This window comes from Salmonella sp. 32020114201800008SM, assembly GCF_017572025.1.
GTDB classification, from domain to species: Bacteria; Pseudomonadota; Gammaproteobacteria; order Enterobacterales; family Enterobacteriaceae; genus Salmonella; species Salmonella enterica.
Map to the genome: position 1 here is coordinate 585,515 of NZ_JAGEQM010000002.1, position 115,343 is coordinate 700,857.

97 protein-coding genes (2 of these 97 running past the window's edge) are annotated in these 115,343 nt (G+C 53.7%); 59 read left to right on the plus strand and 38 right to left on the minus strand.

Annotated elements, in window-relative coordinates:
- Positions 1–557 carry the 5' portion of a dephospho-CoA kinase gene (gene coaE, locus J4613_RS08790; RefSeq protein WP_001270913.1) on the minus strand. 64 nt of this gene lie to the left of the window's left edge, so 557 of the gene's 621 nt are visible here — the first part of the coding sequence; the start codon lies at positions 555–557; its stop codon lies beyond the left edge, outside the window.
- Between the two features lie 225 nt (positions 558–782).
- On the opposite strand from coaE, the gene J4613_RS08795 reads away from it, so the two are divergent.
- Entirely contained in the window at positions 783–1,826 is a 1,044-nt protein-coding gene (locus J4613_RS08795) for a GMP reductase (RefSeq protein ID WP_001217365.1), read from the plus strand.
- A gap of 30 nt (positions 1,827–1,856) precedes the next feature.
- Here the strand turns inward: J4613_RS08795 and hofC are convergent, their stop codons facing one another.
- The 4 genes from hofC to nadC all read right to left on the minus strand — a co-directional run bounded on the left by hofC (position 1,857) and on the right by nadC (position 5,996).
- Complete coding sequence (hofC, locus tag J4613_RS08800; RefSeq protein WP_000114103.1) at positions 1,857–3,059, minus strand: protein transport protein HofC; 1,203 nt, start codon at positions 3,057–3,059, stop codon at positions 1,857–1,859.
- Positions 3,049–4,434, minus strand: a complete 1,386-nt coding sequence (gene gspE, locus J4613_RS08805) for a type II secretion system protein GspE (RefSeq protein ID WP_020839589.1) — start codon at positions 4,432–4,434, stop codon at positions 3,049–3,051. Before gspE ends, hofC begins: the two co-directional genes overlap by 11 nt.
- A 9-nt stretch (positions 4,435–4,443) precedes the next feature.
- Entirely contained in the window at positions 4,444–4,881 is a 438-nt protein-coding gene (gene ppdD, locus J4613_RS08810) for a prepilin peptidase-dependent pilin (RefSeq protein ID WP_020839588.1), read from the minus strand.
- Between the two features lie 221 nt (positions 4,882–5,102).
- Positions 5,103–5,996: a carboxylating nicotinate-nucleotide diphosphorylase gene (gene nadC / locus J4613_RS08815; RefSeq protein ID WP_111742462.1), complete on the minus strand. Its 894-nt coding sequence runs from the start codon at positions 5,994–5,996 to the stop codon at positions 5,103–5,105.
- A gap of 87 nt (positions 5,997–6,083) precedes the next feature.
- Here nadC and ampD point away from each other — a divergent pair, with 87 nt between their 5' ends.
- Together ampD and ampE are read left to right on the plus strand one after the other, a co-directional pair.
- Positions 6,084–6,647, plus strand: coding sequence for a 1,6-anhydro-N-acetylmuramyl-L-alanine amidase AmpD (ampD, locus tag J4613_RS08820; RefSeq protein ID WP_000936326.1), 564 nt, complete (start codon positions 6,084–6,086; stop codon positions 6,645–6,647).
- Positions 6,644–7,498, plus strand: coding sequence for a beta-lactamase regulator AmpE (ampE, locus tag J4613_RS08825; RefSeq protein WP_000172039.1), 855 nt, complete (start codon positions 6,644–6,646; stop codon positions 7,496–7,498). Before ampD ends, ampE begins: the two co-directional genes overlap by 4 nt.
- 91 nt (positions 7,499–7,589) lie before the next feature.
- Here ampE and J4613_RS08830 read toward each other — a convergent pair whose 3' ends face one another.
- The 3 genes from J4613_RS08830 to aroP all read right to left on the minus strand — a co-directional run bounded on the left by J4613_RS08830 (position 7,590) and on the right by aroP (position 11,483).
- Entirely contained in the window at positions 7,590–8,540 is a 951-nt protein-coding gene (locus J4613_RS08830) for a family 43 glycosylhydrolase (RefSeq protein WP_023210551.1), read from the minus strand.
- The gene (locus J4613_RS08835) at positions 8,540–9,946 is read right to left on the minus strand and encodes an MFS transporter (protein ID WP_000357540.1); all 1,407 of its coding nucleotides are present in this window, start codon (positions 9,944–9,946) and stop codon (positions 8,540–8,542) included. The genes J4613_RS08830 and J4613_RS08835 overlap by 1 nt, the downstream gene beginning before the upstream one ends.
- 163 nt (positions 9,947–10,109) lie before the next feature.
- Positions 10,110–11,483, minus strand: coding sequence for an aromatic amino acid transporter AroP (aroP, locus tag J4613_RS08840; protein ID WP_198871418.1), 1,374 nt, complete (start codon positions 11,481–11,483; stop codon positions 10,110–10,112).
- 562 nt (positions 11,484–12,045) lie between these two features.
- Between aroP and pdhR the strand changes: the two genes are divergently transcribed.
- The 5 genes from pdhR (at position 12,046) to J4613_RS08865 (ending at position 19,736) form a co-directional block, all read left to right on the plus strand.
- Positions 12,046–12,810 (plus strand): pyruvate dehydrogenase complex transcriptional repressor PdhR, encoded by a 765-nt coding sequence (gene pdhR, locus J4613_RS08845; RefSeq protein ID WP_000331771.1) that lies wholly within the window; start codon positions 12,046–12,048, stop codon positions 12,808–12,810.
- A 159-nt stretch (positions 12,811–12,969) separates the two neighbouring features.
- Entirely contained in the window at positions 12,970–15,633 is a 2,664-nt protein-coding gene (aceE, locus tag J4613_RS08850) for a pyruvate dehydrogenase (acetyl-transferring), homodimeric type (protein WP_000003852.1), read from the plus strand.
- A gap of 14 nt (positions 15,634–15,647) precedes the next feature.
- Positions 15,648–17,537 (plus strand): pyruvate dehydrogenase complex dihydrolipoyllysine-residue acetyltransferase, encoded by a 1,890-nt coding sequence (gene aceF / locus J4613_RS08855; RefSeq protein ID WP_000963594.1) that lies wholly within the window; start codon positions 15,648–15,650, stop codon positions 17,535–17,537.
- A 201-nt stretch (positions 17,538–17,738) separates the two neighbouring features.
- The gene (gene lpdA, locus J4613_RS08860) at positions 17,739–19,163 is read left to right on the plus strand and encodes a dihydrolipoyl dehydrogenase (RefSeq protein WP_001519338.1); all 1,425 of its coding nucleotides are present in this window, start codon (positions 17,739–17,741) and stop codon (positions 19,161–19,163) included.
- Between the two features lie 288 nt (positions 19,164–19,451).
- Positions 19,452–19,736, plus strand: a complete 285-nt coding sequence (locus J4613_RS08865) for a hypothetical protein (RefSeq protein ID WP_017465627.1) — start codon at positions 19,452–19,454, stop codon at positions 19,734–19,736.
- Between the two features lie 37 nt (positions 19,737–19,773).
- On the opposite strand, the gene J4613_RS08870 is transcribed toward J4613_RS08865, so the two are convergent.
- Complete coding sequence (locus tag J4613_RS08870) at positions 19,774–20,565, minus strand: DUF2950 family protein (protein ID WP_080191978.1); 792 nt, start codon at positions 20,563–20,565, stop codon at positions 19,774–19,776.
- Positions 20,566–20,577: 12 nt separating this feature from the next.
- The gene (locus J4613_RS08875; RefSeq protein ID WP_111742460.1) at positions 20,578–22,200 is read right to left on the minus strand and encodes a DUF3300 domain-containing protein; all 1,623 of its coding nucleotides are present in this window, start codon (positions 22,198–22,200) and stop codon (positions 20,578–20,580) included.
- Positions 22,201–22,588: 388 nt separating this feature from the next.
- Between J4613_RS08875 and acnB the strand changes: the two genes are divergently transcribed.
- Positions 22,589–25,186: a bifunctional aconitate hydratase 2/2-methylisocitrate dehydratase gene (gene acnB, locus J4613_RS08880; RefSeq protein ID WP_145980416.1), complete on the plus strand. Its 2,598-nt coding sequence runs from the start codon at positions 22,589–22,591 to the stop codon at positions 25,184–25,186.
- A 39-nt stretch (positions 25,187–25,225) separates the two neighbouring features.
- Here acnB and J4613_RS08885 read toward each other — a convergent pair whose 3' ends face one another.
- Positions 25,226–25,690: a membrane protein gene (locus J4613_RS08885; RefSeq protein WP_000110442.1), complete on the minus strand. Its 465-nt coding sequence runs from the start codon at positions 25,688–25,690 to the stop codon at positions 25,226–25,228.
- A gap of 409 nt (positions 25,691–26,099) precedes the next feature.
- Positions 26,100–26,423: a hypothetical protein gene (locus J4613_RS08890; RefSeq protein ID WP_001101536.1), complete on the minus strand. Its 324-nt coding sequence runs from the start codon at positions 26,421–26,423 to the stop codon at positions 26,100–26,102.
- 270 nt (positions 26,424–26,693) lie between these two features.
- On the opposite strand from J4613_RS08890, the gene yacL reads away from it, so the two are divergent.
- The 5 genes from yacL (at position 26,694) to J4613_RS08915 (ending at position 31,262) form a co-directional block, all read left to right on the plus strand.
- Complete coding sequence (yacL, locus tag J4613_RS08895; protein WP_000384308.1) at positions 26,694–27,056, plus strand: protein YacL; 363 nt, start codon at positions 26,694–26,696, stop codon at positions 27,054–27,056.
- A 234-nt stretch (positions 27,057–27,290) separates the two neighbouring features.
- Complete coding sequence (locus J4613_RS08900) at positions 27,291–28,244, plus strand: 2-keto-3-deoxygluconate permease 1 (RefSeq protein WP_001022089.1); 954 nt, start codon at positions 27,291–27,293, stop codon at positions 28,242–28,244.
- The gene (locus tag J4613_RS08905; RefSeq protein ID WP_000783302.1) at positions 28,241–29,512 is read left to right on the plus strand and encodes a D-threonate kinase; all 1,272 of its coding nucleotides are present in this window, start codon (positions 28,241–28,243) and stop codon (positions 29,510–29,512) included. Before J4613_RS08900 ends, J4613_RS08905 begins: the two co-directional genes overlap by 4 nt.
- Positions 29,502–30,485 carry a D-threonate 4-phosphate dehydrogenase gene (locus tag J4613_RS08910; protein WP_000448745.1) on the plus strand — a complete coding sequence of 328 codons (984 nt, stop codon included), beginning with the start codon at positions 29,502–29,504 and terminating at the stop codon, positions 30,483–30,485. The genes J4613_RS08905 and J4613_RS08910 overlap by 11 nt, the downstream gene beginning before the upstream one ends.
- A gap of 9 nt (positions 30,486–30,494) precedes the next feature.
- Complete coding sequence (locus J4613_RS08915; RefSeq protein WP_000678254.1) at positions 30,495–31,262, plus strand: DeoR/GlpR family DNA-binding transcription regulator; 768 nt, start codon at positions 30,495–30,497, stop codon at positions 31,260–31,262.
- A gap of 29 nt (positions 31,263–31,291) precedes the next feature.
- Here J4613_RS08915 and speD read toward each other — a convergent pair whose 3' ends face one another.
- The 3 genes from speD to J4613_RS08930 all read right to left on the minus strand — a co-directional run bounded on the left by speD (position 31,292) and on the right by J4613_RS08930 (position 33,421).
- Positions 31,292–32,086, minus strand: coding sequence for an adenosylmethionine decarboxylase (speD, locus tag J4613_RS08920; protein ID WP_000734293.1), 795 nt, complete (start codon positions 32,084–32,086; stop codon positions 31,292–31,294).
- 20 nt (positions 32,087–32,106) lie between these two features.
- Positions 32,107–32,967, minus strand: coding sequence for a polyamine aminopropyltransferase (speE, locus tag J4613_RS08925; RefSeq protein WP_000829973.1), 861 nt, complete (start codon positions 32,965–32,967; stop codon positions 32,107–32,109).
- Between the two features lie 106 nt (positions 32,968–33,073).
- Positions 33,074–33,421, minus strand: coding sequence for a YacC family pilotin-like protein (locus J4613_RS08930; RefSeq protein ID WP_000846613.1), 348 nt, complete (start codon positions 33,419–33,421; stop codon positions 33,074–33,076).
- Between the two features lie 201 nt (positions 33,422–33,622).
- Here J4613_RS08930 and cueO point away from each other — a divergent pair, with 201 nt between their 5' ends.
- Entirely contained in the window at positions 33,623–35,233 is a 1,611-nt protein-coding gene (gene cueO / locus J4613_RS08935; RefSeq protein WP_000946047.1) for a multicopper oxidase CueO, read from the plus strand.
- Positions 35,234–35,310: 77 nt separating this feature from the next.
- Here the strand turns inward: cueO and J4613_RS08940 are convergent, their stop codons facing one another.
- The gene (locus tag J4613_RS08940; protein ID WP_111742458.1) at positions 35,311–37,701 is read right to left on the minus strand and encodes a pyrroloquinoline quinone-dependent dehydrogenase; all 2,391 of its coding nucleotides are present in this window, start codon (positions 37,699–37,701) and stop codon (positions 35,311–35,313) included.
- 205 nt (positions 37,702–37,906) lie between these two features.
- Here J4613_RS08940 and hpt point away from each other — a divergent pair, with 205 nt between their 5' ends.
- Positions 37,907–38,443, plus strand: a complete 537-nt coding sequence (gene hpt, locus J4613_RS08945; protein ID WP_000683343.1) for a hypoxanthine phosphoribosyltransferase — start codon at positions 37,907–37,909, stop codon at positions 38,441–38,443.
- A 57-nt stretch (positions 38,444–38,500) separates the two neighbouring features.
- Here hpt and can read toward each other — a convergent pair whose 3' ends face one another.
- The gene (gene can, locus J4613_RS08950; RefSeq protein WP_000651591.1) at positions 38,501–39,163 is read right to left on the minus strand and encodes a carbonate dehydratase; all 663 of its coding nucleotides are present in this window, start codon (positions 39,161–39,163) and stop codon (positions 38,501–38,503) included.
- A 108-nt stretch (positions 39,164–39,271) separates the two neighbouring features.
- On the opposite strand from can, the gene J4613_RS08955 reads away from it, so the two are divergent.
- Entirely contained in the window at positions 39,272–40,198 is a 927-nt protein-coding gene (locus J4613_RS08955; RefSeq protein ID WP_000150619.1) for an ABC transporter ATP-binding protein, read from the plus strand.
- The gene (locus J4613_RS08960) at positions 40,195–40,965 is read left to right on the plus strand and encodes an ABC transporter permease (protein ID WP_000983418.1); all 771 of its coding nucleotides are present in this window, start codon (positions 40,195–40,197) and stop codon (positions 40,963–40,965) included. Before J4613_RS08955 ends, J4613_RS08960 begins: the two co-directional genes overlap by 4 nt.
- Positions 40,966–41,081: 116 nt before the next feature.
- On the opposite strand, the gene J4613_RS08965 is transcribed toward J4613_RS08960, so the two are convergent.
- Genes J4613_RS08965 through J4613_RS08980 form a run of 4 tightly spaced genes read right to left on the minus strand, consistent with a single transcriptional unit; the run spans position 41,082 to position 46,019 of the window.
- A complete protein-coding gene (locus J4613_RS08965) occupies positions 41,082–42,161 on the minus strand; it encodes a fimbrial protein (RefSeq protein WP_079987366.1) in 1,080 nt (359 codons plus the stop codon).
- An 8-nt stretch (positions 42,162–42,169) separates the two neighbouring features.
- Positions 42,170–44,722, minus strand: coding sequence for a fimbrial outer membrane usher protein (locus J4613_RS08970; protein WP_111742457.1), 2,553 nt, complete (start codon positions 44,720–44,722; stop codon positions 42,170–42,172).
- Positions 44,723–44,748: 26 nt separating this feature from the next.
- On the minus strand, positions 44,749–45,432 hold the full coding sequence (stiB, locus tag J4613_RS08975; protein ID WP_001086403.1) for a fimbrial biogenesis chaperone StiB: 684 nt from the start codon (positions 45,430–45,432) through the stop codon (positions 44,749–44,751).
- Between the two features lie 47 nt (positions 45,433–45,479).
- Positions 45,480–46,019, minus strand: a complete 540-nt coding sequence (locus J4613_RS08980) for a fimbrial protein (RefSeq protein ID WP_000777532.1) — start codon at positions 46,017–46,019, stop codon at positions 45,480–45,482.
- Positions 46,020–46,388: 369 nt separating this feature from the next.
- Between J4613_RS08980 and J4613_RS08985 the strand changes: the two genes are divergently transcribed.
- Together J4613_RS08985 and J4613_RS08990 are read left to right on the plus strand one after the other, a co-directional pair.
- Positions 46,389–46,829, plus strand: a complete 441-nt coding sequence (locus J4613_RS08985; RefSeq protein ID WP_000901960.1) for a PTS sugar transporter subunit IIA — start codon at positions 46,389–46,391, stop codon at positions 46,827–46,829.
- Between the two features lie 61 nt (positions 46,830–46,890).
- On the plus strand, positions 46,891–48,120 hold the full coding sequence (locus tag J4613_RS08990; RefSeq protein ID WP_000245312.1) for a polysaccharide deacetylase family protein: 1,230 nt from the start codon (positions 46,891–46,893) through the stop codon (positions 48,118–48,120).
- Between the two features lie 6 nt (positions 48,121–48,126).
- Here the strand turns inward: J4613_RS08990 and panD are convergent, their stop codons facing one another.
- The 9 genes from panD to thpR all read right to left on the minus strand — a co-directional run bounded on the left by panD (position 48,127) and on the right by thpR (position 55,377).
- Positions 48,127–48,507, minus strand: a complete 381-nt coding sequence (panD, locus tag J4613_RS08995) for an aspartate 1-decarboxylase (protein ID WP_000621526.1) — start codon at positions 48,505–48,507, stop codon at positions 48,127–48,129.
- A gap of 94 nt (positions 48,508–48,601) precedes the next feature.
- On the minus strand, positions 48,602–49,456 hold the full coding sequence (panC, locus tag J4613_RS09000) for a pantoate--beta-alanine ligase (RefSeq protein WP_000905347.1): 855 nt from the start codon (positions 49,454–49,456) through the stop codon (positions 48,602–48,604).
- 125 nt (positions 49,457–49,581) lie between these two features.
- On the minus strand, positions 49,582–50,373 hold the full coding sequence (gene panB, locus J4613_RS09005) for a 3-methyl-2-oxobutanoate hydroxymethyltransferase (protein WP_000805487.1): 792 nt from the start codon (positions 50,371–50,373) through the stop codon (positions 49,582–49,584).
- A gap of 120 nt (positions 50,374–50,493) precedes the next feature.
- Positions 50,494–50,973: a 2-amino-4-hydroxy-6-hydroxymethyldihydropteridine diphosphokinase gene (folK, locus tag J4613_RS09010; RefSeq protein WP_000150773.1), complete on the minus strand. Its 480-nt coding sequence runs from the start codon at positions 50,971–50,973 to the stop codon at positions 50,494–50,496.
- Positions 50,970–52,367 carry a polynucleotide adenylyltransferase PcnB gene (gene pcnB, locus J4613_RS09015; RefSeq protein WP_125540466.1) on the minus strand — a complete coding sequence of 466 codons (1,398 nt, stop codon included), beginning with the start codon at positions 52,365–52,367 and terminating at the stop codon, positions 50,970–50,972. Before pcnB ends, folK begins: the two co-directional genes overlap by 4 nt.
- Positions 52,368–52,528: 161 nt before the next feature.
- Positions 52,529–53,425, minus strand: coding sequence for a tRNA glutamyl-Q(34) synthetase GluQRS (gene gluQRS, locus J4613_RS09020; RefSeq protein WP_001667835.1), 897 nt, complete (start codon positions 53,423–53,425; stop codon positions 52,529–52,531).
- Between the two features lie 68 nt (positions 53,426–53,493).
- A complete protein-coding gene (gene dksA, locus J4613_RS09025; RefSeq protein ID WP_001155232.1) occupies positions 53,494–53,949 on the minus strand; it encodes an RNA polymerase-binding protein DksA in 456 nt (151 codons plus the stop codon).
- Between the two features lie 176 nt (positions 53,950–54,125).
- On the minus strand, positions 54,126–54,830 hold the full coding sequence (sfsA, locus tag J4613_RS09030) for a DNA/RNA nuclease SfsA (RefSeq protein WP_000899412.1): 705 nt from the start codon (positions 54,828–54,830) through the stop codon (positions 54,126–54,128).
- 16 nt (positions 54,831–54,846) lie between these two features.
- On the minus strand, positions 54,847–55,377 hold the full coding sequence (thpR, locus tag J4613_RS09035) for an RNA 2',3'-cyclic phosphodiesterase (RefSeq protein ID WP_080169564.1): 531 nt from the start codon (positions 55,375–55,377) through the stop codon (positions 54,847–54,849).
- Positions 55,378–55,449: 72 nt separating this feature from the next.
- Here thpR and hrpB point away from each other — a divergent pair, with 72 nt between their 5' ends.
- From hrpB to stfH, 13 genes are all read left to right on the plus strand, one after another.
- Positions 55,450–57,879, plus strand: coding sequence for an ATP-dependent helicase HrpB (gene hrpB / locus J4613_RS09040; RefSeq protein WP_198871415.1), 2,430 nt, complete (start codon positions 55,450–55,452; stop codon positions 57,877–57,879).
- 140 nt (positions 57,880–58,019) lie between these two features.
- Positions 58,020–60,542, plus strand: a complete 2,523-nt coding sequence (gene mrcB / locus J4613_RS09045) for a bifunctional glycosyl transferase/transpeptidase (RefSeq protein WP_000918127.1) — start codon at positions 58,020–58,022, stop codon at positions 60,540–60,542.
- A gap of 292 nt (positions 60,543–60,834) precedes the next feature.
- A complete protein-coding gene (gene fhuA, locus J4613_RS09050) occupies positions 60,835–63,024 on the plus strand; it encodes a ferrichrome porin FhuA (protein WP_111742455.1) in 2,190 nt (729 codons plus the stop codon).
- Positions 63,025–63,072: 48 nt separating this feature from the next.
- A complete protein-coding gene (gene fhuC / locus J4613_RS09055; protein ID WP_001157197.1) occupies positions 63,073–63,870 on the plus strand; it encodes a Fe3+-hydroxamate ABC transporter ATP-binding protein FhuC in 798 nt (265 codons plus the stop codon).
- A complete protein-coding gene (gene fhuD, locus J4613_RS09060) occupies positions 63,870–64,760 on the plus strand; it encodes a Fe(3+)-hydroxamate ABC transporter substrate-binding protein FhuD (RefSeq protein ID WP_111742454.1) in 891 nt (296 codons plus the stop codon). The genes fhuC and fhuD overlap by 1 nt, the downstream gene beginning before the upstream one ends.
- Positions 64,761–64,774: 14 nt before the next feature.
- Positions 64,775–66,814, plus strand: a complete 2,040-nt coding sequence (gene fhuB / locus J4613_RS09065) for a Fe(3+)-hydroxamate ABC transporter permease FhuB (RefSeq protein WP_111742453.1) — start codon at positions 64,775–64,777, stop codon at positions 66,812–66,814.
- A gap of 939 nt (positions 66,815–67,753) precedes the next feature.
- Entirely contained in the window at positions 67,754–68,314 is a 561-nt protein-coding gene (gene stfA / locus J4613_RS09070) for a fimbrial major subunit StfA (protein WP_001090554.1), read from the plus strand.
- Between the two features lie 85 nt (positions 68,315–68,399).
- Positions 68,400–71,057: a fimbrial biogenesis outer membrane usher protein gene (locus tag J4613_RS09075; protein WP_111742452.1), complete on the plus strand. Its 2,658-nt coding sequence runs from the start codon at positions 68,400–68,402 to the stop codon at positions 71,055–71,057.
- A 17-nt stretch (positions 71,058–71,074) separates the two neighbouring features.
- Positions 71,075–71,827 (plus strand): fimbrial chaperone StfD, encoded by a 753-nt coding sequence (stfD, locus tag J4613_RS09080; protein WP_000982726.1) that lies wholly within the window; start codon positions 71,075–71,077, stop codon positions 71,825–71,827.
- An 18-nt stretch (positions 71,828–71,845) separates the two neighbouring features.
- Positions 71,846–72,358 (plus strand): fimbrial protein, encoded by a 513-nt coding sequence (locus tag J4613_RS09085; protein WP_001250313.1) that lies wholly within the window; start codon positions 71,846–71,848, stop codon positions 72,356–72,358.
- On the plus strand, positions 72,355–72,831 hold the full coding sequence (gene stfF / locus J4613_RS09090) for a fimbrial minor subunit StfF (protein WP_000725074.1): 477 nt from the start codon (positions 72,355–72,357) through the stop codon (positions 72,829–72,831). Before J4613_RS09085 ends, stfF begins: the two co-directional genes overlap by 4 nt.
- Complete coding sequence (locus J4613_RS09095) at positions 72,831–73,361, plus strand: fimbrial protein (protein WP_001129315.1); 531 nt, start codon at positions 72,831–72,833, stop codon at positions 73,359–73,361. Before stfF ends, J4613_RS09095 begins: the two co-directional genes overlap by 1 nt.
- Positions 73,361–74,200 (plus strand): fimbrial adhesin StfH, encoded by an 840-nt coding sequence (gene stfH, locus J4613_RS09100; RefSeq protein ID WP_001669135.1) that lies wholly within the window; start codon positions 73,361–73,363, stop codon positions 74,198–74,200. The genes J4613_RS09095 and stfH overlap by 1 nt, the downstream gene beginning before the upstream one ends.
- Before the next feature lie 108 nt (positions 74,201–74,308).
- Here the strand turns inward: stfH and hemL are convergent, their stop codons facing one another.
- Positions 74,309–75,589: a glutamate-1-semialdehyde 2,1-aminomutase gene (gene hemL, locus J4613_RS09105; protein WP_000045262.1), complete on the minus strand. Its 1,281-nt coding sequence runs from the start codon at positions 75,587–75,589 to the stop codon at positions 74,309–74,311.
- Between the two features lie 169 nt (positions 75,590–75,758).
- Here hemL and clcA point away from each other — a divergent pair, with 169 nt between their 5' ends.
- Positions 75,759–77,180 (plus strand): H(+)/Cl(-) exchange transporter ClcA, encoded by a 1,422-nt coding sequence (gene clcA / locus J4613_RS09110; protein WP_000845439.1) that lies wholly within the window; start codon positions 75,759–75,761, stop codon positions 77,178–77,180.
- 81 nt (positions 77,181–77,261) lie between these two features.
- A complete protein-coding gene (gene erpA / locus J4613_RS09115) occupies positions 77,262–77,606 on the plus strand; it encodes an iron-sulfur cluster insertion protein ErpA (RefSeq protein WP_001278668.1) in 345 nt (114 codons plus the stop codon).
- Positions 77,607–77,706: 100 nt separating this feature from the next.
- On the opposite strand, the gene J4613_RS09120 is transcribed toward erpA, so the two are convergent.
- Genes J4613_RS09120 through mtnN form a run of 3 tightly spaced genes read right to left on the minus strand, consistent with a single transcriptional unit; the run spans position 77,707 to position 79,858 of the window.
- The gene (locus J4613_RS09120; protein WP_000964234.1) at positions 77,707–78,330 is read right to left on the minus strand and encodes a TRIC cation channel family protein; all 624 of its coding nucleotides are present in this window, start codon (positions 78,328–78,330) and stop codon (positions 77,707–77,709) included.
- A 36-nt stretch (positions 78,331–78,366) separates the two neighbouring features.
- Positions 78,367–79,167 (minus strand): vitamin B12 ABC transporter substrate-binding protein BtuF, encoded by an 801-nt coding sequence (btuF, locus tag J4613_RS09125; RefSeq protein ID WP_001118838.1) that lies wholly within the window; start codon positions 79,165–79,167, stop codon positions 78,367–78,369.
- Positions 79,160–79,858 carry a 5'-methylthioadenosine/S-adenosylhomocysteine nucleosidase gene (mtnN, locus tag J4613_RS09130; RefSeq protein ID WP_080203739.1) on the minus strand — a complete coding sequence of 233 codons (699 nt, stop codon included), beginning with the start codon at positions 79,856–79,858 and terminating at the stop codon, positions 79,160–79,162. Before mtnN ends, btuF begins: the two co-directional genes overlap by 8 nt.
- An 84-nt stretch (positions 79,859–79,942) precedes the next feature.
- Here mtnN and dgt point away from each other — a divergent pair, with 84 nt between their 5' ends.
- From dgt to cdaR, 3 genes are all read left to right on the plus strand, one after another.
- A complete protein-coding gene (gene dgt, locus J4613_RS09135; RefSeq protein WP_000146450.1) occupies positions 79,943–81,460 on the plus strand; it encodes a dGTPase in 1,518 nt (505 codons plus the stop codon).
- Positions 81,461–81,589: 129 nt separating this feature from the next.
- Entirely contained in the window at positions 81,590–83,017 is a 1,428-nt protein-coding gene (degP, locus tag J4613_RS09140) for a serine endoprotease DegP (RefSeq protein ID WP_000753958.1), read from the plus strand.
- A gap of 152 nt (positions 83,018–83,169) precedes the next feature.
- The gene (gene cdaR, locus J4613_RS09145) at positions 83,170–84,327 is read left to right on the plus strand and encodes a DNA-binding transcriptional regulator CdaR (protein ID WP_000929420.1); all 1,158 of its coding nucleotides are present in this window, start codon (positions 83,170–83,172) and stop codon (positions 84,325–84,327) included.
- Positions 84,328–84,415: 88 nt separating this feature from the next.
- Here cdaR and J4613_RS09150 read toward each other — a convergent pair whose 3' ends face one another.
- Positions 84,416–84,802 carry a DUF3461 family protein gene (locus J4613_RS09150; protein ID WP_000272193.1) on the minus strand — a complete coding sequence of 129 codons (387 nt, stop codon included), beginning with the start codon at positions 84,800–84,802 and terminating at the stop codon, positions 84,416–84,418.
- A 246-nt stretch (positions 84,803–85,048) separates the two neighbouring features.
- Between J4613_RS09150 and J4613_RS09155 the strand changes: the two genes are divergently transcribed.
- Positions 85,049–86,350, plus strand: coding sequence for an MFS transporter (locus J4613_RS09155; RefSeq protein WP_000017193.1), 1,302 nt, complete (start codon positions 85,049–85,051; stop codon positions 86,348–86,350).
- A 36-nt stretch (positions 86,351–86,386) separates the two neighbouring features.
- On the opposite strand, the gene dapD is transcribed toward J4613_RS09155, so the two are convergent.
- From dapD to map, 3 genes are all read right to left on the minus strand, one after another.
- Positions 86,387–87,211: a 2,3,4,5-tetrahydropyridine-2,6-dicarboxylate N-succinyltransferase gene (gene dapD, locus J4613_RS09160; protein WP_001186673.1), complete on the minus strand. Its 825-nt coding sequence runs from the start codon at positions 87,209–87,211 to the stop codon at positions 86,387–86,389.
- Between the two features lie 29 nt (positions 87,212–87,240).
- On the minus strand, positions 87,241–89,913 hold the full coding sequence (glnD, locus tag J4613_RS09165) for a bifunctional uridylyltransferase/uridylyl-removing protein GlnD (RefSeq protein WP_001094519.1): 2,673 nt from the start codon (positions 89,911–89,913) through the stop codon (positions 87,241–87,243).
- Between the two features lie 237 nt (positions 89,914–90,150).
- Complete coding sequence (map, locus tag J4613_RS09170) at positions 90,151–90,945, minus strand: type I methionyl aminopeptidase (protein ID WP_001018214.1); 795 nt, start codon at positions 90,943–90,945, stop codon at positions 90,151–90,153.
- 450 nt (positions 90,946–91,395) lie between these two features.
- Here map and rpsB point away from each other — a divergent pair, with 450 nt between their 5' ends.
- The 20 genes from rpsB to J4613_RS09270 all read left to right on the plus strand — a co-directional run.
- Positions 91,396–92,121, plus strand: a complete 726-nt coding sequence (gene rpsB / locus J4613_RS09175; RefSeq protein WP_000246886.1) for a 30S ribosomal protein S2 — start codon at positions 91,396–91,398, stop codon at positions 92,119–92,121.
- Between the two features lie 257 nt (positions 92,122–92,378).
- Positions 92,379–93,230 carry a translation elongation factor Ts gene (tsf, locus tag J4613_RS09180; RefSeq protein ID WP_000808106.1) on the plus strand — a complete coding sequence of 284 codons (852 nt, stop codon included), beginning with the start codon at positions 92,379–92,381 and terminating at the stop codon, positions 93,228–93,230.
- A 144-nt stretch (positions 93,231–93,374) separates the two neighbouring features.
- On the plus strand, positions 93,375–94,100 hold the full coding sequence (pyrH, locus tag J4613_RS09185; RefSeq protein ID WP_000224567.1) for a UMP kinase: 726 nt from the start codon (positions 93,375–93,377) through the stop codon (positions 94,098–94,100).
- Between the two features lie 146 nt (positions 94,101–94,246).
- A complete protein-coding gene (gene frr / locus J4613_RS09190) occupies positions 94,247–94,804 on the plus strand; it encodes a ribosome recycling factor (protein WP_000622423.1) in 558 nt (185 codons plus the stop codon).
- Positions 94,805–94,945: 141 nt separating this feature from the next.
- Positions 94,946–96,142 carry a 1-deoxy-D-xylulose-5-phosphate reductoisomerase gene (gene ispC, locus J4613_RS09195; protein WP_000811905.1) on the plus strand — a complete coding sequence of 399 codons (1,197 nt, stop codon included), beginning with the start codon at positions 94,946–94,948 and terminating at the stop codon, positions 96,140–96,142.
- Between the two features lie 312 nt (positions 96,143–96,454).
- A complete protein-coding gene (gene ispU / locus J4613_RS09200) occupies positions 96,455–97,213 on the plus strand; it encodes a (2E,6E)-farnesyl-diphosphate-specific ditrans,polycis-undecaprenyl-diphosphate synthase (protein ID WP_000947413.1) in 759 nt (252 codons plus the stop codon).
- 12 nt (positions 97,214–97,225) lie between these two features.
- The gene (gene cdsA / locus J4613_RS09205; protein ID WP_000922422.1) at positions 97,226–98,083 is read left to right on the plus strand and encodes a phosphatidate cytidylyltransferase; all 858 of its coding nucleotides are present in this window, start codon (positions 97,226–97,228) and stop codon (positions 98,081–98,083) included.
- Positions 98,084–98,094: 11 nt separating this feature from the next.
- Positions 98,095–99,447: a sigma E protease regulator RseP gene (gene rseP / locus J4613_RS09210; RefSeq protein ID WP_000949017.1), complete on the plus strand. Its 1,353-nt coding sequence runs from the start codon at positions 98,095–98,097 to the stop codon at positions 99,445–99,447.
- A gap of 31 nt (positions 99,448–99,478) precedes the next feature.
- Positions 99,479–101,911 (plus strand): outer membrane protein assembly factor BamA, encoded by a 2,433-nt coding sequence (gene bamA, locus J4613_RS09215; protein ID WP_001240931.1) that lies wholly within the window; start codon positions 99,479–99,481, stop codon positions 101,909–101,911.
- 122 nt (positions 101,912–102,033) lie between these two features.
- Positions 102,034–102,519: a molecular chaperone Skp gene (skp, locus tag J4613_RS09220; protein WP_000758966.1), complete on the plus strand. Its 486-nt coding sequence runs from the start codon at positions 102,034–102,036 to the stop codon at positions 102,517–102,519.
- 3 nt (positions 102,520–102,522) lie between these two features.
- Positions 102,523–103,548 (plus strand): UDP-3-O-(3-hydroxymyristoyl)glucosamine N-acyltransferase, encoded by a 1,026-nt coding sequence (gene lpxD, locus J4613_RS09225; protein WP_111742451.1) that lies wholly within the window; start codon positions 102,523–102,525, stop codon positions 103,546–103,548.
- A gap of 105 nt (positions 103,549–103,653) precedes the next feature.
- Entirely contained in the window at positions 103,654–104,109 is a 456-nt protein-coding gene (gene fabZ, locus J4613_RS09230; protein ID WP_000210741.1) for a 3-hydroxyacyl-ACP dehydratase FabZ, read from the plus strand.
- Between the two features lie 3 nt (positions 104,110–104,112).
- Positions 104,113–104,901 (plus strand): acyl-ACP--UDP-N-acetylglucosamine O-acyltransferase, encoded by a 789-nt coding sequence (lpxA, locus tag J4613_RS09235; protein ID WP_000565950.1) that lies wholly within the window; start codon positions 104,113–104,115, stop codon positions 104,899–104,901.
- On the plus strand, positions 104,901–106,049 hold the full coding sequence (gene lpxB / locus J4613_RS09240) for a lipid-A-disaccharide synthase (protein ID WP_000741216.1): 1,149 nt from the start codon (positions 104,901–104,903) through the stop codon (positions 106,047–106,049). Before lpxA ends, lpxB begins: the two co-directional genes overlap by 1 nt.
- Positions 106,046–106,642, plus strand: a complete 597-nt coding sequence (gene rnhB, locus J4613_RS09245) for a ribonuclease HII (protein WP_045341822.1) — start codon at positions 106,046–106,048, stop codon at positions 106,640–106,642. The genes lpxB and rnhB overlap by 4 nt, the downstream gene beginning before the upstream one ends.
- A gap of 23 nt (positions 106,643–106,665) precedes the next feature.
- Positions 106,666–110,148, plus strand: a complete 3,483-nt coding sequence (dnaE, locus tag J4613_RS09250) for a DNA polymerase III subunit alpha (RefSeq protein ID WP_111742450.1) — start codon at positions 106,666–106,668, stop codon at positions 110,146–110,148.
- A 12-nt stretch (positions 110,149–110,160) separates the two neighbouring features.
- A complete protein-coding gene (gene accA / locus J4613_RS09255; RefSeq protein WP_000055753.1) occupies positions 110,161–111,120 on the plus strand; it encodes an acetyl-CoA carboxylase carboxyl transferase subunit alpha in 960 nt (319 codons plus the stop codon).
- 179 nt (positions 111,121–111,299) lie between these two features.
- Positions 111,300–113,063, plus strand: coding sequence for a chitinase (locus J4613_RS09260; RefSeq protein ID WP_000524168.1), 1,764 nt, complete (start codon positions 111,300–111,302; stop codon positions 113,061–113,063).
- A 75-nt stretch (positions 113,064–113,138) separates the two neighbouring features.
- Positions 113,139–115,280 (plus strand): lysine decarboxylase LdcC, encoded by a 2,142-nt coding sequence (ldcC, locus tag J4613_RS09265; RefSeq protein WP_001021052.1) that lies wholly within the window; start codon positions 113,139–113,141, stop codon positions 115,278–115,280.
- Between the two features lie 55 nt (positions 115,281–115,335).
- Positions 115,336–115,343: the 5' end (the start) of a VOC family protein gene (locus J4613_RS09270; RefSeq protein ID WP_000901086.1), read on the plus strand. 382 nt of this gene lie beyond the right edge of the window; only the first 8 of its 390 coding nucleotides appear in the window; it begins with the start codon at positions 115,336–115,338; its stop codon lies off the right edge, out of view.

Genomic DNA, 115,343 nt, shown 5'->3' on the forward strand with positions numbered 1-115,343 from the left:
ACATCTGATGCGATAGCATCCGGTGCGCCGTTATTATCAATAACATCGTCCGCCACGGCAAGGCGCGCTTCACGCGTCGCCTGCGCAGCGAGAATGTGTTCAACATGCTCGCGCGTAACATCATCACGCTGCATTGTGCGTATGAGCTGCGTTTCGGGCGTCACGTCAACCACCAGTACGCGGTTGGCTTTTTGATACAGCCTGTTTTCAACCAGCAGAGGCACAACCCATAACACATAGGGCGACGTAGCCTGTTGAAACTGTCGTTGGGTTTCCTGCTGAATTAAGGGGTGAAGCAGGGCGTTAAGCCAGGCTTTTTCTTCCGGATGCGAAAAAATACGCTCACGCAGCGCCCGGCGACGTAACGTGCCGTCGGCGGCGATAAGTTCAGAACCAAAATGTTCCGCTATTGCGTTCAGGGCGGGCTGCCCTGGCTCAACCATCTGGCGCGCAATAATATCCGCGTCGATGACGGTTATTCCGAGGTCAGCGAAGGCATCAGCGACGGTACTTTTACCGCTGCCAATACCGCCGGTTAAGGCTACGGTATACCTCATATCTCCAGCTTCCGGAATTTTAGTTTGACAATCAAAAGGTTAAATTTTAAGCATGCAAAGACGATACGCTCTGAGCATTAACCTACTATTCGCCAGGTAAATTTATGGGATTGTAACGTAAAAAAAGAGAATTTCGCAGTCTTGTACGGCCATGATTAGTGCGTATGATAGCGTCACTGGAGTTGTGAGTTTCGATTTTTCGCCATTAACCCCAGGAATCCGTACATGCGTATTGAAGAAGATCTGAAGTTAGGTTTTAAAGACGTTCTTATCCGTCCTAAGCGTTCTACCCTCAAAAGCCGTTCCGATGTCGAACTGGAACGTCAATTCACCTTTAAACACTCAGGTCAGACCTGGTCTGGCGTACCGATTATTGCGGCCAATATGGATACCGTCGGGACGTTTGAAATGGCGCAAGCATTGGCCGGGTTTGATATTCTGACTGCTGTACATAAACATTATACCGTTGAAGAGTGGGCAGCTTTTATCAACACGGCTTCGGCTGATGTTCTGAAGCATGTGATGGTTTCCACCGGGACCTCTGATGCTGATTTCGAAAAAACCGTGCAGATTCTGGCGCTGAATCCTGCGCTGAACTTTGTCTGTATTGATGTGGCCAATGGCTATTCAGAACATTTTGTGCAGTTCGTCGCGAAAGCACGTGAAGCATGGCCGACAAAAACAATCTGCGCAGGCAATGTGGTAACGGGCGAGATGTGCGAAGAGCTTATCCTCTCCGGCGCCGATATCGTGAAAGTGGGAATTGGTCCCGGCTCCGTATGCACGACGCGTGTAAAAACCGGCGTCGGTTATCCGCAACTGTCGGCGGTTATCGAATGTGCTGACGCGGCGCATGGCCTGGGCGGCATGATCGTCAGCGATGGCGGCTGCACCATGCCAGGCGACGTAGCAAAAGCCTTCGGCGGCGGCGCGGATTTCGTTATGTTGGGCGGTATGCTGGCGGGTCACGAAGAGAGCGGCGGCAGCGTGGTAGAAGAGAATGGCGAGAAATTCATGCTGTTCTACGGCATGAGTTCGGAATCTGCGATGAACCGTCATGTCGGCGGCGTTGCGAAATACCGCGCGGCAGAAGGTAAAACGGTTAAATTGCCGCTGCGTGGGCCGGTGGGCAATACCGCCCGCGATATCCTGGGCGGTCTACGCTCAGCCTGCACTTATGTCGGCGCGTCTCGCCTGAAAGAGTTGACCAAACGCACCACCTTTATTCGGGTGCAGGAACAAGAAAACCGCATTTTCAATAGCCTCTAATATTCTGGCTGGCGTAAATGTGCGCCAGCCTTATCCCATCCCGCTCATCGCGTCTCCCAGATGAAAAATCGGCAAATACATCGCCACCACCAGCGTACCGATAATTAAGCCGGTGATGATCAATAACGCCGGTTCCAACAGCGACGCCAGATTATCGGCCAGCGCCAGCGTAGTTTCACTGTGGTGACGGGCAAGGTTATGCAGCATGATATCGAGTGAACCGGACGCTTCGCCCGTTCTGACCAGTTGCAGGCATAGCGGACTAAATTCCTGGGTATTTTTTAGCGCCAACCAGACCGGATTGCCCGCGGCGATCTCCTGATGTACCTGCGTTAAACGCTGTGACCAGTAAGGGCAGCCGAGACTATCGATAGCGCTTTCCAGTCCCTGAAGAAAAGGAATACCTGCGCTTTGGGTTAATGCCAGTACGGTGAATATTTGCGCTAGTTTCTGGCCTCTTATCAGGCGACCCATAACGGGAAGCCGTAGCAGAAGACGCTGCCGCTGCGCTTGCCAGGACGGCTTTTGTTTTACCCTGCGGTGAGCGATAGCAACGAGCATCGTCAGGAACAAGATGAGCCAACCCCATGCCGACCCCCATTGCGCTATCGCGATAATACCGCGTGTCAGAAGAGGAAGCGGGGTATTGAAGCTACGGTAAATGGCGGCAAATTCCGGCAGGACAAAGTGCAGCATGGCGAAAACGACCAGGGCGACCATTGTCAGAATAATGGCGGGATAGCGCAGCGCCTTTTTCACGCTAACCGTAATCTGCCGTTGCGCTTTTTGCTGACGAGCCAGTTCAAAGCAGCATTCGGCCAGTTTGCCGGTCAGTTCTCCGGTGCGGATCATCGTCTGGTAGAGCGGCGGAAATACCTGCGGCCAGGAGACTAATGCGCTGGAAAAAGGGACGCCCTGTTCAAGCTCGTGAGCCAGCGTGCGCAACAGCGCTTGCCATTGTCGGTGGGGATGCTGTTTCGCAAGGAGTTCCAGCCCTTCAGAAAGCGTCAGCCCGGCATGAATGAGCGTGGCCAACTGATGAATAATTTCAGCGCTTTGCTCTTCTTTCCACAGTGCGGCATTAACGCCTATGCGCTTGATGCGAAGCGGCATAATGCGCTGATGTTGCAGGGTGATGATCAGCGCCAGACGATTGTCCACCCATACAACGTCTTGTTCCAGTTGACCTTTATCGTTAACGCCTTGCCAGCGCCAGAGCTGTTTAACGCTCATGGGGCATTCCCAGAACGCGCAGTATCTCTTCAAAGGACGTCATGCCTTGCTCAACGGCGCGACAGCCATTTTCAAAAAGCGTCCCTGTACCGGTCTGTTGGAGGTGGGCTTCCAGTGCTTGCGCCGATGCGCCGCTCGCAATTAACTGACGTAATGCCGGGGTAACAGTTAACACTTCGAATAACGCGGTTCGGCCATAAAAGCCGTGGTAGCAATGCTGACAGCCGCTTGCCTGCCAGCGCGGTAGCGCGCTGGGCCAAAGATTGGGCGATAGTACCACGGGATCGCTCAGGCGATGTTTGCAGTGCGGGCAAAGCTTCCTTACCAGGCGTTGCGCTACCACCAGCGTAAGCGCCGATGAGATCATCCAGCGTGCTACGCCCATTTGCTGCAAACGTATCAGGGTTTCACTGGTGGAGTTCGTATGTAGCGTTGAAAGTACCAGATGGCCCGTTTGTGCCGCCTTAATGGCGATTTCTGCGGTGTCGCCGTCACGAATTTCACCTACCATGATGATGTCAGGGTCCTGGCGTAATAGCGCACGCAGCACATTTTGAAAGGTGAGCCCGGCGCGGGGATGGATCTGCGTCTGGTTAATCCCATCCAGTGGAATTTCTATCGGATCCTCAACGCTACAGAGGTTGATACCCGGCGTATTCCGGGTTTGTAGCGCGCTGTATAGCGTGACCGTTTTTCCGCTACCGGTGGGGCCAGTCACCAGTACCAGCCCCTGAGGTTGCTGTAGGGCTTGTCTAAAAGCGGTAAGTTGTGCCCCGTACATGCCCAGCGTGTCCAGATCCAGCGTTTGTTCAACCTGATGCAACAACCGTAAGACGACTTTTTCGCCTTCTTTACAGGGAAGCGTGGCGATACGAAAAGAGATGCTGTCTCCCGACAGATCAACGGTAAATTGCCCGTCCTGCGGCAGTCGATGTTCAGCGATGTCCAAATTTCCCAGGACTTTCAATCTGGCCGTCAGCGCAAGCCCCGTCTCTTTGGCGATGTCCTGCAGAATATGAAGAACGCCGTCGATGCGGAGTCTTATTCGGTAGCGGCTGGCGCCGGGTTCGAGATGGATATCAGAGGCGCGTTTCGCCATCGCCGAGCGTAATGTCTGATTGAGAAGCTGGGCTGCGGTTTCTCCGCCTTTCGCGGCGTTTGCCGAGGGTGCCTGATCCGGCTTATGCCGATGATTTTCCATTTGCTGGCGAGTCCAGCACACAATATCAATCTGTTTTTGCGTGGCGAAATGCAGAGCGTCCAGTAACGCATGAGAGGGCGCGTCGACCACCGCAACAGTGATACTGTTGCTGGCGCTATTGATCAGTACAGCCTGATGACGTTGACACAAGGTGTTGAGCTGAGCGTCTTTCATCTTGTCTCCTTAGTTGGCGTCAAAACGGAAGACATCTTCACAAGCCTGTTGTAACGCGCTGTCGCTTTGAATATTGCAGTTACGCGTCCAGCCGGTAATGCCGTTAGCATTGTCCCAGGCGGGCGTCATGATGACGCTAAGCCCGCTCAGACTCTCCTGGCCGGTAAGCGTGATGACGCCTTTTTCCACGCTCATGCCCGAAACATAACGGGTGATGGCGGGCGAGGGGATACCGTTGACGCCCGCATCGCATGTGCTCGTCCCACCATGTTCCAGAGCGCAGAGTTCGACGGCGGTACGGTAGGGGACAAACGTTTGCAACATATCCGTCAGCGCCGCTTTACGCAGATAGTTCTGGTAAGCCGGAATGCCGATGGCGCTTAAAATGGCGATGATGCCAATAACGACCATCAATTCGATAAGCGTGAAACCGCGTTGTTTTTCCATTGTTCGCTCCTTGAGTTAGCTGGCGCTACTGTGGCAAACGAGGAAAGAGCGGGCGAGCGGCAAAAGGTAAAACGGGAAGGCGGATTCTGAAGATTTTTGCTGCGTTACATGACACGGCAACGTTATTGCGAGGCGCTACGAATATTTTACCGAATCACGACGCGGATCTACGGACAGGTGATTTATAGACCCGACGGCGCAGCGCCATCGGGCGGAGAGGATCAGCAAAAACGCATGGAGAGATCGAGCGCGCGTACGTGCTTGGTCAGCGCGCCAACGGAGATGAAATCCACCCCGGTTTCAGCAAATTCGCGTAAGGTTTCCGCGGTGACGTTGCCGGATACTTCCAGCCGCGCCTGGCCGTTGACGCGTTTCACCGCCTCGCGCATCTGGTCGGTGTTGAAATTATCCAGCATGATAATATCCGCGCCTGCTTTCAGCGCATCGTCCAGTTCATCCAGATTTTCGACCTCGACTTCTACCGGCACGTCCGGATGTAGCCAGAACGCTTTTTCCACCGCCTGACGAACCGAACCGGAGGCGATAATATGGTTTTCTTTAATCAGGAACGCGTCAGTGAGGCCCAGACGATGATTGGCGCCGCCGCCGCATAAAACCGCATATTTGAGCGCGGTGCGCAGACCCGGCAGCGTTTTACGCGTGTCGAGCAACTGGGTTTGGGTGCCAGCCAGCAGTCCAACGTAGCGGCGTACTTCACTGGCGACGCCGGAAAGGGTCTGGACAAAGTTTAGCGCCGTGCGCTCGCCGGTCAGCAATACGCGAGCCGGGCCGTTCAGTTCAAACACTGTTTGGTTGGCGTGAATGGCGTCGCCGTCATCGACATGCCAGGTGAGGCGCACATCATCGCCCGCCAGTTGGATGAAGACCTCTTCAACCCAGCGCTTGCCGCAGAAAACGCCGTCTTCACGAGTGATCACCGTGGCATGGGCTTGCGTATCTGCCGGCAAAAGTTGCGCGGTGATATCGTTGCCAGCATCGACTTCTCCACCTAAATCTTCATGCAGCGCCTGAGCAACGGCGGCAGGGATATCGAGATTAATGCGTTCCAGTAGCGCGTCACGTCGGTCGTCTGGGTTATAACGGCGAGGCGGCATGATAAAACTCCAAATTGCTAACGAATCATAAGGTAGAAACATGCTACTCTGAAGCAGCTATAAGCACCACTCAAAAGGAGACTCCGCATGTTGCCAGATAAGGGTTGGTTGGTAGAGGCGCGACGCGTCCCTTCTCCGCATTATGATTGCCGTCCGGATGACGAAAAACCGTCCTTGCTGGTGGTGCATAATATTAGCCTGCCCCCCGGCGAGTTTGGCGGTCCGTGGATCGATGCATTATTCACCGGAACGATAGATCCAGACGCCCATCCTTTTTTTGCAGAAATCGCTCATCTTCGTGTTTCGGCCCATTGTCTGATTCGTCGCGACGGTGAAATTGTCCAGTATGTGCCTTTTGATAAGCGTGCGTGGCATGCGGGCGTATCAAACTATCAGGGGCGGGAACGTTGTAATGATTTCTCCATTGGTATTGAGCTGGAGGGGACGGATACGCTGGCTTATACCGATGCGCAGTATCAGCAGCTAGCCGCCGTGACGCGCACGCTTATCGCTTGCTATCCGGCGATCGCCGACAATATGACCGGACACTGCAACATTGCGCCTGACCGCAAAACGGACCCTGGCCCTGCCTTTGACTGGCCGCGCTTTCGCGCTTTGGTAGCCCTCTCGTCGCACAAGGAGATGACATGACGCTGTTTACGACATTACTGGTGCTGATTGTCGAGCGCCTGTTTAAGCTGGGCGAGCACTGGCAGCTCGATCATCGGCTGGAGGCGCTATTCCGTCGGATTACGCATTTTTCGATGTTGCGCACGATGGGAATGACGGCGATCGCGATGGTGGTGACTTTTCTACTGCTCCAGGCGCTAAAAGGGCTGCTATTTAACGTGCCGACGCTGGTGGTGTGGATTCTCCTGGGCGTGCTGTGTATCGGCGCGGGCAAAGTGCGAGTACATTATCACGCCTGGCTGAAAGCGGCGTCCCGTAACGATCCGCATCCTTGCGAGGCGATGGCCAGCGAGCTTACGCTGATTCACGGCGTGCCGCCGGATTGTAATGAGCGTGAATTTTTGCGTGAGCTGCAAAATGCGTTGTTATGGATAAATTTCCGTTTTTACCTCGCACCGCTATTTTGGTTTATCGTTGGCGGTCCGTGGGGGCCGGTAACGCTGGTGGGCTATGCGTTTTTACGGGCCTGGCAGACCTGGCTGGCGCGCTATCAGACGCCGCACCAGCGTTTGCAATCCGGCATTGACGCTATTCTTCATGTGCTGGACTGGATTCCGGTACGTCTGGCGGGCGTAGTGTATGCATTACTGGGGCATGGCGAGAAAGCGTTGCCGGCCTGGTTTGCCTCGCTGGCGGATCTGCATACTTCGCAATATCAGGTGCTCACACGTCTGGCGCAGTTCTCACTGGCGCGCGAACCGCATACTGACAAAGTAGAAACCCCCAAAGCGGCGGTGTCGATGGCGAAGAAGGCCTCGTTTGTGGTGGTGGTGATTATTGCGTTGCTCACCATTTATGGGGCATTAGTGTAATGTTGTGCCGATGGCGCTAACGCTTATGCTGCCTACAATGGAAAAATCTGTAGGCCCGGTAAGCGTTAACGCCACCGGGCAGTGCAACGGCTTAGATCGTATCGGCTGGCGGCACGCCAAAATCAGGCATCCCGTTTTCGTCCCAGCGCACCCGTTTCAGACGCGTATGGCGGTTGGGATCGTACAACGGATCGCCTTCAATTTCGGTGTAATTTCTCGCGTGGTACACCAGTACATCTTCACCTTCCGGCGTTTGCGTAAAGCTGTTGTGTCCCGGCCCATACTGGCGATTTTCATAGCTGGTGGTAAAGACCGGGCGCGGTGATTTATGCCAGTTGGCCGGATCGCGCGGATCGTCGTTTACGTTAATCCACAGTAATCCCATACAGTAGTTTTCATCGGTGGCGCTGGCCGAATAGCTAATAAACAGCTTGTCGCCATGCACCACGACGGCCGGACCTTCGTTAACCCAAAAACCCCGACACTCCCAGTCGTACTCTGGCTTACTGAGTCTTACCGGCTCGCCTTTAATCGTCCACGGATTTTCCAGTTCAGCCAGATAAATATTTGAGTTACCGGCAATATCCGGCGCTTTTTGCGCCCACAGATACCACTGCTTTCCCTGATGATAAAAAGTGGTGGCATCGAGGGCGAAGGTATCAAACGGTGTTTTAATTTGACCTTTCTCCGTCCACTTGCCGGTGAGTGGGTCGGCATCGGCGCACTCCAGGGTAAACATGCGATGCTGGAACATTCCCAGCTTATCAAGCGCTTGAGTATGGGTAGCGGCAAAATAGATGTACCACTTGCCGTTGATGCGGTGCATTTCCGGTGCCCAGATGAGCTGGCTCATCGGGCCACTTTCCGGTTTGCGCCAGACGACAACGGGGTCGGCGGCGCGCAACCCTTCCAGCGAATCAGCCCGGCGGATTTCCAGCCTGTCATATTCCGGTACGGAGGCAATAAAGTAGTAATCGCTGCCGTCGCGTAAAATAAACGGATCGGCACGTTGTTCAATAAACGGGTTTGGCCAGTTTGCCATCAGGCTTTCCTTACGCTTTCAGCGGCGTTGAGCTCCTGCAACTCACTCAATTCGCGGTAATTAGTGCGACGTTTTTCCAAATCGTCCTGGATTTTTTTCATCAGTTCACGGTCAACTTTCAGCAGACGTACCACGCCTGCGGTAATCAGATAGCCAACGCCGGGGATAACGGTAAACAACAGCATAATACCGTTCATCGCCGAGGCGCTTTGCGCTTTAGCGCTGGCGTCATAACCGTACCAGGAGAGCAAAAAGCCGACCATCGCCCCGGCAATCGCCAGGCCCAGCTTGAGGAAGAACAGGTTACCGGAGAAGCTGATACCGGTAATGCGTTTGCCGGTTTTCCATTCGCCGTAATCATCGACGTCCGCCATCAGCGACCAGTGCAGCGGGGAAGGGATCTGATGCAGAATATTGAGCAGGAAGTAGAGCGCCACTATCATCACGGTGGCTTTCGGATCAAAGAAATAGAACGCGCAGGAGAAAATCGCCAGCGCAATATTGGTCCAGAAAAATACCTTCAATTTACACCAGCGATCGGTTAAGACTTTTGCCAGCATACTGCCGATCATCATACCGACCACGCCAAGACTAATAAAAAGCGTAGCGAAATGGGTGCTTTGTCCCATCACCCAGGTGACGTAATACATGGTCGCCGCCATACGGATAAACCCCGGGCAGACGTTACATAAGGTCAATAGCAGAATGCGTACCCATTGATCGTTTTTCCACACATCTTTGAAATCATTCTTCATATCATCGTGCGTCGGAACGGCAGGGCGGACGCGTTCGCGGACGCTGGCAAAGCAGAACAGAAACATACCCATGCCGATAATCGCCAGCACGGTCATCGCCAACTGATAGCCTTTGGCTTTGTCGCCGCCGCCAAACCAGTCCACCATCGGCAATAGCGTTAACGATAGCAACAGCGTCGCGATGCCGACTAACACGAAGCGATAAGCCTGACAGGCCACGCGCTCTTTTGGATCGTTGGTGATCACGCCGCCCAGTGAGCAATAGGGAATATTGATGGCGGTGTAGGTCACGGAAAGCAGAAAATAGGTGACGAAAGCATAGACAACTTTGCTGTTATAGCCCCAGTCCGGCGTCGTGAACATCAGCACGCTGAACAGCGCGTAGGGAAATGCAATCCACAGTAGCCAGGGGCGGAAACGACCATATTTACTTTGGGTACGATCGGCAAGCGCGCCCATCACCGGATCGGTAACGGCATCGATAACGCGTACTGAAAGGAGTAAAACACCGACTAACGCCGGGGCAAGACCAAAAATATCCGTATAAAAATAATTAACAAACAGCATGATAGCGCCAAAAATAATGTTACATCCGGCGTCACCCATGCCATACCCGATTTTCTCTCTTACCGAAAGTCTGCCCTTATCCATTGAGACTTCTCCCCATCAGATGATGGCGGTAATTATTCGCCTGCGAGCTTTTTTTTGCGTAGCAGGATCACGCCGCTGATATGGATAAAATGGTTATACGTGGGAAACTGTGAGGCAGATAACACCCTCCCCGGACGGGGAGGGCGGAAAAGTAACGTCACGATCAGTGGGCTTTCACCGTTTTTGCCGTTTTTTCTTTACACAGGTAGCCGACGCCCAGGATGAGCAGCCATACCGGAATCAGCCACACGGAGATCGCCATACCTGGCGTCATCAGCATAATGATCAATACCGCCGCCATAAACAGCAGGCAGAGAACATTGCCGAACGGATAAAACAGGGCCGGGAAGCGGGTTTTCACGCCCTGCTGCTGTTTCGCGCGACGGAACATCATATGGGCAAGGCTAATCATCGCCCAGTTAATGACCAGCGCGGAGACCACCAGCGCCATCAGCAGTCCGAATGCGGACTCTGGGGCCAGGTAGTTGAGCAGCACGCACAACGCCGTCACGACGGCGGAAACCAAAATGGAGCTCACCGGCACGCCGCGTTTGTCGACGTTCAGCAGCGCTTTCGGCGCATTTCCCTGCTGGGCCAGACCGAACAGCATACGGCTGTTGCAGTAAACGCAGCTGTTATAAACCGATAGCGCGGCGGTGAGAACCACGATATTCAGCGCATTGGCGACAAACGTATCGCCCAGCTCATGGAAGATAAGGACAAATGGGCTGGTATCGGCGGTGACGCGAGTCCATGGCAGCAGCGAAAGCAGAACCGCCAGCGAGCCGATATAAAAAATCAGGATGCGATAGATAACCTGATTAGTGGCTTTGGGGATGCTCTGTTCCGGGTTATCGGCTTCAGCGGCGGTGATCCCTACCAGCTCCAGTCCGCCGAACGAAAACATAATAATGGCCATCATCATCACCAGCCCGGTCCAGCCATGCGGCAGAAAGCCGCCCTGTTCCCACAGGTTGCGCACGGTGGCCTGCGGACCAGCGGTATCGCTGAAGAGTAACCACGCGCCGAACAGAATCATAGCGATGACGGCGATCACTTTAATAATGGCGAACCAAAACTCCATCTCACCGAACACTTTAACGTTGGTCAGGTTGATGGCGTTGATAATCACAAAGAAGGCTGCCGCAGAAGTCCAGGTGGGGATCTCCGGATACCAGAACTGGATATATTTACCCACTGCGGTCAGTTCCGCCATGGCAACTAATACGTACAGCACCCAGTAGTTCCAGCCGGAAGCGAATCCGGCAAAGCCGCCCCAGTATTTATAGGCGAAGTGGCTAAAAGAGCCGGCGACCGGTTCTTCAACCACCATCTCCCCCAGCTGGCGCATAATCAGAAAGGCAATAAAGCCTGCAATCGCATAGCCCAGGATAATTCCTGGCCCCGCCGACTGAATAACGGAGGCGCTTCCCAGGAACAAGCCTGTCCCTATCGCGCCGCCCAATGCGATAAGCTGAATATGGCGGTTTTTCAGGCCGCGCTTGAGCTGCTCGCCGTGCTGCTGACTGTCCATTATAAAACCTCGTGTATCGGGCGCGGTTTATTCATAACGCGCTTATTTTGAACGATGCAGTAGTGCGTGTGTAAGTTTGCAATTCCGCTTTTTGTATTGATTTATTTACAGATTCGTTTTTTTAAATGTCACTTCAACTCTTTCGTCTTGATCAGAATAATGGTATGTGGCCGCGAATGCACCTGCTTTGTGCAGGGGTGATGACGAGTTGCGTAAAAAGAAAGCACTTGTAAATACCTCCTTTTATTTTCCCTTACAGATGTTAATTTGTTTTTATTCATTATTTATGCATAAAAATGCATTTAATCTACTGTTGAATCGGTTCAGATGAGATTTTTTATCGTTTCAAATACGTTAAATCTACCTCCAGGTGGGTAAATTTAACATTTGTGCACAGTTACAGTTTTGAAACATGATTTCTGTAAAATTGTTAAAATGTGCCTCCTTTACTGATTTCAATCAAAACCTGTATGGACAGAAGGTGAATACTTTGTTACTTTAGCGTCACAGACATGAAATTGGTAAGACCAATTGACTCCGGGCAAATGGCTTAAGACAGGAAATCATGGCCTACAGCAAAATCCGCCAACCAAAACTCTCCGATGTGATCGAGCAGCAGCTGGAGTTTTTAATCCTTGAGGGAACATTGCGTCCCGGAGAAAAACTCCCACCGGAACGTGAACTGGCAAAACAGTTCGACGTCTCCCGTCCCTCCTTGCGCGAGGCGATTCAACGTCTCGAAGCGAAGGGATTGTTGCTTCGTCGTCAGGGCGGCGGAACCTTCGTGCAGAGCAGCCTGTGGCAGAGCTTTAGCGACCCGCTGGTGGAACTGCTCTCCGATCACCCTGAATCCCAGTTTGACCTGCTCGAAACGCGCCATGCTCTGGAAGGCATTGCGGCTTATTACGCGGCGCTGCGCAGCACCGATGAAGATAAAGACCGTATTCGCGAGCTGCACCATGCTATTGAGCTGGCGCAAGAGTCCGGCGATCTGGATGCCGAGTCCGAAGCCGTGCTCCAGTATCAAATCGCCGTCACCGAAGCGGCGCACAACGTGGTATTGCTTCATCTGCTAAGGTGTATGGAGCCGATGCTGGCGCAAAACGTGCGGCAGAACTTCGAATTGCTGTATGCGCGTCGGGAGATGCTGCCGCTGGTGAGTACGCATCGCACCCGTATATTTGAAGCCATTATGGCCGGAAAACCAGAAGAAGCGCGTGAAGCGTCACACCGACATCTGGCGTTTATCGAAGAGATTATGCTGGACAGAAGCCGTGAGGAGAGCCGTCGTGAACGCGCTTTACGCCGCCTGGAACAGCGCAAGAATTAGTTTTTTCTGGCAGAACGTTAACCAGAAGATGTTGTGAATAACGCGCAAAAATGTGCGCGGCAACTAAACGCAGAACCTGTCTTATTAAGCTTTCTCACGAAAGTTTAATGGGACAGGTTCCAGATAACTCAACGTATTAGATAGATAAGGAATACCCCCATGTCAGAACGTTTCCAAAATGACGTGGATCCGATCGAAACTCGCGACTGGCTACAGGCGATCGAATCGGTCATCCGTGAAGAAGGTGTTGAGCGCGCTCAGTATCTGATTGACCAACTGCTTTCTGAAGCTCGTAAAGGCGGCGTGAAAGTCGCGGCAGGCGCAGGGGCCAGTAATTACATCAACACTATTGCCGTTGAAGACGAACCGGAATACCCGGGCAATCTGGAGCTGGAACGTCGCATTCGTTCTGCGATCCGCTGGAACGCCATCATGACCGTGCTGCGCGCGTCTAAAAAAGACCTTGAGTTGGGCGGCCACATGGCGTCCTTCCAGTCTTCCGCCACGATCTATGATGTCTGTTTCAACCATTTCTTCCGTGCGCGCAACGAACAGGATGGCGGCGACCTGGTGTACTTCCAGGGCCACATCTCTCCGGGCATCTACGCTCGCGCGTTCCTGGAAGGTCGTCTGACCCAGGAACAGATGGATAACTTCCGTCAGGAAGTTCACGGCAATGGCCTCTCTTCCTATCCGCACCCGAAACTGATGCCGGAATTCTGGCAGTTCCCGACCGTCTCTATGGGGCTGGGCCCAATCGGTGCTATCTACCAGGCGAAATTCCTGAAATATCTGGAACACCGTGGCCTGAAAGATACCTCTAAACAGACCGTTTACGCCTTCCTCGGCGACGGCGAGATGGATGAGCCGGAATCCAAAGGCGCGATCACCATCGCCACCCGTGAAAAACTGGACAACCTGGTCTTTGTTATCAACTGTAACCTGCAGCGTCTTGATGGCCCGGTCACCGGTAACGGCAAGATTGTTAACGAACTGGAAGGCATCTTTGCAGGTGCTGGCTGGAACGTGATCAAAGTCATGTGGGGCGGTCGTTGGGATGAACTGCTGCGTAAAGACACCAGCGGTAAGCTTATCCAGCTGATGAACGAAACCGTTGACGGTGACTACCAGACCTTCAAATCCAAAGACGGCGCTTACGTACGTGAGCACTTCTTCGGTAAATATCCGGAAACCGCCGCGCTGGTGGCTGACTGGACTGACGAGCAGATTTGGGCGCTGAACCGCGGTGGTCACGATCCGAAGAAAGTTTACGCGGCACTGAAAAAAGCGCAGGAAACCAAAGGCAAAGCGACCGTAATCCTGGCCCATACCATTAAAGGTTACGGCATGGGTGACACCGCGGAAGGTAAAAACATCGCTCACCAGGTTAAGAAAATGAACATGGACGGCGTGCGTTACGTCCGCGATCGTTTCAACGTGCCGGTTGCCGATGCTGATCTCGAAAAACTGCCGTACATTACCTTCCCGGAAGGTTCTGAAGAACACAAGTACCTGCATGAACGCCGTCAGGCGCTGCATGGCTACCTGCCAAGCCGTCAGCCGAACTTCACCGAGAAGTTAGAGCTGCCTCAACTTTCAGATTTCGGCGCGCTGCTGGAAGAGCAAAGCAAAGAGATTTCCACCACTATCGCTTTCGTGCGTGCTCTGAACGTGATGCTGAAGAACAAGTCGATCAAAGATCGCCTGGTGCCGATCATCGCCGACGAAGCGCGTACTTTCGGTATGGAAGGTCTGTTCCGTCAGATTGGTATCTACAGCCCGAACGGCCAGCAGTACACCCCGCAGGACCGTGAGCAGGTTGCTTACTACAAAGAAGACGAGAAAGGCCAGATTCTGCAGGAAGGTATCAACGAGCTGGGCGCAGGCGCATCCTGGCTGGCTGCGGCGACCTCTTACAGCACCAACGATCTGCCGATGATCCCGTTCTATATCTACTACTCCATGTTCGGGTTCCAGCGTATCGGCGACCTGTGCTGGCAGGCTGGCGACCAGCAGGCTCGCGGCTTCCTGATCGGCGGGACTTCCGGTCGTACTACGCTGAACGGCGAAGGTCTGCAGCACGAAGATGGTCACAGCCACATTCAGTCGCTGACTATCCCGAACTGTATCTCTTACGACCCGGCTTACGCTTACGAAGTGGCTGTCATCATGCATGATGGTCTGGAGCGTATGTACGGTGAGAAACAAGAGAACGTTTACTACTACATCACCACCCTGAACGAAAACTACCACATGCCGGCCATGCCAGCAGGTGCCGAGGAAGGTATCCGTAAAGGTATCTACAAACTCGAAACCCTTGAAGGTAGCAAAGGTAAAGTTCAGCTGCTGGGCTCCGGTTCTATCCTGCGTCACGTGCGTGAAGCGGCACAGATCCTGGCGAAAGACTACGGCGTAGGTTCTGACGTGTACAGCGTAACCTCCTTCACCGAACTGGCGCGTGATGGTCAGGATTGTGAGCGCTGGAACATGCTGCACCCGCTGGAAACCCCGCGCGTACCGTACATCGCTCAGGTGATGAACGACGCTCCGGCAGTGGCATCTACTGACTATATGAAACTGTTCGCCGAGCAGGTTCGTACTTACGTACCGGCTGACGACTATCGCGTACTGGGTACGGATGGCTTCGGTCGTTCCGACAGCCGTGAGAACCTGCGTCACCACTTCGAAGTTGATGCTTCTTATGTGGTTGTCGCAGCGCTGGGCGAACTGGCTAAACGTGGCGAAATCGACAAGAAAGTGGTAGCGGATGCGATTACCAAATTCAACATCGATGCAGATAAAGTTAACCCGCGTCTGGCGTAAGAGGTAAAAGAATAATGGCTATCGAAATCAAAGTACCGGACATCGGGACAGATGAAGTTGAAATCACCGAGATTCTGGTCAAAGTGGGCGACAAAGTGGAAGCTGAACAGTCGCTGATCACCGTAGAAGGCGACAAAGCCTCTATGGAAGTCCCGTCTCCGCAGGCTGGCGTCGTGAAAGAGATCAAAGTCTCTGTCGGCGACAAAACTGAGACCGGTGCACTTATCATGATTTTCGATTCCGCCGACGGTGCAGCTGACGCTGCACCTGCTAAGGCAGAAGAGAAGAAAGAAGCGGCTCCGGCAGCAGCACCTGCTGCGGCAGCGGCGAAAGACGTTCACGTTCCGGATATCGGCAGTGACGAAGTTGAAGTGACTGAAGTGATGGTGAAAGTGGGCGACACCGTTGAAGCTGAACAGTCGCTGATCACCGTCGAAGGCGACAAGGCCTCTATGGAAGTTCCTGCTCCGTTTGCAGGTACCGTGAAAGAGATCAAAGTGAACACCGGCGACAAAGTCTCTACCGGCTCTCTGATTATGGTCTTCGAAGTGGCGGGTGAAGCAGGCGCAGCAGCACCAGCGAAAGCGGAAGCCGCTCCGGCTGCGGCTGCTCCAGCAGCAGCGACGGGCGTGAAAGACGTTAACGTACCGGATATCGGCGGCGACGAAGTTGAAGTCACCGAAGTGATGGTCAAAGTCGGCGATAAAGTTGCCGCTGAACAGTCGCTGATCACCGTGGAAGGCGACAAAGCCTCTATGGAAGTTCCTGCGCCGTTCGCGGGCACCGTGAAAGAAATCAAAATCAGCACCGGTGATAAAGTGAAAACCGGTTCTCTGATTATGGTCTTCGAAGTAGAAGGCGCAGCGCCTGCGGCCGCTCCGGCTAAACAGGAAGCGGCGGCACCGGCTCCGGCGGCGAAAGCTGAGAAGCCAGCGGCTCCGGCTGCCAAAGCGGAAGGCAAATCTGAGTTCGCTGAAAACGACGCTTACGTTCACGCTACCCCACTGATTCGCCGTCTGGCGCGCGAGTTTGGCGTCAACCTGGCGAAAGTGAAAGGCACCGGTCGTAAAGGCCGTATTCTGCGCGAAGACGTTCAGGCTTACGTGAAAGACGCAATCAAACGCGCGGAAGCTGCGCCGGCTGCTGCGGGCGGTGGTATCCCGGGTATGCTGCCGTGGCCGAAAGTGGACTTCAGCAAGTTTGGTGAAGTTGAAGAAGTGGAACTGGGCCGTATCCAGAAAATCTCTGGCGCGAACCTGAGCCGTAACTGGGTGATGATCCCGCACGTTACGCACTTCGACAAAACCGATATCACCGATCTGGAAGCGTTCCGTAAACAGCAGAACGCCGAAGCTGAGAAGCGCAAACTGGATGTGAAATACACGCCAGTGGTCTTCATCATGAAAGCGGTTGCCGCTGCTCTGGAACAGATGCCGCGCTTCAACAGCTCTCTGTCCGAAGACGGTCAGCGTCTGACCCTGAAAAAATACATCAACATCGGCGTGGCGGTTGATACCCCGAATGGCCTGGTGGTTCCGGTCTTTAAAGACGTGAATAAGAAGAGCGTGACCGAGCTGTCTCGTGAACTGACCACCATCTCCAAAAAAGCGCGTGATGGTAAGCTGACCGCTGGCGAAATGCAGGGTGGTTGCTTCACTATCTCCAGCATCGGCGGCCTGGGAACTACCCACTTTGCGCCGATTGTCAACGCGCCGGAAGTGGCTATCCTCGGCGTTTCTAAGTCGGCGATGGAACCGGTGTGGAATGGGAAAGAGTTTGTGCCGCGTCTGATGATGCCTATCTCTCTTTCTTTCGACCACCGTGTGATCGATGGTGCTGATGGTGCGCGTTTCATTACCATTATCAACAATATGTTGTCTGACATTCGCCGTCTGGTGATGTAAGCGAAAAAGCCGGCCCGACGGCCGGCTTTTTTTTGATAATCTCATGTATTTTGTGAGGTTATTAGCGAAAGCGATAATTCGTGATCCGTTTGTTGTTTCAAAATTGTTAACAATTTTGTAAGATACGGGCGGATAGAACGACCCGGTGGATGATGGGCGATCAAGTACCCCGGACCGCCGGATACAAATAAAGAGGTCATGATGAGTACTGAAATCAAAACTCAGGTCGTGGTACTTGGGGCGGGCCCGGCAGGCTATTCTGCCGCTTTCCGTTGCGCTGATTTAGGTCTGGAAACCGTAATTGTAGAACGCTACAACACCCTTGGCGGTGTTTGTCTGAACGTCGGCTGTATCCCTTCTAAAGCGCTGCTGCACGTAGCAAAAGTTATCGAAGAAGCCAAAGCGCTGGCTGAACACGGTATCGTCTTCGGTGAGCCGAAAACTGATATCGACAAGATTCGTACCTGGAAAGAGAAAGTGATCACGCAGCTGACCGGCGGTCTGGCGGGTATGGCCAAAGGCCGTAAAGTGAAAGTGGTCAACGGTCTGGGTAAATTCACCGGGGCGAACACCCTGGAAGTGGAAGGCGAAAATGGCAAAACCGTGATCAACTTCGACAACGCGATCATCGCGGCGGGTTCTCGTCCGATCCAATTACCGTTTATTCCGCATGAAGACCCGCGCGTATGGGATTCTACCGACGCTCTGGAACTGAAAGAAGTACCGAAGCGTATGCTGGTCATGGGCGGCGGTATCATCGGTCTGGAAATGGGTACCGTATACCACGCGCTGGGTTCAGAGATCGACGTGGTTGAAATGTTCGACCAGGTTATCCCGGCGGCTGATAAAGATATCGTTAAAGTCTTCACCAAGCGCATCAGCAAGAAATTCAACCTGATGCTGGAAACCAAAGTGACTGCCGTTGAAGCGAAAGAAGACGGTATCTACGTTTCGATGGAAGGCAAAAAAGCCCCGGCTGAAGCGCAGCGTTACGACGCCGTGCTGGTAGCGATCGGTCGTGTGCCGAACGGTAAAAACCTCGACGCGGGCAAAGCTGGCGTGGAAGTTGACGACCGTGGCTTTATCCGCGTGGACAAACAGCTGCGCACCAACGTGCCGCACATCTTCGCTATCGGCGATATCGTCGGTCAGCCGATGCTGGCGCATAAAGGCGTTCACGAAGGCCACGTTGCCGCTGAAGTTATCGCCGGGAAGAAACACTACTTCGATCCGAAAGTTATCCCGTCTATCGCGTACACCGAGCCAGAAGTGGCATGGGTTGGCCTGACCGAGAAAGAAGCGAAAGAAAAAGGCATCAGCTATGAAACCGCCACCTTCCCGTGGGCAGCTTCTGGCCGTGCTATCGCTTCTGACTGTGCAGACGGTATGACCAAACTGATTTTCGACAAAGAATCTCACCGCGTGATCGGCGGGGCGATTGTCGGCACCAACGGCGGCGAGCTGCTGGGTGAAATCGGTCTGGCGATCGAAATGGGCTGTGACGCGGAAGACATCGCGCTGACCATTCATGCGCACCCGACGCTGCACGAGTCCGTCGGTCTGGCTGCTGAAGTGTTCGAAGGTAGTATTACCGACCTGCCGAACCCGAAAGCGAAGAAGAAATAATCTTCTGTAGGTGGCAATGCGCCACCCGATACAAAAAAGCGGCTTTACAGCCGCTTTTTTTATGCATGGCAAATCAGATGTGTCAAATGATGGCGAAGGATAACGAAACCGCAAAATTTATCGTTTCCGCAGCAGTACGTTTTTCAAAGCTTATGCCGTCGGTAGTGCCTTTGTCTGTCATTTTCGACCAACTAATTGTTTCATAAGAAATACCTCTCCTTACTTTGTCATTATCCTGAAATTGGTAACGCTATAAAATAATAGCGAGCTAATTATGAGGTTTGATATATGAAACTTTTTCTGACAACAGCAGCGCTAACCGCGACGTTGGTTTCCGGCATGGCATTTGCCAGCGATCCCGTCATCCCCTGGGCGACTAACAGCGGCGGTACGGAAAGCACGCATATTGCGGCAATGGGCGAGGATTTGAATGCGCAGCATCAGCAGATCACCCACACGCATGAAGGCGTATGGGCGGCTAATTCCGGCAGCATTCAGGCTGATGAAGCCGCGCTGACCAGCAACAAGCCGCCGGTACAAGGCCACCCGGAATTAATGCCGCATCAGGGCTAATGATCACGGCCTGGCGATAACGCCAGGCGCTTACGGGTTATTCGGCGACCTGCCATTGCGCGTCTGGCGCAAAACGCGTGATAGCCTGAACTTTACTCTCCGTCTCCTTGCCTAAATCCGCCTGATAAATACGATCGTCCTGGTTGACCATAAAACTCATCACCCCGGTTTCGCCGTAATGCACCGGCCAGGCCAGAAGCGCCGCGCCGTGACCGTCGTTATCGCTGATAATACGGAAATGGTAGCCGTGGTAACCCTCGTCTGGCGCTGCGGGGCTAAAGTTTGGGCCTAACGGACTGGGGACGTCGCCTGCTTTGGTTGGCCAGTACAGGCCATCTTTTTGGCCTTCGCTACTGATTATCCTGTGCGCCCAGCGATGGTTTTGTAAGTAATAATCCTGCTGCGCATCAACGTAAGCATGCATGGCCTGTAAGGTAGAAAGTTCATTTCGCCCAATAGTACGGGTGAGGATCTCATTCCCGGCTGCCGCCATATCAAAGCGCCAGCCGCCAGTCTCTTTCACCATGGGCACCGGGAGCTGCCAGTCTTCTCGTCCGACATTCAGGTACGCCGTATTGTCTTTTTGTACAATGCGATGGCCTTCGCGCCAGTCACGATTGAAGCGGGCCACGGCCTCGGGATCGGCACCTTCCGGCGGCAGAAATTGCCGCCAGTCATCGCCCAGTAGCGCGGTAAGCTGCGTTTCGTTTTTTCCGGCTACCGCCGCGGCGAAGGCGCTGGCGGCCGCTTCCGGGGAGGGGAACCGTTCCTGCGCGTAGCCCAGCAAGGGTAACGACAGTAACAGAGCGCTTAACATAACCTTTTTCATTATCTGCTCCGGTTAACGGCGATGAAATTCATGATGTTCAGAAAAATGTTCCCGCGCGGCGGCGCGTTGCTCGGTGTTTAAGTGACTGCCGCGACGGCTTTCCAGGCCGCGTAGCTGTTGCGATTGCCATGACGGCGATCGACTGTCGTTCCCGCTAAACACATTGGCGTGCATATTCTGGCGAAATGCCTGACGCTGCTGTGGCGTAGAGGATTCAATACGCTGGCGGGCGGTGTCTCTCTGCTGTTGTGAAACAGGGTGCTGCTGGGCTTTAGCCTTCAGCTCGGGACGATGCTGCTGCGTGGTGGATTTATTCAGTGTCTGCTGCGCCGCCTCGCGACGACTGCTGTTTTGTGTTCCGTCATAGCCACGGTAATTATTACGCTGGGCAATTTGATTTAACTGCTGCGATGCCGCTTTGCGCTGTCTGTCGCGGGATGTCTCGCCTGACAGGTTAGCGGGTGATGTATGGCTGCGCTGTTGAAATTGCGTCATGGCCGCCTGGCGCTGACTGTCGCGAGACACTGGCGCTTGCTGCGTTGCGCTTAACCCGCCGCTAACATTGGTGGGATGGAACCGTTGCGCAACGGTATTATTCGGATAGGGGACGCCATTGCGCCAGGCGGGATTATGCTGCCAGCCCATCGTTTGGCCCGGCAGGTTTTGCCCGGATATCCGGTTGAAATTATTGACATTGATGTTGATATTATCGCCATTATGTTGATAACCGTTACCACCATGATGGTAATCATCATCATGGTGGTCGTCGTCATGGTGGTGATGATCGTCATCATCCCAGTCTATGCTGCTGAACAACGCATAGGTGGTGGCGACGCCCAGACTATAACCAAAACCTTTAACAAAACTGTCGGCAAACTGCTGCCCCGGAGGGGGCGGTAAATACACCGGCGGATAAGCGGTATTGGGCCAGGCGCCATACACCGTCGCGGGGTTATAGTTCGGCACGTACACCACCTGCGGATTCGCGGGTTCAATTTTTATAACGGTCGACGGTGTCGCTGGCGTACTGGCGGATGTGGTGGTTGTCGTCGTGACGGCGGTAGAAGCGCTGGACTTCGGCACGCTGGTGACGGTTTGCTGTGGCGTGGATTTTAGCGAACCGGTTTGTTGAGCGAGCAGGCGCAGCCTTTGCACCGCATCCATCACATCCTGTGGCTGGGCTAAGAACGCATCGCCCAGGTTTTGCACCCATTGAGGATTCTCGCCCATAAGCGCCATCAACTGGGGAAAGGCGACCAGCGATTTGACGCTGGGGTCCCACGGTTGGCTGGCCACCGCCTGAATAGCGGCATCGCCCTGCAGCGTGGGGTTATCTCGCGACCACTGGACGGCCTGAACTACGTTCGCCGGGTAGGTGGAGGCCATGAGCACCTGCGAAAGCAGGGCATCGGGATAAAGCGCGACAGGCGCGACCCATTGATCTATTTGCGCAGTGGTAAAGGTCGTTTTCGCGACAGGCGCGGGCACAGCGGTCTGCGTTGGCTCAGGGGCGGGAGCTGCCGCCTGCGCGGGCGCTTCGGGAGCGCGGCTTTTAACATACAGTACGCCCGAAGCGGCAAATAACCCGGCACTGCACACAAGGGCAATGAGATGGGGTTTAAAGGGCAACGTCATTTTATCTCTCCCGGTTCCAGAGAATCGCTATGGTCATTATGCCTGCCGCCGACGGGGTGCAGTTTGGCGTGAGTATAAAGGGACGATAGTTTAATTTTTAGCTAATGTTGGGATCGGTAACGTTACATGACGATCAAAGCACGAAATGAGGTAAGCATTTATGGCTGCAGCTCCCGTCTCAGTAGAGCATTAGACCATCCTTAACGATTCAGCCACTTTTTTATGTTGCTTTTTTGTAAACAGATTAACACTTAAAGAAAATCCTGTTATTGTGCCTTATGCGGTACCGGGCATTTACCCTACTAACTACTGTCTCACAGGAGCGTGAAGAGAATCGCCCATCAACAAAAGCGCCGCATTATGACAATGAGAGCGAGGAGATATCGTCGTGCTAGAAGAATACCGTAAGCACGTAGCTGAGCGTGCTGCCCAGGGGATTGTGCCAAAACCTTTAGACGCAACCCAAATGGCTGCGCTTGTCGAGCTGCTGAAGACCCCGCCTGTGGGCGAAGAAGAATTCCTGTTAGACCTGTTGATCAACCGCGTTCCTCCTGGCGTAGATGAAGCCGCTTATGTTAAAGCCGGTTTTCTCGCTGCTGTCGCGAAAGGCGACACCACCTCCCCGCTGGTCTCCCCAGAAAAAGCCATTGAACTGCTGGGCACCATGCAGGGTGGTTACAACATTCATCCGCTGATTGATGCGCTGGACGATGCGAAACTGGCGCCGATTGCTGCCAAAGCACTGTCCCACACCCTGCTGATGTTCGATAACTTCTACGACGTAGAAGAGAAAGCCAAAGCGGGCAATGAATATGCCAAACAGGTGATGCAATCCTGGGCCGACGCCGAATGGTTCCTGAGCCGTCCGCCGCTGGCGGAAAAAATCACCGTCACCGTTTTCAAAGTGACCGGCGAAACGAATACCGACGATCTCTCTCCGGCGCCGGATGCGTGGTCGAGACCGGATATCCCGTTACATGCGCAGGCGATGCTGAAAAACGCCCGTGAAGGCATTGAGCCGGATCAGCCAGGCGTTGTCGGCCCCATCAAACAAATCGAAGCATTGCAGAAAAAAGGCTACCCGCTGGCCTACGTGGGCGACGTGGTGGGCACCGGTTCTTCCCGTAAATCCGCGACCAACTCCGTGCTGTGGTTCATGGGCGATGACATCCCGAACGTGCCGAACAAGCGCGGCGGCGGTCTGTGCCTCGGTGGCAAAATTGCGCCTATCTTCTTTAACACTATGGAAGATGCGGGCGCACTGCCAATCGAAGTTGACGTTTCTAACCTGAATATGGGCGATGTGATTGACGTCTACCCGTACAAAGGCGAAGTGCGCAATCATGAAACCGATGAACTGCTGGCAACCTTCGAACTGAAAACCGACGTGCTGATCGACGAAGTGCGTGCTGGTGGTCGTATCCCGCTGATTATCGGCCGTGGCCTGACCACCAAAGCGCGTGAAGCGCTGGGGCTGCCGCACTCAGACGTTTTCCGTCAGGCAAAAGACGTGGCGGAAAGCAGCCGTGGCTTCTCGCTGGCGCAGAAAATGGTCGGTCGCGCCTGCGGCGTGAAAGGTATCCGTCCGGGCGCGTACTGCGAACCGAAAATGACCTCCGTCGGTTCTCAGGATACTACCGGCCCGATGACCCGCGATGAGCTGAAAGACCTGGCCTGTCTGGGATTCTCCGCCGATCTGGTCATGCAGTCGTTCTGTCACACCGCAGCCTATCCGAAGCCGGTTGACGTCACCACGCACCACACGCTGCCAGACTTCATTATGAACCGTGGCGGTGTCTCTCTGCGTCCGGGCGACGGCGTGATTCACTCCTGGCTGAACCGTATGCTGCTGCCAGATACCGTGGGTACCGGCGGCGACTCCCATACCCGTTTCCCGATCGGTATCTCCTTCCCGGCGGGCTCTGGTCTGGTGGCGTTTGCTGCCGCGACCGGCGTGATGCCGCTGGATATGCCGGAATCCGTGCTGGTGCGCTTCAAAGGCAAAATGCAGCCGGGCATCACCCTGCGCGATCTGGTTCATGCGATTCCGCTGTACGCCATCAAACAGGGCCTGCTGACCGTTGAGAAGAAAGGCAAGAAAAACATCTTCTCTGGCCGCATCCTGGAAATCGAAGGTCTGCCGGATCTGAAAGTGGAGCAGGCGTTTGAGCTGACCGATGCTTCCGCCGAGCGTTCCGCTGCCGGTTGTACCATCAAGCTGAACAAAGAGCCGATTGTTGAATACCTGACCTCCAACATCGTCCTGCTGAAGTGGATGATCGCCGAAGGCTACGGCGACCGTCGTACGCTGGAACGCCGTATCCAGGGCATGGAAAAATGGCTGGCGGCCCCCCAACTGCTGGAAGCCGATGCTGACGCAGAGTACGCGGCGGTGATCGACATCGATCTGTCGGATATCAAAGAGCCAATCCTCTGTGCGCCGAACGATCCGGACGACGCGCGTCTGCTGTCTGACGTGCAGGGCGAGAAGATCGACGAAGTGTTCATCGGTTCCTGCATGACCAACATCGGCCACTTCCGCGCGGCTGGTAAGCTGCTGGATAGCCACAAAGGCCAGTTGCCAACCCGCCTGTGGGTGGCGCCGCCAACTCGTATGGACGCCGCGCAGCTCACCGAAGAAGGCTACTACAGCGTGTTTGGTAAGAGCGGGGCGCGTATCGAGATCCCGGGCTGTTCCCTGTGTATGGGTAACCAGGCGCGTGTGGCCGACGGCGCGACGGTGGTCTCCACCTCTACCCGTAACTTCCCGAACCGTTTAGGTACCGGTGCGAACGTCTTCCTGGCTTCTGCGGAGCTGGCGGCGGTGGCAGCGCTTATCGGCAAACTGCCGACGCCGGAAGAGTACCAGACCTTTGTGGCGCAGGTAGATAAGACGGCGGTGGATACTTACCGTTATCTGAACTTTGACCAGCTTTCTCAGTACACCGAGAAAGCGGACGGCGTGATTTTCCAGACTGCGGTGTAACAGAGACGGGCCCGGATTTCCGGGCCCGAATGGCGCTTCTTATTTATTATTACGCTTCACTTCCCGTAGCCCCGGCAAATACGTAATTACCCCGCCCATTATTGCCCCGGCTACAATCGCTGGAATAAGCATAATCAATACTTCACCATATATTAATGGTAGTATGCTTATGTCAAAACCATATCGCACCAAATTAAACAACGTCGTGATCAGACCGCCTGCAATGGCGCAAAGGATCATCCTGTTAATTATTTTTTGATATAATTTCAGGGGTATCAGCGCGCAGGCGACACCGGTTAACCATGCGGGGAGGAGACTGTATATCCAGCCGGTAATAATAACTAATGCTGGTATTGTTCTGTAGAAACAGAACAAAAATGAGTCTGGTCCGCCAATAATGGCGGGTGAATAGTTTATGACACCTATCGCGGTGGCTGCGCCTATTAACGGCCCAAGCAGAATAAACCAACCGCTATGATAAATTATTCGTCGAAATACAGACATAATGTATCCTTCCTTAATTTTCCTTCAACCGTCTGACAAAAAATACAACTCACTACGGCTTCTCTGCTGATATCGCCCATTGCTGGAGTTCAGTTGAAAAGTGCTTATCAAGTAGCCAACAATTTCATGACAACGACCCGGATGATAAGGAAGCGTCTGAAAGACTAGCAGGCGTCGGCGTGGGCAGGGTATTGATGATTTCTGAAAAAACGCCAGAGGGACGCCGGGCTGGTAATGCTATAGCTGGATGAGGGGCAGCCGTTTTTAATGACTGCTCTCTTCCGGCGCATAATAAAAGGTCATCTAAACGGCGCGCTGCCTGATGTGAAATTTGTCGTCGAGTTTTCGCTTAACGGAGAGTAAGTGAATGTAATCGTGATCGATGATGGACATTTCCTTGCGGCAACGCCTATATCCCCAGCACTTCCGGCACCAGCTCTTCCAGTTGCCTGACCAGTTCAGGGTCCATATAGCGATAGTCATCGGGGATATCGAGTACGTGCAGGGGCTTATTTTCAATAATACGACGATATTCAGCCATCAACCGGTCTTTATGTTTCTGCTCCATAACGCAGATAACGTCAGCCCACTGAAGTAACCCGCACGACACGCTTTTTTTGGCGTTGCGGCTGGTGCCAGCGGAACGGACGCTAAGGCCAGGATAGCGGCGGAACACCTGCTCCGCCGTGGGGCTGCGCCATTGATTTCGGCTGCATATGAAAAGCACATTCATTAAATAAATACTCTTCCAGATCGCGCTTCGCTAACGGCGAGTGTGTGAATCGTGGAGACTTAATACCCCACGGTGCGGCACGTAGCACTTTGTCGGAGTGCGTGTAGATATATTGAAGCGCTAGAGTGACTTTCTGTATGAATAATAAACTGTTTTGGCATTTTTATTTTATCTTTTGTGCGCCCCGCTGTTTTTCTTTCACCGTGCTGCGATAATTACCTTAAGGCGCAATGCGGTATTGGCGCATTGCCAGGGCAGAGGAAAACAATTATGGATTACGAATTTCTGCGCGACGTTACCGGAGGGGTAAAAGTACGAATGTCGATGGGCCACGAGGTGGTCGGTCACTGGTTTAATGAAGAGGTTAAAGACAACCTCTCGCTACTGGATGAAGTAGAACAAGCCGCGCGTACGGTCAAAGGCAGCGAACGTTCCTGGCAACGAGCAGGGCATGAATACACGATCTGGATGGACGGCGAAGAAGTGATGATTCGCGCCAATCAGCTGGATTTTTCCGGCGATGAGATGGAAGAGGGGATGAGTTATTACGATGAAGAGAGTTTATCCCTGTGCGGCATGGAGGATTTTCTGCGGGTCGTCGCCGCGTATCGGGAATTCGTCAGTAAAGCCTGACCCTCTCTTCGTTATTGTCCCACAACGCCAGTCGACGGACAGTTGGGGGCGGTAGTGGAAACGAAGTCGCCAAACATTCCAGCCGGGAGTATCCCGGCTTTTTTATAGCAGAATGATTTTTTGATTTTTATTAATCATTTTAAAACTGTGATCTGACGCGTTTGTGATCTTAATTTGATTGAATATAATCGTTATGATTTTATTCAATCACAACAAGCAACAGGCGGTAAGACCATGAACATCAAAAAAGCAATAGAGCGCGTACCCGGCGGCATGATGGTCGTACCGCTCGTTATTGGCGCAGTCATTAACACCTTCGCCCCGCAGGCGCTTGAGATCGGCGGTTTTACCACCGCCTTATTTAAAAACGGCGCGGCGCCGCTAATTGGCGCTTTTCTGCTGTGTATGGGAGCCGGTATCAGTGTGAAAGCTGCGCCCCAGGCGTTATTGCAGGGCGGGACGATTACGCTCACTAAGTTGCTTGTCGCCATCGGCATTGGCCTGGGCGTGGAGCATCTTTTCGGCGCGGAGGGTATTTTTGGCCTGAGCGGCGTGGCGATTATCGCGGCGATGAGCAATTCAAATGGCGGACTTTATGCTGCGCTGGTAGGCGAATTCGGCAATGAGCGCGACGTCGGCGCTATCTCTATTTTGTCTCTTAATGATGGCCCTTTCTTTACGATGATTGCGCTGGGCGCGGCAGGGATGGCGAACATTCCCATTATGGCGCTGGTGGCGGTGCTGGTTCCGCTGGTTGTCGGCATGATCCTCGGCAATCTTGATCCTCATATGCGCGATTTTTTGACCAAAGGCGGCCCGCTGCTCATTCCTTTCTTTGCTTTTGCGCTGGGGGCGGGCATCAATCTGGAAATGTTACTGCAAGGCGGACTTGCCGGAATTCTGCTCGGCGTGCTGACAACGTTCGTTGGCGGTTTCTTTAATATTCGCGCAGATCGTCTGGTTGGCGGAACTGGCATTGCCGGGGCGGCGGCCTCCAGCACCGCGGGTAATGCCGTTGCGACGCCGCTGGCTATTGCGCAGGCCGACCCTTCGCTCGCCGAGGTGGCCGCTGCTGCCGCTCCGCTGATTGCCGCCTCGGTGATCACCACGGCAATCCTGACGCCAGTGTTGACCTCCTGGGTTGCGAAAAAACAGGCGCGTCAGGCTTCTTTGGAGAAAAACGCATGAAAATGATGGTTATCGCCGATGATTTTACCGGATCGAATGATACCGGCGTCCAGTTGGCGAAGAAGGGGGCGAGAACGGAAGTCATGTTGAGCGCGTCGCAAAAACCGTCCCGCCGCGCCGATGTGTTAGTCATTAACACCGAAAGCCGGGCGATGCCCGCAGATCAGGCGGCATCTGCCGTTTATGCCGCGCTTTCCCCGTGGTGTGAGACATCGCCAGCGCCGCTGGTGTACAAAAAAATCGACTCCACATTTCGCGGCAATATCGGCGCCGAAGTGACGGCGGCCATGCGCGCCAGTCAGCGAAAACTGGCCGTTATCGCCGCCGCGATCCCTGCGGCCGGACGCACGACGCTTGAAGGAAAATGTCTGGTTAATGGCGTCCCGCTACTGGAAACCGAATTTGCCAGCGATCCGAAAACGCCCATTGTCTCTTCCCGCATTGCCGAGATAGTGGCGTTGCAAAGTGAGATCCCTGTGTATGAAGTCTTTTTGCAGGATGTCCGACGCGGCGGGTTAAGCGCCTTACTTACGGCTTATGCGGCTGAGGGCGAAGGGATTATCGTCGTGGATGCGGTGGAAGAGCGGGACCTGACGTTGATTGCGCAAGCGGCGTGCGAACAACCGTCGATGCCGCTGCTCGTCGGCGCAGCAGGTCTGGCGAATGCGTTGCCGGTTGAACTTTTTATGCAAGACCGGCAGCGGCTGCCGGTACTGGTGGTGGCCGGTTCGATGAGCGAAGCCACGCGACGTCAGGTGGATAATGCGCTGTGCCGGGGACGTGCGGAGGTCGTGGATATTGATGCCGCGCGCATGGTGTCGGATAGCGCGGAGCAGGAAATCGCGTCTGTCGTAGAGCAGGCCTGCGCGCTGTTAAGTCAGCATCGACATACGATTTTACGCACCAGCCGTCGCGCAGAAGATCGACAGTTAATCGACGCGTTGTGCGAAAAATCCGCGATGAGCCGTCAGCAATTGGGCGAGCGACTGAGCCAGCGGCTTGGCGTCGTCACGTTAAACATTATCGAGCAGGCGCGGATTGGCGGGCTGTTTCTGACCGGCGGCGATATCGCTACCGCCGTCGCCGGCGCGCTTGGCGCTGAAGGTTATCGCATTCAGAGCGAGGTGGCGCCCTGTATTCCCTGTGGAACGTTTGTAAACAGCGAAATTGACGATCTGCCGGTCATTACCAAAGCGGGCGGATTCGGTTCAGACAGTACGTTGTGTGACGCGCTTTATTATATTGAGGAGATGTATTGTGGAGACTAAAACCGTTGCCATTACCATGGGCGATCCAGCGGGCATTGGGCCGGAAATTATTGTTAAAGCGCTAAGCGAAGACGGTCTCAACGGCGCGCCGCTGGTGGTTATTGGATGCCTCGCAACGTTGAAACGTTTACAGGCGAAGGGCATCACGCCGAACGTCGAGTTACGGGCCATTGAACGGGTCGCCGAAGCGCGTTTTGCGCCCGGCATCATTCATGTGATTGATGAGCCGCTGGCGCAGCCGGAGGCGCTGGAGGCCGGGAAAGTTCAGGCGCAGGCGGGGGATTTAGCGTATCGCTGCGTGAAGCGCGCCACCGAGTTAGCGTTACGGGGCGACGTACAGGCTATCGCTACCGCGCCGCTGAATAAAGAGGCGCTGCACCTGGCGGGGCACAACTATCCGGGCCATACCGAGCTGCTCGCGACCCTGACCCATAGCCGCGATTACGCGATGGTACTTTACACCGATAAACTAAAAGTGATTCACGTTTCAACGCATATCGCGCTGCGTAAATTCCTTGATACGTTAAGTACTGCGCGTGTCGAAACGGTGATTGGCATTGCTGATACTTTCCTCAAGCGTGTGGGTTACGTTAAACCGCGTATCGCCGTGGCAGGCGTGAATCCTCATGCGGGCGAGAATGGCCTGTTTGGCGATGAAGAGACGCGTATCCTGACGCCAGCCATTACCGATGCCCGCGCAAAAGGTATGGACGTTTATGGGCCGTGCCCGCCGGATACTGTATTTCTCCAGGCTTATGAGGGGCAGTATGATATGGTGGTGGCGATGTATCATGACCAGGGGCATATTCCGTTGAAATTGCTTGGCTTTTATGATGGCGTGAATATCACCGCGGGGCTGCCGTTTATTCGGACTTCTGCCGATCATGGCACCGCATTTGATATCGCCTGGACGGGAAAAGCAAAATCTGAGAGCATGGCCGTATCGATCAAACTGGCAATGCAACTGGCATAATTCCCTGTTATGAAAGGACAACACCGTCTGGATCTCATTGTGGCGTATCTGAAAAACCATACGCTGGTTACGGTAGAACAGCTGGTTGAGGCGGTTGACGCATCGCCAGCCACTATCCGTCGCGATTTGATCAAGCTGGATGAGCAGGGCGTGATCAGCCGTAGTCATGGCGGCGTGGCGCTGCGGCGTTTTGAACCCGCCCAGCCCACCACCAATGAAAAACAACTGCGATCGCCCGCTGAAAAACGGGCGATCGCACGCGTTGCCGCATCGCTGGTGAATGCTGGCGATGCCGTCGTGCTGGATGCCGGTACGACAATGATGGAACTGGCGAAATGCTTAACCCATCTTCCGCTGCGGGTCATCACCGTCGATCTGCATATTGCGCTGTTTTTAGCTGAGTTCCGGCAAATTGAAGTGACGATTGTCGGCGGTCGTATCGATGACAGCAGTCAGTCCTGTATCGGTGAGCATGGGCGTAAGCTGTTGCGCAGCGTGTATCCGAACATCGCGTTTATGAGCTGTAATTCATGGGGGGTAAAAACGGGCGTGACGACCCCAACGGAAGATAAAGCCGGGCTTAAACAGGAGATTATTGCTAATGCGCAGCGCAAAGTGTTGCTGGCGGACAGCAGTAAGTATGGCGCGCATTCGCTCTTTAATGTGGTGCCGCTTGAGCGCTTTAATGATGTGATTACTGACGTCAATCTGCCGCCGTCAGCGCAGGTTGAACTGAAAGGGCGCGCTTTTGCGCTAACGCTGGTGCAGCCGGAGTGACAGCGCCGTCAGGCGCTGCCAGTGGTGAATCAGACCGCAGAAATATTGCGGCCGTAGTAAATCTCGCGCATCTCTTTCCACAGCGCGGCGGTGATCTCCTGGCGTTCGGTTTCAGTGAGATCTTCCGGTTTGGTGTGAAACATGTAGTGCTTAAGATCGAACTCTTTAAGCAGCATCTTGGTATGGAAAATATTTTCCTGATACACGTTTACATCCACCATGTCATACAGCGACTTCATATCTTCCGACATAAAATTCTGAATAGAATTAATCTCATGATCGATAAAGTGCTTCATACCGTTGACGTCGCGTGTAAAGCCGCGCACGCGGTAATCGATGGTGACGATATCGGACTCTAGCTGGTGGATCAGGTAATTGAGCGCTTTTAGCGGTGAAATCACCCCGCAGGTTGACACTTCGATGTCGGCGCGAAAGGTGCATAGCCCGCCTTCCGGATGGCTTTCCGGATAGGTATGCACACAGATATGGCTCTTATCGAGGTGCGCCACCACGGTTTCCGGCAGCGGGCCGGGATGTTCGGTTTGGTCGATAAGTTTCGGGTCGACTGGCTCTTCGCTCACCAGAATCGTGACGCTGGCGCCCTGGGGTTCATAATCCTGACGGGCGATGTTCAGGATGTTCGCGCCGATAATGGAGCAGGTCTCCGACAGGATCTCGGTCAGTCGGTTGGCGTTATAGAGTTCATCGATATAGGCGATATAGCCATCGCGCTCTTCTGCGGTTTTGGCGTAGCAGATATCGTAAATACAAAAACTCAGGCTTTTCGTCAGATTGTTAAAGCCATGCAGTTTCAGCTTTTTCAATTTTTATCACCTCCTTAACGTCACTGTGCGGACAGTGCGTCATGTAGATATTGCGGTAGCGCAAATGCAGCGGCATGAATAGCCGGGTTGTAATAGCGACATTTAAGGCCGGCGGCATGAAAACGCGCCTGAATAATTTCGCTCGACAGGTGACGAAGAGCGCCGTTGTCCGTCGCCCAGGCGAAGGTCATAATGCCGCCGTAATAGGTCGGAATCGCCGCCTGGTAGAAGCCGACATCGCTGAAGTAATGACTCAGCTTGCGGTGGCTGTCGAGCGCTTCATCCTGTTGCAGGAAGCACACGCCGTTCTGGGCGACAAAAATGCCGCCCGGATTCAGGCAACGCTTACAGCCTTCATAAAAGGCGGAGGTAAACAGGCTTTCGCCGGGGCCTATCGGATCGGTACAGTCGGAAATGATCACATCAAAGGTCTGATGGGTCTGATTGACGAAATTCACGCCGTCGTCGATCACTAGCGTAAAGCGCGGATCGTCGTAGCTGCCGGCATTGTGGTTGGGTAAATACTGGCGGCAAAACGAGACTACGCCAGCGTCTATCTCTACCATGGTGATGGTTTCGACGTTTTTATGCCGGGTAACTTCACGTAGCATTGCGCCGTCGCCGCCGCCGATAATCAGAACGTGTTTCGCATGACCGTGCGCCAGCAGCGGGACGTGGGTCATCATTTCATGATAAATAAACTCGTCGCGTTCGGTGGTCTGTACCACGCCGTCCAGCGCCATCACGCGGCCAAAAGCGGCGTTTTCAAAGATGATTAAATCCTGGTGATCGGTTTTTTCATGATACAGAACGTTGTCTACGGCAAAGTACTGACCAAACTGGTCGTGTAGCGTTTCATGCCACATCGTATTTTCGGCCATTGGCTGATACCTCCATTGTTAACACCCGTAAAAAAAGGGCGCAACATCATAGCTAACAATGACCGTGGATGCACGGTCATTATTTCAGCAATAGGATCACGGAGGATTATTTAACGTAGGCTAACAGGCTCAGAGAATCGCGGGCCAAAGCTTTGCATTTTTTAGCGACCGGAATACCGATGCCGCTAAGATCGCGGTAGCTGTCTTCGCCCAACGATTTCATATCGAAGGTGTCGTAGTTACTCAGGTCCCACTGATTTTGCTGGGCAAAAAAGACCAGCGCACGGCGAATCTGACTGTTGGGTAAATTTTGGTAACCACAGTCATTTTTCAGAAAAACGAAAACCGCCGTTAAATCGGCCATATCTTCAGCTTCGGATTCAGTAAGCGCATAGCTATTTGCGCATAAGGCCATCAGGCTGCCAAACAACACGGGTCTGAAAAACGTCTTCATTGCTTCTACCACGGCATCAGGGAAAGTCAACGTTAGCATACTGAGAACGTAGCGACGACTTTTATTATCAGGATTGGCCGCGGCGTTTTCATTCTTATTGTATTGCTGTCAGGAATGGTAAAGACGTGTTGCTGGCTTGACCTTCCCGTTAGGGCAGGGTCTAAGCTTAGACACCCGCCTGTTCATTATAAGGAAATGATTATGTTACGCCGTGATTTCTTAAAATATTCAGTGGCGCTGGGGGTTGCATCAGCGCTGCCGCTGTGGAGCCGCGCCGCTTTTGCCGCCGAACGTCCCGCGTTGCCTATTCCTGACCTGCTAACGGCAGATGCGAGCAACCGTATGCAGTTAATTGTTAAAGCCGGACAGTCGACATTCGCCGGTAAGAACGCGACAACCTGGGGCTACAACGGTAATTTGCTGGGGCCAGCGGTACAGCTTCACAAAGGAAAAAGCGTGACCGTTGATATCCATAACCAACTGGCCGAAGACACGACGCTTCACTGGCATGGTCTGGAGATTCCGGGCATCGTCGACGGCGGCCCGCAGGGGATTATTCCCGCAGGCGGAACCCGCACGGTGACGTTTACGCCGGAGCAACGCGCCGCGACCTGCTGGATTCATCCGCACAAACACGGCAAAACCGGGCGCCAGGTGGCGATGGGCCTTGCCGGGCTGGTGCTGATTGAAGATGACGAGATTCGCAAATTGCGCCTGCCGAAACAGTGGGGCATCGACGATGTGCCGGTGATCATTCAGGACAAACGCTTCTCCGCCGATGGCCAGATTGATTATCAACTGGATATTATGACCGCCGCCGTCGGCTGGTTTGGCGATACGCTGCTGACCAATGGCGCTATCTATCCGCAGCATTCCGCGCCGAAAGGCTGGCTACGTCTGCGCTTGCTAAATGGCTGTAATGCGCGCTCGCTGAATATCGCCGCCAGCGATAATCGCCCGCTTTATGTGATCGCCAGCGACGGCGGCCTGCTGGCGGAGCCGGTGAAAGTCACCGAACTGCCGTTATTAATGGGCGAGCGTTTTGAAGTGCTGGTGGATATCAGCGACGGGAAAGCCTTTGATCTGGTGACCCTGCCGGTCAGCCAGATGGGAATGGCGATCGCTCCGTTTGATAAACCGCATCCGGTGATGCGTATCCAGCCGCTGCGGATTACCGCCTCCGGTACGCTGCCGGATACGTTGACGACGATGCCGGCGCTGCCGTCGCTGGAAGGGCTGACGGTGCGCAACCTGAAACTGTCGATGGACCCGCGTCTTGATATGATGGGGATGCAAATGCTGATGAAGAAATATGGCGCTCAGGCGATGAGCGGCATGGATCATGACAGCATGAACGCGCATATGCAGGGCGGCAATATGGGGCATGGCGAAATGGATCATGGCAACATGGATCACAGCGGGATGAATCATGGCGCGATGGGCAATATGAATCACGGCGGAAAATTCGACTTCCATAACGCTAACTTTATCAACGGCCAGGTCTTCGATATGAACAAACCGATGTTCGCGGCGCAAAAAGGCCGACATGAACGTTGGGTGATTTCCGGCGTGGGTGACATGATGCTGCATCCTTTCCATATTCACGGCACGCAGTTCCGTATTTTGTCAGAGAATGGCAAAGCGCCAGCGGCGCACAGAACGGGCTGGAAGGATACGGTACGCGTTGAGGGGGGGATCAGCGAAGTGCTGGTCAAGTTCGATCACGACGCACCGAAGGAACATGCCTATATGGCGCACTGTCATCTGTTAGAACATGAAGATACGGGAATGATGTTAGGATTTACGGTCTGACCGATGTCTGTGACGCAGGCCGGGTAAGGCGAAACCGCCACCCGGCACAATGCCCGGCATACGCCGGGCATTAATGGTTATTTCGCGTTGTCAGGCAAAGCATAGGCCACGATATAGTCGCCCATCTTCGTACCAAACGAACCGTGGCCTCCGGCAGAAACGACCACGTACTGCTTACCGTTTACCTCATAGGTCATCGGCGTTGCCTGGCCTCCGGCGGGTAAACGTCCCTGCCACAGTTTTTCCCCGTTGCTCATGTTATAAGCGCGCAGGTAGTTGTCGGCGGTCGCGGCAATGAACAGCACATTACCGGCGGTTGAGATTGGCCCGCCCAGCATGGGCATCCCCATGTTGAACGGCACCGGAACCGGCATCGGGAACGGCATACTGTCGCGCGGCGTCCCTATACGTTTCTTCCACACGATTTCATTGGTCTTCAGATCCAACGCGGAAATATAGCCCCAGGCCGGTTGTTTACACGGCAGGCCAAACGGCGAAAGGAACGGATTCAGCGTGACGCCGAATGGTACGCCGTACTGTGGCTGAATACCCGCTTCTGTACCAGTACCTTTCGCGTCTTTCGGCGGTTCCATTGGATTACCCGGGCCGCGTGGGATCAGCTTCGAGACAAACGGCAGCGCCATCGGGTTAGCGATAGCGACCTGACGGTCTGGATCGACGGAAATACCGCCCCATTCAAACATCCCCAGGTTGCCAGGGAATACCAATGTTCCCTGCTCGGACGGCGGGGTGAAGATACCTTCATAGCGCAACTGGTGGAACATGACGCGGCACACCAGTTGGTCGAACATGGTCGCGCCCCACATATCCGCGCCGGAGAGATCTTTTTTCGGGCGGAAGGTTAAATCAGAGAACGGCTGAGTTTTGGCGACGTAATCGCCTTTTGCCGCGCCCTGCGGGACCGGTTTTTCCGGGGCGGGCACGACCAGCTCGCCATTACGTCTGTCCAGCACAAAGATATTACCGGTTTTCGCTGGCGCATAGATAACCGGAACGGTAGTACCGTCAACGGTAATATCCGCCAGCGTCGGCTGTGCCGGCAGGTCCATATCCCACAGATCGTGATGGACGGTCTGATAACTCCAGGCCAGTTTCCCGGTGGTGGCATTCAGCGCCAGGATGGAGCTGGCATAACGTTCCTGCTCCGGCGTGCGGTTACCGCCCCAGATATCCGGCGTGGTCACGCCCATCGGCAGATAGACCAGATCCAGTTTCGCATCATAGGCGGCAGGCGCCCAGGAGTTCGGCGAGTTAAAGGTAAAAGCGTGCTCATCGGCTGGAATCGCGTTCGGATCTTTCGCCCCCGGATCGAAGGCCCACATGAGTTTACCGCTATTAACATCAAAACCACGGATAACGCCGGACGTTTCGCGGGTAGAGAAGTTATCCGTGACCGAACCGGCAATGACAATTGTTTTATCGGTGATAATCGGCGGCGACGTCGGTTCATACAGTCCCGGCGTGGTATCCGGCATATTGGTTTGCAGATTCAGGACGCCTTTGTTGGCGAAGGTTTCACACAGCTTGCCGGTTTCGGCATTCACCGCGAAAAGGCGACCGTCGTTGACCGGGAGGATAATACGGCGCGGACAGTCGGCGATGACCTCCGGCGAGGCGGTATCCGCTTTGGCCTCATGATAAGAGACGCCGCGGCAGGTCACATGCTGGAAAGACGAATCGGTCTTCAACTGAGGATCAAAATGCCACTTCTCTTTACCGCTGGCGGCGTCCAGCGCGAACAGACGCTGGTGAGCTGTACACAGATAAAGCGTATCGCCGACTTTAATCGGGGTCACTTCGTTGGTGATTTCGCCCGGATCGTTGGGTTGTTTCAGATCGCCGGTGCGGAAGACCCACGCTTCTTTCAGTTGGTGAACGTTATCCGCAGTGATCTGTTTCAGCGGCGAATAGCGTTGGCCTTCCTGATTACGTCCATAGGCCGGCCAGTCTTCGTCGGCGATCGACGAGCTTGTTGCGGCGGGCGTGGCGTCGGTGCGAAGCGTACCGTTGATCTCCTGCGGGTCGTTGAAGCCAGCCCAGGTCAGAATGCCGCCGCTAATCAGCAGCGCCACGACCAGCGCCGCCACTGCGCCGCTGGAAGGAACCACCAGCCGATGCCAGACAAACGGCAATATTAGCCAGATGCCGAAAAACACCAGAATATCGCTACGCGGCGTGAGCGCCCAGAAGTCGAACCCGACTTCCCACACGCCCCAAATCATTGTCGCCAGCAGCAGGGCGGCATACAGCCACAGTGCGGCACGTTTACTGCGCCATAGCAATCCGGCCACAACCAGCATCACGAGGCCCGCGATGGGGTAGTACCAGGAACCGCCAATAGCAACCAGCCAGACACCTCCGATAAGAAGATACAGCCCACAAAGTGCTGCAAAGAGGGCCGTCAGCGTCACGAGTAATCGTGGCGATCGTGCGTTATTTTCTGCCATAAAAAGACACCATCCCAAATTGTTAATTTTTTAGTAGCAATTAAGTATAGGAATTAACATGTGTGATCGTCATCACAAAATGAGCTTTCTTATCAAATGCCGCGAATGAATACGTTTGCTGTTATACTGCGTGCCTTGCGCGTCAATGCGGCGTTATTAGTCACCGGCATTGAGTGATTTGTTTTTAAATCATATGGTTATAAATATGAAACATACTGTTGAAGTCATGATCCCCGAAGCGGAGATCAAAGCACGTATTGCCGAGCTGGGTCGTCAGATTACCGAACGTTATAAAGACAGCGGCAGTGAAATGGTGCTGGTAGGTCTGTTGCGTGGCTCATTTATGTTTATGGCGGACCTGTGCCGTGAAGTCCAGGTTCCTCATGAAGTCGATTTTATGACCGCCTCCAGTTATGGTAGCGGCATGTCCACCACACGCGACGTGAAAATCCTCAAAGATCTGGATGAAGATATTCGTGGTAAAGACGTGCTGATTGTCGAAGACATTATTGATTCCGGTAATACGCTGTCGAAGGTCCGTGAAATCCTGGGCCTGCGCGAGCCGAAATCGCTGGCGATTTGTACGCTGCTGGATAAACCTTCTCGCCGCGAAGTGGACGTGCCGGTTGAGTTCGTTGGCTTTTCGATTCCGGACGAATTTGTAGTCGGTTACGGTATCGACTACGCTCAGCGTTATCGCCATCTACCGTATGTTGGTAAAGTGGTGGTGCTGGACGAGTAAGCGCAGAAATGCCGGATGGCGTCGCTAAAGCGACTTATCCGGCCTATAGCTAATGGCTTATTGGTGGGGAATGTATTTCAGACTTAGGGCGGAAATACCCTTATGATAGCCGTTCTCCAGCGTTTCTCTGTTGGTGGCGGTGACGTCAAGATCGCGCAGCAGGCCATCATTGATACTGTACGCCCAGCCGTGAATGGTCACATTCTGACCGCGTTTCCACGCTGACTGCATAATGGTGGAATGCCCCAGGTTATAGACCTGTTCCATGACGTTCAATTCATAGAGCGCGTCCAGACGTTGCTCTTCGGGCATTTTTCCCAACAGCGAGCTATGTTTAAGCCAGATGTCGCGGATATGCAGCAGCCAGTTATTAATCAAGCCCAGCTCAGGGTTTTCTACCGCAGCCTTGATACCGCCGCAACCGGAGTGGCCGCAAATGATAATATGCTCAACTTCCAGAACATCTACCGCATACTGAACCACGGAGAGACAGTTCAGATCGGTGTGAATAACCAGGTTAGCCACATTACGGTGAACAAACAATTCGCCCGGTTCAAGCCCGGTTAAACGCTCTGCGGGAACGCGGCTGTCGGAACATCCAATCCATAGAAAGCGCGGTTTTTGCGCTTGCGCCAGTTTCTCAAAAAATCCGGGGTCCTCTTCCACCAGCATTTTTGACCATAGTGCATTGTTGCTGATGAGTGTATCTATGTCTTTCATGGAAGTTAACGACCTGTAACCAAATAAGTGCGTTGGGCTAATATAGGGCAACTCCGTAATTATTTAAACCATATATAAAGTGTAAGAACGTAAAGTAAGTGAGAATTTATGACCATTGCGCTGGAACTTCAACAACTTAAAAAAACCTATCCCGGCGGCGTTCAGGCGTTGCGCGGCATAGATTTGCAGGTCGAAGCGGGGGATTTTTACGCGCTTCTGGGGCCAAATGGAGCAGGGAAATCGACCACCATCGGTATTATCAGCTCATTGGTTAATAAAACGTCCGGGCGCGTTAACGTTTTTGGTTACGACCTGGAAAAAGACGTGGTTAACGCCAAGCGACAGCTTGGACTGGTGCCACAGGAGTTTAACTTTAACCCGTTTGAAACGGTGCAACAGATCGTAGTGAATCAGGCGGGTTATTACGGCGTGGAACATAAAGAGGCGGTTTTACGTAGCGAAAAGTATTTAAAACAGCTCGATCTGTGGGAAAAACGTCATGAACGCGCGCGGATGCTGTCCGGTGGGATGAAACGCCGCCTGATGATCGCCCGCGCATTGATGCATGAGCCTAAACTATTGATTCTCGACGAGCCGACGGCGGGCGTTGATATCGAACTGCGTCGCTCGATGTGGGGATTCCTGAAAGACTTAAACGCCAAAGGCACCACCATTATTCTCACCACCCACTATCTGGAAGAGGCGGAAATGCTGTGCCGCAATATCGGTATTATTCAGCACGGCGAGCTGGTGGAAAATACTTCCATGAAAAATCTGCTTTCAAAGCTGAAATCGGAGACATTTATTCTGGATTTAGCGCCAAAAAGCCCGCTACCTAAGCTTACGGGTTATCAATATCGTCTGGTGGATACCTCGACTCTGGAGGTGGAAGTGTTACGCGAGCAGGGGGTTAACAGCGTCTTTAGCCAACTGAGCGAGCAGGGGGTTCAGGTATTAAGTATGCGTAATAAAGCCAACCGTCTGGAAGAACTGTTTGTGTCGCTGGTGCATGAAAAACAAGGAGATCGCGCATGATGCAGCTTTACTGGGTTGCCCTTAAAAGCATCTGGGCGAAAGAGATCCACCGCTTTATGCGGATCTGGGTGCAAACGCTGGTGCCGCCCGTCATCACCATGACGCTCTATTTTATTATTTTCGGTAACCTGATTGGTTCGCGCATCGGCGAAATGCATGGTTTTAGCTATATGCAATTTATTGTGCCGGGCCTGATTATGATGGCGGTCATTACTAACTCCTACGCGAATGTCGCGTCGTCATTTTTTAGCGCCAAGTTTCAGCGCAATATTGAGGAACTGCTGGTCGCGCCGGTACCAACGCACGTGATCATCGCCGGATTTGTCGGCGGCGGCGTAGCGCGCGGGCTGTGCGTAGGGATTCTGGTGACGGCGATTTCGCTCTTTTTCGTGCCTTTCCAGGTGCATTCCTGGGTATTTGTCGCGCTAACGCTGATTCTGACCGCGATTCTGTTCTCGCTGGCCGGACTGCTGAACGCCGTGTTTGCGAAAACCTTTGACGATATCAGTCTGATCCCGACCTTTGTGCTGACGCCGCTGACCTACCTCGGCGGGGTATTTTACTCGCTGACGCTGCTGCCGCCGTTCTGGCAAGGGCTGTCGCACCTGAACCCGATCGTCTACATGATCAGCGGTTTCCGTTATGGTTTTCTGGGTATCCATGATGTGCCGCTGGTGACGACGTTTGGCGTACTGGTGATCTTTATCGCTGCTTTCTATCTGCTGTGTTGGTCGCTGATCCAGCGCGGGCGCGGGTTGCGCAGTTAAGCGCTGACTGGGGAGATGGGGCGTTGGGTTGCGCTTCGCTTCACTTCATCTACGGGTCCGTAATATCAATGGGTTACGGGTCGGTAGGTGAGGCTTGTCGAAACCCAACGCTTCTCTCAGCGAATCTGAATCTCCAGCGTGGCGGTGGCCTGGTATTCTCCGGTGTGGGGAACATGTCCGGTGGTATTGACCGGCGCGGCGGTGAACTCGGTGCTGCCTCTACCGTCAGTGTAATCTTCAATCGGCAATTCGGCGCTGCTGCCGGGAACGATGGTATTATCGTATTTATCGGAAATCCGTATCCCCAAATTCTCATTGTCAGTTTTCAGGTAGTCCGGGTTGTGCGGATCGGTTACGCCATTTAATGACATCGACAGGTTGGTGCCGTCCGCCACGTTGCTACAGGTAAAGTTTACCTGAGTGGTGACGTGCGAGTTCTGCGGACTGTCGCCGAGGTGACGAATATCTTTGCCCTCAATATCCGGTAGCCTGACCTCGATAACCTGCCCGGCGTTGATGGAGCAGGACTGCGGCACGGTAATGGTCCCGGACATGGTGACGTGCGCCATCGGTGGAACGGAAGGGGGAATATTATCTCCGCTGCTGCCTGGCGTTTTTGACAAATAGAGATTCATAATCGTCGTCTCAGGAATGGTGATTTCACCTACCAATGGGTGAGTAATATAAATACGCACGTTACCCTTATTCCCTGCGGACATTTTGTTTATGTCCGCGCCCGTACACCCGCCTGCGGTGGGGTCCTGATTACTGATCGCTGAAAAGGGAACGGGGATATACTGTTTCAGGTTACCGACGATGTAGGTTTCCGTACCAATCTCCAGCTTACCCGCGACCAGAACATAAAAATCCATCTGTTGCCCATTGCTACCCGCTTCGCTGTACGTTCCTTTTTGTGTTAAATCGCCGGTCGTGGCGGTGAAATAGTTAACGCCCTGATAATCTTTATTATCGCAGTCGCACCTGGCGCTGTATTCGCCGCCGACCGACCAACTCTCTTTGACTATTTTCCCTGCCTGGTTCTCATCCGTATCGGTAATGGTCTGGTCAAGGGGAAAAAAGAAATTATGCGTGCCGCTGGTGGGTTGACACCAGCCGCTTCCGTTGCCCATCGTTCCGTCTGCCAGCGCATGGCCTGAAAATAGCGACAGCGCCAGCAGCATCCATAAATTCTTCATTGTGTTCCTCACTGGCAGACGGCGTTCGCCATCACTATGCCGTTCATATTTTTGCTGATATCCAGGCGGTAATCCGCGCGGCAAGAGGCGCTTCCCCAGTTCACCAGCAGCAGGCCCTCTTCCGGCAGGCCGCTGAGGAAGACCTGGCCTTTATCGCCGACGATACTGGCCAGGTTCGCATCCTGCCCATCGACGCTTGCCGTCGCGCCAAAGGGCACGGGCTCGCCATTGCTGCGCGTCAGCGTTAACAACACGCGATAGCCCTTATGCGTGTCATACGCCGCGCGCACCACCGCATTACGCGTCGGGTAGACGGTCTGGTTGTTGAGCGGAATATCCACGTTGTCAGCAAACGTGCTGCTGTCGAGCGAGATATCGTAGCGATAATACGGCGTGACGTTGGGGATCACCGTATAACCCCGGAAGTCGGTGGCGACGCCGGTCTGGTTTTCAACCGAAACGCCGCTGGCGCCGGGCGCTTTAATTAAAATCGCCGCGCCGGTAATCGGCTGGCTCAGGGTAATACCGTTTTCGTGCGCCAGAATGCCGCCGCTGATGCCGTAGCTGACCTGTTGGCTATCTGGCGACTGATTGTAACCGGCGTTGAGGTTGGCATAAGTGCCTTTATAGCTGGCGTTTACCCCGCCGGAATCACCGTCTTGTGTGCTGTGGCTTTGCTGTAACGACCAGTTCAGGTTTCTGTCACGCAGCGCGGTGCCGCTAAGGGTGGTGCTGTTCACCGTGGCATCGTGCTTACGCGTGTTCAGCATATAGCTGGCGTATAGCCTGGAATCGAACACCGTAAACGGAACGTGCAGCGACAGCGTGAACAGCCGATCGTTCTGGTTATAACGATCGTCGTCGTTATCGTCATTGTCATTGTCATTGTCCGATCGGTACTGGTAGGTGTTTTTGTTATAGCTGTAGCTCAGCGTATAGCTCACCGGACCCCAGCTATTGTTGTAGCTGGCGCTCAGAGATTCCATCTGCTGCGCGCTGTACCAGTAATCTTCTTTGACCCAACTTAGCGTTAAGGAACCGAGCGTATTGCTAATTTGCTGGTTGACCGAAGCTTCGAAACGATTATGGCGCTTGCCGTAGTTATCATAAAAATCATCGTCCGGGTTGATCACCTCGCTCAGCGAATTGTAGTTTTCGCTGGCGTAACGATAGCCGGCCAGCGAAAACGTGGTGCCCGTACTGACGACGCCCTTGCTGTAGCGGACGCGCCAGGATTGCCCGATTTCTTTGCGGCCATCGTCAAATTTGGCGTGCGACCAGATGCCGTCCAGGGAAATGGCCCCCAGCATCTGCATATTTTGCCCGACGCCGAAGGCGACGGACTGGTATTTATCGCCGGCAATCTGGCTGCCGCCGTACAGGGTGATGCCCCACGGCAGGCCGTACAGCAGGGTCGCCTGGCCGAAGTCGTCCAGCGTGTGGTTGTTATAATCGCGATATTTACCCACGGTCACGCTATATTTTGCCCGTCCGGTGCGCTGCAGAATCGGCAGCGAAGAGTAGGGCACGATAAAATGCTGTTCGCTGCCGTCGGCTTCTTTTACCGTCACGTCATAGTCGCCGTTGCTGCCGGTGGGAAACATATCGTTGATTTCAAATTCGCCCGGCGAAACGGCGGTCTGATAGGCGATATAGCCGTTTTGCCGCACGATAACCTGCGCGTTTGAGCGGGCGATGCCGCGAATCGTCGGGGCGTAACCACGCTGGCTGTTGGGCTGCATTTGATCGTCAGAGGTGAGCTGGAGGCCGCGAAAAGGTACGCTGTCGAACACGTCGGATGGCGTATTGCTGTCTCCGGCGGTAAACTGGCTTTTCAGCGCGATAATGTCGCGCTGTAAATAGTTATAAACGCTGTTCCAGCTACCGCTCTCGCCGTTATTTGAACTCCAGTTACTGTAGTTGCGAAAACGCCACGGCCCGAGGTTAAAACCCGGCTGGAGAGCGAGATACTTCGATTCCGCATCGTCGGAATCCTCACTGGAACCGTACTCTTTATAGCCGCTGAAGCTGTAGTTCAGCATCAGCGCGGTAATCCCCTCCTGCCACTTTTCCGGCGGTACGTAGCCGCGTGCGTTGTTGGCGATGTAGAGTTGCGGGATGCTTACTGATAATGCCTGTTGCTGAAAATCAAACCGCTGGCTGGCGCCGGGGATAACGCTGAGATCGACGCAGCCTTTTTCACTCTCCAGCGTTGGAAAAAGGTCGGTTTTGACGCCGTTATCTTTTAGTTCCTGGAGCCGTAAACAGCCCTGTAATGCCTGTTGACCGTCACTGAGCGTCGCGAGTTGAAAATCAACGTTTCGTGCGCCGATTTCTGTTTTATTGATATTGATAGTGACGTAATAGGTGCCAGGCAGCTGGCTTTTGTCGTTATCAAATGTCGACAGATCGACGCTTGTGCGACTCGCCTGCCCATGGTTTTCAATAAATGCCGGATTGAAATAGTCGCGCGCCCATGCAACGTGTGCGAACGTGCTGCCCAGCGCGATACACACAGCGCAGCGCGATAAATAAAATACCCGGTGTTGCCTTTTGCGCATCGGCACTCTCATCCCTGTCACTCTTCTCAAGGCGTTTGTTTATGTTCGGGGCCAGTACCGCCAAAATCGTTGATGATAGACCAGACAATCGGGCCGCTGGCGGCGGCAGGCAGCGTGTACTGCGCGTTGCCGAAAGGCGCCACATAGCGCGGGGCTTTCACTTTTTGACTGCCAACGGAAAGGGTGGCGAAGTTCATATAATAGGGCGTGGGGTTCTTCACGGTGAGCGTGCGACCCTGACGCGACCACGTTAACCGATCGGCAACCTCTTCTGGTTTTTGGGTTAACGCTTTTGGCCGGTAAATCAGCTTAAATTCCGCTTTAACGGCCAGCATGAGTGTGTTGTGTTTATTGTCCGGATTGCTGCTGGGAATCGATTTAATATCCAGCCAGTACAGCGACTCGCGATCTTCCGGCAAATTGCCGCCGGTACGGATAATTCGTAGTACGTTCTTTTGCCCGCCATTAAGGCGAAAAAGCGGCGGGGTGACCATAAACGGCGCATCGCCGCTCGCCCCTGTTTCGCTGATCGATTGCGCCCAGGACTGAATTAAATAGGGAACGTTGTCGTTATTGCTTATCGATATGGACGCATCTTTGGCATCGCCGTGAAAAATAACCCGCGTTGTGCCGATGTTTATCCCTGCGGCATGCGCCAGCGAACCGCACAACAGGCAACAAAGCAACCCTGCTTTAGCCAATGAATTCATTGATGACCTCAATAAACAAAGGGGCCAGCCGACGCTGGCCGCCAGGATCAGTTATATTGCAGATAGAATGTTGCGGTTGCATCGACCGTTCCCGACTTAACGGGAACCGCGGTGGCGATATAGCGGGCGGTGAAAGGCATTGAGAGTTCCGTCACCCCCTCTGCTGTAGGGAGGTTGACTGGGGCAGACCATGCCTGAAGATCGTTAAAGGTCATAGGGGTGCTAGTTTTATCAAGAATTTGCACGCCAATATTCTCAGCATCATCCTCATTTTTCAGGATGGTCGCATCGGTTCCGTCGAGTGTGCCTTCAAAGCGCGCCTGTACACTGCTGTAGACGTTTGCGTCGCAGTTTTCGAGTTCGATGGTGAAGTCTGTATCCCCTGCCGTCTGCCCTGCGGCAGTGAAAAGAGAGGCAAATTCTTCCTGTAATGTCACCTCTACTGAATCCGTTTTTACCGTACAGGCGTTTTGCTTAATGAGGCCGGTGATATGTACGGTGCCGTCTTTGGCGGTGTCTGCCAGCGCGGCGGGGGAGAGGGTGATGGCGGCCAGTGCCACAGTGAGTGTTTTTAAGGAGAGTTTCATTATCTTTGATCCTTTAAGATATTATAAATATTGACATAGTAACAATATCTATAGTGTGGAAAGTTATTGTTCTTTTTATTCCCGAATGAGTAAATATAATGTCCGATGATTTTTACGGCGAGAAGAAAAATTCAGAATACATAAATATGAAATATTTATAATATATATTTAATCAATTATTTTGGTGAGTGTTTGTTTAATTGAATCGCCGTGATTACCCTTTAATGGGCCAGATTCTATGAAGGCTGCTAACAATTTTAAAAATAATGCAAATTTTTTTGAATAAAAAATGATCGTGGTCATAGTGTGTTGTCGGCCAAAAAAACATGCTGACATCATGCAGGATTGGAGCTCAATGGAGGAGAAGTTATGCTGGGATGGGTCATTTCCTGTCATGACGATCGGGCGCAGGAAATGCTCGAAGGTCTTGAAAAGAAGTATGGGCCGTTGGCGCAGTGTCGGGCGGTCAATTTCTGGCGTGGGTTAAGCGTAAATATGCTCAGCCGCATGATGTGTGACGCCCTCCATGCCACCGACTCCGGTGAAGGCGTGATATTTTTAACCGACATTTCCGGCGCGGCGCCTTATCGTGTAGCGTCGCTGATGAGCCATAAACATTCTCAATGTGAAGTTATTTCCGGTGTTAGCTATTCATTGATGGAGGAAATGATTACCTGGCGAGAGTCAATGAGCAGTTCAGCATTTCGCGACCAGATTGTCGCGCTTGGCGCGCCGGATGTCACCAGTCTCTGGCATCAGCAGCAGAAAAATCCGCCTTTTGTATTGCTGCATGATTCGTATGAGTTTTGATCAATACCATTGACGACGCTTTTGCTACAATGACGGCGTTTTTTCGCCTCGGTTATGATATATGGTTATGCGCGTTGTTCTTATCTTGCTGTTCTTTTTCGCCGGTAATGTGTTGGCTGCCTTGCCCGCTCGTTATATGCAAACGACGAAAGATGCCGCCATCTGGTCGCAGATTGGCGACAAAATGGTGACCGTAGGGAATATCCGCGCCGGACAAATTCTTTCCGTAACGCCTGTTGCGGCTGATTATTATGCCTTTAAATTCGGCTTCGGTGTGGGCTTTATCGATAAAGGCCATCTGGAATCCGTGCAGGGAAAACAAAAAGTGGAAGATGGCCTGGGCGATCTTAACAAGCCGCTCAGCAATCAGAATCTGGTGACCTGGAAGGACACGCCGGTGTATAACGCGCCGGACATCAGTAGCGCCCCGTTTGGCGTATTGGTGGATAATTTGCGTTACCCCATTATTAGCAAGCTGAAAGGCCGGCTACATCAAACCTGGTATCAGATCCGTATTGGCGACAGGCTGGCTTATGTCAGCGCCATGGATGCGCAGGAAGACAACGGCATTCCGATTTTGACCTATCATCACATCTTACGTGATGAAGAGAATACTCGTTTTCGCCATACGTCCACCACGACTTCGGTTCGGGCATTCAGCAACCAAATGACCTGGCTTCGCGATCGCGGCTATGCCACGTTGACGATGTACCAACTGGAGGATTACATCTATAACCGCGCTAATTTCCCGGCGCGCGCGGTGGCTATCACCTTTGATGATGGCCTTAAATCGGTGAGTCGCTATGCGTATCCGGTATTAAAGCAGTACGATATGAAAGCGACGGCATTTATTATCTCATCGCGTATTAAGCGCCATCCGCAAAAATGGAATCCCAGGTCGCTGCAATTTATGAGCGTGTCCGAATTGCGCAAGATAAGCGATGTTTTTGATTTTCAGTCGCATACCCATTTTTTACACCGGGTAGACGGGCATCGCCGCCCGATTTTATATAGCCGCAGCTACCATAATATTCTGTTTGATTTTGAACGTTCGCGGAGGGCGCTCACACAGTTTACTCCGCACGTATTTTATCTTTCTTATCCCTTTGGCGGCTATAACGCGACCGCGATCAAAGCAGCAAAAGACGCCGGTTTCCATCTGGCGGTCACCACGGTGAGAGGGAAGGTGAAGCCGGGAGATAATCCGATGCTGCTCAAAAGGCTGTATATTCTGCGCACGGATTCGCTGGAAACCATGTCGCGGCTGATCAGCAACCAGCCGCAGGGATAAGGACTATCAGGCAACCTGTACCGGAATAGCTTTCGCGGTGCGCTTCATTTCGTTGTCGCCTTCAAAATAGGCCACTTTCGGACGCCATGTACGCGCTTCTTCATCAGACATGGTGACGAAGCTGGCGATAATCACAATGTCGCCAACTTCAGCGCAGTGCGCCGCCGCACCGTTCACCGAGATGATTCTGGAGCCGCGTTCAGCCGCAATCGCATAGGTTGAGAAACGTTTCCCATTGGTTACGTTCCAGATATCAATCGCTTCGTTTTCCAGAATACCGGAGGCATCAAGGAAATCCTGGTCAATGGCACAAGAACCTTCGTAGTGCAGGTCCGCCTGCGTGACTTTTACGCGGTGGAGCTTGCCTTGCAGCATGGTGCGAATCATAACTTCTTTACCCTGTCGTTTACCTTGGCTAAGCAGGCGCTTGTGGCCTGCTTTGGAAATTCTCAGGCAGTATTGCCCGATTTTTAACCCCTGTCTACTGGGCTAATGTAACGCTTTGATTATCGATCAGACGCGCCTGACCCAGCCAGGCGGCAGCCAGAATCACTGCGCGTTTGCTGGTTTCCGTCAGCTCCAGCAGCGTGTCGGCATCACGGATTTGAATGTCGTCGGCACGGAAGCCTTTTTCATTCAGTTCCTGTTCGGCAATGGCAATAATCTCTTGCAGCTCACGATTACCCGCAATCAGTTTTTCAGCGATGCTATTCATCACGTTGTATAGACCCGGCGCAATTTTGCGCTGCTCTGCGGTCAGATAAGCGTTACGTGAGCTGAGCGCCAGACCGTCTTTAGCGCGAATAATCGGCACGCCGACGATCTCAATGTCATAACTCATATCCGCCACCATTTTGCGGATCAGCGCCAGTTGCTGGAAATCCTTCTCGCCAAAGCAGGCGATATCCGGCTGGATCAGGTTGAACAGCTTGCTGACGATAGTCGAGACGCCGCGGAAGTGGCCCGGACGGCTGGCGCCTTCCAGCATGGTGGAGAGGCCGGGAACATCAACGTACGTCTGGCCTTCCAGCCCCTGTGGGTAGATTTCCTCAACGGCTGGCGCAAAGACATAATCGACTTTGCGTTTGTTCAGCTTTTCACAATCTTCCTGCAGCGTGCGCGGATAACGCACCAGATCGTCCGGCCGATCAAACTGCATCGGATTGACGAAAATGCTGACGATCACCACATCAGCCCGGGCTTTTGCCTCATCGACCAGCTTCATATGGCCGTCGTGCAGGTTGCCCATGGTGGGAACCAGTGCGACGCGTTTACCTTCCTGACGCAGACGACGAATATGCTGGCGCAGCAGCGGCAGGGTTTCAATGATTAGCACAACAAAACTCCTTGAGTTGCTTGATGATCCTGCCCGATGGCGCTGCGCTTATCAGGCCTACATCCGTTGAGGATCTGTAGGCCGGATAAGACGCGTCGCGTCGCCATCCGGCACGGTCAGAAAAATTAGTGAAAGCTGTGTTCTTCGCCCGGATAAACGCCGGACTCCACTTCAGCCATATACTGCTGTACGGCGGCGCGCATGTCGCCTGCTTCAGCAAGGAAATTTTTCGCGAATTTGGGAATATGGCCGCCGGTGATGCCAAACGCATCGTGCATCACCAGGATCTGACCGTCGGTGACGTTGCCCGCGCCGATGCCGATCACCGGAATCGACAGCGCTTCCGTGACGCGCTTCGCCAGCTCAACCGGCACGCATTCCAGCACCAGCAGTTGAGCGCCAGCGGCTTCTAAAGCCAGCGCGTCATCCAGCAGCACTTGTCCTGCATCTCCACGGCCCTGAATTTTATAGCCGCCGAAGATATTCACCGACTGGGGCGTTAACCCCAGATGACCACAAACCGGCACGGCACGTTCGGTGAGCATTTTCACCGTATCAACCAGCCAGGCGCCGCCTTCAATTTTGACCATATTGGCCCCCGCACGCATCACGATAGCCGCGTTTTCACATGCCTGTTCCGGGGTGGCGTAAGCCATAAACGGCAGGTCGGAGAGCAATAGACAGTTGGGCGCGCCGCGGCGTACCGCGCGGGTGTGGTAGGCGATATCTTCCACGGTGACCGGCAGGGTGGAGTCGTGCCCCTGAATTGTCATGCCCAGAGAGTCGCCAACCAGCATCACATTGATACCTTCGTCGGCAAATAACTTAGCGAAGCTGTAGTCGTAGGCGGTAATTGTCGCGAAGCGTTTTTTCTCTTGCTTGCATTTCTGCAGCAGTGAAATGGTGGTGGGTTTCATAACGTTTCCTGATGGTAAAAGTTATATTTCCCGGCATTCTAACAGTCATATTCAGGGGGGCAATTGATTTAAGCAATCGTTTGGCGCTAAAGCAGTAAACGCTAAAGGGGAGGCGATGTTTTACCAGTGGGCGGGTTTTGCAGCACCAAGATGGGTGAGATGCTGATGCAGGCTGATACCATCCGGAAAGATCAGATCAGGAGCGATTTCGAATAACGGCCACAGCATAAAACCGCGATTTTTCATGTCGTAGTGCGGCACGGTCAGACGGTCGGTGTTAATGACTTCATCGCCAAACAGCATAATGTCGAGATCCAGCGTGCGCGGCCCCCAGCGTTCGGCCTTGCGCACCCGGCCCTGTTGCAGCTCAATGCGCTGGGTATGGTTAAGCAATTCTTCGGGGGCGAGAGCGGTATCCAGCGCCACCGCAGCGTTCAGGTAATCGGGCTGATCCTGTGGGCCAAGCGGCGGCGTGCGGTAAAACGAAGAAACCGCGACGATACGGCTATCGGGAATGTCGGCGATAGCCTTCAGGGCGGCATTGACCTGCTCCAGCGGAGAGGCCAGATTACTGCCAAGCGCGATATACGCGATCGTCATACGGTGCCCTCGCGGCGCGGCGCGCGTTTGCGCGGACGTGAACGACGGCGGCGTGGAGCAGGATCGTCGTCCAGCTCGTTGAGCATCCCTTTTTGTTCCGGCGGCGCGGAAGCCTGAAACTCGGCCCACCACTGCGCCAGACGTTGCAGTTCAGTATTATTTTCCACTTGGGCGCGCAACTCCAGCAAATCAAACGCGGCGCGGAATTTGGGATGTTCCATCAGTTTCCAGGCGCGTTTGCCCTGACGTCGCGACATGCGTAACTGAAGCTGCCAAATATCACGGGTAAGCGTGGTAAGGCGTTTCGGGATCGCCAGTGAACGGCAGGCTTCATCCAGCACGTCATTCATGGCCAGCGCGAAAGCATCGTAATAGGCAAGGCCGCTCTCCTGAGCGATTTTTTGCGCCATCTCCAGCAGCGGATACCAGAACATGGCGGCAAACAAAAATGCCGGGTTAACGCGCATCTCGTTACGGATGCGGTTATCCGTATTCTTCAACACCTGCGCAATGATGCGTTCCATTGCGCTGTCGCCGTTTTCGGTGAAATAACGCGTAATGGTAGGAAACAACGGCTGGAAGAGGTGGTATTCCCGCAGTTGTTGATAGGTTTCGTAACCGTTCCCCGCCTGCAACAGCTTCAGCGACTCTTCGAACAGGCGCGCGGGAGGAATGTCGTTTAGCAAGGTTGCCAGACGCGGGATTGGCTCAGCCGTTTCAGGGCTGATACGCATATTGAGCTTCGCAGCGAAACGCACGGCGCGCAGCATTCGAACCGGATCTTCGCGGTAGCGCGTTTCCGGATTGCCGATCAGGCGAATCACGCCTTCTTGCAGATCCTGCATCCCGCCGACGTAATCGCGCACGGTAAAATCCGCTACGCTGTAGTAAAGGCTGTTGATGGTGAAATCGCGGCGCTGGGCATCTTCTTCGATAGAGCCGAAGATGTTGTCGCGCAGCAGCATACCGTTTTGCCCACGCTGGGAGGTCGTACGGTCGCTTTCACTGCCTTCATGATGACCACGAAACGTTGCCACTTCGATAATTTCCGGGCCAAACATCACGTGAGCCAGGCGGAAACGACGCCCCACCAGACGGCAATTGCGGAATAATTTCCGTACCTGATCCGGTGTTGCGTTGGTGGTCACGTCGAAATCCTTCGGCTTTTTACCGAGCAGGAGATCGCGGACGCCGCCGCCGACCAGGTAGGCTTCATAGCCCGCTTTGTTCAGCCTGTACAGTACCTTGAGGGCATTTTCACTGATATCTTTGCGGGAGATAGCGTGCTGTTCACGCGGGATAATCGTCATATGTGGACGGGCGACGGCTTGTTCTGCCTCGCTCTCCTCGCGGCTTAACACCTTACGGCAAAAATTAGCGACTCGGGTAAAAATAGCGCACCTCGGTAGTGTCATACATTAATAAGATCAACTTACTCTATGTCTTTCGCATTACGGCAGACGGGCGTAAGAGAGCAACGCGACCTGGGCTGTAAGCATCATTAACGCCGCAGCAATGCGAAAGACGATGAGCAAAAATAGCGGCTAATCATAGCTCAGCGAGACGCATTTGAGAATGCCGGATTTACATTAGCCGATGTGGGTACGGCTGTAAGCCTCCAGTGCGTCACCGCAAAGCGCAGCAACTCCTCAACAGACATCTCCTGCCACGCTACGACGTCGCGTTGGCCTAAAAAGCGCAATGCCTGGACCAGTACCGGGCGCGGATCGCCTGTCGCAAGCGCAGGGGCATGATTTTGCTTGGAAAGTTTAGCGCCTTGTTCGTTGAGCGCCAGCGGAAGGTGCACGTAACCTGGCGCACGCCAGCCAAACTGTTTATACAGAGAAAGTTGTCGGACAGTGGGTTCGATTAAATCTGCGCCGCGGACGATCTCCGTCACCCCCTGAAAATGATCGTCGACCACCACGGCCAGATTATAAGCAAACAGTCCGTCGCGGCGGTGGATAATAAAATCTTCGCTCGCCAGCTGTGGGTCAGCCTGGATATCGCCGCGCAAGGCATCATGGAAATGCATCACTGGATGCTGCTGTTTAATTCTGACGGCGGCATTCTCCGGCCCGTGGCATAACGTCCGGCAATGGCCGTCGTAAATACCGCCCAGACGTTGAATGCGCGAGCGGGGGCAAGTGCAGTAGTAGCTCAGTCCCTGCTCGTGAAGCCAGGCCAGCGCCTCGCGATAAGCCTCATGACGCTGTGATTGCCATAAGACCTCGCCATCCCAGTGCAGGCCGTAATGTTCCAGCTGGCGCAGAATGGTCGCTGCGGCACCGGGAACTTCACGTGGGGGGTCGATATCCTCGATGCGAACGCGCCAAATTCCGCGTTGCGCACGGGCTTGTAGATAGCTGCCGAGGGCGGCGATTAACGAGCCGAAATGCAGTTCGCCGGATGGCGACGGCGCGAAACGGCCAATATAGTGTGAGTCAGTCATGCTGCGGGCAATAAAGAATAAGGCGGGAAAACTCCCGCCTGTCATAAATAGGGTAGAAACGAACGGGATTAACCCGCCATCTGTTTTTCGCGAATTTCAGCCAGCGTTTTGCAGTCGATGCACAGATCGGCTGTTGGACGCGCTTCCAGGCGGCGGATACCAATCTCCACCCCGCAGGACTCGCAATAACCGAAGTCTTCATCTTCCACTTTCTTCAGCGTCTTCTCGATCTTTTTGATCAGTTTGCGCTCACGGTCACGATTACGTAACTCCAGGCTAAACTCCTCTTCCTGCGCGGCGCGATCGACCGGATCGGGGAAGTTGGCGGCTTCGTCCTGCATGTGCGTCACAGTGCGATCGACTTCATCCCGGAGTTGATTACGCCATGCTTCAAGAATACGCTTGAAGTGCGATAGCTGGGCTTCGTTCATATACTCTTCGCCCGGTTTCTCCTGGTACGGCTCCACCCCAGCGATGGCGAGAATACTCAGGGACGATGTTTTACGGTTTTGCCCTTCTTGCATGTTGCTTCTCCTTAACACGCACTATCGATCCCCATGTTCGGGGGAAAATCAGGTCGCTATAAATAGCAGATGCTTTTCCGGATAGCAATTATCTAAACGTAACACTTGACAACCCTGTGAGGAAAAGCGTATTTACGCACGCGGCCAGAATACTTAATAATCAGGCTGTTATTCCACTACAACGTTATGGGTACTGGTTCGTTCAGTTCCATTTTTTGGGCTGAAAGTTCTGCTTTATAAGCTAAAACTTCCACGCCTTTATTCTGAGCCTCGCTCAATAGCTGCGCGTATTTTATATCGATATGACGTGCGGGTGAAAAACGTGTAATGGCGGAGTGCAGCACCGCGAACACCACCACTGCGCGATGACCTGCCGCCGCAACGCCCATCAATTCCCGAAGATGTTTTTGCCCTCGTTCGGTGATGGCGTCGGGAAAATAACCGTTTTCTTTTTCCGCTAACGTGACCGATTTCACTTCAATATAGCAGTCCGGGCGGAAATCTGCCTGTAACATAAAATCTATACGGCTGCGCTCGGCGCCATATTTGACTTCACTTTTCAGAATATTGTACCCCGCCAGCGCCGGCAGGCGATTCTCCTGAATTGCTTCTTTCGTTAGCTGGTTCGCCCGCAGCGTATTCACGCAAATGAATGCGCCGGATTGCGTTTCAGTCAATTCCCAGGTATGCGGATATTTGCGTTTAGTATTTTCTGATGTCGAATACCAGACGGTATCGCCAGGCGTGGCGCAGCCGGTCATCGCGCCGGTATTAGGACAGTGCAGCGTAAGCGTCGTACCGTCAGGGGTGATCACATCAGCTAAAAAACGTTTATAGCGCTGAATCAACGTAGCGCGTTGTAAAGGGGGTGAGAATAGCATCGACATTCCTTGATTATTATTCGCTCAGCGTCCAGCGCTGCAGCTCGGCATAGCGGGTACGGCCTTGCCCATACGAAGAGGCGTAAAGCGCAAACGATGTGACCGGAAATGACCAGCAAAAGCCCGGCGGCGGGATAGCCACCGTATGGCTGGCGTCGCGCAGCAGCGTAATATGCGGGTGAAAAGGCTGCGGGCTTTGGTAACAACCGCTGCGGGCGGCCTGCGCGCGCAGCATATTAGCCAACTGCAACAACCCGCGCGGCGGCTGGCGCATCCCCAGCCACACTACGCGCGAACGCAGCCACTGACCGGCGTCATCCAGATGTAGCGTAAAGCCCGGCTGGCGAATTCGTCCGGCCAGTTGCACAAGCGCGCGCTGCTTATCGTTACTGACGTCGCCTAAAAAGGCCAGCGTCAGATGTAGGTTCGCCGCTGCCACGGGGCGTCCGTCTTCAGACGCAAAATGGGCGGCGCGCCAGGCGATGATTTGCGCGCGCGCGTCGTCGGGTAAGTCAATAGCAAAAAACAGCCGTTTTGGCTCAGACATAGGGATACTCGGTTATGGATTAACACGATGCTACAATGCGGCGCAAAGAAAGTTAACCCCGTGGAGCCGTTTGTGACGTCATTGCCCGTTGCCGCCGTATTGCCTGAATTGTTGACAGCCCTAAAAACCGCGCCGCAGGTTTTGTTGTCCGCGCCTACCGGGGCGGGGAAATCCACCTGGTTGTCGTTGCAACTCCTGCAACAGGGGCCGGTTGCTGGAAAAATCCTTCTGCTTGAACCGCGTCGTCTGGCGGCGCGTAATGTCGCGCAGCGTCTGGCGGAAGCGTTGAATGAAAAGCCTGGCGAAACGGTAGGTTACCGGATGCGCGCGCAAAGCTGCGTGGGGCCGCGTACCCGGCTGGAAGTGGTGACCGAAGGCGTATTGACTAGAATGATTCAGCGCGATCCCGAATTACGCGGCGTGGGGCTGGTGATACTGGATGAATTTCATGAGCGCAGTTTACAGGCGGATTTAGCGTTGGCGCTGTTGCTGGATATCCAGCAAGGGCTCCGTGACGATCTCAGGCTGTTAATCATGTCAGCGACGCTGGATAACGACAGGCTTTGTCAGCGACTGCCTGATGCGCCGACGATCGTCTCGGAGGGGCGCGCGTTTCCCGTGGAGCGACGTTATCAGCCGCTCGCGGCGCATTTGCGTTTTGATGAAGCCGTCGCGATGGCGACAGCGGAACTGCTGCGCAATGAAAACGGTTCGCTGCTGCTATTTTTACCCGGCGTAGGCGAAATACAGCGCGTTCATGAACATCTGGCGTCGCGGGTAGGGAGCGATGTCCTGCTTTGTCCGCTGTATGGCGCATTGTCTCTGGAAGCGCAACGCAAAGCGATTGTTCCCGCCCCCGCCGGGATGCGTAAAGTGGTGTTGGCGACTAACATTGCCGAAACCAGTTTGACGATTGAAGGGATTCGTCTGGTCGTCGATAGCGCTCAGGAGCGCGTGGCGCGATTCGACGCGCGAACGGGACTGACGCGGCTGGTTACGCAGCGTATCAGTCAGGCATCAATGACGCAGCGCGCGGGGCGCGCCGGACGACTGGCGCCGGGAATCTGTTTACATCTGCTGGCCAAAGAACAGGCGGAGCGGGCGGCGGCGCAAAGCGATCCGGAAATCTTACACAGCGACCTCTCCGGTTTGTTGATGGAGGTGTTGCAGTGGGGATGTCACGATCCGACATCGCTTTTCTGGCTGGACAGGCCGCCGGAGGTGAATCTTCAGGCCGCCCGCCGTTTATTATTGATGTTAGGCGCGCTGGAGGGCGAGCGGTTAAGCGCGCGGGGCCGGAAAATGGCGGCAATGGGTAACGATCCGCGCCTGGCGGCGATGTTAGTCAACGCCGACGAGGGCGACAGCGCCGCCACCGCCGCCATGCTCGCGGCCATCCTTGAGGACCCGCCGCGCGGCGGCGGTACGGATTTAAGCGGGCTATTTTCGCGGCGGCAGCCGGGCTGGCAGCAGCGTAGCCAGCAGCTTTTAAAACGGCTGCAGGTGCGTAATGGCGAGCCGGATAGCGCGCTTATTATGCCGCTGTTGGCCAGAGCGTTTAGCGACCGCATCGCGCGGCGTCGTGGTCAGGAAGGGCGCTATCAGTTAGCCAATGGTATGGGCGCGATGTTAGATGCGGATGACGCGTTGGGACGTCATGAATGGCTGATCGCGCCGCTGTTACTGCAAGGTAGCGCCTCGCCGGACGCCCGAATATTGTTGGCGCAGCCGCTGGATATTGCCTCGCTGATTCAGGCGTGTCCTGATTTACTGCGCCAGTCCGACACGGTTGAATGGGACGAGGCGCAGGGAACGTTGAAAGCATGGCGCAGAATGCGTATTGGACAGTTGACGGTTAGCGTTCAGCCACTGGCGAAGCCGTCTGAAGAGGAGCTTCATCAGGCGATGCTGAACGGCATCCGCGATAAAGGTCTGTCCGTCCTTAACTGGACGCCGGAAGCGGAGCAGTTCCGTCTGCGTCTGCACTGTGCGGCGAAATGGCTGCCGGAATATGACTGGCCTGCCGTGGATGAGGCGTCGCTGCTGGCGACTCTGGAAAATTGGTTGCTGCCGCACATGACAGGCGTACAGTCGTTACGGAGTCTGAAATCTCTGAATGTGACTCAGGCGTTACGGGGACTGCTTGACTATGCCATGCTGCAACGTCTGGATAGTGAACTGCCTGGGCATTACACTGTGCCGACGGGAAGCCGAATAACGATTCGTTATCATGAAGATAACCCGCCCGCGCTGGCGGTCAGAATGCAGGAAATGTTTGGCGAAGCGAAGACCCCAACCATCGCTCAGGGCCGCGTGCCGCTGGTGCTGGAACTGCTTTCGCCAGCGCAGCGACCGCTACAGATTACGCGCGATTTAAGCGCTTTCTGGCAGGGGGCGTATCGCGAAGTGCAAAAAGAGATGAAGGGCCGTTACCCCAAACATGTCTGGCCGGACGATCCGGCGAATACGGCCCCAACGCGGCGCACGAAGAAGTATTCGTGACGTGTTATACGTTGCCTCCAGGCCAGATAAGGCGTTAATCGCCATCCGGCAAAAGGGTAAATTGAGAGATTTCTTCTTCTGTCGTCTGGCGGGAGAATAGAGAATCGGGCCTTTGCGCCTGTATGTTGCGGAGAAAAAGCATGGCGGGGAATGACCGCGAGCCGATTGGACGTAAGGGGAAACCGTCACGTCCTGTGAAACAAAAGGTGAGCCGTCGTCGGCAGCATGACGACGATTATGATGATGACTATGAGGATGAAGAACCGATGCCGCGTAAAGGTAAGGGCAAAGGGCGTAAGCCTCGTGGCAAGCGCGGCTGGCTGTGGCTATTGCTAAAACTGTTTATCGTTTTTGTGGTGCTGTTCGCCATTTACGGCGTCTATCTGGATCAAAAAATCCGCAGCCGTATCGATGGCAAGGTCTGGCAGCTTCCGGCGGCGGTATATGGCCGGATGGTGAACCTTGAGCCAGACATGCCTGTCAGCAAAAACGAGATGGTGAAATTGCTGGAAGCGACGCAGTATCGTCTGGTGACGAAGATGACCCGTCCCGGCGAATTTACCGTGCAGGCCAATAGCATTGAGATGATCCGTCGTCCGTTTGACTTCCCGGACAGCAAAGAAGGGCAGGTGCGCGCGCGGCTGACGTTCAGTGACGGGCGTCTGGAAACCATCGTCAATCTGGATAACAACCGCCAGTTTGGCTTCTTCCGTCTCGATCCGCGGCTTATCACCATGCTTTCTTCGCCAAATGGCGAGCAGCGTTTATTCGTCCCGCGCAGCGGTTTCCCGGATCTGCTGGTCGATACGCTGTTGGCGACGGAAGACCGTCATTTCTATGAGCATGATGGCATTAGTCTTTACTCTATCGGGCGTGCGGTGCTGGCCAACCTGACGGCGGGACGCACGGTGCAGGGGGCCAGTACGCTGACCCAGCAGCTGGTGAAGAACCTGTTCCTCTCCAGCGAAAGATCATACTGGCGTAAAGCGAATGAAGCCTACATGGCGCTGATCATGGATGCCCGTTACAGTAAAGATCGTATTCTTGAGCTGTACATGAACGAGGTCTACCTCGGTCAAAGCGGGGACAATGAAATTCGCGGTTTTCCGCTGGCGAGCCTGTATTACTTTGGCCGTCCGGTAGAGGAACTGAGCCTCGATCAGCAGGCGTTACTGGTGGGGATGGTAAAAGGGGCGTCGATTTATAACCCGTGGCGTAACCCGAAACTGGCGTTGGAGCGTCGTAACCTGGTGTTACGCCTGTTACAGCAGCAGAAAATCATCGATCAGGAACTCTATGACATGCTGAGCGCGCGTCCGCTTGGCGTACAGCCGCGCGGCGGCGTTATTTCACCGCAGCCAGCGTTTATGCAGATGGTTCGTCAGGAACTGCAGGCGAAGCTGGGGGATAAAATTAAAGATCTCTCCGGCGTGAAGATCTTCACCACCTTTGACTCCGTGGCGCAGGATGCCGCAGAAAAAGCCGTTGTCGAAGGTATTCCGGCGTTGAAGAAGCAGCGTAAATTGAGCGATCTGGAAACCGCGATGGTGGTGGTGGATCGCTTTAGCGGCGAGGTGCGCGCGATGGTTGGCGGGGCGGAGCCGCAGTATGCCGGCTATAACCGTGCCATGCAGGCGCGCCGTTCCATCGGGTCGCTGGCGAAACCGGCGACCTATCTGACCGCGTTAAGTCAGCCGAACTTATACCGTCTGAACACCTGGATTGCCGATGCGCCGATTTCTCTGCGCCAGCCGAATGGTCAGGTCTGGTCGCCGCAGAACGACGATCGTCGCTACAGCGAAAGCGGGAAAGTGATGCTGGTGGATGCGTTAACTCGCTCAATGAACGTACCGACGGTCAATCTGGGGATGGCGTTAGGTTTACCGGCGGTAACCGATACCTGGACGAAGCTCGGCGTGCCGAAAGATCAGCTCAATCCGGTTCCGGCGATGCTGTTAGGGGCGCTGAACCTGACGCCGATCGAAGTGGCGCAAGCGTTCCAGACTATCGCCAGCGGCGGAAATCGCGCGCCGTTATCAGCGCTGCGTTCGGTTATTGCGGAAGATGGTAAAGTGCTGTACCAAAGTTATCCGCAAGCTGAACGCGCCGTACCGGCACAGGCGGCTTACCTGACGCTCTGGACAATGCAGCAGGTCGTCCAGCGTGGTACGGGGCGTCAGCTTGGCGCGAAATATCCGGGTCTGCATCTGGCGGGTAAAACCGGGACGACAAACAACAATGTCGATACCTGGTTTGCCGGTATCGACGGCAGCCAGGTGACTATCACCTGGGTAGGCCGTGATAACAACCAGCCAACGAAATTGTACGGCGCCAGCGGCGCGATGGCGATTTACCAGCGCTATCTGGCGAACCAGACGCCGACGCCTTTAGTTCTGACGCCGCCGGAAGATGTGGTGGATATGGGCGTTGATTACGACGGTAATTTTGTCTGTAGCGGCGGTATGCGCACTCTGCCGGTCTGGACGGACGATCCAAATACGCTGTGCCAGCAGGGCGAGATGATGCAGCAGCAACAGCAGCCGTCAGGCAATCCGTTCGATCAGTCGTCTCAGCCGCAGCAGCCTGCGCAGCAACAGCCGCCGAAAGAAGAGAAGAGCGACGGCGTTGCCGGCTGGATTAAGGAGATGTTCGGCGGCAATTAATCACGGTAATAGTACCGGGTGGCGCTGTGCTTACCCGGTCTACACCGTTACGACCCCATTATGTGCGACGTAGGCCGAATAAGGCACTTACGTCGCCATCCGGCAAATCCCCTATAAATAACATTTCAGTCTAATTTATTAACCCTTCCTTTTCATCTGGTTATTTCTTAACCCCTTAGTTTTCGTAGGGCCGCGTATCGCTTGCCATTGCGACGATATTTCGCCTATCATGCTGCGGTTATAATAATAATTATCGTTTACGTTATCATTCACTTTCATCAGAGATATACCAATGGCGCGTCTTAAAACTGCTCAGCCAAACTCCTCACTGCGTAAAATCGCAGTTGTAGTAGCCACAGCGGTTAGCGGCATGTCTGTCTATGCACAGGCGGCGGTTCAACCGAAAGAAGAAACCATTACCGTAACCGCAGCGCCTGCCGCGCAGGAAAGTGCCTGGGGACCGGCTCCGACCATCGCCGCGAAGCGTTCCGCCACTACCACCAAAACTGATACACCTATCGAAAAAACGCCACAGTCGGTTTCGGTGGTCACTAACGAAGAGATGCAGATGCATCAATTCCAGTCAGTAAAAGAAGCGTTGGGTTACACGCCGGGCGTAACGGTAAGCAGTCGCGGCGCTTCCAATACCTATGACTTCGTGATTATCCGTGGCTTCTCTTCCGTCGGCCTGAGCCAGAATAACTATCTGGATGGCCTGAAATTGCAGGGTAACTTCTACAACGATGCGGTTATTGATCCCTACATGCTTGAGCGTGTTGAGTTGATGCGTGGCCCAACGTCCGTCCTCTACGGTAAGAGCAACCCGGGCGGTATCATTTCGATGGTTAGCAAGCGGCCGACTACTGAGCCGCTGAAAGAAATTCAATTCAAAATGGGAACGGACAATTTGTTCCAGACCGGTTTTGATTTTAGTGATTCCCTGGATGACAACGGTGAGTTCTCATATCGTCTGACGGGACTGGCGCGTTCGACAAATGAGCAGCAAAAGGGTTCTGAGTCGCAGCGCTATGCGATTGCGCCCTCTTTTACCTGGCGTCCGGATGAGAAAACGAATTTTACGTTCCTTTCTTATTTCCAGAACGAACCAGAGACCGGCTACTACGGCTGGCTGCCGAAAGAAGGAACGGTTGAACCGTTACCGAATGGTAAACGCTTGCCAACAGATTTTAATGAAGGGGCGTCAAACAACACCTATTCTCGTAACGAGAAAATGGTGGGATACAGTTTCGAGCATGGCTTCAACGACACCTTTACCGTGCGCCAGAATTTACGTTTTGTCGAAATGAAAACCGCGCAAAAAAGCGTCTATGGCACGGGGATTGCGGCGGACGGACATACGCTTAACCGCGGTACTATCGTTGACAACGAGCGTTTACAGAATTTCAGCGTAGATACACAACTGGAAAGTAAATTCGCGACCGGCGATATTGATCATACGTTGCTGACGGGTGTCGATTTCATGCGTATGCGTAATGATATTAACGCGACGTTTGGTAGCGCGCCGTCAATCGATCTCTACAACAATTACCATCCTGAATACTTTGCTTTCGGCGGCGCTGAGCCGTACCAGATGAACGAAAGTAAACAAACAGGCCTCTATGTTCAGGATCAGGCGGAATGGAATAAGTGGGTATTTACTCTCGGCGGCCGCTATGACTGGTCTAAACAAGCGACAACGGTGCGTCAGAATTCCACTACGCCGACAGAAGGATATATTGAACGTAATGACCACCAGTTCACCTGGCGCGGTGGCGTAAACTACGTATTCGATAATGGAATTTCACCTTACTTCAGCTATAGCCAATCTTTCGAGCCAAGCGCCTTCGATTTGTGGAGCACCCCACGCGTTTCTTACAAGCCGTCAAAAGGCGAGCAATATGAAGCAGGGGTGAAATATGTACCGAAAGACATGCCGGTTGTTGTTACGGGTGCCGTTTATCAGCTGACCAAAACCAATAACCTGACCGCCGATCCAACCAACCCATTAGCGCAGGTGCCGGCAGGCGAAATTCGTGCGCGAGGTGTAGAGCTGGAAGCCAAAGCAGCATTGACGGCTAACATCAATATGACGGCGTCTTACACTTATACTGATGCTGAATACACGAAAGACACTAATCTGAAAGGGAATACGCCAGAGCAGGTGCCTGAACACATGGCGTCGTTGTGGGGCGATTACACCTTCAACGAAGGTCCGTTGTCAGGTTTAACGCTGGGAACAGGCGGTCGTTTTATTGGTTCCAGTTACGGCGATCCGGCTAATAGCTTCAAGGTAGGCAGCGCAGCGGTGATGGATGCGGTCGTCAAGTACGATCTGGCGCGTTTTGGTATGGCGGGCTCCAGCATTGCGGTTAACGTTAATAATCTGCTCGACCGCGAATACGTCGCCAGCTGCTTCCAGACGTACGGCTGTTTCTGGGGCGCAGAACGTCAGGTCGTTGCAACGGCAACCTTCCGTTTCTAATTTCTTTTTGGGCACGGCTTGCCGTGCCCGTTTTACAAGTTGGCTGCGATGCAGGAAAACCACATTCATTCCGATACCACCTTTGCGCTGCGAAGCGTCGCCTTTCGTGTGCCGGGCCGCACGCTTTTACACCCTCTCTCGTTAACGTTTCCCGCAGGTCGCGTCACCGGACTTATCGGTCATAATGGTTCCGGTAAATCCACGCTGTTAAAAATGCTGGGCCGCCATCAGCTGCCTTCCGAAGGGGATATTCTGCTCGACAATCAGCCGCTGGCGAGCTGGAGCAGCAAGGCGTTTGCCCGCAAAGTTGCCTATCTGCCTCAACAATTGCCACAGGCGGAAGGAATGACGGTGCGCGAACTGGTGGCGATTGGCCGCTATCCGTGGCACGGCGCGCTGGGACGCTTTGGCGTCGCGGACCGGGAAAAAGTAGACGAGGCGATTACGCTGGTCGGCTTAAAACCGCTGGCGCATCGTCTGGTAGACAGTCTTTCCGGCGGCGAGCGCCAGCGCGCGTGGATTGCCATGCTGGTCGCGCAGGACAGCCGTTGTCTGCTGCTGGATGAGCCGACGTCAGCGCTGGATATCGCCCATCAGGTGGACGTGCTGGCGCTGGTGCATCGTTTAAGCCAGCAGCGCGGGCTGACGGTGGTTGCGGTGCTGCACGATATCAACATGGCGGCCCGCTACTGTGATTATTTAGTCGCGCTACGCGGCGGTGAAATGATTGCGCAAGGAACGCCTGCGGAACTGATGCGCAGTGACACGCTGGAACAGATTTACGGTATCCCGATGGGTATCCTTCCGCATCCGGCGGGCGCCGCACCTGTGAGTTTTGTGTATTAATGCGTGATTTATATCCTCTTACTCGCCGCCGTTTATTAACGGCGATGGCGCTCTCGCCGCTGCTGTGGCAAATGAATACGGCGCAGGCTGCCGCTAGCGATCCCCGCCGGATTGTGGCGCTGGAGTGGCTGCCGGTTGAGCTGCTGCTGGCGCTCGGTGTTACGCCGTATGGCGTGGCGGATGTGCCAAATTATAAGCTGTGGGTTAGCGAACCGCCGTTGCCGGATTCGGTGATTGATGTGGGTCTTCGCACTGAACCCAATCTCGAACTACTGACGGAGATGAAGCCGTCGTTTATGGTCTGGTCGGCAGGGTACGGCCCCTCGCCGGAGAAACTGGCGCGGATCGCGCCGGGGCGCGGGTTCGATTTTAGCGACGGCAAAAAGCCGCTGGCGGTGGCCCGACGCTCGCTGGTTGAACTGGCGCAGACGCTGAATCTGGAAGCTGCGGCAGAAAAACATCTGGCGCAATACGATCGCTTCATCGCCAGCCAGAAGCCGCATTTTATCCGCCGCGGGGGGCGTCCGTTACTGATGACGACGCTTATCGATCCGCGGCATATGCTGGTGCTCGGCCCGAATTGCCTGTTCCAGGAGGTGCTGGACGAGTATGGCATTGTCAATGCCTGGCAGGGTGAAACCAACTTTTGGGGCAGTACGGCGGTTAGCATCGATCGGCTGGCGATGTATAAAGAAGCGGATGTGATCTGCTTCGATCACGGGAATAACACCGATATGAACGCGCTGATGGCAACGCCGCTGTGGCAGGCCATGCCGTTTGTCCGCGCCGGGCGCTTTCACCGGGTGCCCGCCGTTTGGTTCTATGGCGCGACCCTCTCCACGATGCACTTTGTCCGCATCCTGAATAACGTGTTGGGAGGCAAAGCGTGAGCAGAAAACGTGAAATGCCGGATGGCGGCGCGAAAAGCGTCTTATCCGACCTACGGTTCGGGCGCTTTGTAGGCCGGATAAGGCGAAGCCGCCATCCGGCGTTGCTGTTATTGGCGCTGTTTGTTGCCGCCTGCTGGCTGACATGGGTTAACTTCTCCGTTGCGCTACCGCGCAGCCAGTGGCAACAGGCTATCTGGTCACCGGATATCGACATCATTGAGCAGATGATTTTTCATTACAGCCTGCTGCCAAGACTGGCGATTTCGCTGCTGGTGGGCGCGGGGCTTGGGCTGGTAGGCGTCCTGTTCCAGCAAGTATTGCGTAACCCGCTGGCGGAACCGACCACGCTGGGCGTGGCGACCGGCGCGCAATTGGGGATCACGGTGACTACGCTATGGGCGATTCCCGGCGCGCTGGCGACGCAGTTTGCCGCCCTGACGGGAGCCTGCATCGTCGGCGCGCTGGTGTTTGGCGTGGCGTGGGGCAAACGCCTGTCGCCAGTGACCCTGATCCTCGCCGGGCTGGTGGTCAGCCTTTACTGTGGCGCAATCAACCAGTTACTGGTGATTTTCCACCACGATCAGTTGCAAAGCATGTTTTTATGGAGCACAGGAACGCTAACGCAAACCGACTGGAGCGGCGTGCAGCGTCTGTGGCCGCAGTTGCTGGGCGGTGTGATGCTCACGTTATTGTTGTTACGCCCGATGACGCTGATGGGGCTGGATGACGGCGTTGCGCGTAATCTGGGTCTGGCGCTGTCGTTAGCGCGTCTGGCGGCGCTGTCGCTGGCGATTGTGTTGAGCGCTCTGCTGGTCAACGCGGTGGGCATTATCGGTTTTATCGGCCTGTTTGCGCCGCTGCTGGCGAAAATGCTTGGCGCAAGACGTCTGCTGGCGCGCCTGATGCTGGCGCCGCTCATTGGGGCGCTTATTTTGTGGCTATCCGATCAGATTATCCTTTGGCTCACCCGCGTATGGATGGAGGTTTCCACCGGGTCAGTGACGGCGTTAATCGGCGCGCCGCTGCTCCTGTGTCTGCTGCCGCGGCTTAAAAGCATTAGCGCGCCGGATATGAACGCCAGCGATCGTGTGGCAGCGGAACGTCGGCACGTTCTTGCTTTTGCCGTTGCCGGTGGCGCGCTCCTGCTGCTGGCAACATGGGTCGCCCTCTCTTTTGGTCGCGACGCGCACGGCTGGACGTGGGCGAGCGGAACGCTGCTTGAAGAACTGATGCCGTGGCGCTGGCCGCGGATACTGGCGGCGTTAATGGCGGGCGTCATGCTGGCGGTGGCGGGCTGCATTATTCAGCGTCTGACCGGTAATCCAATGGCCAGCCCGGAAGTGCTGGGGATCAGTTCCGGAGCCGCGTTTGGCGTGGTGTTGATGCTGTTTTTGGTGCCGGGGAATGCCTTCGGTTGGCTACTGCCTGCCGGAAGCCTGGGCGCGGCGGCGACACTGCTGATTATTATGATAGCCGCCGGGCGCGGCGGTTTCTCGCCGCAACGGATGTTGCTGGCGGGGATGGCGCTCAGCACCGCGTTTACCATGCTGCTAATGATGCTCCAGGCGAGCGGCGACCCGCGGATGGCGGAAGTATTGACCTGGCTCTCAGGATCTACCTATAACGCCACTGGCGGGCAGGTTACGCGAACCGCGATCGTGATGGTGATTTTGCTGGCACTTGTGCCGTTGTGTCGCCGCTGGTTAACGATTTTGCCTCTGGGCGGCGATGCTGCGCGCGCGGTGGGCATGGCGCTTACGCCGTCGCGTATCGCGCTGCTGGCGCTGGCGGCTTGTTTGACAGCAACCGCGACGATGACCATTGGGCCGCTGAGTTTCGTTGGACTGATGGCGCCGCATATTGCGCGGATGCTCGGTTTTCGCCGGACGATGCCGCATATGGTCATCTCGGCGCTGGCAGGGGGCGTTTTACTGGTCTTTGCCGACTGGTGCGGCAGGATGGCGCTATTTCCGTATCAGATCCCGGCGGGACTGCTTTCAAGCTTTATTGGCGCGCCGTATTTTATCTATTTGCTACGTAAACAGAGCCGGTAAAAAAAGGCTGTGCCACATTTATGTCGGGTGGCAGCCATGCTCAACCCGACCTACAAATTACACAATATCAATATGTTGTGGCAATATTTTGTAGACCTAAAAATAGCTGAACGCTATCAGGTGCGAGAGCTGTCCTGTCACGTTTTATCGAGGGAATTCTGCTTTTATTTTCAGCAAGAAGCAGGTGTTATTTCTGTATCGATAAGTCATGTGCTATTTCAGTGGCGCGCTGCTGTCTTCTGAACAGGGTGACTAATTTCAACATATCCAGGCCCGAAACGTTGATGATAAATTGCGGCATGATCTATTCAATAATAAGAATTACCGGTTTCGGTATTAAGCCTTTTTAAATATTAAGATGTGGATGCCGCATCTTTAATGCATCTCGTAAATCAATTTTAATTTAATAATAAATTTTCATTATAAAACTTCGATAATAAAATATTATTTTTTTATCGAAGTAATAAAAAACAACTCTATTAAAATAAATTAATTGCCACGAGTAAACAAAAAAAATGTAATTTAGCATTTTTTGTTTTTTTTAATGAAATTTATACCAAAAATAAATGTTACGCGTCATTGCTATATATTCAGTACTGTAATTCTGATCTTTTTTTATTCATTTTGACATGTTTATTGCTTTTTTGGCTCTCCCGTCTTGCTTGCTTTGTTTGTTTTTTGAACGGTAAAAATATTTATTATTTAATTCTGATAATCCTTTAAATAAAAAACACTTGTCTTTGGGTTTTTAATGGAAAATACTTCACCGCGCCTAAGGGATGTTATTTATTAACGTGTTGTTTGCTTCTTTTGAATGTTGCATCGGCAATTTCATAACTCGTCATATAATATATATCTACTAATATAAACATGGGGTATTGAGTATAACTCCGTGTGAATAGCGTAAAAATACTCACCAACTTTTAATAAGGATGAAAAATGAATACAGCAGTAAAAGCTGCGGTTGCTGCCGCACTGGTTATGGGTGTTTCCAGCTTTGCCAATGCTGCGGGCAGTAATACTGGTACGGTGACTTTTACCGGTACTATTGAAGATTCACCGTGTTCAATTGTGGTTGGCGACGAACACCAGACCGTTAACCTGGGCCATATCGGTACCGGTTCTCTGATGGGCGGTAAAGAATCTTCAAAAGTCGATTTCCATATCGGTCTGGAAAACTGCGCATTCACCACTGAGAAAGAAGCGTCTACCGTTTTCTCTGCCATCGGTAACGAATCCAGCGCTAATCCGGGTAGCGTTGCGCTGATGCGTATCGGCGGCGGCGAAATGGCGGGTTCCAGCATTGTCATCGGCAACCACCTGGGTTCCGCGATCAAATTGGGCGACGCTTACAGCGAAAATCTGACGATGAACGGCAGCGTTGCGGCGGCGAAACAGACTCTTAACTTCAAAGCCTGGGTGAAAGGCGATTCCGCTGCCACCACTATCGATACCGGCGAATTCAGCAGCACCGTAAACTTCACGATCAGCTATCTGTAAGTGAAATATCATCCTGCGGCAGTCTGCCGCAGGATAATGCTTAAAGTAAAAAAATAGATTATATATTTCAGGGATAGATTGTCTGATGGCTCACTATAAAAAATTTCGTCTGAGCACGCTTGCGGCCGTGGTGGGTATTGTTCTGGCTGTCGGTCCGGAAAATAGCTATGCGGAAGCGCCCATTCAATTTAATACCCGATTTCTTGATGTTAAAGATGATGCCAGCCTGGATCTCTCCCGTTTTTCCCGTAAAGGCTACATTATGCCGGGGAGCTATCATCTCCAGGTGCTGGTCAATCAGAGTCAAATTGCCCAGGATAATGTTATTACGTATTCCGTTGATAATAACGATCCTGATAACACCTATCCCTGTTTATCGCCTGAACTGGTATCGCTGCTGGGGTTAAAACCTGAAATAGCAGATAAAATGATCTGGATAAATGCCGGTCAGTGTCTGCAACCAGATCAACTGGAAGGGATGGAAACCCAAACGGATTTAAGCCAGTCAACGCTGACGGTGATTATTCCGCAGGCGTATCTGGAATACAGCGATGAAGAGTGGGATCCACCTTCCCGCTGGGATGAAGGGATTCCCGGCGTGTTATTTGACTACAACGTTAACAGCCAGTGGCGACATGCTGAACATGATGACGGCGATGAATATGACATCAGCGGCAACGGCACGGTGGGTGCCAACCTCGGCGCGTGGCGTTTGCGCGCGGACTGGCAGGCTAACTATCGTCACGAAAATGACAGCGAAGATAAAGACAACTTTGGCTCCAGTTCCGAACAGAACTGGGACTGGAACCGCTATTACGCCTGGCGGGCGATCCCGCAGCTCCGGGCGCAGCTAACGCTGGGCGAAGGATCGCTGGAATCCGATATTTTCGATGGCTTTAACTATGTTGGCGGCAGCCTTATCACCGACGATCAGATGTTACCGCCTAATCTGCGCGGCTACGCCCCGGATATATCAGGCGTGGCGCGCACCAACGCCAAAGTCACCGTGACCCAGCGCGGGCGGGTGATTTATGAGTCGCAGGTTCCGGCAGGGCCGTTTCGCATTCAGGATATTAATGAAACGGTATCCGGCGATCTACACGTCAAAATTGAAGAACAAAGCGGTCAGGTGCAGGAATATGACGTCAGCACCGCCTCCATTCCGTTTCTGACCCGTCCCGGCCAGGTGCGCTACAAGTTGGCAGCCGGGCGACCGCAGGACTGGGATCACAATATGGAAGGCGGCTTTTTCACTTCAGCCGAAGCCTCCTGGGGGATCGCTAACGGCTGGTCGCTGTACGGCGGTGCCATCGGTGAGCAGGATTATCAGGCGCTGGCGTTAGGACTGGGGCGCGATCTGGCGCTGCTGGGCGCGTTTTCCGTCGATGTCACCCATTCCCGTGCGACGCTGCCAGAGGGTAGCGCCTACGGCGACGGCACCATTCAGGGTAACTCGTTCCGTGCCAGCTACGCTAAAGATTTTGATGATATAGACAGCCGTCTGACGTTTGCTGGTTATCGCTTTTCCGAAGAAAACTACATGACGATGGACGAGTTTATCGATACGCATAATGACGATAACGATCGTCAGCGCACCGGCCACGATAAAGAGATGTATACCCTGACGTACAGCCAGAACTTTTCGGCAATAAACGTCAACGCCTATATCAACTACACCCATCGCACCTACTGGAATCAACCTAACCAGGACAGCTATAACCTGACGCTGTCGCACTATTTCGATGTCGGTGAGGTGCGCGGGATCAGTCTGTCGGTGAACGGTTTTCGCAACGAATATGACAATGAGCGTGATGACGGCGTGTACGTCTCGCTCAGTATTCCGTGGGGCAACAACCGCACGCTGAGCTACAACGGCTCCTTTAGCGATGACAACAACAGCAATCAGGTCGGCTATTACGAGCGCATTGACGATCGCAATAACTACCGGATCAACGCTGGTCGCGCGGATAACGGTGCGACTCTCGACGGCTACTACCGTCATCAAGCGAGCTATGCCGACATTGACGTCAGTGCGAACTATCAGGAAGGCGACTATACCTCCGGCGGACTGAACATCCAGGGCGGCGCGACGCTGACTGCTAAAGGCGGGGCGTTGCACCGCACCAGCGTCAACGGCGGCTCGCGGCTGCTGGTGGATGTCGGCGATGAAGCGAACGTACCCATCTCCGGCTACAGCACGCCGGTATATACCAACGCGTTTGGTAAAGCCGTCATTGTCGACGTCAACGACTACTACCGCAACCTGGTGAAAATCGACATTACCCAGTTGCCGGAAGACGCGGAAGCAACTCTCTCCATCGCTCAGGCGACCCTGACGGAAGGGGCGATCGGTTATCGCCGCATGGAGGTGCTCAGCGGTAAAAAAGCCATGGCCAGTATCCGCCTGCGCGATGGCGGCACGCCGCCCTTCGGTGCAGAGGTTTACAACAGTCGCCAGCAACAGTTAGGGATCGTAGGTGAAGACGGCAGCGTTTATCTGATCGGCATTAATCCCGGCGAGCGGTTGCAGGTGACATGGGAAGGTAAAACGCAGTGTGAAGCGGCGTTGCCCGATCCGCTGCCGGGCGATCTGTTTAGCGGCCTGCTGCTGCCGTGCATCGGCGACGCTTCATCACCTGAGGCAACGCAGCCCGAAGAGAAACCATTACTCCAGCTTCATACGCAGCGGCGGACGTCTTCAACGCAACCCGAAGCGCTCTCTTCTCGTTATCCAACACATTGATTCAGGAAACCGCATTCATGATGCCATTAAAACGTTATAACCTGGCCGCTGTTTTGCTGCTTTTGCTGGGCGGCTACGGTAGCGCTCAAGCCGCCATCGCGCCCGATCGCACCCGCCTGGTATTTCGCGGCGAAGATAAATCGATAAGCGTCGATCTGAAAAACGCCAACAGCAAACTGCCCTATCTGGCGCAGTCCTGGGTGGAAGATGAGAAGGGCGTCAAAATCACCTCGCCTTTAATCGTCGTCCCACCGGTCCAGCGCATTGAGCCGTCGGCAATCGGACAGGTCAAAATTCAGGGGATGCCGGCGCTGGCGTCGCTCCCCCAGGATCGGGAAACCCTTTTTTATTACAACGTGCGCGAAATTCCGCCGCAAAGCGACAAGCCCAATACGCTGCAAATCGCCCTGCAAACGCGCATCAAAGTTTTTTACCGCCCGCAGGCGCTATCGAAAATCGATATGCAGCATCCCTGGCAATACAAGATCACCCTTCAGCGTCAGGGCAATGGCTATCAGGTGAGCAATCCGACCGGTTACTACGTGGTGTTAAGCAACGCCAGCAACCGCATGGACGGCACACCAGCCAGAGGCTTTAGCCCTTTAGTGATTGCACCAAAAAGCAACGTGACGCTGGGAGGGGACGCCAGTGAATTAGGTCACTCGCCTGTGCTGACTTACGTCAACGATTATGGCGCGCGGTTACCGCTGATTTTTAACTGTACTGACAACAGTTGTGCGGTAGATGAAGCAAAAAGCAGAAAGTCGTAACCGACAAGGAGACGCAAGATGAGGCAATGGCGGTTACGGCTGGGCACGGTAACGTGTGCGGCCATGCTGAGTGCGGTCAGTATGCCGCTGGCAGCGGGAAGTAAGACGGTCAACATGACGCTGACGATAGTCGTTAATGCCGCGCCGCCCTGTACTGTGACCGGCGGTGAGGTGGAATTTGGCAATGTGTTGACGACGAAAGTGGATGGGGTGAATTACCGGCAGGCGGTGGGCTATCGCCTGAGCTGTAACGGCAGAGTGAGCGATTACCTGAAGTTACAGATTCAGGGGAATGCGGTGACTATCAATGGCGAGTCGGTATTGCAAACCGATGTCGATGGATTGGGGATCCGTCTGCAAACCGCCACGGATGGCGCGCTGATTTCACCCGGCAATACGCAATGGTTGTCATTTCAATACAGCGGTGGCAGCGGTCCGGCCATCGAGGCGATTCCCGTCAAAAATAATGGCGTAACGTTAACAGGTGGCGCGTTTAACGCAGGCGCCACGTTGGTGGTGGATTACCAATGAAAAAAATAGTTTTGACGATGTTAATGGGGGGCAGCCTTGCCGCACAGGCAGCCGATAATCTTAAGTTTCACGGCACATTAATTTCACCGCCGAATTGTACGATTAACAATGATCAGACGATCGACGTTGAGTTCGGTAACCTGCTGATTAATAAAATAGATGGTACGCGTTATGCGCAGAATGTTCCGTATGAGATCACCTGTGATTCAACGGTGCGCGATGAGACGATGGCGATGACCCTGACGCTAAGCGGTTCCGTGAGTGATTTTAATCCGGCGGCGGTAAACACCAGCGTGGCGGGGCTGGGGATTGAACTCAGGCAGAACGACCAACCCTTTACGTTGGGGTCCACCATTACGGTGAATGAACAATCGATACCTGTTCTGAAAGCCATACCGGTTAAAAAGAGCGGTGCTTCGCTGAAAGAAGGCGGCTTCGATGCGACGGCAACATTACAGGTGGATTATCAGTAATGGCTAAAAGACAGGCGTTATTACACGGCGCGGCCTGCATCCTCTGTGGGGCGCTGATATTGCCGGTCTCAGCGGCAGATAACCTGCATTTTTCCGGTAGCCTGGTGGCCAGTCCTTGCACGCTCACGATGCAGGGGACGGGGATTGCCGAAGTCGATTTTTCGTCGCTTGACAGTTCTGATTTCACTCCCGACGGCCAGTCTGCTCGTAAGCCTTTGGTGTTTGAACTCACGGATTGCGATTCGGCGCTGAGTAACGGGGTGCAGGTGACTTTCACTGGAACCGAAGCGACCGGAATGCGCGGTATCCTGGCCATCGATAGCCATTCAGGTGCTTTTGGGATCGGGATTGGTATTGAAACGCTATCCGGCGTTCCCGTGGGCATGAACGATAAAGAGGGTGCGATATTCACGCTGGTGACGGGGAATAACGCGCTAAACCTGAATGCCTGGGTACAACGCCTTCCTGGCGAGGACCTGGTTCCGGGAACGTTCTTCGCAAGCGCACTAGTTACCTTTGAGTATTTATGATGAGAAGCATACAGATTTTATTTTTACTGTTGGCGGTCGTTTGTTGCCGTTCAATAGCGGCGGGACCCATGCTGAAAGCGACGTTTTCAAGCACCACGATGTATTATGGTATTGGCCCTAATAGCGACAAATCTATTGTGGCGGAGGTGACGATAGCGACTCCGGAGGGGGTGTACTATGGCTCCTGGAACCTTTCGGGACATCGTAAAGGAGAAACGCTAACCGCAGACTCCTGGTCTGGGCCAGAACCTGCGCCGAAGGTTGTATTGAAGGATTTTGATAACACTGTTTCGCGATCTGCGTGCAAGAATCTTCCCTCGAACTGGAGGGGGTGTGGTTCTTTTACCCTGGAGATTACGGTACAAAGCGATGATTATGGTTGCCCCTGGCTGGCGTCGAGCCATATCGTTGCTACCGCTTTTATCACTAACGAAACGTATTCCCCGCCGGATACGCGCAGCTCAGTTTGCCCGAAAGTTCCCGTTGATACTTTTGATATCTCCTGGGATGCGAACGTTTCGAAACAGAAAACAACCCTCATGCTTGATGCCACTGGTGGCACGGTGAATCGCACGTTACATACCTATTTGATGGAGGGGGGGAAACTGTGCGATGGCAGCAAATTTGACAACCGTGGCGCTTATTGCCGTTTTGTCTCATCGGGTATTACGCTCAATGTGCTGGGCTGCGACCAGTCGAGCGTCACGACCAGCGCCGTTGATCATCCGATAACCGATGTTGAGCTTCATGACATTAATGTAGCGGTGAACACCCGCAACATTGGCTCCGGGCAGTTCACGTCGACCTGTAGCTTCCAGTATATTATTGATGAGCTTTAGGGGGGGCTGGGTGTTTGGCGAAGATTCACGCTAACCTGGTATGAACCAAAAAAAAGCCGGGTGGCGGCTTCGCCTTACCCGGCCTACGTTGTTTCTGGACGTTCTCTTTTACAGTTTCGCAAACACCCGACGCGCGGCGTCGATGGTGTTATTGATATCTTCTTCACTGTGCGCCACGGACATAAAGCCTGCTTCGAACGCGGACGGCGCCAGATATACGCCTTCCTCCAGCATCAGGTGGAAGAAACGCTTAAAGCGTTCCACGTCGCACGCCATCACGTCCTGATAGCAGGTTACGCTCTCAGCGTCGGTGAAGAAAATCCCGAACATGCCGCCGACATGGTTAACCACCAGCGGAATATTCGCTTCTTCGGCAGCTTCCAGCAAACCTTCCGCCAGACGGGTGGTGAGCTCATCCAGCGTTTCATGAATGCCGGGCTGGGCGACTTCATTCAGGCAGGCGAAACCGGCCGCCATCGCAATCGGGTTGCCGGAAAGGGTGCCCGCCTGGTAAACCGGGCCCGTCGGCGCCAGCGCATCCATTACATCGCGACGACCGCCAAACGCGCCTACCGGCATCCCGCCGCCGATGATTTTACCCAGACAGGTCAGGTCAGGCACGACGCCGTAGTAATCCTGGGCTCCGGCCAGCGCTACGCGAAAACCGGTCATCACTTCGTCGATAATCAGCAGCGCGCCGAACTCATCGCACAAGGCGCGCAGGCCTGGCAGAAATTCCGGCAGCGGCGGGACGCAGTTCATATTGCCCGCTACGGGTTCGACGATGATACAGGCGATTTCCTGCGGATATTGTTCAAACGCCGCGCGCACTGACGTCAGATCGTTATAAGTGCAGGTCAGCGTATGTTTCGCGAAATCTGCCGGCACGCCCGGCGAGTTCGGCTGACCGAGCGTCAGCGCGCCAGAACCGGCTTTGACCAGCAGACAGTCTGCGTGGCCGTGGTAGCAGCCTTCGAATTTGATAATCTTATCGCGGCCAGTAAAACCACGCGCCAGGCGAATAGCGCTCATCGTCGCTTCGGTGCCGGAGTTCACCATGCGCACCATGTCCATGGTCGGCACCAGGTTGGTCACCAGTTCCGCCATTTTTACTTCCATTTCGGTTGGCGCGCCGAAGCTTAAACCGCGCTCCGCAGCTTCGATCACCGCATTGCGGATAGCCGGATGGTTATGCCCCAGTACCATTGGTCCCCAGGAACCGACATAGTCGATATACGCTTTGCCATCGACATCGTACAGATACGCGCCGTCCGCTTTTTCGATAAACAGCGGGGTGCCGCCCACGCCAGTGAAGGCGCGAACAGGGGAGTTCACGCCGCCGGGGATCAGCTCGCGGGCCGCGCTATAGAGATTTTCAGACTTACTCATGGAAAGATTCCTGGTTCGTAGAAAAAGTGAATACCCGCTATTCTAAGTTATTCAGAGAAGGTTATGAAAGTTTTACGCATTTGAAACAATACGATTTGCAGGGGATTTTCACGGCGTTGGCGAGTAGAATGCCGACTTTAGATTTGTATTACCAATTAATGATCTTCTGATGAAAACAGACACTTCCACCTTTTTAGCTCAGCAAATTGTGCGTTTACGGCGCAGAGATCAGATTCGCCGGTTAATGCAGCGGGATAAAACGCCGCTGGCCATCCTGTTAATGGCGGCCGTTGTCGGCACGCTTACCGGACTGGTTGGCGTCGCCTTTGAAAAGGCGGTTTCCTGGGTACAAAACATGCGCATTGGCGCGCTGGTTCAGGTCGCGGACCATGCGTTTTTGCTTTGGCCGCTGGCCTTTATCCTTTCGGCGTTACTGGCGATGGTCGGCTACTTTTTGGTGCGAAAATTTGCGCCGGAAGCCGGCGGCTCGGGTATCCCGGAAATTGAAGGCGCGCTGGAGGAGTTACGTCCGGTGCGCTGGTGGCGCGTGTTGCCGGTGAAGTTTATCGGCGGGATGGGAACGTTGGGCGCAGGAATGGTATTAGGGCGCGAAGGGCCAACGGTGCAAATCGGGGGCAACCTGGGGCGCATGGTGCTGGATGTTTTTCGTATGCGCAGCGCCGAAGCGCGGCATACGTTGCTGGCGACCGGCGCGGCGGCGGGGCTCTCTGCGGCGTTTAACGCGCCGCTGGCGGGTATCCTGTTTATTATTGAAGAGATGCGCCCGCAGTTTCGCTACAACCTGATTTCGATTAAAGCGGTGTTTACCGGCGTCATCATGTCGAGCATTGTGTTCCGCATATTTAACGGCGAAGCGCCGATTATTGAAGTCGGCAAACTGTCTGATGCGCCGGTTAACACGCTGTGGTTATACCTTATCCTCGGCATTATTTTTGGCTGCGTCGGGCCAGTATTTAATTCGTTGGTGCTGCGTACCCAGGATATGTTTCAGCGCTTTCATGGCGGCGAAATTAAAAAATGGGTGCTTATGGGCGGCGCGATCGGCGGCCTGTGCGGTATTCTGGGGTTGATTGAGCCGGAAGCGGCAGGCGGCGGATTTAACCTTATTCCTATCGCCGCGGCAGGTAATTTTAGCGTCGGGCTACTGCTGTTCATCTTTATTACCCGGGTGGTCACAACGCTGCTTTGCTTTTCTTCCGGCGCGCCGGGGGGCATTTTCGCCCCGATGCTGGCGCTGGGAACGCTGCTTGGTACGGCCTTCGGTATGGCGGCGGCAGTGCTTTTCCCGCAGTATCACCTGGAGGCCGGTACCTTTGCGATTGCCGGGATGGGGGCGCTGATGGCGGCGTCGGTGCGCGCCCCGCTGACGGGGATTGTGCTGGTGCTGGAGATGACCGATAACTACCAGCTCATTTTGCCAATGATTATCACCTGTCTTGGCGCGACACTATTAGCCCAGTTTTTGGGCGGGAAACCGTTATACTCAACCATCCTGGCGCGCACTCTGGCGAAGCAGGATGCGGAACAGGCGGCGAAAAACCAGAATGCGCCTGCGGGCGAGAATACTTGAACGAATTACCAGGGTATTAGATAATGACTGCCAATATTGGGTGAAAATTTATCCAATTACCGATGTCGTTTGGAGCAAAATATGAGTGATGACGTAGCGCTGCCGCTGCAGTTTACCGACGCAGCAGCGAATAAAGTAAAAAGTCTTATCGCTGACGAAGATAACCCGAATCTGAAACTACGCGTGTATATCACCGGCGGTGGTTGCAGCGGCTTCCAGTATGGTTTTACCTTTGACGATCAGGTTAACGAAGGGGATATGACCATCGAAAAACAGGGCGTTGGCCTGGTGGTTGACCCGATGAGTTTGCAGTATCTGGTGGGTGGTTCGGTCGATTATACCGAAGGCCTGGAAGGTTCCCGCTTCATTGTAACCAACCCGAATGCGAAAAGTACCTGCGGGTGTGGCTCTTCCTTCAGTATTTGATTGCTGTTCGTTGTGCCGGATGGCGACGCGAGCGTCTTATCCGGCCGACAGGAAAGATGTTCCAGGCCCGATAAGCTTAGCGCCATCGAGCAAAACAATATCAACGTCCGTTTTCATCCAGGGCAAACGTCGGCAATTTCAAATGCCAGCGAATGGCCGCCAGGCGAATGAACAGCGTGACGACCATACCCATCATGCTGGCGCTTTCCAGCGGTACTGAAAACGTATAAAACGCGGTGGCGTGAACAATCCCGCCGATAATACAGGCCGTGGCATAGATTTCGGTGCGTAGGATCATGGGGATCTCGCGTGCCAGAACATCGCGAATAATCCCGCCGCCGACGCCGGTAATCACGCCCATACAGACGGCCACTAATGGCCCCGTTTCAGCGAGGAAGGCTTTATTCACCCCAATGCCGACAAACACCGCCAGCCCGACCGCATCCAGCACCGGCAACATCCATTTCGGCAGACGTCTTGGCTGGCGAACCAGCAGGATGGTCAGCATACTGGTGACCATGGCGACGACCAGGTCGGTAGGATCTTTAACCCAGAATACCGGGCCGTTATCCAGCGCCATATCGCGGATTGTCCCGCCGCCGACGGCAGTAACGACGCCGAGCACCAGGACGCCGAACGGATCCATACGTAATTTCCCGGCCAGCAACACGCCAGAGATAGCAAATACAGCCGTGCCTACAATATCCAGCCAATAGACGAGCATTGTCGAATCCCCACTGGGAGCCTGGTAAGACAGGCTCTAATTCACCTGTGAAAGCGCATTACAGAGTTGTTTTGCGGCGAGGATAATACGCGGGCTTGCGCGTTCAAACCAGTCGCTGTTAAGCGGAATAACCGGAATTTTTAACAGGTTTCCCCAGTATTGTTCAATTTTGAGAATTTCGCCCGCTTTTCCGGCCACGATAATGGCCTGGGGATGCCTTGCCAGCACCTGTTCACGGCTGACTTGCGGCCACGGCACGCGGCTGTCAGCAAAGACGTTTTCTCCGCCGCAGGTCGTCAAAACCTGATGTTGAATAGACCCTTTACCACTGGTAAACAGAGGATTCATGCCAAACTGAAGAAAGACGCGCTTTTTAGCTTTACCGGCATACTCGGCGTTGAGCGCGGCGTACTCGTTTAGCAATGTCTGCGCTGCCTGCTGAGCCTTTTCCGGCTGCGGGCTCCAGGCGGCCAGTTGGCGGAGCGTGTCGGCGATCTGTTCGATGCTTACCGCGTCCACCCACATGACCTTAATACCTAATGACGTCAGTTGGTTTACCTGGCGTTCCGCATTACCGCCGCGCCAGGCGACGACCAGATCCGGCTTCAGCGCCACAATGCGTTCCAGATTCATTCCCTGCCAGGTAGAGACCTGTTCTATTTTTTGCGCTTCGGGCGGGTAGTCGGAATAGCTGCTGACGCCAACGGGCGTAATCCCGGCGGCAAAAGCGAGCTCCGTATTGGCGGGAGAGAGGGTAATGACGCGCGGCGCAGCGTAAAGCCACACCGGGAGCGTAAGCAGCAGGGCGACCAGCGCCCTGAACATTTGCTTAGCCATGCGCCAGTTTCTGTACCAGCGTTTCGACCATCAGAGTCGACTGTTTCGCCGCCACCGCGAGGAATTCGTCAAAGCTGAGGTGCGATTGCTGATCGGCTACGTCAGAAATAGCGCGTACCACCACGAACGGCACGTTGAAGTTATAGCAGACGTGTGCGATAGCGGTGGCTTCCATCTCTACGGCGACCGCGTCGGGGAAGTTATGCCGAATTTTCGCCAGCCCGACGGAACCGTTAATAAACGCGTCGCCGCTAACAATAAGGCCGCGTACTGCGTTCAGATTCAATTCCCTGATGCAGGATTCCGCGGCGGCGATCAGCTTATCATCGGCCTTAAATCCGGCCGGACAGCCCGGTAATTGCCCGTATTCATAGCCGAAAGCGGTCACATCAGCGTCGTGGTAACGCGCTTCGTCAGAGACGACGATATCGCCGACCTTCAGCGTGGACGCCAGACCGCCTGCGGAACCGGTATTGATGATCACGTCCGGCTTGCAGTGCTCCAGAAGCAACGTTGCGCCCAGCGCCGCCGCGACTTTACCGATACCGGATTTCAGCAACGTTACTTCGGTGCCGTTCAACTGGCCGGTGTAAATTTCGCAGCCGCCCAGCGTAATCGTCTGACGGTTGTCAATTTTGTCACGCAGCAGCGTAACTTCTTCTTCCATTGCGCCAATGATGCCGATTTTCATAGATTTACTCGCGATAAGTCAGTTTTGGGGGCATAGTTTATCATGCGCTTATGGGGAAGCGCATTTCTCAGGCGGGGAGAGGATATGGCATCGATCGATTTCCGAAATAAAATTAACTGGCATCGTCGTTATCGTTCACCGCAGGGCGTAAAGACGGAACATGAGATCCTGCGGATTTTTGAAAGCGATCGCGGGCGGATTATCAACTCTCCGGCTATACGCCGTTTGCAGCAAAAAACGCAGGTTTTCCCGCTGGAGCGCAATGCCGCGGTGCGTACTCGCCTGACGCATTCAATGGAGGTGCAGCAGGTAGGGCGTTATATCGCGAAAGAGATTTTAAGCCGCCTGAAAGAGCAAAACCGGCTGGAGGAGTACGGTCTGGATGCGCTGACCGGTCCCTTTGAAAGTATTGTAGAAATGGCCTGCCTGATGCACGACATCGGTAATCCGCCGTTTGGTCATTTTGGCGAGGCGGCGATCAATGACTGGTTTCGTCAGCGGCTGCATCCGGAAGATGCGGAAAGTCAGCCGCTCACGCATGATCGCTGTGTGGTTTCCTCGCTACGGTTACAGGAAGGTGAAGAAAATCTGAACGATATTCGCCGCAAGGTACGTCAGGATATCTGCCATTTTGAAGGCAATGCACAGGGAATTCGTCTGGTGCATACGCTCATGCGGATGAATCTTACCTGGGCGCAGGTTGGCGGAATTTTAAAATATACCCGTCCGGCATGGTGGCGAGGGCCGGTGCCGGATTCCCATCGCTATTTAATGAAGAAACCGGGCTATTATCTTTCTGAAGAGAAGTATATTGCGAGGTTACGTAAAGAACTGCAGTTAGCGCCTTACAGTCGCTTTCCATTAACGTGGATTATGGAAGCCGCAGATGATATTTCTTATTGTGTCGCCGATCTTGAAGACGCGGTAGAGAAAAGAATCTTTAGCGTTGAGCAGCTTTATCATCATTTATATCACGCGTGGGGCCACCATGAGAAGGATTCGCTGTTTGAGCTGGTGGTAGGAAATGCGTGGGAAAAATCACGCGCCAATACATTAAGCCGCAGTACCGAAGATCAGTTTTTTATGTATTTACGGGTAAATACATTAAATAAACTGGTGCCCTATGCCGCTCAGCGTTTTATTGATAATTTGCCGCAGATTTTTGCCGGTACCTTCAATCAGGCGTTACTGGAAGATGCCAGCGGTTTTAGCCGCCTGCTTGAACTCTATAAGAATGTGGCGGTTGAACATGTGTTTAGCCATCCGGATGTAGAACAGCTTGAACTACAGGGATACCGGGTGATCAGCGGATTATTAGATATCTATCAGCCGCTATTAAGCCTGTCGCTTAACGACTTTCGCGAGCTGGTGGAAAAAGAACGGTTGAAACGCTTCCCCATAGAATCGCGCTTATTTCAGAAACTTTCTACGCGCCATCGTTTGGCCTACGTGGAAGTCGTCAGTAAATTACCCACGGATTCGGCGGAGTACCCGGTACTGGAATATTATTATCGCTGTCGGTTGATTCAGGATTATATCAGCGGGATGACTGACCTTTACGCATGGGATGAATATCGGCGTTTGATGGCGGTCGAACAGTAAATGGACTTTTGTAAAGATGGACAATAAATTTTTACTTTTTCCAGAAACTTTATTCCGGAACTTCGCGTTATAAAATGAATCTGACGTACACAGCAATTTTGCGTTACCTGTTAATCGAGATTGAAACACATGAAAAAAACCACATTAGCAATGAGTGCACTGGCTCTGAGTTTAGGTTTGGCATTGTCGCCTCTGTCTGCCACGGCGGCTGAAACGTCCTCTTCAGCAATGACTGCCCAGCAGATGCCAAGCCTGGCACCGATGCTCGAAAAAGTGATGCCATCGGTGGTCAGTATTAATGTAGAAGGTAGCACCACGGTGAATACGCCGCGTATGCCGCGTAATTTCCAGCAGTTCTTTGGCGATGACTCCCCGTTCTGTCAGGACGGTTCTCCGTTCCAGAATTCTCCGTTCTGCCAGGGCGGCGGTAACGGCGGCAACGGCGGTCAACAACAGAAATTCATGGCGCTGGGCTCCGGCGTAATTATTGACGCCGCAAAGGGCTACGTCGTTACCAACAACCACGTGGTTGATAACGCCAGCGTGATTAAAGTACAGCTTAGCGATGGACGTAAATTCGATGCTAAAGTGGTGGGCAAAGATCCGCGTTCTGATATCGCGCTGATTCAAATTCAGAATCCGAAGAACCTGACGGCGATTAAGCTGGCGGACTCCGACGCGCTGCGCGTGGGGGATTATACCGTCGCTATTGGTAACCCGTTTGGTCTGGGCGAAACGGTGACGTCAGGTATCGTTTCGGCGCTGGGGCGTAGCGGCCTGAACGTAGAAAATTACGAGAACTTTATTCAGACCGACGCCGCGATTAACCGCGGTAACTCCGGCGGCGCGCTGGTGAACCTGAACGGTGAGCTGATCGGTATTAACACCGCGATTCTGGCGCCGGACGGCGGCAACATCGGTATTGGCTTCGCTATCCCCAGTAACATGGTGAAAAACCTGACGTCGCAGATGGTGGAATACGGCCAGGTGAAACGCGGCGAACTGGGGATCATGGGGACTGAGCTGAATTCCGAATTGGCGAAAGCGATGAAAGTCGACGCCCAGCGTGGCGCGTTCGTCAGCCAGGTGATGCCGAATTCGTCCGCGGCGAAAGCGGGTATCAAAGCCGGGGATGTCATTACCTCGCTGAACGGTAAACCGATCAGCAGCTTTGCGGCGCTGCGCGCTCAGGTCGGCACTATGCCGGTCGGCAGCAAAATCAGCCTCGGTCTGCTGCGTGAAGGTAAAGCGATTACGGTTAATCTGGAACTGCAGCAGAGCAGCCAGAGTCAGGTTGATTCCAGCACCATCTTCAGCGGGATTGAAGGCGCTGAAATGAGCAATAAAGGCCAGGATAAAGGCGTTGTGGTGAGCAGCGTGAAAGCGAATTCACCCGCCGCGCAAATTGGCCTCAAAAAAGGCGATGTCATTATCGGCGCTAACCAGCAGCCGGTGAAAAATATCGCCGAGCTGCGTAAGATTCTCGACAGCAAGCCGTCGGTGCTGGCGCTGAATATTCAGCGTGGTGATAGTTCTATTTATTTGCTGATGCAGTAATCACCTTTGTCCCCCTTCCATCATGGAAGGGGGCAACACTTTTCTGTGAAACCCCCCACAACTCCATACTTATTTGCACCGTTTTGTGCATTTGCACAATGTCGAGACCTGTCATCTTCCTTATGCTTGTGCTCTGCTCACAGGAGGGATTTATGGCTGGCTGGCATCTTGATACCAAAATGGCGCAGGATATCGTGGCGCGCACTATGCGCATCATCGATACCAATATCAACGTAATGGATGCCCGCGGGCGTATTATCGGCAGCGGCGATCGGGAACGTATTGGTGAATTGCACGAAGGCGCGCTGTTAGTGCTGTCGCAGGGCCGGGTTGTGGATATCGACGACGCCGTGGCGCGACACCTGCACGGGGTGCGTCAGGGGATTAATCTTCCCTTACGTCTTGAGGGCGAAATTGTCGGCGTGATCGGCCTCACCGGCGAACCAGAGCATCTGCGTAAATATGGCGAACTGGTGTGTATGACTGCCGAAATGATGCTGGAGCAGTCGCGGTTAATGCACCTTTTGGCGCAGGATAGCCGTTTGCGCGAAGAGCTGGTGATGAACCTGATTCAGGCCGAAGAAAATACGCCGGCGCTGGTGGAATGGGCGCAGCGTTTGGGGATCGATTTGAACCAGCCGCGTGTGGCGGCGGTGGTGGAAGTCGACAGCGGCCAGCTTGGCGTCGATAGCGCAATGGCGGAACTTCAGCAGTTGCAGAATGCGCTTACCACGCCGGAGCGTAACAACCTGATAGCCATTGTTTCTCTCACCGAGATGGTGGTGCTCAAACCCGCCTTAAACTCCTTTGGTCGCTGGGATGCTGAAGATCATCGTAAGCGCGTAGAGCAGCTTATCTCGCGAATGAAAGAGAATGGTCAGCTACGTTTTCGCGTGGCGCTGGGCAATTACTTTACCGGGCCGGGCAGTATTGCACGCTCATACCGCACGGCGCGCACCACGATGATGGTCGGCAAACAGCGGATGCCAGAAAGCCGCAGCTATTTTTATCAGGATTTGATGCTGCCGGTTCTGTTAGATAGCCTGCGTGGCGGCTGGCAGGCCAATGAGCTGGCGCGCCCGCTGGTAAAACTCAAAGCGATGGATAACAACGGGTTATTACGTCGGACGCTGACGGCGTGGTTTCGCCATAATGTCCAGCCGCTGGCGACCTCTAAGGCGCTGTTTATTCATCGTAACACGCTGGAATATCGGCTAAATCGTATTTCGGAACTGACCGGGCTGGATTTGGGAAATTTTGACGATCGGCTGTTGCTGTATGTGGCGCTACAACTGGATGAACAGCGTTAAGCCCGGCGGCGCTACGCTTATCAGGCCTACGGGGATATATCTGTAGGCCGGATAAGGCGTAACACGTCGCCATCCGGCAACACACAGCTTACTTACGGGTAAGCTTGTCCAGATCGGCTTCGATTTCACTGATCTTATTCGCGACGACGCTTTCCAGATGGCGCAAGTCGTCGAGGATCTTACGTTTGAGATCGAGTTCTGAGCGGTCGCGCTGGCAGATTTGGTCCAGCTCGTCAATCACATAGCGTAGGTTAGGGCTAATCTCCTGTACTTCTTTATAACCCTGACCGATGCCATCGGCCACCACCGTTTTACGCTGGCGTGGATACTTAAACTTCACGCTTTTAGCAAAGAATTCACCTCTATCCTTTTGAAAATAGATTTTCAGGATATCGTTATTGGCTTCTTGCCGCAGGCTGTAACGATCGATTTCCTCAGGATTGGTAATGCCTAGACTTTTTAGATTGTCATACATAGCGGTATCCTTCATCACACTATAACTTTTGAATAATTAACGAAAAATTGGTTTTTCGCCACCAATGTATACAAAAAAAGCGCGGTTGATCGCAGAAGACGTCTCGGCAACGTCATGAGCAAAAGGGCGACGGTTATTGATAGCTTAAGTAATTCAACGCGATATTCCGTTTATAGAGAAAGCGTTTGAGGTCAGTGTGGGAAATTGACCGGAGGTAGTGGTCGATAACCTTGAGAGGCGGAGTCTATGTCCGGAACGTATAATGCTACTATTCGCCGGGTGGTGGTTTCCGCCTGGATAGGAAACTCCATTGAATATTATGATTTTCTATTATACGGCCTGGCAAGCGCGCTGGTATTTGGCCCGCTTTTTTTCCCTGGCGCCAGCCCATTGACTGCAACGTTATCTTCTTTTGCCAGTTTCGGCGTGGGATTTATTTCCCGACCGCTGGGCGCGCTATTTTTTGGCAACAGGGGGGATACGCTTGGGCGTAAAAACACGTTATTAATCACGTTAGGGGGGATGGGCGCGGTCACGTTTCTCATCGGTTGCCTGCCTTCTTACGCCAGTATTGGCGCGCTGGCGCCTGCTTTACTGGTTATTCTGCGTTTTCTACAGGGATTTATGGTTGGAGGCGAATGGGGAGGTGCCATGTTGATGGTCGTGGAATATGCTGCTGGAAAGCACCGGGGGCGGTTAAGCGCGCTATCGCAAACAGGAGGACTCACGGGACAATTATTGGCGACAGGCGTATTTATAGTCGTGACCCAATTACCGAAGGAGGCGTTGTTATCGTGGGGATGGCGTATTCCTTTTCTGCTCAGTGCGCTTTTGGTGTTGCCTGGATTATATATGCGTCATCGTCTGGATGAGACGCCTGTCTTCCGTGCGTTTAAAAAGCAGCAGGCCATTAATCATAGGCAGCAAAGAGAAGAAAGGCCGGTGGTCAAAGTAGTACGAGAACAATGGCGCAGCATTTTGCTGATTATAATTCTGCGTTTTGCGGAAAGCGTTCCCTTTTTTCTTGCTACCGTCTTCGCGGTTTCCTGGGCGACAACGCAGCTTGGGATTGCCAGCCTGACTATTCTGTACATTGTAATGTTCACCTGTCTGCTGGCGTATCCCATGCACGTGCTATTTGGCATCATGTCGGATCGGCGTGGCTGCCGTCAGGTGTATATTTTCGGCGCGCTTTTTGTCGCGGCAATGGCTTTTCCCTTTTTCTGGCTGCTGGAAAGCCGTTCGCTCATACTGATGACAATGGGCTACGTTCTGCTTATTAACATTGGTCATAATTCACTGAATGCCGTGCAACCTTCTTTTTTCGCCGGACTGTTTTATCCGCCTGTACGCTACAGCGGTTCATCAATTGGCGCTCAGTTGGGGGCGGTTGTGGCAGGGGGATTCACGCCGTTTATCGCTAAAGCGTTAAGCGCAGTCTATGATAACAGTTGGACGTTGGTTGCCGGTTATGTCGTTTTGACTGCGCTGGCTTCGGCGTTTGCGGCAAAGATTGCGCCGGAAACCGTGTTACCGCATTCGCCGTAATGCAAAGGGGGGCTGTCGCCCCCGCTTTTCACTCGCTTAATCAATAGTGCGCAATAATTCGTTAATGCCCACTTTACCACGCGTTTTGGCGTCGACTTTTTTCACGATCACCGCGCAATACAGACTGTACTTACCGTCTTTTGACGGCAGGTTGCCGGAAACGACCACGGAGCCCGCCGGTACGCGGCCATAGTGAACTTCACCGGTTTCGCGATCGTATATTTTGGTGCTCTGGCCGAGGTATACGCCCATGGAAATGACGGAACCTTCTTCGACAATGACGCCTTCCACGACTTCAGAACGCGCGCCAATAAAGCAGTTGTCTTCAATGATGGTCGGGTTAGCCTGCAGCGGCTCCAGTACGCCGCCGATACCCACGCCGCCGGAAAGGTGAACATTTTTACCAATCTGCGCACAGGAACCCACCGTCGCCCAGGTGTCAACCATGGTGCCTTCGTCAACGTAGGCGCCGATGTTAACGTAAGACGGCATCAACACGGTGTTGCGGGCGATAAATGCGCCCTGACGAACGGCCGCAGGCGGAACGACGCGGAAGCCTTCTTTCTGAAAACGCGCTTCGTCGTAATCAGCGAATTTCATCGGGACTTTATCGAAGTAGCGGCTTTCCGCACCGTCGATAACCTGGTTATCGTTAATACGGAAAGAGAGCAGAACCGCTTTCTTCAACCACTGGTGAGTGACCCACTGACCGTCGATTTTTTCTGCGACACGCAGCGCGCCGGAATCAAGTAGAGAAATGACCTGGTTTACTGCCTCTCGGGTCACGGTATCTACATTAGCCGGCGTAATATCGGCGCGGCGCTCAAAAGCGGTCTCAATAACGTTCTGTAACTGCTGCATTGTTAAACTCTTTCATATAAATAAACACACTACCCTTTATCGTTTGGATTGAGGGCCGCTGTCAACCGTTGTTGCACCTCAAGTTGCAGCACATTATTAAGTGCGCGCCGATCCGCTGTGGCGATTATGAATAAATCTTCTACTCGTTCACCAATGGTTGTAATTCGGGCGCCATGAAGCGAAATTCCCAGATCGGCAAAAATTTGTCCGACCCTGGCCAGCAGACCAGGTTGATCGAGCGCGATCAATTCCATGAATGATTTTCTGTCGGTATGGGTGGGCAGAAAATTGACTTCCGTTTCGACCGTAAAGTGCCGTAACTTTGCCGGTTGCCGACGCGGCTGCGGCGGCTGCCAGCTACGCTGCGTAATGGTTTGTTCAAGACCGGTGCGAATAACGTCATGGCGATCCGCCGCCAGCGGGCTGCCGTCTGGTTCCAGAACGATAAACGTATCCATTGCCATGCCGTCGCGAGTGGTAAAGATCTGCGCGTCATGGACGCTTAAATTACGCCTGTCCAGCTCGGCGCAGACGGCGGCAAACAGATAGGGTCTGTCCGGACTCCAGATAAAAATTTCGGTTCCGCCGCGCGTGGCCTGCGGACTGAGCAACACTAACGGTTGGCGCAGATCGTGCTGCAATAAATGGCGTGCGTGCCAGGCGAGCTGATTTGGACTATGACGAACAAAATAGTTAGCGCGACAGCGGGTCCAGATTTTGTGCAGCGCGGCTTCATCAATATTGTCCATTCGCAGCAGCGCCAGCGCCTGAAGCTGATGGTGACGCACGCGCTCACGCATATCCGGCGTATTTTGCATTCCACGCCTGAGCTGTTTTTCAGTGGCGAAGTACAGCTCGCGCAGCAGGCTCTGTTTCCAGCTATTCCACAAGGTTTCGTTGGTCGCGCAGATGTCCGCGACGGTCAGGCAGACCAGAAAACGCAGCCGTGTTTCGGTTTGCACCTCTTCGGCAAACTGCTTAATGACTTCCGGATCCTGGATGTCGCGGCGCTGGGCGGTGACTGACATCAGCAGGTGTTGGCGCACCAGCCAGGCGACCAGTTGCGTTTCGCGTGAGTTCAAACCGTGCAGTTCGGCGAAGGTGAGTACATCCTGCGCGCCCAGTACCGAATGGTCGCCGCCGCGTCCTTTCGCAATATCGTGGAACAGCGCGGCGATCAGGATCAGTTCCGGATGGGGAAGCCGCGGCCAGAGATCGACGCATAGCGGATGGCGCTGGCGCGTCTCTTCTTTCGCAAAGCTCTCCAGTTTGAGCATTACGCGGATGGTGTGTTCATCCACCGTGTATGCGTGGAACAGGTCAAACTGCATTTGTCCGACGATGTGCGACCACTGCGGCATATAAGCCCACAGTACGCTGTGGCGATGCATCGGCAACAGACCGCGGCTGACCGCGCCGGGATGGCGTAGCATACTAAGAAACAGAGTGCGCGCCTCCGGGATGTAACACAGCGGTTGGCTCAGGTGGCGGCGGGCGTGGCGCAAATGGCGTAACGTCGTAGAGTAGATGCCGGTGATCGCGCTATTGCGCACCATCATATAAAACATGCGCAGGATCGCTTGCGGTTCGCGGATAAACAGCGTGTCGTCACGCAGATCAATGAGCGTGCCGCGCAGTTGAAACTCATCGTCAACAGGACGCGGTTTTTCATCCGCAGGCAGCGCCAGAATCGCCTCGTCAAATAGCTGAAGCAGCATCTGATTAAGTTCGCTCACCCGGCGCGTAACCCGGAAGTAGTCTTTCATCATCCGCTCAACCGGATCATTGCCCTCGCCGCTGTAGTTAAGGCGTTGAGCGACGCTTAACTGGCGGTCGAACAGCAGGCGGTTATCGTAGCGGCTGACCACCAAATGTAGCGCAAAGCGAATGCGCCACAGGATATGCAGGCACTCGTTGAGCTCCGCGCGCTCAGCGGGGGTTAAAAAGCCGAATCCCACCATCTCATCGAGCGAGGTAGCGCCGAAGTGACGTCGGGCGACCCACTGTAACGTATGGATATCGCGCAGGCCGCCGGGGCTGCTTTTAATATCCGGCTCCAGATTATAGCTGGTACCGTGATAGCGCTGGTGGCGCTGGTTCTGCTCTTCTACTTTGGCGGCGTAAAATTTGTCGGACGGCCAAAAACCTTCGCTGAAAATATGTTTTTGCAGTGCCAGAAACAGAGCGACATCACCGATCAGCAGGCGCGTTTCGATGAGGTTTGTCGCAACGGTTAAATCAGACAGACCTTCCAGCAGACACTCTTCCAGCGTACGTACGCTATGCCCGACATCCAGCTTGACGTCCCATAATAAAGTCAGCAGCTCGCCGACCTTTTGCGCCTGTTCATCGGGTAGCTTTTTGCGGCTTAAAATGAGCAGATCAATATCGGAAAGCGGATGCAGTTCGCCGCGTCCATAGCCGCCGACGGCGACCAGCGCCAGATCGGCAATCTGACCGAAACCGGCCTCAATCCACAGGCGTTGCAACAACTGGTCGATAAATTCGGTTCGGGCTTCAATAAGCTGTTCAGCACAAATGCCGCTGTCAAATGCCTCTCCCAGCCAGTGTTGAAAGATGTCGATGCGGGCTTTGATACCGGCGACGGTCAGTTCAGCGCGCGGCCAGACGCCAGGGTTTTGCGGCTGGTCAGGGAGGGTGGGGAGTGCGGTATTCGCGTGCTGTTCAGGAAGAGTATTCATATGCGCCACCCATTAAAAAGCCGGATAATGGCGTGAACGCCTTATCCGGCCTACGTATTTACTCTTCATCCTTCAAGTTGCTTCTACGTTGGCTGCGCTCGTTCACTCCAGTCACGTACTTATGTACGCTCCTGAAGATTCACTCTCTTGCCGCCTTGAGGCAACTCGAATGATTTTGAGTAAAGGTGTAATTTGTAGGCCTGATAAGATGCGAAGGCATCGCCATCAGGCAAAACATTATTCGTCGTGTGTGATGATCGCCGGGATGGTGTCATCTTTACGCAGCGTCAGAATTTCACAGCCGTTTTCCGTTACCACAATAGTATGCTCGTACTGAGCAGACAAGCTGCGGTCTTTGGTTTTTACCGTCCAGCCGTCTTTCATGGTGCGGATACGGTAATCCCCGGCGTTCAGCATCGGTTCAATGGTAAAGGTCATGCCAGGCTGCAACACGACGCCGCCATCGTCTGCATCATAATGCAGCACCTGCGGTTCTTCATGGAAGCCGCGACCAATACCGTGTCCGCAGTATTCACGTACCACGGAGAAACCTTCGCCTTCGGCATATTTCTGGATGGCGGCGCCAATGGTGCGCAGGCGGATGCCCGGTTTCACCATTTTGATGCCCAGATACAGGCTCTCTTGCGTGACGCGGCACAGACGCTCGCCCAGAATGGTCGGTTTGCCGACGATAAACATCTTCGAGGTATCGCCGTGGAATTCATCTTTAATCACGGTCACGTCGATGTTGACGATATCACCATCTTTCAGATGTTTAGCGTCATCCGGAATGCCGTGGCACACCACTTCATTAATAGAAATACAGACGGATTTCGGATAGCCGTGGTAGCCGAGGCAGGCGGAGATCGCGTGTTGTTCGTTAACGATGTAATCGTTACAGATACGGTCCAGTTCGCCGGTGGTGACTCCCGGTTTGATATACGGTTCGATCATTTCCAGCACTTCGGCTGCCAGACGGCCCGCGACGCGCATTTTTTCGATGTCTTCAGATGTCTTGATAGAGATAGCCATGAATTCTGTCCATCAGTGCCGATGATTTCGGCAATAATTGTGTAAGTGCTGACAATGGTATCAGTCAGGGGTGTACCCTGCCAAATTGAGAATCATTCTGAACTTCGCCTTTCGTGCCACAGGTGCGTTGGCGACATTTTTTCACCCCAGTCACTTATTGGCCGTAAGCTCCCGGGGATGCAAAAATTTGCCGCCTGCCTGTAACAAGAAATTCATCGTTCAATTCAGCACTGAGTGCCAACAATTATTGGTGTCGGTGGCGTATTTGTGGTATAAAGCGCGCCGGACTTCCGATCCATTCGAAGACTACACACGATGGACGGGAGCGACAAATCTCACTTTGTGTAACAACACACACGTATCGGCACATATTCCGGGGTGCCCTTTGGGGTCGGTAATATGGGATACGTGGAGGCATAACCCCAACTTAATCTATAGAGGTTTTAAATCATGGCAACTGTTTCCATGCGCGACATGCTCAAGGCTGGTGTTCACTTTGGTCACCAGACCCGTTACTGGAACCCGAAAATGAAGCCTTTCATCTTCGGCGCGCGTAACAAAGTTCACATCATCAACCTTGAGAAAACTGTACCGATGTTCAACGAAGCTCTGGCTGAACTGAACAAGATCTCTGCTCGTAAAGGTAAAATCCTTTTCGTTGGTACTAAACGCGCTGCAAGCGAAGCGGTGAAAGAAGCTGCTAACAGCTGCGACCAGTTCTTCGTGAACCATCGCTGGCTGGGCGGTATGCTGACTAACTGGAAAACAGTTCGTCAGTCCATCAAACGTCTGAAAGACCTGGAAACTCAGTCTCAGGACGGTACTTTCGAAAAGCTGACCAAGAAAGAAGCGCTGATGCGTACTCGTGAGCTTGAGAAACTGGAAAACAGCCTGGGCGGTATCAAAGACATGGGCGGTCTGCCGGACGCTCTGTTCGTTATCGATGCTGACCACGAGCACATTGCTATCAAAGAAGCGAACAACCTGGGTATCCCGGTATTTGCTATCGTTGATACCAACTCTGATCCGGACGGCGTTGACTTCGTTATCCCGGGTAACGATGACGCAATCCGTGCTGTTAGCCTGTACCTGGGCGCTGTCGCTGCAACCGTTCGTGAAGGCCGTTCTCAGGATCTGGCTTCCCAGGCGGAAGAAAGCTTCGTAGAAGCCGAGTAATAAGGCTTGATAACTCCCTAAAATAGTTCGAGTTGCAGGAAGGCGGCAAGCTCGAGAATTCCCGGGAGCTTACATCAGTAAGTGACCGGGATGAGCGAGTGAAGGCAACGCGCCTGCGGCTCGAAATATGAAGGGGAGAGCCCTTATAGACCAGGTAGTATCACGTTTGGTTAGGGGGCCTGTATATGGCCCCCTTTTTCACTTTTATATCTGTGCGGTTTGATGCCGGGCAGATCAAATCTTTCGAGGATTTTAGAATGGCTGAAATTACCGCATCCCTGGTAAAAGAGCTGCGTGAGCGTACCGGCGCAGGCATGATGGATTGCAAAAAAGCGCTGACTGAAGCGAATGGCGACATTGAGCTGGCAATCGAAAACATGCGTAAGTCCGGCGCTATCAAAGCGGCGAAAAAAGCAGGCAACGTGGCTGCTGACGGCGTAATCAAAACCAAAATCGACGGCAACGTCGCTTTCATTCTGGAAGTTAACTGCCAGACTGACTTCGTGGCTAAAGATGCTGGCTTCCAGGCATTTGCTGACAAAGTGCTGGACGCCGCTGTTGCTGGCAAAATCACTGACGTAGAAGTTCTGAAAGCACAGTTCGAAGAAGAGCGCGTTGCCCTGGTAGCGAAAATCGGCGAGAACATCAACATTCGTCGCGTCGCTTCCCTGGAAGGCGACGTTCTGGGTTCTTACCAGCACGGTGCGCGCATCGGCGTTCTGGTTGCCGCTAAAGGCGCTGACGAAGAGCTGGTTAAACAGCTGGCGATGCACGTTGCGGCAAGCAAGCCGGAATTCGTTAAGCCGGAAGACGTGTCTGCTGACGTGGTAGAGAAAGAGTACCAGGTACAGCTGGACATCGCGATGCAGTCCGGTAAGCCGAAAGAAATCGCAGAGAAAATGGTTGAAGGCCGCATGAAGAAATTCACCGGCGAAGTTTCTCTGACTGGTCAGCCTTTCGTCATGGAACCGAGCAAATCTGTTGGCCAACTGCTGAAAGAGCACAACGCTGACGTGACTGGCTTCATCCGCTTTGAAGTGGGCGAAGGCATTGAGAAAGTCGAGACTGACTTTGCAGCAGAAGTTGCTGCGATGTCTAAGCAGTCCTGATTTTCCTGAGGAGCCGCCTGAGGGCGGCTTCTTTTTGCGCCTCTCTTGTAAAATCAGCCGACGCCTGGCGTCTGCGCTGAAATGCGACGTACAATGTCGCCGGAATTAACTCATATCAATCGTTGACAGTCTCAGGAAAGAAACATGGCTACCAATGCAAAACCCGTCTATAAACGCATTCTGCTTAAATTAAGCGGCGAAGCTCTGCAGGGTACGGAAGGCTTCGGTATTGATGCAAGCATACTGGATCGTATGGCTCAGGAGATCAAAGAACTGGTTGAACTGGGTATTCAGGTTGGTGTGGTGATTGGCGGTGGTAACCTGTTCCGTGGCGCGGGTCTGGCAAAAGCGGGGATGAACCGCGTTGTGGGCGACCACATGGGCATGTTGGCCACCGTCATGAACGGCCTGGCAATGCGTGATGCGCTTCACCGCGCCTATGTGAACGCCCGCCTGATGTCGGCAATTCCTTTAAACGGCGTGTGCGACAACTACAGTTGGGCCGAGGCGATTAGCCTGCTGCGTAATAACCGTGTTGTGATTCTGTCTGCAGGTACGGGTAACCCGTTCTTCACTACCGACTCTGCAGCCTGTCTGCGCGGGATCGAAATTGAAGCGGATGTCGTACTGAAAGCGACCAAAGTGGATGGCGTATTCACTGCCGATCCGGCAAAAGATCCTTCCGCGACCATGTACGATCAGCTGACCTACAGCGAAGTGCTGGATAAAGAGCTGAAAGTGATGGATCTGGCGGCGTTCACGCTGGCTCGTGACCACAAACTGCCGATTCGTGTTTTCAACATGAACAAACCAGGCGCGCTGCGTCGTGTGGTGATGGGCGAAAAAGAAGGGACGTTAATCACGGAATAATTCCCGTGAGCGCCAAATACGGGTAAGATTCTGTTCTATTGACGGGTCTTATTACCTGGCAGAAATTAAACGAGACTATACTTAGCACATCTTTGTATTGTGTGACCGTCTGGTCTGACTGAGACTAGTTTTCAAGGATTCGTAACGTGATTAGCGATATCAGAAAAGATGCTGAAGTACGCATGGAAAAATGCGTTGAAGCGTTCAAAACCCAAATCAGCAAAGTGCGCACGGGTCGTGCTTCTCCCAGCCTGCTGGATGGTATTGTCGTAGAATACTATGGCACTCCGACCCCGCTGCGTCAGTTGGCAAGCGTAACGGTAGAAGACTCCCGTACCTTAAAAATTAACGTGTTTGACCGTTCTATGGGGCCAGCCGTTGAAAAAGCGATCATGGCGTCAGACCTCGGTTTGAATCCAAGCTCTGCGGGCACCGACATTCGCGTTCCGCTGCCGCCGCTGACCGAAGAACGTCGTAAAGATCTGACGAAAATTGTCCGTGGCGAAGCGGAGCAGGCGCGTGTCGCCGTTCGTAACGTCCGCCGTGATGCGAACGATAAAGTAAAAGCTCTGCTGAAAGATAAAGCGATCAGTGAAGATGACGATCGTCGCTCTCAGGAAGAAGTACAGAAAATGACCGACGCGGCAATTAAGAAAGTTGATGCGGCGTTGGCAGATAAAGAAGCAGAACTGATGCAGTTCTGATTGATCTGTACGCAGATATAAACTCATTCCACCGCTAAACCTGGCGGATGAGTGGTGTACAAAGCGCCGCGCAGAAGACATTATCAGGTCTCCTGTGCGGCGTTTTGCTTTTTATTCCGTTTCAACACTTCTGGACGTTTCATGAAGCAATTAACCATTCTGGGCTCGACCGGCTCTATTGGTTGCAGCACACTGGACGTGGTGCGCCATAATCCTGATAGCTTCCGCGTTATCGCGCTGGTGGCGGGTAAAAATGTCGCCCGCATGGCGGAGCAGTGCCTGGAGTTCTCGCCGCGTTATGCCGTGATGGACGATACGTCGAGCGCAGAACAGCTCAAAATAATGCTTCAGCAGCATGGCAGCCGCACTGAGGTTCTGAGCGGTCAGCAGGCTGCCTGTGAGATGGCGGCGCTTGATGAGGTCGGGCATGTGATGGCGGCCATTGTGGGCGCGGCTGGTTTACTGCCGACCCTGGCGGCGATTCGCGCAGGGAAGACGATTCTGCTGGCGAATAAAGAATCGCTGGTGACCTGCGGGCGGCTGTTTATGGACGAAGTAAAACGCAGCAACGCCCGGCTTTTACCCGTCGATAGCGAACATAACGCGATTTTTCAGAGTTTGCCGCAATCTATTCAGCATAATCTGGGATACGCTGACCTTGAGCAAAATGGCGTAACGTCGATTTTGCTTACCGGGTCTGGTGGCCCGTTTCGTGAAACGCCAATGTGCGATCTGGCAGCGATGACGCCGGATCAGGCATGTCGTCATCCGAACTGGTCGATGGGGCGAAAAATCTCCGTCGACTCCGCCACCATGATGAATAAAGGTCTGGAATACATTGAAGCGCGTTGGTTATTTAATGCCAGCGCACGTCAGATGGAAGTGTTGATCCATCCGCAATCGGTCATTCATTCGATGGTGCGTTATCAGGACGGCAGCGTCCTGGCGCAGCTTGGAGAACCTGACATGCGTACGCCTATTGCGCATACGATGGCATGGCCGAATCGCGTCACGTCCGGCGCGCAGCCGCTTGATTTTTGCAAACTCAGCGCGCTGACGTTTAGCGCGCCAGATTATCAGCGTTATCCGTGCCTGAAGCTGGCGATGGAGGCGTTTGAGCAAGGTCAGGCGGCAACGACGGCGCTCAATGCGGCAAACGAAATCACCGTTGCCGCGTTTCTGGCGCAACAGATTCGTTTTACCGATATCGCCGGGCTCAATTTAGCGGTGCTGGAGAGGATGGATTTACAGGAACCGGCAAGCGTTGAGGACGTATTGCAGGTTGACGCCATCGCGCGTGAAGTAGCCAGAAAACAAGTGATACGGCTCTCACGCTGACGATTATCCCGCGACAGAAGATCGTGCTATTTGTTAGCGTTGGGCTTCGGTGATATAGTCTGCGCCACCTGATCGCAGGTTTTTGGCTTTTTTCGGTCAGGTTAGCCGTGGTTTTACACGGCTTTTTTGTGGATACACAAAATCATTCAGGACGCATCGGGACGGCAGGCGAATACGTTCCCGGCGTGCGCAGACAGCGCACGACAGGGGCGATGACGCGCAGTCATCCGCGAAGCGAACCGAAGAGAATGTGTATAAAGGCTTCAGTATTCCTGAGTACCGCTAAATCCTTTCAGGGACAAAAAACGCGTTATGTTGTCTGCAACTCAACCAGTAAGCGAAAATTTGCCAGCGCATGGCTGCCGTCATGTTGCAATAATTATGGATGGCAATGGTCGCTGGGCGAAAAAGCAAGGGAAGATCCGGGCCTTTGGGCATAAAGCCGGGGCGAAGTCCGTCCGGCGAGCGGTCTCTTTTGCTGCCAATAACGGTATTGATGCGTTAACGCTGTATGCCTTTAGTAGTGAAAACTGGAACCGACCGGCGCAGGAAGTGAGCGCGTTAATGGAGCTGTTTGTGTGGGCGCTGGATAGCGAAGTCAAAAGCCTGCACCGCCATAACGTTCGCCTGCGTATTATCGGCGATATCAGCCGATTCAACTCACGTTTACAAGAACGTATTCGCAAATCAGAAGCGCTTACCGCCCATAATACGGGTCTAACGCTGAATATCGCTGCGAATTACGGCGGACGTTGGGATATTGTCCAGGGAGTCCGACAACTGGCGGAACAGGTGCAGGCTGGAGTGCTGCGCCCCGATCAGATTGATGAAGAGAGACTAGGCCAGCAAATCTGTATGCATGAGCTGGCGCCTGTGGATTTAGTAATTAGGACTGGGGGAGAGCATCGCATTAGTAACTTTTTGCTTTGGCAAATTGCCTATGCCGAACTTTACTTTACGGATGTTCTTTGGCCCGATTTCGATGAACAAGACTTTGAAGGTGCGCTGCATGCCTTTGCTAATCGAGAGCGTCGTTTCGGCGGTACCGAGCCTGGTGATGACAAAGCCTGATGGGGGTTGCTTTTGCTGAAGTATCGCCTGATTTCTGCTTTTGTGTTAATACCCGCGGTCATCGCTGCGCTTTTTTTATTGCCGCCGGTGGGGTTCGCTATTATTACGCTGGTTGTCTGTATGCTGGCCGCGTGGGAATGGGGACAGTTAAGCGGTTTCGCCGCGCGTTCACAGCGGGTTTGGCTGGCGGTGCTGTGTGGTCTGTTATTGGCGCTGATGCTATTTTTGTTGCCTGAGTATCATCACAACATTCGTCAACCGCTGGTTGAGATGTCGCTTTGGGCATCGTTAGGATGGTGGGTTGTCGCGCTACTGCTGGTGCTATTTTATCCCGGTTCGGCGGCAATCTGGCGCAACTCAAAAACATTGCGTCTCATTTTCGGTTTGTTAACTATTGTGCCATTTTTCTGGGGCATGCTGGCGCTGCGTGCCTGGCACTATGACGAGAATCATTACAGTGGCGCAATATGGCTACTCTATGTCATGATCCTGGTCTGGGGAGCGGACTCTGGCGCGTACATGTTTGGTAAATTATTTGGCAAACATAAGCTGGCGCCGAAGGTTTCCCCGGGTAAAACCTGGCAAGGGTTTATCGGCGGGCTTGCTACGGCTGCCGTGATCTCATGGGGTTACGGTATGTGGGCGAATCTGAATGTTGCGCCTGTTATCTTGCTGATTTGCTCTGTGGTGGCGGCTCTGGCTTCTGTACTGGGCGACCTCACCGAGAGTATGTTTAAGCGCGAAGCAGGAATTAAGGATAGCGGCCACTTGATTCCAGGCCATGGCGGCATTCTGGACCGAATTGACAGCCTGACGGCTGCCGTACCGGTCTTTGCTTGCCTGTTGTTACTGGTGTTCAGGACGCTCTAACGGAAGGTTTTATGCTGAGTATTCTCTGGAATCTGGCTGCATTCATCATCGCACTGGGCGTGCTGATCACTGTGCATGAATTTGGTCATTTCTGGGTTGCCCGGCGCTGCGGTGTGCGAGTTGAGCGCTTTTCCATCGGTTTTGGCAAAGCGCTCTGGCGTCGTACCGATCGGTACGGCACCGAGTATGTCATCGCCCTGATCCCGCTGGGCGGCTACGTCAAAATGCTGGATGAACGCGCCGAACCGGTAGCGCCGGAATTGCGTCGTCACGCCTTCAATAACAAAACGGTGGGCCAGCGCGCCGCAATTATTGCCGCAGGTCCGGTTGCGAACTTCATTTTTGCTATCTTTGCTTACTGGCTGGTCTTTATCATCGGCGTCCCTGGCGTTCGTCCGGTCATTGGCGAAATAACGCCCAACTCGATTGCTGCGCAGGCGCAAATTGCGCCTGGTACGGAACTTAAAGCCGTTGATGGTATCGAAACCCCTGATTGGGATGCCGTGCGTTTACAACTGGTGTCCAAAATTGGCGATCAGCAGACGACGGTGAGCGTCGCGCCGTTTGGTAGCGACCAGCGGCAGGACAAAACGCTTGATTTACGTCACTGGGCATTTGAGCCTGATAAGCAAGATCCTGTATCTTCTTTAGGGATTCGGCCCCGCGGGCCACAGATTGAACCGGTACTGTCAGAAGTGCAGGCGAATTCCGCAGCCAGTAAAGCGGGTTTGCAAGCGGGCGACAGGATCGTTAAAGTCGATGGTCAGCCGTTAACGCAGTGGATGAAATTCGTGACGTTTGTACGCGATAATCCCGGTAAGCCGTTAGCGTTAGAGATTGAAAGGCAGGGGAGCGCCTTGTCGTTGACGTTAACGCCGGATACGAAATCGGTTAACGGAAAGGCGGAAGGGTTTGCAGGCGTGGTGCCTAAAATTATTCCTCTGCCGGAAGAGTACAAGACTATACGCCAGTATGGGCCTTTTAGCGCCATCCTCGAAGCCACGGATAAGACGTGGCAGTTGATGAAGCTGACGGTCAGTATGCTGGGTAAATTGATAACCGGTGATGTGAAACTGAACAACCTCAGTGGGCCGATTTCTATCGCTCAGGGGGCTGGGATGTCAGCGGAGTTCGGGGTGATTTATTACCTGATGTTCCTTGCGCTAATCAGCGTGAACTTAGGGATAATTAACCTGTTTCCGCTGCCCGTTCTTGACGGGGGTCATCTGCTGTTCCTGGCGATTGAAAAGCTTAAGGGCGGGCCGGTATCCGAGCGGGTTCAAGACTTTAGTTATCGCATTGGCTCGATTTTGCTGGTGTTGTTAATGGGGCTTGCACTTTTCAATGATTTCTCTCGGTTGTAAGAGAGTTAGTTAGGAAGAACGCATAATAACGATGGCGATGAAAAAGTTGCTCATAGCGTCGCTGCTGTTCAGCAGCGCCACCGTATACGGTGCTGAAGGGTTCGTAGTGAAGGACATTCATTTCGAAGGCCTGCAGCGAGTCGCCGTTGGTGCGGCTCTCCTCAGTATGCCGGTGCGCACAGGCGACACGGTTAATGATGAAGATATCAGTAACACCATTCGCGCTCTGTTCGCCACCGGCAACTTTGAGGACGTCCGCGTCCTGCGCGATGGTAATACCCTTCTGGTTCAGGTAAAAGAACGTCCGACCATTGCCAGCATCACTTTCTCCGGGAACAAGTCGGTGAAAGATGACATGCTCAAGCAAAACCTCGAAGCGTCTGGCGTACGTGTTGGCGAGTCTCTGGATCGCACCACGTTGTCTGATATCGAAAAAGGTCTGGAAGACTTTTACTATAGCGTAGGTAAATACAGCGCCAGCGTTAAGGCGGTCGTCACGCCGCTGCCGCGCAACCGTGTTGATCTTAAACTGGTGTTCCAGGAGGGCGTATCGGCGAAGATCCAACAGATCAACATCGTCGGTAACCATGCCTTTAGCACCGAAGAACTCATTTCTCATTTCCAGTTGCGTGACGAAGTGCCGTGGTGGAACGTCGTCGGCGATCGTAAATACCAGAAACAGAAGCTGGCGGGCGACCTTGAAACCTTGCGCAGCTACTATCTGGATCGCGGCTACGCGCGTTTCAATATTGACTCCACGCAAGTGAGTCTGACGCCGGATAAGAAAGGGATCTACATCACCGTCAATATCACCGAAGGCGATCAGTACAAGCTTTCCGGGGTTCAGGTGAGCGGTAACCTGGCCGGACATTCCGCTGAAATTGAGAAACTGACGAAAATTGAACCGGGCGAGCTCTATAACGGCACCAAAGTGACCAAAATGGAAGATGACATCAAAAAGCTTCTGGGTCGCTATGGTTACGCCTATCCGCGCGTGCAGTCACAGCCTGAAATTAACGATGCTGACAAAACCGTAAAACTGCGCGTAAACGTCGATGCGGGCAACCGTTTCTACGTGCGTAAGATCCGCTTTGAAGGCAACGATACCTCAAAAGATTCCGTTCTGCGCCGTGAAATGCGCCAGATGGAAGGGGCGTGGCTGGGCAGCGACCTGGTTGACCAGGGGAAAGAGCGTCTGAACCGTCTCGGCTTCTTTGAAACCGTCGACACCGACACGCAGCGCGTTCCGGGTAGCCCGGATCAGGTTGATGTGGTGTACAAGGTGAAAGAGCGCAACACCGGTAGCTTTAACTTCGGTATCGGTTATGGTACAGAAAGCGGCGTTAGCTTCCAGGCCGGCGTTCAGCAGGACAACTGGTTAGGTACTGGTTATTCCGTGGGGATTAACGGCACCAAAAACGACTACCAGACCTACAGCGAACTGTCCGTTACTAACCCATACTTTACCGTTGACGGCGTGAGCCTCGGTGGTCGTATCTTCTATAACGACTTCCAGGCGGACGATGCGGATCTATCCGACTATACCAACAAGAGTTACGGTACGGATGTGACGCTTGGCTTCCCCATCAACGAGTACAACACGTTGCGTGCTGGTTTAGGGTATGTGCATAACTCCCTGTCCAATATGGAACCGCAGGTTGCAATGTGGCGTTATCTGGCATCAATGGGTCAGTATCCGAGTACTAATGATCAGGATAATAGTTTTAGCACTGATGACTTCACCTTTAACTACGGCTGGACCTACAACAAACTAGACCGTGGTTACTTCCCGACGGAAGGTACGCGTATCAACCTGACGGGTAAGGTGACGATTCCGGGATCGGATAACGAATACTATAAAGCGACGTTGGATACCGCGACCTATGTACCGATCGATAACGATCATAAGTGGGTCATTCTGGGCCGTACCCGCTTTGGTTATGGCGATGGTTTAGGCGGTAAAGAAATGCCGTTCTATGAGAACTTCTATGCCGGTGGTTCCAGTACCGTTCGTGGCTTCCAGTCCAATACCATTGGTCCTAAGGCGGTCTATTATCCCTATAACCCTAAAAATTACGATGCTGATGAAGACTACGATTGCGCGACGCAGGACGGCGCAAAAGATATGTGTAAGTCGGATGATGCGGTAGGGGGTAACGCGATGGCGGTCGCCAGCCTGGAATTTATCACGCCGACGCCGTTTATCAGCGAGAAATATGCTAATTCGGTCCGTACTTCTTTCTTCTGGGATATGGGGACCGTCTGGGATACTAACTGGGATTCCAGCCAGTATTCTGGTTATCCGGACTACAGCGATCCGAGCAACATCCGTATGTCCGCGGGTATCGCATTACAATGGATGTCCCCATTGGGGCCGTTGGTCTTCTCCTACGCCCAGCCGTTTAAAAAGTACGATGGAGACAAAGCCGAGCAGTTCCAGTTTAACATTGGTAAAACCTGGTAATTGTTCACTGCAAAGGAATGCATTGGTAGTGTAGCGATGACTTTTGGCGATGCCCCCGGGGATCGCCAGGCCACGCAAAGAGCTGTACCTTCGGGTGCAAATGGGATGGTAAGGAGTTTATTGTGAAAAAGTGGTTATTAGCTGCAGGTCTTGGTTTGGCGATGGTAACGTCCGCACAGGCTGCTGACAAAATTGCAATCGTCAACATGGGTAATCTGTTCCAACAGGTTGCGCAGAAGACGGGTGTATCCAATACACTGGAAAACGAATTTAAAGGCCGTGCGGCTGAACTGCAAAAAATGGAAACCGATCTGCAATCTAAAATGCAGCGTCTGCAATCCATGAAAGCAGGTAGCGATCGTACTAAGCTGGAAAAAGACGTGATGTCTCAGCGCCAGACTTTCGCGCAAAAAGCGCAGGCTTTTGAGAAAGATCGCGCTCGTCGTTCCAACGAAGAACGCAACAAACTGGTGACTCGTATCCAGACTGCGGTGAAAAAAGTGGCTAACGACCAGAGTATCGATCTGGTGGTAGACGCAAACACCGTTGCTTACAACAGCAGCGATGTGAAAGACATCACCGCTGACGTACTGAAACAGGTTAAATAAGTAATGCCTTCAATTCGACTGGCTGACTTAGCAGAACAGTTGGATGCAGAATTACACGGTGATGGCGATATCGTCATCACCGGCGTTGCGTCCATGCAATCTGCAACAACAGGCCACATTACGTTTATGGTAAATCCTAAGTACCGTGAACACTTAGGTTTATGCCAGGCTTCTGCGGTTGTCATGACGCAGGACGATCTTCCTTTTGCCAAGAGCGCGGCGCTGGTAGTTAAAAATCCCTACCTGATCTACGCGCGCATGGCGCAAATTTTAGATACTACGCCGCAGCCCGCGCAGAATATCGCGCCAAGCGCCGTGATTGATGCGACGGCAACGCTGGGTAGCAATGTTTCAGTCGGCGCGAATGCGGTGATTGAATCTGGCGTACAACTGGGCGATAACGTGGTTATCGGCGCAGGCTGTTTCGTCGGAAAAAATAGCAAAATCGGGGCGGGTTCACGCTTGTGGGCGAACGTAACGATTTACCACGACATTCAGATCGGTGAGAATTGCCTGATCCAGTCCAGTACGGTGATCGGCGCGGACGGTTTTGGCTACGCTAACGATCGTGGCAACTGGGTGAAGATCCCACAACTGGGCCGGGTCATTATTGGCGATCGTGTCGAGATCGGCGCTTGTACCACCATTGACCGTGGCGCGTTGGATGATACTGTTATTGGCAATGGCGTGATTATTGATAATCAGTGCCAGATTGCACATAACGTCGTGATTGGCGACAATACGGCAGTTGCCGGTGGCGTCATTATGGCGGGTAGCCTGAAGATTGGCCGTTACTGCATGATTGGCGGCGCCAGCGTGATCAATGGGCATATGGAAATATGCGACAAAGTCACGGTAACTGGCATGGGTATGGTGATGCGTCCCATCACGGAACCGGGCGTCTACTCCTCAGGCATTCCGCTGCAACCCAACAAAGTATGGCGTAAAACTGCTGCACTGGTGATGAACATTGATGATATGAGCAAGCGTCTCAAAGCGATTGAGCGCAAGGTTAATCAACAAGACTAACGTTCCGCCTTGTAGTTGCCATTCTTTTCCGGCCTGTCACATTCATACGATTGCGGCAGGCCGTGTTATTATTGCCTTTTTGTATATTTGGACAGGAAGAGTATTTTGACTACTAACACTCATACTCTGCAGATTGAAGAGATTTTAGAGCTTCTGCCGCACCGTTTTCCGTTTTTACTGGTCGATCGCGTGCTGGACTTTGAAGAAGGTCGTTTTCTGCGTGCGGTGAAAAATGTCTCCGTCAACGAGCCGTTTTTCCAGGGACACTTCCCGGGCAAACCGATTTTGCCAGGCGTGCTGATTCTGGAAGCGATGGCGCAGGCAACCGGTATTCTGGCGTTTAAAAGCGTTGGTAAACTGGAACCTGGCGAACTGTATTATTTCGCGGGTATTGATGAAGCGCGCTTTAAGCGTCCGGTGGTGCCAGGCGATCAGATGATCATGGAAGTCACTTTCGAGAAAACGCGCCGTGGCCTGACCCGCTTTAAAGGGGTTGCGCTGGTCGACGGTAAAGTCGTGTGCGAAGCAACCATGATGTGTGCTCGTAGCCGGGAGGCCTGATTCGTGATTGATAAATCCGCCTTTATTCATCCTACCGCCATTGTGGAAGACGGCGCTGTAATTGGCGCTAATGCCCACATTGGTCCCTTTTGTATTGTTGGGCCGCAGGTCGAAATTGGTGAGGGAACCGTACTGAAGTCTCATGTGGTCGTGAATGGTCAAACCAAAATCGGCCGCGACAACGAGATTTATCAGTTTGCCTCCATCGGTGAAGTGAACCAGGATCTGAAATATGCGGGTGAGCCGACCCGTGTGGAAATTGGCGATCGTAACCGCATCCGCGAAAGCGTCACCATTCATCGTGGTACAGTGCAGGGCGGTGGGTTGACGAAGGTGGGTAGCGATAACCTGCTGATGATCAATGCGCATGTCGCACATGATTGTACGGTAGGTAATCGCTGTATCCTCGCCAACAACGCCACGCTGGCGGGGCATGTATCAGTCGATGATTTTGCGATCATCGGCGGTATGACGGCAGTTCATCAATTCTGCATTATCGGTGCGCATGTGATGGTCGGCGGCTGCTCCGGCGTGGCGCAGGATGTCCCTCCGTATGTGATTGCGCAGGGTAACCATGCGACGCCGTTCGGGGTAAATATCGAAGGGCTGAAGCGTCGCGGCTTTAGCCGTGAAGGGCTGGTGGCGATTCGTAATGCCTACAAACTGTTGTACCGCAGTGGTAAAACGCTCGACGAAGCGAAGCTGGAAATCGCTGAACTTGCTGAAAAGCATCCGGAAGTGAAGGCGTTTACCGAGTTCTTTGAGCGTTCAACGCGCGGTCCGATTCGTTAATGGCGGCACAGCGTCCTTTAACGATTGCCCTGGTCGCCGGTGAAACGTCCGGCGATATTCTTGGCGCAGGCTTAATTCGTGCGCTGAAAGCGCGCGTACCCAACGCCCGCTTTGTGGGCGTTGCGGGGCCGCGTATGCAGGCCGAAGGGTGTGAAGCCTGGTACGAAATGGAAGAGCTGGCGGTCATGGGCATTGTTGAAGTGCTCGGACGTTTACGCCGTTTGTTGCATATCCGCGCCGATCTGACCCGCCGTTTTACCGAGCTCAAGCCCGATGTCTTTGTCGGGATTGATGCCCCTGATTTCAACATTACCCTCGAAGGTAATCTGAAAAAGCAAGGGATTAAGACCATTCATTATGTCAGCCCGTCCGTTTGGGCCTGGCGACAGAAACGCGTTTTCAAAATAGGCAGATCCACCCATATGGTGCTGGCTTTTCTGCCTTTCGAAAAAGCGTTTTACGATAAATTTAACGTCCCGTGCCGCTTTATCGGTCACACCATGGCGGATGCCATGCCGCTGGACCCGGATAAAAATGCGGCGCGCGACGTGCTGGGTATCCCGCATGACGCCCATTGTCTGGCGCTACTGCCAGGCAGCCGTGGCGCGGAAGTGGAAATGCTCAGCGCCGACTTCCTGAAAACCGCACAATTGCTGCGACAGCGCTATCCCGATCTGGAAGTGGTAGTGCCTCTGGTGAACGCGAAACGCCGCGAGCAGTTTGAAAAAATTAAAGCGGAGGTTGCGCCGGATCTCGCCGTTCATTTGCTGGACGGCATGGCGCGCGAGGCGATGATCGCCAGCGACGCGGCTCTGCTGGCCTCGGGTACGGCGGCGCTGGAGTGTATGCTGGCAAAATGCCCGATGGTCGTGGGGTATCGTATGAAGCCCTTCACTTTCTGGCTGGCGAAACGTCTGGTGAAAACGGAGTATGTGTCTTTGCCTAACCTGCTGGCGGGAAGGGAATTAGTCAAAGAGCTGTTGCAGGAAGAGTGCGAACCGCAAAAACTCGCCGAAGCGCTGTTGCCGCTACTGGCGAACGGTAAAACCAGCCATGCGATGCACGACACCTTCCGTGAACTGCATCAGCAGATCCGCTGTAATGCCGATGAGCAGGCGGCAGATGCCGTCCTGGAGTTAGCACAATGATCGAATTTGTTTATCCACACACCCATTTAGTGGCGGGTGTGGATGAAGTGGGCCGTGGCCCGCTGGTGGGCGCCGTAGTGACCGCCGCCGTGATCCTCGATCCGGCTCGTCCGATCGTCGGTCTGAATGATTCCAAAAAATTGTCTGAAAAGCGTCGTCTGTCATTGTATGACGAGATTAAAGAAAAGGCGTTAAGCTGGAGTCTGGGACGCGCGGAAGCGCATGAAATTGATGAGTTGAATATTTTGCACGCCACCATGCTCGCCATGCAGCGCGCTGTCGCTGGTCTGCATATTGCGCCAGAATATGTGCTGATCGACGGCAATCGCTGTCCGGAGCTGCCTGTGCCGTCAATGGCCGTGGTGAAAGGCGACAGCCGCGTGGCGGAGATTAGCGCGGCGTCTATTCTGGCGAAAGTCACCCGCGACGCAGAAATGGCGGCGCTGGATATCGTTTTTCCTCAGTATGGCTTTGCGCAGCACAAAGGCTATCCAACCGCTTTTCATCTGGAAAAGTTGGCCCAGTATGGCGCGACGGCGCACCACCGACGCAGTTTTGCGCCTGTTAAACGCGCTCTGGGACTTATGTCCTGATTCTTGTATCGAGAAATCTGAAGATGTCTGAACCACGTTTCGTTCACCTGCGGGTGCACAGCGACTACTCTATGATCGATGGGCTGGCGAAGACCGGGCCGCTGGTGAAAAAGGCGGCCTCATTAGGTATGCCTGCGCTGGCGATCACCGATTTTACCAACCTCTGCGGTCTGGTGAAGTTCTACGGAGCGGGTCATGGCGCGGGCATTAAACCCATCGTCGGGGCGGACTTTAACGTTCACAACGAACTGCTGGGAGATGAGCTGACTCATCTGACGGTACTGGCGGCGAATAATACGGGATACCAGAACCTGACGTTGCTGATCTCGAAAGCGTATCAGCGCGGCTACGGCGCGGCAGGCCCGATTATCGAGCGCGACTGGCTGGTAGAGCTTAAAGAAGGTTTGATCCTGCTTTCCGGCGGGCGCATGGGCGACGTAGGCCGCTGTCTGCTACGCGGCAACCAGGCGCTGGTGGAGGAGTGCGTTGCTTTCTATGAAGCGCATTTTCCCGATCGCTACTTCCTGGAATTGATCCGTACCGGCAGACAGGATGAAGAGACCTATCTCCATGCTGCGGTTGAGCTGGCTGAGGCACGTGGTTTGCCGGTTGTCGCGACAAACGATGTCCGTTTTCTTGAAAGCGATGATTTTGACGCCCATGAAATTCGTGTCGCGATCCACGACGGTTTCACGCTTGACGATCCTAAGCGTCCACGCAATTACTCGCCGCAGCAATATATGCGCAGCATCGATGAGATGTGCGAGCTGTTCGCCGATATTCCGGAAGCGCTGGAAAATACGGTGGAGATTGCCAAACGCTGCAACGTAACGGTGCGTCTGGGTGAATATTTCCTGCCGCAGTTCCCGACCGGCGATATGACCACCGAAGATTATCTGGTCAAAAAAGCGAAAGAGGGGCTGGAAGAGCGTCTGGCTTTCCTGTTTCCGGACGAAGAAGAGCGCAAAAAGCGTCGCCCGGAATATGACGAGCGTCTGGATATTGAACTACAGGTTATCAACCAGATGGGGTTCCCTGGCTACTTCCTCATCGTGATGGAGTTTATCCAGTGGTCAAAAGATAACGGCGTGCCGGTAGGGCCGGGACGTGGTTCCGGGGCTGGTTCGCTGGTGGCCTACGCGCTGAAAATTACCGACCTTGATCCGCTGGAATTTGACCTGCTGTTCGAACGTTTCCTGAACCCGGAACGTGTCTCGATGCCTGACTTCGACGTTGACTTCTGTATGGAGAAACGCGACCAGGTGATTGAGCACGTCGCAGACATGTACGGGCGTGATGCGGTATCGCAAATTATCACCTTCGGTACGATGGCGGCGAAAGCCGTTATCCGCGATGTGGGCCGCGTGCTGGGGCATCCGTACGGTTTTGTCGATCGTATCTCGAAGCTGGTGCCGCCCGATCCGGGAATGACGCTGGCAAAAGCCTTTGAAGCGGAACCGCAACTGCCGGAAATTTACGAGGCGGACGAAGAGGTCAAAGCGCTGATCGATATGGCGCGTAAGCTCGAAGGCGTCACGCGTAACGCCGGTAAGCACGCTGGCGGCGTGGTCATCGCGCCGACCAAAATTACCGACTTTGCGCCGCTGTACTGCGATGAAGAGGGCAAGCATCCGGTTACCCAGTTTGATAAAAGCGACGTGGAATATGCCGGGCTGGTGAAGTTCGACTTCCTCGGTTTGCGTACGCTGACTATCATCAACTGGGCGCTGGAGATGATCAACAAGCGGCGGGCGAAGAATGGCGAGCCACCGCTGGATATCGCCGCCATTCCGCTGGACGATAAAAAAAGCTTCGACATGCTGCAACGCTCGGAAACCACGGCGGTCTTCCAGCTTGAATCGCGCGGTATGAAAGACCTGATCAAGCGTCTGCAACCTGACTGCTTTGAAGATATGATCGCGCTGGTGGCCCTGTTCCGTCCCGGCCCGTTGCAGTCAGGGATGGTAGATAACTTTATCGACCGTAAGCACGGTCGTGAAGAACTCTCTTACCCGGACGTTCAGTGGCAGCATGAAAGCCTGAAGCCGGTACTGGAGCCGACCTACGGCATCATTCTGTATCAGGAACAGGTGATGCAGATTGCCCAGGTACTTTCCGGGTATACTCTCGGCGGCGCGGATATGCTGCGTCGTGCGATGGGTAAGAAAAAGCCGGAGGAGATGGCCAAACAGCGTTCCGTTTTTGAAGAGGGCGCGAAAAAGAACGGTATCGACGGCGAACTGGCGATGAAAATCTTTGACCTGGTGGAGAAATTCGCCGGTTACGGGTTTAACAAATCGCACTCCGCCGCTTATGCGCTGGTTTCTTACCAGACGCTATGGCTAAAGGCGCACTATCCGGCTGAATTTATGGCGGCGGTAATGACCGCCGATATGGACAACACCGAGAAGGTCGTCGGCCTGGTGGACGAGTGCTGGCGGATGGGACTGAAAATTCTGCCGCCGGATATTAACTCCGGATTGTACCATTTCCACGTTAACGATGAGGGTGAGATCGTCTACGGCATCGGCGCGATCAAAGGCGTCGGCGAAGGGCCGATCGAAGCGATCATCGACGCGCGTAATCAGGGCGGCTATTTCCGCGAACTGTTTGATCTGTGCGCGCGGACCGACACCAAAAAGCTCAACCGCCGGGTGCTGGAAAAGCTGATCATGTCCGGGGCGTTCGACCGCCTGGGGCCGCACCGCGCCGCGCTGATGAACTCATTGGGCGATGCGCTGAAAGCCGCCGACCAGCACGCCAAAGCGGAAGCTATCGGTCAGGCGGATATGTTCGGCGTACTGGCGGAAGAGCCGGAGCAAATCGAACAATCCTATGCCAGCTGCCAGCCGTGGCCGGAGCAGGTGGTGTTAGATGGGGAACGTGAAACGTTGGGGCTGTACCTGACGGGCCACCCTATCAATCAGTATTTAAAAGAAATTGAGCGTTATGTCGGCGGGGTAAGGCTCAAAGACATGCATCCGACAGAACGTGGTAAAGTCACCACGGCTGCGGGGCTCGTGATTGCCGCAAGGGTTATGGTCACCAAGCGCGGCAATCGTATCGGCATCTGTACGCTGGATGACCGTTCCGGGCGTCTGGAAGTGATGTTATTTACCGACGCGCTGGATAAATACCAGCAGTTGCTGGAAAAAGACCGCATACTTATCGTCAGCGGACAGGTCAGCTTTGATGACTTCAGCGGGGGGCTTAAAATGACCGCCCGCGAAGTGATGGATATTGACGAAGCTCGCGAAAAATACGCTCGCGGGCTTGCTATCTCGCTGACGGACAGGCAAATTGATGACCAGCTTTTAAACCGACTCCGTCAGTCTCTGGAACCCCACCGCTCGGGGACCATTCCAGTACATCTCTACTATCAGAGGGCGGATGCGCGTGCGCGGCTGCGTTTTGGCGCAACGTGGCGTGTCTCTCCGAGCGATCGTTTACTTAACGATCTGCGTGGCCTCATTGGTTCGGAGCAGGTGGAACTGGAGTTTGACTAATACAGGAATACTATGAGTCTGAATTTCCTTGATTTTGAACAGCCGATAGCAGAGCTGGAAGCGAAAATCGATTCTCTGACTGCGGTAAGCCGCCAGGATGAGAAACTGGATATTAATATCGATGAAGAAGTCCATCGCCTGCGCGAAAAAAGCGTAGAACTGACGCGCAAAATCTTCGCCGATCTCGGCGCATGGCAGGTAGCCCAACTGGCGCGCCATCCGCAGCGTCCGTACACCCTGGATTATGTCCGTCTGGCGTTTGATGAGTTTGATGAGCTGGCGGGCGATCGCGCCTATGCTGATGACAAAGCCATCGTCGGCGGTATCGCGCGTCTGGAAGGGCGACCGGTGATGATCATTGGTCATCAGAAAGGTCGTGAAACCAAAGAAAAAATTCGTCGTAACTTTGGCATGCCAGCGCCGGAAGGCTACCGCAAAGCGCTGCGCCTGATGGAAATGGCTGAACGCTTCAACATGCCGATTATCACCTTCATCGACACCCCGGGCGCTTACCCTGGCGTGGGCGCGGAAGAGCGTGGTCAGTCTGAAGCCATCGCCCGCAACCTGCGTGAGATGTCTCGTCTGAACGTACCGGTCATCTGCACCGTGATTGGCGAAGGCGGCTCCGGCGGCGCATTGGCGATTGGCGTGGGTGATAAAGTGAATATGCTGCAATACAGCACCTATTCCGTTATCTCCCCGGAAGGTTGCGCCTCTATTTTGTGGAAGAGCGCCGACAAAGCGCCATTGGCTGCTGAAGCGATGGGCATCATCGCGCCGCGGCTGAAAGAGCTGAAGCTAATTGATTCCATCATTCCGGAGCCGCTGGGCGGCGCGCACCGTAATCCGGAAGCGATGGCGGCATCGCTAAAAGCGCAGCTGCTGGAAGATTTAGCCGATCTCGATGTGTTAAGCACCGATGATTTAAAAAACCGTCGTTACCAGCGTTTGATGAGCTACGGTTACGCCTAATCATTTACCTCATTTTTCCCAGGAGGCCGGATAATCCGGCCTCTTTTTTTTGGACGAGGAAAAATGAGACGCCGATGAGTTGATGTGATTAAACGCAACGGCATGTTCTCCCTGACACTGTATCAACTGCCAGGCGTGTGGCCAGGGCAGGCAGTGAACTACCCTTCAAGGAGAAAATTATGGGATTGCAAAAAACACTGGCGCTCAGCGCCGTAGCGGCAGGGATCATGTTGAGCTTATCCGGTGCGCAGGCCGCGCCGCTGCTTAGCAGTAGTGAGCCAATGACCATTAACGCCAGCGATCTGGCGGCGAAAGAGAAAGCGCTAACGGATTTTCCGTTAATGGAGGCCGTGAAATCCTCTATCCAGACGTTGGATAACAGCGCGGTCGAACAAATCGAACCGGGGCGCGCCGCTAACCCGGCAAACGTAAAACGCGTTGAAAGTATTCTGAAAGAGGCCGACTGGGATTATCTGTTCCCGATGCGCGCGCCGGAATACACTTACTCTAACTTCCTGAAAGCGATAGGTAAATTCCCGGCGGTTTGTGGTACCTACACCGATGGACGCGATAGCGACGCTATCTGCCGTAAAACCCTGGCTACTATGTTTGCGCATTTTGCCCAGGAGACGGGCGGTCACGAAAGCTGGCGTGACATTCCGGAATGGCGTCAGGCGCTGGTCTATCTGCGCGAAGTCGGCTGGACTGAAGGGCAGAAAGGCGGCTACAACGGCGAATGTAACCCGGATGTATGGCAGGGCCAGACTTGGCCGTGCGGTAAAGATAAGGACGGCGATTTCCTCAGCTATTTTGGTCGCGGGGCAAAACAGCTTTCTTATAACTACAACTATGGGCCTTTCTCTGACGCGATGTATGGCGACGTTCGCCCTCTGCTGGATAAACCCGAGCTGGTGGCGGATACCTGGATGAACCTGGCGAGCGCCGTCTTCTTCTTTGTGTATCCGCAGCCGCCGAAGCCGTCTATGCTACATGTGATTGACGGTACCTGGCAGCCAAACGATCGCGATAAAGCAAACGGCCTGGTATCAGGTTTCGGCGTCACTATTCAGATCATCAATGGTGGCGTGGAGTGCGGCGGCGCAGATGAGAATGCGCAGTCGCTTAACCGCATCGCCTACTACAAAGAGTTTGCCAACTACCTGAAAGTGCCGGTGCCGGCTGACGAAGTGTTGGGCTGTAAAAAGATGAAGCAGTTCGATGAAGGCGGCGCTGGCGCGTTACCGATCTATTGGGAACAAGACTGGGGCTGGAGCGCCGATACTGCGGACGGTAAAACCTATTCCTGCCAGTTAGTGGGATATCAGACGCCGTATACCGCCTTTAAAGAGGGCGACTACACGAAATGTGTACAGCATTATTTCAACGTTAATGTCGTCGATGATAACGGAACCACTGAACCGGATGTCACGCCAACTCCGGCGCCAGTGACGGATGAAAACGTGGCGCCAGTCGCGCGCATTGCCGGGCCGGTCGGGGCGGTGGAAGCCGGTAGCCCGGTTTCACTCAGCGCGGAAGGATCGACCGACGCGAATGGCGACAAGCTCACCTATACCTGGATGTCGCAGGATGGCAAAACGCTGAGCGGCCAGGATAAAGCCGTTGTGATTTTCAACGCGCCGGATGTCACTCAGAACACCCAGTATGTGGTGAATCTGACCGTTAGCGACGGTACGCTCTCCAGTACAGCGGTTTATACGCTGAATGTGAAAGCGAAGGCCGCCGCTGCGGATGACGAAGATAAGACCACCAGCTATCCTGCCTGGAGCAGCAGCCAGAAATGGAATCCGGGCGACATCGTTAACAGTAATGGCGCATTGTACCAGTGCAAACCGTTCCCGGAAGGCTCATGGTGTAATGTTGCGCCTGCCTACTATGAGCCCGGTGTAGGGATTGCCTGGGCCGATGCATGGAACGCATTGTAATAAGATAAATCCTGTCGGTGCTTTGCATCGGCAGGATTGTTACTATGCTTATCTCAGGTTTTTTCAGGAGAAAGCATGAACATCATCGCCATTATGGGGCCGCACGGGGTTTACTATAAAGATGAACCCATCAAGGAGCTTGAGCGTGCATTACAATCCCTGGGATTTCAAATTATCTGGCCGCAAAATAGCGTTGACTTGTTGAAGTTTATTGAACATAACCCGCGCATCTGCGGCGTTATTTTTGACTGGGATGAATACAGTCTCGACCTTTGTAGCGAAATCAACCAGCTAAATGAATACCTTCCTCTCTACGCCTTTATCAATACCAACTCCACGCTGGACGTTAGCGTTCACGATATGCGCATGGCGCTGTGGTTTTTTGAGTATGCATTGGGGCTGGCTGAAGATATCGCGACGCGCATTCATCAATATACAAACGAATATCTCGATAATATTACGCCGCCGTTTACCAAAGCGCTGTTTACCTACGCTAAAGAAGGAAAATATACCTTTTGTACGCCGGGTCATATGGCGGGAACGGCGTATCAGAAAAGCCCGCCAGGCTGCCTGTTTTATGACTTTTTTGGCGGCAATACCTTAAAAGCTGATGTGTCGATTTCGGTGACTGAACTGGGATCGCTGCTGGATCACACCGGGCCGCATCTGGAAGCGGAAGAGTATATCGCCCGTACTTTTGGCGCCGAGCAGAGCTATATGGTGACGAACGGTACGTCGACCTCGAATAAAATTGTCGGTATGTATGCCGCGCCTGCGGGAAGTACGCTACTTATTGATCGTAATTGTCATAAATCGCTGGCGCATTTGCTGATGATGAGCGATGTGGTGCCTCTCTGGTTGAAGCCGACGCGCAATGCGCTCGGCATTCTCGGCGGTATTCCCCGAAGGGAATTTACCCGTGCAAGCATCGAAAGCAAGATAGAGGAGACCCCTCAGGCGCAATGGCCGGTGCATGCGGTTATCACCAATTCGACTTACGATGGTCTGCTGTATAACACTAACTGGATCAAGCAGATGCTGGACGTTCCCTCGATCCATTTTGATTCCGCCTGGGTACCCTATACCCATTTCCATCCGATCTACCAGGGGAAAAGCGGGATGAGCGGCGATCGGGTGCCCGGAAAAGTGATTTTCGAAACGCAATCCACCCATAAAATGCTGGCGGCTTTTTCGCAGGCGTCGCTTATTCATATCAAAGGGGAATATGACGAAGAGACGTTTAACGAAGCGTTTATGATGCACACTTCCACATCGCCGAGCTATCCCATTGTCGCCTCTATCGAGACCGCGGCGGCGATGCTGCGCGGCAATCCAGGGAAAAGATTGATTAATCGTTCGGTGGAGCGGGCGCTCCATTTTCGTAAAGAGGTACAGCGGCTACGTGAAGAGTCCGATAGCTGGTTCTTTGATATCTGGCAGCCGGAAGAGGTTGATGAGGCCGAATGCTGGCCGGTCACGCCGGGAGAAACCTGGCATGGCTTCGCCGATGCCGATGACGATCATATGTTCCTCGATCCGGTTAAGGTGACAATCCTGACGCCGGGGATGGATGAACAGGGCAACATGAGCGAAGAGGGGATACCCGCCGCGCTGGTGGCGAAGTTCCTCGATGAGCGAGGCGTAGTGGTGGAAAAAACCGGGCCGTATAATCTGCTGTTTTTGTTCAGCATAGGGATTGATAAGACCCGTGCGATGGGGCTGCTGCGCGGACTGACGGAATTTAAACGCGCCTACGATCTTAACCTGCGCGTCAAAAATATGTTGCCGGATCTGTATGCGGAAGATCCGGATTTTTATCGCAATATGCGCATTCAGGATCTGGCGCAGGGGATCCATAAACTGATCCGCCAGCACGATCTTCCGGGGCTGATGCTGCGGGCGTTCGAGGTTTTACCGGAGATGATTATGACCCCGCACCAGGCCTGGCAGCGTCAGATCAAAGGCGAGGTGGAAACCGTGGCGCTCGATCAACTGCCAGGGCGCGTTTCCGCGAATATGATCCTGCCTTATCCGCCAGGCGTTCCGCTGTTGATGCCCGGCGAGAGGATCACGCAACAGAGTCGGGCCGTGCTCGATTTTCTGCTGATGCTCTGCTCGATTGGCCAGCATTATCCCGGTTTTGAAACGGATATTCACGGCGCGAAACGGAATGAAGACGGGGTGTACCAGGTACGAGTCTTAAAACACGCCTGTTAGCTTGCCTGACGGGAATGTGACGAGTAACGTACTGATAATCAATAAAGGAGACGCTATGCTGGG

Coding starts and splice junctions, on each gene's coding strand:
- J4613_RS08795 (WP_001217365.1), top strand. CDS start 783: ATGCGTATTGAAGAAGATCTGAAGTTAGGTTTTAAAGACGTTCTTATC.
- hofC (WP_000114103.1), bottom strand. CDS start 3,059: ATGAGCGTTAAACAGCTCTGGCGCTGGCAAGGCGTTAACGATAAAGGT.
- gspE (WP_020839589.1), bottom strand. CDS start 4,434: ATGAAAGACGCTCAGCTCAACACCTTGTGTCAACGTCATCAGGCTGTA.
- ppdD (WP_020839588.1), bottom strand. CDS start 4,881: ATGGAAAAACAACGCGGTTTCACGCTTATCGAATTGATGGTCGTTATT.
- nadC (WP_111742462.1), bottom strand. CDS start 5,996: ATGCCGCCTCGCCGTTATAACCCAGACGACCGACGTGACGCGCTACTG.
- ampD (WP_000936326.1), top strand. CDS start 6,084: ATGTTGCCAGATAAGGGTTGGTTGGTAGAGGCGCGACGCGTCCCTTCT.
- ampE (WP_000172039.1), top strand. CDS start 6,644: ATGACGCTGTTTACGACATTACTGGTGCTGATTGTCGAGCGCCTGTTT.
- J4613_RS08830 (WP_023210551.1), bottom strand. CDS start 8,540: ATGGCAAACTGGCCAAACCCGTTTATTGAACAACGTGCCGATCCGTTT.
- J4613_RS08835 (WP_000357540.1), bottom strand. CDS start 9,946: ATGGATAAGGGCAGACTTTCGGTAAGAGAGAAAATCGGGTATGGCATG.
- pdhR (WP_000331771.1), top strand. CDS start 12,046: ATGGCCTACAGCAAAATCCGCCAACCAAAACTCTCCGATGTGATCGAG.
- aceE (WP_000003852.1), top strand. CDS start 12,970: ATGTCAGAACGTTTCCAAAATGACGTGGATCCGATCGAAACTCGCGAC.
- aceF (WP_000963594.1), top strand. CDS start 15,648: ATGGCTATCGAAATCAAAGTACCGGACATCGGGACAGATGAAGTTGAA.
- lpdA (WP_001519338.1), top strand. CDS start 17,739: ATGAGTACTGAAATCAAAACTCAGGTCGTGGTACTTGGGGCGGGCCCG.
- J4613_RS08865 (WP_017465627.1), top strand. CDS start 19,452: ATGAAACTTTTTCTGACAACAGCAGCGCTAACCGCGACGTTGGTTTCC.
- J4613_RS08870 (WP_080191978.1), bottom strand. CDS start 20,565: ATGAAAAAGGTTATGTTAAGCGCTCTGTTACTGTCGTTACCCTTGCTG.
- J4613_RS08875 (WP_111742460.1), bottom strand. CDS start 22,200: ATGACGTTGCCCTTTAAACCCCATCTCATTGCCCTTGTGTGCAGTGCC.
- J4613_RS08885 (WP_000110442.1), bottom strand. CDS start 25,690: ATGTCTGTATTTCGACGAATAATTTATCATAGCGGTTGGTTTATTCTG.
- J4613_RS08890 (WP_001101536.1), bottom strand. CDS start 26,423: ATGAATGTGCTTTTCATATGCAGCCGAAATCAATGGCGCAGCCCCACG.
- yacL (WP_000384308.1), top strand. CDS start 26,694: ATGGATTACGAATTTCTGCGCGACGTTACCGGAGGGGTAAAAGTACGA.
- J4613_RS08900 (WP_001022089.1), top strand. CDS start 27,291: ATGAACATCAAAAAAGCAATAGAGCGCGTACCCGGCGGCATGATGGTC.
- J4613_RS08905 (WP_000783302.1), top strand. CDS start 28,241: ATGAAAATGATGGTTATCGCCGATGATTTTACCGGATCGAATGATACC.
- J4613_RS08915 (WP_000678254.1), top strand. CDS start 30,495: ATGAAAGGACAACACCGTCTGGATCTCATTGTGGCGTATCTGAAAAAC.
- speE (WP_000829973.1), bottom strand. CDS start 32,967: ATGGCCGAAAATACGATGTGGCATGAAACGCTACACGACCAGTTTGGT.
- J4613_RS08930 (WP_000846613.1), bottom strand. CDS start 33,421: ATGAAGACGTTTTTCAGACCCGTGTTGTTTGGCAGCCTGATGGCCTTA.
- cueO (WP_000946047.1), top strand. CDS start 33,623: ATGTTACGCCGTGATTTCTTAAAATATTCAGTGGCGCTGGGGGTTGCA.
- J4613_RS08940 (WP_111742458.1), bottom strand. CDS start 37,701: ATGGCAGAAAATAACGCACGATCGCCACGATTACTCGTGACGCTGACG.
- hpt (WP_000683343.1), top strand. CDS start 37,907: ATGAAACATACTGTTGAAGTCATGATCCCCGAAGCGGAGATCAAAGCA.
- can (WP_000651591.1), bottom strand. CDS start 39,163: ATGAAAGACATAGATACACTCATCAGCAACAATGCACTATGGTCAAAA.
- J4613_RS08955 (WP_000150619.1), top strand. CDS start 39,272: ATGACCATTGCGCTGGAACTTCAACAACTTAAAAAAACCTATCCCGGC.
- J4613_RS08960 (WP_000983418.1), top strand. CDS start 40,195: ATGATGCAGCTTTACTGGGTTGCCCTTAAAAGCATCTGGGCGAAAGAG.
- J4613_RS08965 (WP_079987366.1), bottom strand. CDS start 42,161: ATGAAGAATTTATGGATGCTGCTGGCGCTGTCGCTATTTTCAGGCCAT.
- J4613_RS08970 (WP_111742457.1), bottom strand. CDS start 44,722: ATGCGCAAAAGGCAACACCGGGTATTTTATTTATCGCGCTGCGCTGTG.
- stiB (WP_001086403.1), bottom strand. CDS start 45,432: ATGAATTCATTGGCTAAAGCAGGGTTGCTTTGTTGCCTGTTGTGCGGT.
- J4613_RS08980 (WP_000777532.1), bottom strand. CDS start 46,019: ATGAAACTCTCCTTAAAAACACTCACTGTGGCACTGGCCGCCATCACC.
- J4613_RS08985 (WP_000901960.1), top strand. CDS start 46,389: ATGCTGGGATGGGTCATTTCCTGTCATGACGATCGGGCGCAGGAAATG.
- J4613_RS08990 (WP_000245312.1), top strand. CDS start 46,891: ATGGTTATGCGCGTTGTTCTTATCTTGCTGTTCTTTTTCGCCGGTAAT.
- panD (WP_000621526.1), bottom strand. CDS start 48,507: ATGATTCGCACCATGCTGCAAGGCAAGCTCCACCGCGTAAAAGTCACG.
- panB (WP_000805487.1), bottom strand. CDS start 50,373: ATGAAACCCACCACCATTTCACTGCTGCAGAAATGCAAGCAAGAGAAA.
- folK (WP_000150773.1), bottom strand. CDS start 50,973: ATGACGATCGCGTATATCGCGCTTGGCAGTAATCTGGCCTCTCCGCTG.
- gluQRS (WP_001667835.1), bottom strand. CDS start 53,425: ATGACTGACTCACACTATATTGGCCGTTTCGCGCCGTCGCCATCCGGC.
- dksA (WP_001155232.1), bottom strand. CDS start 53,949: ATGCAAGAAGGGCAAAACCGTAAAACATCGTCCCTGAGTATTCTCGCC.
- sfsA (WP_000899412.1), bottom strand. CDS start 54,830: ATGCTATTCTCACCCCCTTTACAACGCGCTACGTTGATTCAGCGCTAT.
- thpR (WP_080169564.1), bottom strand. CDS start 55,377: ATGTCTGAGCCAAAACGGCTGTTTTTTGCTATTGACTTACCCGACGAC.
- mrcB (WP_000918127.1), top strand. CDS start 58,020: ATGGCGGGGAATGACCGCGAGCCGATTGGACGTAAGGGGAAACCGTCA.
- fhuA (WP_111742455.1), top strand. CDS start 60,835: ATGGCGCGTCTTAAAACTGCTCAGCCAAACTCCTCACTGCGTAAAATC.
- fhuC (WP_001157197.1), top strand. CDS start 63,073: ATGCAGGAAAACCACATTCATTCCGATACCACCTTTGCGCTGCGAAGC.
- fhuD (WP_111742454.1), top strand. CDS start 63,870: ATGCGTGATTTATATCCTCTTACTCGCCGCCGTTTATTAACGGCGATG.
- fhuB (WP_111742453.1), top strand. CDS start 64,775: ATGCCGGATGGCGGCGCGAAAAGCGTCTTATCCGACCTACGGTTCGGG.
- stfA (WP_001090554.1), top strand. CDS start 67,754: ATGAATACAGCAGTAAAAGCTGCGGTTGCTGCCGCACTGGTTATGGGT.
- J4613_RS09075 (WP_111742452.1), top strand. CDS start 68,400: ATGGCTCACTATAAAAAATTTCGTCTGAGCACGCTTGCGGCCGTGGTG.
- stfD (WP_000982726.1), top strand. CDS start 71,075: ATGATGCCATTAAAACGTTATAACCTGGCCGCTGTTTTGCTGCTTTTG.
- J4613_RS09085 (WP_001250313.1), top strand. CDS start 71,846: ATGAGGCAATGGCGGTTACGGCTGGGCACGGTAACGTGTGCGGCCATG.
- stfF (WP_000725074.1), top strand. CDS start 72,355: ATGAAAAAAATAGTTTTGACGATGTTAATGGGGGGCAGCCTTGCCGCA.
- J4613_RS09095 (WP_001129315.1), top strand. CDS start 72,831: ATGGCTAAAAGACAGGCGTTATTACACGGCGCGGCCTGCATCCTCTGT.
- stfH (WP_001669135.1), top strand. CDS start 73,361: ATGAGAAGCATACAGATTTTATTTTTACTGTTGGCGGTCGTTTGTTGC.
- hemL (WP_000045262.1), bottom strand. CDS start 75,589: ATGAGTAAGTCTGAAAATCTCTATAGCGCGGCCCGCGAGCTGATCCCC.
- clcA (WP_000845439.1), top strand. CDS start 75,759: ATGAAAACAGACACTTCCACCTTTTTAGCTCAGCAAATTGTGCGTTTA.
- erpA (WP_001278668.1), top strand. CDS start 77,262: ATGAGTGATGACGTAGCGCTGCCGCTGCAGTTTACCGACGCAGCAGCG.
- J4613_RS09120 (WP_000964234.1), bottom strand. CDS start 78,330: ATGCTCGTCTATTGGCTGGATATTGTAGGCACGGCTGTATTTGCTATC.
- btuF (WP_001118838.1), bottom strand. CDS start 79,167: ATGGCTAAGCAAATGTTCAGGGCGCTGGTCGCCCTGCTGCTTACGCTC.
- mtnN (WP_080203739.1), bottom strand. CDS start 79,858: ATGAAAATCGGCATCATTGGCGCAATGGAAGAAGAAGTTACGCTGCTG.
- dgt (WP_000146450.1), top strand. CDS start 79,943: ATGGCATCGATCGATTTCCGAAATAAAATTAACTGGCATCGTCGTTAT.
- degP (WP_000753958.1), top strand. CDS start 81,590: ATGAAAAAAACCACATTAGCAATGAGTGCACTGGCTCTGAGTTTAGGT.
- cdaR (WP_000929420.1), top strand. CDS start 83,170: ATGGCTGGCTGGCATCTTGATACCAAAATGGCGCAGGATATCGTGGCG.
- J4613_RS09150 (WP_000272193.1), bottom strand. CDS start 84,802: ATGTATGACAATCTAAAAAGTCTAGGCATTACCAATCCTGAGGAAATC.
- J4613_RS09155 (WP_000017193.1), top strand. CDS start 85,049: ATGTCCGGAACGTATAATGCTACTATTCGCCGGGTGGTGGTTTCCGCC.
- dapD (WP_001186673.1), bottom strand. CDS start 87,211: ATGCAGCAGTTACAGAACGTTATTGAGACCGCTTTTGAGCGCCGCGCC.
- glnD (WP_001094519.1), bottom strand. CDS start 89,913: ATGAATACTCTTCCTGAACAGCACGCGAATACCGCACTCCCCACCCTC.
- map (WP_001018214.1), bottom strand. CDS start 90,945: ATGGCTATCTCTATCAAGACATCTGAAGACATCGAAAAAATGCGCGTC.
- rpsB (WP_000246886.1), top strand. CDS start 91,396: ATGGCAACTGTTTCCATGCGCGACATGCTCAAGGCTGGTGTTCACTTT.
- tsf (WP_000808106.1), top strand. CDS start 92,379: ATGGCTGAAATTACCGCATCCCTGGTAAAAGAGCTGCGTGAGCGTACC.
- pyrH (WP_000224567.1), top strand. CDS start 93,375: ATGGCTACCAATGCAAAACCCGTCTATAAACGCATTCTGCTTAAATTA.
- ispC (WP_000811905.1), top strand. CDS start 94,946: ATGAAGCAATTAACCATTCTGGGCTCGACCGGCTCTATTGGTTGCAGC.
- ispU (WP_000947413.1), top strand. CDS start 96,455: ATGTTGTCTGCAACTCAACCAGTAAGCGAAAATTTGCCAGCGCATGGC.
- rseP (WP_000949017.1), top strand. CDS start 98,095: ATGCTGAGTATTCTCTGGAATCTGGCTGCATTCATCATCGCACTGGGC.
- bamA (WP_001240931.1), top strand. CDS start 99,479: ATGGCGATGAAAAAGTTGCTCATAGCGTCGCTGCTGTTCAGCAGCGCC.
- lpxD (WP_111742451.1), top strand. CDS start 102,523: ATGCCTTCAATTCGACTGGCTGACTTAGCAGAACAGTTGGATGCAGAA.
- lpxB (WP_000741216.1), top strand. CDS start 104,901: ATGGCGGCACAGCGTCCTTTAACGATTGCCCTGGTCGCCGGTGAAACG.
- rnhB (WP_045341822.1), top strand. CDS start 106,046: ATGATCGAATTTGTTTATCCACACACCCATTTAGTGGCGGGTGTGGAT.
- dnaE (WP_111742450.1), top strand. CDS start 106,666: ATGTCTGAACCACGTTTCGTTCACCTGCGGGTGCACAGCGACTACTCT.
- accA (WP_000055753.1), top strand. CDS start 110,161: ATGAGTCTGAATTTCCTTGATTTTGAACAGCCGATAGCAGAGCTGGAA.
- J4613_RS09260 (WP_000524168.1), top strand. CDS start 111,300: ATGGGATTGCAAAAAACACTGGCGCTCAGCGCCGTAGCGGCAGGGATC.
- ldcC (WP_001021052.1), top strand. CDS start 113,139: ATGAACATCATCGCCATTATGGGGCCGCACGGGGTTTACTATAAAGAT.